This window comes from Pseudarthrobacter sp. TE9888 (assembly GCF_056279345.1).
This window is the reverse complement of sequence record NZ_JBWBRD010000002.1, coordinates 1,184,065-1,295,877: the sequence shown is the minus strand read 5'-3', so window position 1 is coordinate 1,295,877 and position 111,813 is coordinate 1,184,065. Positions and strand designations below refer to the sequence as shown.

Here is a 111,813-nt window from a genome sequence, read left to right as displayed (position 1 = left end):
GAGTTCGTTGCAGATGGCAGCCCATTCCGCCGAGGTTTCGAAGGAACCGACGTGGTGGGCCATGAAGGACGCCCGTGGCGAGAAGATGGTGAGGTCGATGCCACGCTCATCCATGAGCCGCAGCTGGTTCGCCTCGATGCTTTCGCGCAAGTCGTCGTCGGAAATCGCCAGGTCAGTGCGGGATGGCGCCAGTGAAGGATCCTGGAGGGCCGCCACCTGCCGGTCACGCCACAACCCAAGGGCGTCCGGGGCCGTGGTGTAGTGGCCGTGGATGTCAATAATCATCGCGCATGCTCCTGGCAGGGGCGCCTGCCGAACGGCGCCGTTCTAACTCGATAACCGCACAAGCAAATGTTGTCAGCAATATAGCTAACAATCAATGTTTTCCCGGGCCGGGGCGGACAAGTCTGGAGTACGCTGAATCCGGAAAATTGTCAGCAAAATTGGCAACCGGCCGAACAGGGAGATGGTGGGCAGTGGAAACCGTGGATGGAACGGGCCGGGCCCTCACGGCTGCCGAGCTCGCGGAGCTGCTGCGCACCGCCATCGTCAGCGGGGAACTGGTTCCCAACCAGCGCCTGGTGGAAGGTGACCTCGCTGCCGAGTACGGAGCAAGCCGCGGAAACATCCGGGTGGCCCTCTCGGAGTTGAGCGTGGAAGGCCTGGTGGAGCGCGTCCAGAACCGCGGGGCCAGGGTGCGTGCCGTCTCCGTGGACGAGGCCGTTGAAATCACCGAGGTGCGAGCTGCGCTGGAGGCGTTGTGTGCCCGCAAAGCCGCGGAACGGGCCACGGACAGTGACATTGCGGAGCTGCAGGAGCTGGCCGAGCGGATGAAGGGCGCCGTGGACCGCGGAGACCGGGAGTCCTACTCGGAAGGCAACCAGGCGATGCACGAAAAGATCATTGCCATGAGTGCGCAGAAGACCGCGGCAGCAACCATCCAACGTCTCCGCGGACAGGCCGTCCGCTTCCAGTTCCGCCTGGCACGCCAGCCGGGACGCCCGGCCGTCTCGCTCCCGCAGCACCTTGCCGTCATTGATGCCGTCTGCGCGCACGATGCCGACGCCGCCGCAGAGGCCATGCGCGTCCATCTGGAAAGCGTGGCCGACGCCATCCGCGCCAGCAACAAGTAGCCCCAACCGGTCTGGCCCGGGGGACGCCGCAGACCGGGAAGTCCCGGGCTGACAGGCGAATCGTTACCCACAACCTCCCCGCCGGCTACTCCCGCCGCGGGCCGCCGCGCTCTAGACTCAAGCCAACTGCGTGCAGCAGAGCCGCTGCACAGCTCGTCAGGAAGAGGAGTCGGCGGGTGAAACTGGGGATTCCGCGGGAACGCAGGGAGGGCGAGCGGCGCGTCGCCGCCACTCCCGATACCGTCAGGCAACTGGCGGCGATGGGACTGGACGTCCTGGTGGAAACCGGGGCGGGGGACGCCGCCGGGCATGCCGATGCCGGCTACCAGCAGGCCGGTGCCACCATCGTCCCGGTACTGGACACTACGGCCCTGGATGTCCTGGCCCACGTCCGGCCCCTTGACCCGAACACCGCCGCGTCCCTGCAAAAGGGAGCCGTGACGGTGGGGCTCGCGTCGCCGTCGTCCGAACTGCCCGCGGTCCAGGCGCTCGCTGACAACGGAATCACCTCCTTCGCCCTGGAACTGGTGCCGCGCATCTCCCGCGCCCAGTCCATGGACGCCCTGACCTCCCAGGCCCTGGTGGCCGGCTACCGCTGCGTCCTGGAGGCCGCCATCAGGCTGCCCCGGTTCTTCCCGCTGTACATGACAGCGGCGGGAACCGTCCCGCCAGCCCGCGTCCTGGTGCTCGGCGCCGGCGTGGCAGGGCTGCAGGCGATCGGCACCGCCAAACGGCTCGGTGCACGCGTCTTCGCGAACGACATCCGCCCCGCCTCCGCCGACGAGGTTGCGTCCATGGGCGGCACCTTCATCCGGCTGGACCTGGAAACCGCTGAAGCGGCCGGCGGCTACGCGCGGCAGCTCAGCTCCGACGCCGGAACCCGGCAGCGGCAGCTGCTGGCACCCCACGTGGCGCAATCGGACGTCCTGATCACGACGGCGGCAGTCCCCGGCCGTCCCGCGCCGCTTTTGGTGACGCGCGCGATGGTCCAGGGCATGCGCCCCGGTTCGGTCGTGGTGGACCTCGCCGCGGAATCCGGGGGCAATGTTGAAGGCTCCGTGGCAGGCCAGGACATCCCCATTCCCACCGCCGACGGAACCGGACACATCACCCTGGTGGGCTTGAAGGATCCGGCCTCCGCGATGGCGTCGGACGCCTCACGCCTCTACGCCAAGAACGTCGCCAACCTGCTGGCACTCCTGGTCCATGACGGCAGCCTCACGCTGGATTTCGACGACGAAGTAGTGGCCGGTGCCTGCCTCACCCACGCCGGGGAGGTGCGGCACCGTCCCACCGCGGAGCTGCTCGCGGCGCGGACGGCCACGGCAGCAGCGGGACAGGAAGGAACACGCTGATGGACGGAATCGCCCTGCTGACCATCACCGTGCTGGCGGTGTTCGTTGGCTTCGAGGTGGTCTCCAAGGTCTCCAGCACCCTGCACACGCCGTTGATGTCCGGCGCCAACGCCATCCACGGGATCATCCTGGTGGGGGCCATCATCGTCGCCGGCCAGGCCGCCGATCCGCTGGTGCTCGCGGTGGCGCTGCTCGCCGTCGTCCTCGCCACGGCCAACCTGGTGGGCGGGTTCGTGGTGACGGACCGGATGCTGCACATGTTCCATGCCAGGAAGGCCCCGGCCAAGGCAGGCGCCCAGCCCGAGGCAGGCAATAAATGAGCCTTCTTGACCCCGTCTGGACCTCGCTGCTCTACCTCGCCGCTGCGGTCTGCTTCATCCTCGCCCTGCGCGGACTCAGTTCCCCCCGGACGGCCCGCCGCGGAAACCTGGTGGGGGCACTTGGTGCGCTGATCGCCGTCGTCACCGTCTTCCTGTCCGCCCGGCTCGAGAACATCCCCTGGATCCTGGCCGCCATCGCCGTGGGTTCCGCGGTGGCGGCGCCCGTGGCGCGGCGGGTGAAAATGACGCAGATGCCGCAGCTCGTGGCCCTGTTCAACGGGGTGGGCGGCGGCGCGGCGGCCCTGGTGGCGCTCCTGGAGCTGGGCCACGCGGAAAACCCCTGGGTCCGGGTGGCGATTGTGTTCACGCTCCTGGTGGGCGCGGTGTCCTTCGCCGGTTCCGGGATTACGTTCGCCAAGCTGCAGGAACTGATGACCACCCGGGCGGTGGTCTTCCCGGGCCTTCCCGTGGTGATGGCGCTGGTCCTGCTGGCTGCCGTGGCGGCCGGCGTGGCCGTGGTCCTCACCGGAGCTGTTCCGCTTGCGGTCCTGCTGCTGGTCCTGGGCCTTGCCGCCGGTGTCCTCCTGGTGCTGCCCGTGGGCGGCGCCGACGTGCCCATCGTCATCTCACTCCTGAACGCCTTCACCGGCCTGGCCGTCGCGGCTTCGGGCCTGGTGCTGGGCAACGTCCTGCTGGTGGTGGCCGGCACCCTGGTGGGAGCCTCCGGCACCATCCTCACCCGGGCCATGGCGGCCGCCATGGGCAGGAGCGTGGCAGGCATCCTGTTCGGCGCTTTCCGGGGAGGTTCGACGGCGGGGTCCACGGCAGTGAGCGAACGTCCGGTCCGGTCGTCCTCGGCGGAGGACGTGGCGGTGCTGCTGGGGTATGCCCAGCGGGTGATCATCGTCCCCGGCTACGGGCTGGCGGTGGCGCAGGGCCAGCACACGGCTGCCGAGCTGGCCCTGGCCCTGGAAGCGCGGGGCATCAAAGTGGACTTTGCCATCCATCCCGTGGCCGGGCGCATGCCGGGCCACATGAACGTTCTGCTGGCGGAAGCCAATGTGCCCTATGAATCGCTCAAGGAGATGGGGGAGATCAACCCGGAGTTCAAGACCACCGATGTGGCCCTGGTGGTGGGTGCCAATGATGTGGTGAACCCGGCCGCCAAGACGTCCTCCGGGTCCCCGATCTACGGGATGCCCATCCTGGAGGTGGCGGAGGCCCGGCAGGTGGTGTTCCTGAAGCGCTCCATGCGCCCGGGATTCGCCGGAATCGAGAACGACCTGCTGTACGAGCCCCAGACATCCCAGCTGTTCGGGGATGCCAAGGACTCGCTGGCCCAGGTGCTGGGCGCGGTCAAGGCACTGTAGGCGGGGAACAGCCCCCGCGCCGGGTTACCCTTCTCTCAGAAGCTTGCTTTCCATCCGCCATCAGAGGACGCCATGACTGAGACCAGCTCCACTTCGCCCAAACGCGCCGCCATCATCGTCAATCCCGCCAAGCCGGTGGACATCGACGTGCGCGGGCTGGTGGCCAAGCATTGCGTGGAAAACGGCTGGGGCGAGGCCATCTGGCTGGAAACCACCAAGGAGGATCCCGGGGTCGGGCAGGCGAAGGAAGCGCTGGCCCAGGGTGCGGATATCGTCATCGCTGCCGGCGGTGACGGTACCGTCCGCTGTGTCGCTGAGGTCCTGGCCGGCGGGGACACCCCCATGGGCCTGCTGCCGCTGGGGACAGGCAACCTGTTGGCCCGGAACCTGGGCCTGGACGTGACCGATTACGACGCCGCCATGGCCGGGGCCCTGATCGGTACCGAACGGAAAATCGACGTGGTCCGTGCCCGGCGCAGCGACCCGGACAAGGAGCAGGTGTTCCTGGTCATGGCCGGCGTGGGATATGACGCCACCATCATGGCGGACACCAACGAGGACCTGAAGGACAAGGTGGGCTGGCTGGCCTATGTGGACGCCGGCATCCGTAACCTGCCCGGCAAGCCCGTCAAGGCGACCGTGGTGATCGACGGCAAGGACGTGGTGCACCGCGGGGTCCGCAGCGTGATGGTGGGCAACTGCGGCAAGGTCCAGGGCGGCCTGGAGATCTTCCCCGACGCCAAGGTGGACGACGGCCTGCTGGACATCGCCGTGCTGGCACCCCACCATGGCAAGCTCGGCTGGCTGTCCGTGCTGGCCGGCATCATCGGCCGGGGCAAGAACAGGGATACCGCGGTGGAGTACTTCCAGGGCAAGACCGTGGAGATCACCCTTGAGCACAACGACGACTACCAGCTGGACGGCGACCACGAAGGCGAGGGCAAGCACGTCCTGATGACCGTGGAGCCCGGTGCCCTGACCCTGCGGATGTAGGGACGCCGGACGGAGGGGCGGTTACGCCAGCAGCCTGCCCCAGCGCGGCTCCAGCAGTGGTGCGCCGGCCAGGTTCAGGGCATGCCACAGCGTCACCGCCACCGAATCCAGCACCGGTACACCGGTGGCGTGCTCGATCTCTGCCGTGATGTTGGCCCCGTACAGGTTGGTGCACAGGTACACCAGCGCGTCGGGAGCAGCGGCGGCGAGTTCCAGGGAGCCGGGGCGCATTTCGTCGTCAGTGACCCGGGCAAAGGACTCGTTGTCGCTCAGGCCGAGACCCCGGTGATCCACGGTCTTGATGCCTTCACGCTCGTAGGACGCGATGACCTGGTGGTTCACGTCCTCCGTGTAGGGCGTGAAGAGGCCGATCCGCTCGGTGCCGAAAGTCCGGAAGGCCTCAAGGTAGGCGAGTGTGGAGGTGGTGGCCGGGATGCCTGTGGCGGCCGTGATCCCGCCGGCCAATTCTTGGTCGTGCGCTGAACCGAGCCATGAACCCGAGGTGCCGTTCCACGCAATCACGTCCACGTCCGCCGTCGCCAGCAGCTTTGCTGCTTCCTGCATGACGGCCGGGTCGAACTGGCGGTCGGACGAGTCATCCAGCGCAATGCGGGTGACCGGGATTCGGGTGAAGTGCACGGTGACATCCGTGCGGCTGCCCAGGATGCGGTAGGTCTGCGGCTCCAGGCAGGTGTTGGAGGACGGCACGATCATGCCGATCCGGCGGGGGCGGGTGCTTGCGGTCATTCGTGGGCTCCTAGAGGACTGCGGGGAGGAGGGTGGCTTCAGTCGCGGACTGGTGTTCCCGGAAGCCGTTGCGGTTGATGAAGCGGCCCACGGCGCCCGGATCGTGGAAGCCGTCTGCGTCCAGGACCACGCGCCCGTTGGAAACTACGACGGCGGGCCAACCCGTGAGTGCCTTTCCGTCGAAGGGTGAGAAATCGGTCCCCATGTGCAGGGCAGCGCCATTGACCGTGCGTTCGTCGGCGGGATCGAAGATGACCAGGTCGGCGTCGAAGCCCTCGGCGATGCGGCCTTTGCCGGGGACGGCGTTGATCCGCGCGGGCTCCGAGGCGAAGGCGCTGACGAACTGCTCAACGGTGGCGCCGGCGGAGGTCATCGCGGTGAACGTGACTGGCATCCGCGTTTCCACCCCGGGCAGCCCGTGGGGCATGGCGCGCACGTCATCGGTGCGCTCGCGCTTCTGGGACAGGTCGTAGCAGGAGTGGTCCGAGGACATGGTGTGGATGGAACCGGAAGCCAGCCGTTCCTTAAGGGCGGCCACGGTTTCCGGGCTGCGCATGGGCGGGCAGCAGGCGAACCACTCGGGGAAGGTGGAGGCGTAGACGGTGTCGTCCAGCGTGACGTAGTGCGGGCAGGTCTCGGAGTAGGCCTCAAGTCCGCGTTCCCGTGCCTCCGAGACAAGGTCGACGGCGCCGGGCGTGGACTGGTGGACGAAATAGATCGGCGCGCCGGTGTATTCGGCCATGGCCAGGGTTTCCCTGACGGAGATCTCCTCGGCCAGTTCGGGTCGGGTCCGGTGCAGGTGTTCGATTCCGATCAGGCCGTCCTGGGCGTGCTGTTCGGTGCAGTCGGCGATGATGGGATCGTGCTCGGCGTGGATGTAGGCCAGTCCGTCCAGCCGCACCATTTCGCGCATCACCTTCAGGATGGTGTCGCCGTCGGCCATGGTGGTGCCGCGGTTGGTGGTGTACATCTTCACCGAACGCACGCCCTCGGCGGCCAACTGCTCCAGCTGCCACGGCACGGTTTCATCCCAGCTGACCACGGCGCCGTGAAGGGCGACGTCGCAGCGTGACTGGGTGGCCAGTTCCTTCTTGTGCAGCACGGCGGCCAGCGGGCTTTCCTGGGCATCGCGGGGAATGCCGAAGTCGATGATGGTGGTGGTGCCGCCCCACAGTGCTGCGGTGGAGGTGGTGCGGTAGTCGTCGAGCGTGCGGAACCGTCCGGTCACCTGGGCAACATGGCAGTGGCCGTCCACGCCGCCGGGGATCACGAGCTTGCCCGTGGCGTCGATGGTGCGGTCAGCCGCGGGCACGGGCCGGGCGGCGTCCACGAGGGCTGCGATCTGCCCGTTGGAAACCACGATGTGCGCTTCCCGGCGGCCGGTGCTGTTGACTATGGTGGCGTTGGCAATGACGAGGTCTGGCTGGTGGGACATCGGTGTCCTCCTGGGTTGGTGAAGCCTGGTTCAGGCGGTGGGTTGCGGGGTGCCGGCGTCCTGGCGGGCGGCGAGGGCCGCGTCCAGGTTGCCGGACAGTCCCTTGCGGTCCTTGGCCGGCGGTGGCGCGAATGCGCCGGCGCGGTGGGTGCCTGACTGCAGGCCGGCCACAGCCTCGGCCAGGCGGATGCCGGCCGAAATGCCGTCGACTACGGGCACGGGAATCTGTCCGTGGAGTTCCCGGGCGAGCCCGGCCAGCGGGGCGCCGGCCAGGATGACGACGTCGGCGCCGTCCTCGGCCACTGCCTGACGGCTCAGTGCCAGCAGGGTTCCCCGGAAGTCCTGCTGGACGGAGGCGATGCTGGTGAGGGAGTCGTTGATGGAGCGGATGGACGCCAGCCGGCCGGACAGACCGAACTGCTCCACGCACTCGCGGTACCAGGGTTTGATCCGGTCCGAAATGGCAATGATGGAGAAGCGGTGGCCCTGCAGGGACGCGGCGCACAGGGCGGCCTCCGTGATGCCGATGACGGGCACGTCCGCCAGTTCCTTCAGGGCCGGCATGCCGGGGTCCCCGAAGGCGGCGACCACTACGGCGTCCACCGGGGTTGCTTCGGGGCGGGTGTGTTCGGCGATGACTTCCGCCACCGCGCCCGCGGCGATGAGGGATTCGAAGCGGGTCTCGATGTATTCGACGCCGTGGGCGGCGGTACGGACCAGCAGTTCGGTGCCGGGTGAGGCGGAGCGGAGCGCCTCGGATTCGATCAGTGCGGTGACACCGGCGCTGATGTTGGGGTTGATGACCAGGAGTTTCATTTTCTCTTCCGGTGTAATTCTGGTTCGGTTTTCTGGAAGTCCTCGGGGAACTGGTCCCGGTATTTTCCAATGTGGGAGGCGGACTGGGCGGCTGCCTTGTCCGGGTCCCCGCTGGCAATGGCGGCGTACAGCTCGCGGTGTTCGCGGATGAGTTCGGGCAGGTCGCTGACGTGCCGGAACAGCCAGTGCATCCGGCCCTGGAGGGGTTCAAGGGCGGACTTGAGGAAGTTGTTGTCCGCGATGCCGGTGATGGCGTCGTGGAACTCGCTGTTGGAGCGGTGGGCTTCCATGATGGAACCCTTGGCCAGGAACGCCTCCGCGTTGTCCAGCAGCCGCTTGAGATAGGCGAGGTCGTCCTTGGTGGCCCGCTTGGCTGCAAGCCGGCAGGCCAGGACTTCCAGGGACTGGCGGACGTCGAAGAGGTCCTCCACGTCTTTGGGACTGAGGCTGCTGACTTCGGCACCGCGCGCACCGCGGTCGCTGATCAGTCCTTCCTGGCGCAGCATGCGAAGGGCCTCGCGGACCGGCAGCCGTGATACGGAGAATTCGGCCGCCAGGTCCCGCTCGACCAACCGCGTGCCGGGAGCGTAGTGTCCTTCGAAAATCCGGGTGCGGAGGGTGTCCCGGACAGTCTCGCGGAGGGGGCGGTCCTTGTCCTGGGTCTCTTCTGCGGTCAGCATGATGCTCCATTCGGATTCTTGTACGGCACTGCTCCCGGCTGCGGGGGCGTTGTTTGCAGGTTTCCCTGCGAGGGTCAGCTTAGACAGGAAGCCGCTTGTTGTAGTTCAGGGTGAGGACTGATACGCCCATGATCACCGCGGAACCCACGAAGTACAGCAGCGCCCAGGTGTAGGAGCCGGTGGCTCCGACGATGAGGCCGACGACGATGGGGGTGACGAACCCGGAGATGTTGCCGCTGAGGTTCATGGCACCACCCAGGACACCGGCGTTGGTGCGGCCGCCCAGGATGGCGGGAATGCTCCAGAACAGGCCCACCCAGCGCAGGAAGAACAGGACCAGCGAGAGCAGGACGACGGCGGTGGTGGCATCGGGGACTACGGTGACGCCGACCAGGCCGCCGATCACTACGGCGCTGGAGATGCCCAGGAGGGTCCGCATCACGAGGTTTGCGGAGGCGCCCGTTGCCCGCCACTTGTCGGCAATGGTGCCGCCGATGATTTCGCCGACGAACCCGGCACCGAAGATCACCAGCGTGGACCAGCCGATGGTCTTCAGGTCAAAGCCCTTGGCCTGGGCCAGATACAGGGGGCCCCAGGTCAGCAGGCCGTAAAAGACGCCGTTGAAGCCCAGCCAGCCCAGGCACATGGCCCAGAAGGAACGGAACTTCAGGTAGGGCAGCAGGCCGCGCTTGCCCTTGCTGCCGTCCACGGCTGCCTCCGCGTCCTCGGCCTGGTGCGAGGCTTCAATGTAGGAGGCTTCGGCGTCGTTGACACCCCGGTGCTGGCGGGGGTTGTCCCGGACGTACCACCAAACAGCAAGCCCCATGAGTGCGGTGGCAGCGCCTGCAATCACGAAGGCCCAGCGCCAACTGCCGGTGGAGGCGATGAGTCCGGCGATGATGATGCCGCCCAGGCCTGCGCCAAGGGGTGCGCCGGCGTCGAGGATGGTTGCGCCGCGGCCGCGTTCGGACTTGTGCATCCAGATGGCATTGAGCTTGCCGCCTGCGGGCATCACGCCGGCCTCGGTCACGCCAATTCCCAAGCGGGCGATGAACATGCTCAGGAAGCCGCCGGCCATGCCGGAAGCCGCCGTCGCCGCGCCCCAGCCGAGGCAGGAGGCCGTCATGACTTTGCGGGGGCCGAACTTGTCGATCAGCCAGCCGACGGGAACCTGCATCAGCGCGTAGGTCCAGAAGAAGGCGGACAGCAGCAGGCCCACCAGTTCGGGCGCCAGGTTGAATTCTTTTTGGATGATGGGCAGCGCCACGGAGATGGATCCGCGGTCGATGTAGTTGACGGACACGAGCACCAGGAGCAGCAGGAACAGCTTCCAGCGGACGGCAGTGCGCCGTTGCGTGCCGCCCTTTCCGGACTGTTCACGGGTCAGCGGCGTGGCCTCGTCTGGCGTGGCCGTTGTTTCAGTGTTTGGGATGGACACAGCTTCTCCTTCACGGGGAAGTTTACGGATGGGGAGGGTATTGACGATGCGTGGTGCGGCGCAGGCAGGGTTGGACCTGCTGGCCGGAAGAGTGGCCGCCGGACGATCCGGAGCGTCGAGCGGTGATCAGTTTTGGGATCCCAATTTGGGATCCCAAAATCAAAGGTAGGAGTGACGCCCGCCACTGTCAAGGGTTTTGGCCGTTCCGGCGGCCCGGCCGGCCTGCCAACGGATTGTGACTGGACCGGGAGCTATGCGGGGGAATCCGTCCGGCGGTGCGAGAGGATCTCGGCCAGCTCCGCCAGGCGGTGCGCCCGGGCGGATTCGGCCGGGGTGAAAGGCTCGCCGGGCCGGGAGAAGGTGATGGGGCCGTGCCAGGCCGTGGGGATCTTAAGCCGGGTCCCGTCGTCGGACCCTTTGGCGCCGGCGTCCGACGGCGGCACGATCCCGGCATGCAGCAGCTCGGCCACCGCCAGGGGCAGTTCGTCCGGGGCGGCAGCGATCCTCGACGCCAGGCTCAGCGCCCTGGTCTGTCCGTCTGCCATGGCCAGTGCCGTGGTGGGCCAGACGTGCGAATGGCTCCCGCCGGCGTCGGACAGCGCCGCAAGCAATTCACGCTCACCCACGGTCCCCGGGGCCGAGAGTACGAACTCATCCAGGACTCCGCCCGGGGCCGGGTGGACGTGGATGCCAAGGATGTTCGCATCCAGCCTGGCCAAGGCCCGCGTGATCCGCTGCAGCGACCCTGGCTGGTCCCGGAGCAGCGTCCGCGCCCGCCACAGCGACGGTGCCGCTGCCAGCCGCCGGCGGTGACGCAGTGCCGGCGCATGCAGCCAGCTGCGGAGGACCCGGGCGGCGGACGGCTCGGCCACCCAGATCACCAGGACCGTAGCGGTGAGCGTCAGCACCAGCACCTTGGCCACGTAAGGGAGGTGGGCCTCCACCACGAGGGCGTGGACCAGGAGCTCGATGGGCAGCATGGCGGCGACATTTGCCAAGGTCAGCCGGGCCTTGGGCGGCTCCGGCATCCGGCCGCAGACTTCGCAGCTCAGTTCAGCGGCAGGGGTGTTGCGCGGAGGGCGGGTCATGACTCAAGCATCGGCGGGTGCTGTTTCCGCCGCATTGCCTCCAGATTCCATTCATGGGAACGTGTTGGCCGGTTTCGGAGGCCTCCGGCGTAGGATTTACCAGGAACGTCAGCGCGGCCGCCACCCCGGAATCCACCCCCAAGGAAGGCGCTGCCCCCGTGAAGATGCTTGCTGAGATGTTCAGCATCGCCCCCGGCAACAAAGACCACCACCCCGCAATCAGGTGCGCCGTCGGCGTCTTTGTCCCCCTGATCACACTGGTGCTGCTGGGCAGGCTGGACCTGGCGATCTTCGCGTCGTTCGGAGCCTTCACTGGCATCTACGGCCGCGGCGAGCCGCACGCCGTGCGCTTTATGCTGCAGCTGCGGGCCGGGCTGCTGATGCTGCTGGTCATCTTCCTGGCCGCCCTCGCGGCCCGGATGGGTCCAGCCTGGGGATTGGATACCGCCGCGCACACATGGCTGCTGGTCCTGGCCACCACCCTGGTGGCGGGCGCCTGCTCGGTGGCGATTTCCTGGCTGCGGCTGCGCCCGGCAGGCTCCCTCTTCCACATTTTCGCGTTCGCCGCCATCGCCTCCATCCCCAACCAGCCGCCGCTGTGGGAAGGCATGCTGGTTGCGGTCCTCACCACCATGTTTGCGCTGCTCATCGGCTTCTCATCAAGGATCCTTCCCAGCCACCGCACCCCCTGGACCAGGCCTCCCCGCATCCGGCGCACCCCCGCTGAGAAGCGGACCGCCTGGCTTGAGGGCTTCGGCTACCTGGTGGCGGCGGGCCTGGCCGGGTCGTTGGCCACGTGGGCAGGAAGCCGGCTCGGCTTCGGCCACAACTACTGGGCCATGGTGGCCGCCGTGGTTCCCCTCGTGGGCCACAGCACCAGGCACCGGGTGCGCCGCGGCATCCAAAGGATCATCGGGACTGTGCTGGGCCTGCTGGTCCTCGCTGCCGTCCTGCTGCTTGGCCTCCAGCCCTGGCAGACGGTACTGGTCATGGCGCTTTGCCAGTTCGGCGCCGAGCTCTTCATTATCCGCCAGTACCTTCTCGCCCAGGTCTTTGTCACGCCGCTGGCGCTGGTGTCCACGCTCCTGGTCGTCCCCGCCTCCGCCTCCATCCTGTTGCGCGACCGCATCGTCGAGACCGTCATTGGCGCCGCCGTCGGCATCGTGGTGGTGCTGGCCCCGGGTGCGTGGCGCCGGCTCCGGCCCGGCACGGCACGCCCCGCCACCCAGGCCTGACCGCCGCCCTGCTGTAGGCCGGCGCCTCCGTCCCCTGGGCCGCGGTACGCTGGACTTCCCGTTCAACGGAAGGCGGCGGCAGTGGCGAACTCAACCTCGGGCGATTCGGTGGTGGACCGGATTGTGCGGCTGATCTCCGCCTTCCCGCAGGACGTTGCCGATCTCCGGTTGTCGGAGCTGGCCGAGCGTGCGGGCCTCCCACTGACCACTGCGCACCGGCTGGTGGGCCAACTGGCCGGCCACGGGCTGCTGGAGACCGCCCCCGGCGGCATCGTCCGCCCTGGCCTCCGCCTGTGGGAACTGGTGAACCGCGCCTCGCCTGCCCTCGCGCTGCGGCAGGCGGCCATGCCGTTCATGGAGGACATCCAGCAGGTCCTGAACCAGAACGTGAACCTGGCTGTACTGGACGGCTGGGAGGCATTGTTCGTTGAGCGCCTCTCCCGGCGGGGGTCGGTTGCCAACCGGGCCCAGGTGGCCGGCAGGATGCCCATCCACATTTCGTCCGCCGGGCTGGCGCTCATGGCCCACCAGGACAGGACCCTGCAACATGAATACCTCGCCCAATTCCACGATCCCTACGGCAAGCTGGTAGCCGACGACGTCCGCACGCTGCTTGCCGATACCTCGCGGCAAGGCTTCGCGCAGCTAAAAGGCGTGGTTGATCCGGACACGTGGGGCATCGCCGTGCCCGTCCTGAACCGCCGCCAGCGTGCGGTGGCATCCCTCGGCGTCGTGGTTCCCCTGCGGGAAATGCGGCTGCAGGCGCTGGTTCCAGCGCTGCAGACGGCGGCCCGCGGCATTGCGAGGGGCCTGGCCGAGGCGTGACCAACCGCACCGGATTTGCCGCCGGAATCCGTTGAACGGAATACCTGTAACGCCGGTCACCCGCCCTGCCGCACACTGAAAGCCAGGCATCCATCCGGCCCTTCCCGGGCCCGCAACGAAGCGAGACGCAGCCATGGCACGAAAAGTCATCACCACCCAGGTAGCCATCATGGGAGGCGGTCCGGCGGGCCTGATGCTCTCCCACCTGCTGGCCAAGTCCGGCATCGAGTCCACGGTGATCGAGATCCGCAGCCACGAGGAAATCTCCCACACCGTCCGCGCCGGCATCCTGGAGCACGGAACCGTCAACCTGCTGGTGGACAGCGGCGTCTCCGACCGGGTGCTGCGCGACGGCGACCGGCACGACGGGATCGAACTGCGCTTCAACAACGAGAGCCACCGCATCGACTTCAAGGACCTCGTGGGCGAGTCCGTGTGGCTGTACCCGCAGACTGACGTCTTCCTGGACCTGGCCGCACGCAGGAAGGACGACGGCGGCGATGTGCGCTACAGCGTCACCGACACCACCGTCCATGACCTGGAGGGCAAGCCAAAGGTCTGGTTCACCGATGCCGACGGCGTCGAGTTCGAGATCCAGGCCGACTTCCTGGTGGGCGCGGACGGCTCACGCAGCCACTGCCGGTTCCAGATCCCCGAGGCCCACCGCAAGTGGTACTTCCACGAATACCCCTTCGCCTGGTTCGGCATCCTGGCCGAGGCACCGCGCAGCTCCGACGAACTGATCTACGCCAACTCGGCCAACGGCTTCGCCCTGATCAGCCAGCGCACGGAGACGGTCCAGCGGATGTACTTCCAATGCGATCCCAAGGAGAACGTGGCCGAATGGGATGACGACCGGATCTGGGCGGAATTCCGCAGCCGCGTCAACGGCAACGGCTTCGAGCTCAAGGAAGGCCCGGTCCTGGAAAAGATGGTGCTGCCCTTCCGCAGCTTCGTCCACACTCCCATGCGCCACGGCAACCTGTTCCTGGCCGGCGACGCCGCACACACCGTGCCGCCTACCGGTGCCAAGGGCCTGAACCTGGCCATCAATGACGTCAAGTTCCTTTTCGAGGGACTGGACAGCCACTACAACTCCGGCTCGGACCGGCTCCTGGACACCTACAGCGACCGCGCCCTGGACCGGGTGTGGAAGGCCCAGCAGTTCTCCTACTGGATGACCACCATGCTGCACACCCCGGCCGACGCGGACGATTTCTCCCGCGCCCGCCAGCTCGGTGAACTGAATTCCGTGGTCTCCTCCCGCCACGGCAAGGCCTACCTGGCCGAGGCATACACGGGCTGGCCCGCTTCGGCCTAAAGGGGCCGGGGAAGTACGACGGCGGCCGGCCGGGTGAGGCTCAAATACCCACCAGCCGCCGGACGGCGGCCGCGATGGCGGCAGCGTCGGGCTGCTCGTCCCGCCTGACCGTGAGCAGGTGGAGCAGCACCCCGTCGCCGTAGTCGGCCACATCCCGTGCCCGCGCCCGCGCGTCCGGCACTCCCAGCCCCGCAAGCGCCTGTTCCAGGCCGCCCACCAGCTGGAAGTGTCCGGCCGTCACGGAGTCCGGCTTGTCCAGGGAAAGTGCCAGCCGGGCGCGGGTCAGGGCGGCGTGCCGGCCGGCAAGCATCACCACCATGGAGGCGAGCTGGCCTGCCAGTTCACCCACATCCTCGGGCGGACCGGCAGGCCCCTGGTCCCGGAGGAGGGTGGCGTCCAGTTCCAGCAGCCGGTCCAGGACGGCGTCAACCAGGGCGGCGCGGTTCCGGTAGTAGTTGGACGTGGTGCCCTCCGACAGGCCTGCGGCGGTGTCCACGGCCCGGTGGGTGAGTCCCTTCATGCCCTTGTCCGCCACCACGGTGAGGGCGGCATCGAGCAACAGGGTGCGTCGGTCCGGCATGGATTCAGTGTAGTGGGACCCCTTCCGGATCACTACAAAAGTAGTAAAATGGCGCGTATGGAAACGATCACGATCGTTGGCGGCGGCATCGCCGGCCTGGCCCTTGCGGCAGCCCTGGATCCCAGCCGCTTCCACGTGACGGTGTACGAGAAACGGCCGGAACTGCCCACCGTCGGCAACGCCCTCGGGATGTGGCCCAACGCCCAGCGCGCCCTGGCCCGGCTGGGAATACTGGACCAGGCCCGGGCCGTCAGCCCGGTGCTGGGTAGCGGGTCGGTCCGCAATGCACAGGGTGAACCGTGGGTCACGGTCGATGCCGGGGAGATGTTCGGTATTTCCCGGATCGACCTGATCCGGCTGCTTGATGGCGCCGTGCCCGCCGCCGTGCGCCGTGTCACCGACGCCGTGCAGTCAGTCCCAGCGGATGCCAGCCTGGTGGTGGGCGCCGACGGCGTCCACAGCATGGTTCGCCGTGCGGGATGGGGCAGCGCCACCGCTGCCCGCCTGACGCCCTACCTTGCCCTCCGGGGAACCCTCCCGACGCCGGTCGCCCCGGATGAGGTGGGCGAGTACTGGGGCCGCGGCGACCTGTTCGGCATGGCAGCCGCCCGAGGCGGGTCCTTCTGGTACGCCAGTTACCGGTCCGAACTTGGACCTTTCGGAATCGATGTTCCGTTAGCGCTGGACCAGGCCCGGGAACGCTTCTCCGGCCACGCACCTGCCATCCGTCGTGCCCTGGCGGCAGCCACACCGGAGGAATGCCTCGTCCAGCGCCTGTGGACAGTGCCGCATCTGCGCTCCTACGTCAGCGGCCGGACGGTGCTCATCGGCGATGCCGCGCACGCCATGATGCCCACCCTTGGCCGCGGCGCCTGCGAATCGCTGGTGGACGCGGTGACACTGGCCGACCTCCTCAACAACGCGCCTCAAGGCCAGGACCAGGCACTGCGCGCCTACAACAAGCAACGGAGACTCCGCACCCGCGCGGTGAGCGTGGCCTCCTTTGCACTCGGGCGTGTAGCCCTGGCAGACCGTGCCCAGCCGCTGCGCGACCGCCTGCTCAACCTGGCCCGGCGGCGGAACGCACGGACCGCCGTCGGCAGCGGTCCGGGGAGGTAGTCAGCGGACGGCAGCTGCCGGGCGCGTGGCGTCGTCCTCGCCCGGCGCCTGGGCGCCGGGAAGTCCGGCGTCGGAGACCTGCTGGCCGGCCGGAGCTGCGGGCAGCCTCTTCCTGTTTTTCCGCCGTCCGGACCTGCCGTACACGAGGTACATCGTCACCCCGGTAATGACCATGAGGAGCACCGTGTACACGAAGGTGTTTGCGATGCCCTCCGTGCCCTCGGCCCCGTCCGTGTTGGCTTTGATCACCAGGCCCAGCGGCTGCACCAGCGGATGGGCCAGGAAGATCGCCGTGTCGTAGTCGTCCAGCAGGCTGTTGAAATTCAGGGCCGTGATGGCTGCGGCCGCCGGAAGCACCAGGGGCAGGAGGATCCGGCGGAAGACATACAGCGTCTTGGCGCCCATGATGGCGGCGGCCTCCTCCAGGGAAGAGTTCACGGCGGCAAAGGACGCCTTGAGCATCCGCAGGGTGAACGGGATCTTCACCGTGACGAAGGCGATGAGCAGGATCACCGTTGTTCCGGTGAGGACGGCACCGCCCACCAGGGGATTGGGGTGGTCGTAGCTGACAATCAGGCCCAGGGCCAGCAGCGCTGACGGCAGGATCCACGGGATGTGCAACAGATACTCAAACGTTGAGGCCACCCAGTTCTTGTACTTCTGCAGCAGCCGCGCCACGAAGAGCAGGCCGCCCACGGCGATGACCGCCGCCAGGGCGCTGTACACCACGCTGACGATGAACGGCCGCAGCCCGGACTGCTGGGTGAGGACGCGGACGTAGTTGTCCAGTGTCAGGTTGGAAAACGAGAGCTGTCCGGTCTGGATGGCCGCGCCGTCGGCAAATGAATAAAGCACGATCAACGCCACGGGAAGCGTATAGACGGCAAAGAGGAGATAGGCCACGGCGTGCACCGCCACGTTGGCCGCCGGGTTGGTGATGTCCTGTTTCTGCAGCTCCGAAGACACCTTGGACACCGAAAAGTACGTGCCGCCCTTCTCCAGCCGCGACATCACGGCGAGCATCACCATGGTGGCCAGGCCAAGGATCACGGCCAGCAGCGCCGCCAGGTCACGCGAGGTGGGGCTGTTGGTGAACGTCAGGATCATCGGTGTGATGGTCTGGAATTCGCGGCCGCCCAGCACCTGCGGGGCGCTGAGGGCGCCCAGGCCGGTGAGGAAGGACAGGATGGTGACGGCGAACAGCGTGGGCTTGAGCATGGGCAGGACGATGCGCCGCAGGATGGTCCACGTGGAGGCGCCAAGGTTCCGCGCGGCCTCGATGGTCTGGTAGTCGATGCCTTTGAGGGCGTTGGCAACGAACAGCATGTGGTTGGTGGTGGTGGCAAAGGTCATGACCGCCAGCACGGCAAAGAACCCGGAAAACCAGCCTGGGTCCATGCCGGGGAAAACCCGGACCAGCAGCGTCGTGACAATGCCCTTGTCCCCGTAGATGAATTTGTACCCCGCCGCCAGCACGATGCCCCCATAGATGAAGGTGGAGGCATAGCCCAGGAACAGGATCCTGGAGCCGCGGATCCTGAAGTAGTGCGTCACCAGGACGATGAAGATGCCCACCAGGTTGACGGTGACGGACAGCGCCACGGCCAGCAGGAAGCTGTTGCCCAGTGCCTTCATCGCCCGCTGGGAGGAGGACAGCTTCTCCGCGGCGCGGCCCGAAAAGCTGCCGTCCGGGAAGAACGTGGCCATCAGGATGTTCACGTTGGGCCACACCAGGAACGCGGCGATGAACCAGGTGAGGATGACCCCCACCACCAGGACGAACGGGGAGCGGGCCATGCTGCGCACCGCGTTGTTGCCGCTCATGGCAGGGCGACCGCCCGGTCCTGTGCCAGCGCGGCACCGGATCCCGGATGGTACTGGAGGATGTGCCCGGGCTGGACGTATACCGTCGTGACCGTGCCGGCCTCAGGGTGCGCGGCGCCGTCTTCGCGGACCAGGAGGCGGATGTCGGCGCCATGGCTGCGGACCACATACCGGCTGTGCAGGCCGTGGTAGGTCCGGGACACCACGGTGGCGGGAAGCCCGACGGCGGTCCCTCCGTCCGCGGGCCGGTCCAGGGAGGCCTTTTCCACGCGCAGGTAGGACCTGGCATCCGTGCTGAGGCCGGCCCCGGAGAGCCGGTTAACCTCCGCCACGAAGTCCGGCGTCAGGGCTGAGCTGTCACCAATGAAGTTGCAGACGAACTCCGTGGCGGCCTGGTCGTAGATGTCCTGGGGCGTCCCGACCTGTTCCACCACCCCCTTGTTGAAGACGGCCACCCGGTCGCTCATGGCCAGGGCCTCGTCCTGGTCGTGGGTGACGTACACGGTGGTGATGCCGAACTCGCTCTGCAGGTCCTTGAGCTGCTGGCGCAACTGGTGGCGGAGCTTGGCATCGAGGTTGGACAGCGGCTCGTCCAGCAGCAGGATCTTGGGCCGCAGCACCAGGGCGCGGGCAACAGCCACGCGCTGCTGCTGCCCGCCGGACAGCTCGGCCACGTTCTTCGCCAGCTGCTCGTCGCTGAGTTCCACGCGCCGTGCAATATCCCGCACCAGGCGGTCACTGTCGGCAGGCTTTTCCTTCCGGACCCGGAGCCCGAAGGCGATGTTCTCCCATACGCTCATGCTCGGAAACAGGGCATAGTTCTGGAACACCATGCCCACCTGCCGCTTGTCGCTGGGAAGGCGGGTCACATCCTTCCCGTCCACCCGGACCGTACCCCTGGCCGGCTGGATGAAGCCGGCCAGGGTGCGCAGCGCCGTCGTCTTTCCACAGCCGGAGGGCCCCAGGAGGGTGAAGAACTCCCCCGGCTGGACATGCAGGTCCAGACGCGGAATGGCGGTGAAATCGCCAAAGGTAACTTCGATGTTTTCCAAGCGGATCATGGCAACCCTGTCTGATGGAACGCGGAAACGGCGGCTGGCAGTGCGGGGTTACGTCATGTATTCGAGTTCGATCTTCTCCACCCAGGCGCCCATGTTCTTCTGGACGAAGTCCCAGTCGATGTCCTGCTGCTTGAGGCCGGCAAAGAAGTCCACCACCTCGGGATTGGCCTTTGCCTGGGCGGCCTTGTTGACCGGCATGGAGTTGAACTTCTGCGCGAATTCACCCTGGACGTCTGCGCTGCCGAACCAGTCGATGAACTTCTGCGCCTGCTCCTTCTTCTTGGTCCCCTTCACCAGGGCGATCTGCTCCACGGCAAGGGGGACCCCCACGGAAGGGATGACCGTGTCCACGTTCACTTTGAAGGACTTTTCGCGGTCGGCAATGATCGAGGACGGCATCTGGCCCATGTCCACGTCGCCGGAGGCGATGCGGGCAAACAGGTCGGTCTTGGCCACTGCCGGGCTGCCGTTCTTGAAGTACTGCTCAACCTGCTTCCAGCCGTCGTCGGAAATCCCCAGATCCCCCGAGTCGTCCCGGTACCGGGAGAGGATGCCGGCGAAAACCAGCTGCGCCGTGGCGGTGCCCAGGCCAGTGACCCGCTCGTAGCGGCTCTTGAACTCGTCCTTGGTCCACAGGTCCGTCCAGTCCTTGGGTGCGGCATCCTTGCTGATCTTGTCCGAGTTGTACCCCAGGAGGATGGCCTGCTTCACCAGGGGCCAGTACGTCTCCCCGTCGCCCAGGCCCTTGTCCACGTCGCCGGCCCACGCGGGCTGGTACGCCTCCAGCGCGCCCTCGTTCTTGACCTGCGAGAAGTACATGTTGTTCAGGCCGAACGCGACGTCCGCGATGGGATTGTTCTTCTCGGCAATGAGCTTGTTGGTGGCATCGGCGCCGCCGGCCCCTACGATCTCGATCTTGAATCCGGCCTCCGCCGCCTTGGCGGCCAGCCAGTCGCCCCGGCCCTCGCCGTTGGAGTTGGTGTAGATCACCAGGGTGTCCCCGGAGGCTCCCGCGGGAGCCCCGGAGGCTTCACCGGTTGAAGCCGGCGGGGTGGCGCCCCCGCCGCAGCCGGCGAGGAGGGTGGCGGCAACGGCGGCGGCAACCAAAGTCTGCAATTTACGCACGATCAGGACTCATTTCTGGACTGGAATCAGAGCATGTCCGCAAAGCCTATAGCCGGGCATGACGAAAACCGGGCTGTTATAGCTATCGATTCGATAAACAGCCCGGCTTCCCACTTTGGACCTGTCGGGAAAACGGTTAGGGACCTCGGCGTGAACCGGAAGGAAACGTTGGGTCGTGGAGCAGGGCCCCGACGGGACCCTGCTCCGAGGCGGGCGCTAGGCCATGGCGGTCTGTGCTGCGCTGTGGGCGTTGATGCGCTTGGCGTAGCAGCGCGAGTGCTCCACCCCCACATAGGGCCCGAAGTTCGGTACGGGGTCGAATCCCGAATTTTCGTAGAAGTTCCGGCCGTCCGGCTGGGCTGACCCGGCCTCGGCCTTGATCCGGGTGATGCCCTGGCTGAAGGCCTCCGCCTCCAGTGCCGCGAGGATGGAGCTGGCAACGCCGGAACCTCGGGTGTACGGCAGTACGTAAAGCCGCTTGATTTCGGCCGTCGTTCCGTCCAGGAGGCGCAGCCCGCCGCAGCCCACCGGCTGCCCCGAGCCTTTGTCGTACGCCACCAGGAAGACGGCGCAGTCGGCGCCCGACGGCGGCGGCCCGGGCTCGTGGTCGGGCCGGCCGAAGCGGGCGTCGAGTTCTGCCTGTTGGGCGCGGCGAAGATCGGCGCCCACGGGGTTGGACCAGGAGACCTGCCGAATGTTGAGCCTGGGGTTGGTCTGCATCTCTGCCTCGATTCGCCGGAGGGGTATGCCTGACAAGGCTAGGCGTGGCGAGTTACGCAGGTGTTTCCTGGGGGTTAGCACCCGGATAACCCCTGGCGGCGCGACCATCAGCTAACTTACTTGGCAGTCTAGTTACCAGTTGGTCTAAAATGATGCCATGGTTTCTATGGGCAACGAGGGATCCGGCTACTGGTACGGATCCGACGGGCAACTGGACTACAGTGCGGCGGTACTGAAGGCCCTGCGCGACTACCGCGCGGCCGAAACCGAGATTCGCCGAAGCACCAGAGACTCCATGGGCATGGGCGAAACGGATATCCTCGCCCTGCGGTACCTGCTGAGGGTCCAGGCGTCGGGCAAGCAGGTTGTCCCCAAGGATCTCAGCCGGTTCCTCAATATTACTAGCGCGTCCACCACTTCGCTGATCGACCGACTGGTGGCGAGTGGACACGTTCGCCGCGAGGCGCACCCTTCCGACCGCCGTTCGGTGGTGGTGGTCCCCACCGTGGAGTCTGACAAGGAAGTCCGGGAGACGCTCGGCGCCATGCATCGCCGCATGATGGCAGTTGCGGAGGGCCTGAGCGCCGAGGAGGCGCGGATCGTGGTCGATTTCCTGCAGCGCATGACGGAGTCGCTGCAGCATCGGGAAGAGGAAATAAAAGTTCACTAGGCTGACTAGCTAGTTAGCCTAGTTATATGTAAGCTTACGATTGTTCCCGAATTTGCTTCCCAACGGAGTCGTGAGTGTGTTGGTCTCTTACACCGAAGTTTCACCGCGTAAACCCGCCATGGGTGTGACCATTCCCGATGCCCGCACGGACCCGAGGCGGTCTACCCTGGACGGCACCACAGCGCCGCAGGGAAATACCGCCGTCCACTGCGGTACGCCGATGGAGCTGGTGACGCCGGCCCTGGGGTGGGAGCGTGCCAGCTACACCTTTGCCCCAACTGCCCCCGGGGACCGCGAGCTTCCGCCCGTGTGGCGTTGCGCCTGCGGGTTCCAGCTCGACGCCTGGACCACCGGCCCCCGCGGCACACGTCCTTCCGCTGCCCTCTCCGCGTGAGTGCCAACGGGACGGCAGCTGCGGCGCTGCAGCATTCGTTGCTGAACAGCGGGGAGGCCCTCGCCGGCCGGTACCAGTTGAGGGAACGCCTGGGCCGGGGATCCGCGGCCGAAGTGTTCCGCGCGGTGGACCTGGAGGGCGGCCCGGACGTTGCCGTGAAGATCGCGGCGGCCGGCGGCCGGAAACAGCACCAGCGCATCCAGAACGAAGCCGCCGTCCTGGCCCGCTTCAGTCATCCATCCATCGTGAGCCTGGTGGACCAGGGCGTGGTGACAGGCAGCGGTTCCCACTGCGGGCGCCCGTATCTCGTGGAGGAACTGGCCCTGGGCGCAAGCCTCGCCGAGGTCATCCGCGCGGAACGCCCTAAGTCCGGTGACGTGGCGCTTTGGGCCCGGGGCCTCTTCGGTGCGCTCGCCCACCTGCATGCCGGGGGACTGGTGCACCGCGATATCAAACCCGCAAACCTGATGCTCAGCGGCCTCCGTAGAAGTCCCGTCCGGATCATCGACTTCGGCATTGCCGCCGCCGCAGGTTCGGCACCCGAGCCCGGAATCTCATCCGGGACAGTGCACTACATGAGTCCCGAACAGGCTTCCGGCGGCACCGTCGCGCCGTCCTGGGACGTGTACTCCACGGGGCTTGTCCTGCTGGAGCTCCTCACGGGCATCAAAGCCTTTCCGGGCACCGCCATTGAATCCCTCGTGGCCCGCACATTGCGCTCCCCGGACGTCCCGGAGTACCTCGGGGACTGGGTGCCCCTGCTGCGGTCCCTGACCGCCATGGACCCAGCGGAACGGCCGACGGCGGGAGATGCCGCAGCGATGGCGGCGCAGCTGATTCCCGGGGTCCCGTCCGTCCGCCGGGGCACGCCGGCCTTGCGTCGCCGCGCGGACGCGGGCACTTGTCCCGCCGGGCGGGCATTGCCGCTCCGGCGGCACCGGCAGCAGGCCTAGGGGGCGGCTGCGTCCCGGCCCGTCGGGTCCCCGGCGGTGGGATCCGCCAGGGCAAGGCCGCCCACCGGGCTGCCTTCCCAGTGAATCAGCGTCCAGCCGCTGTCCGGGTCACCCTCCAGCGCCACGATTCCGGTATTGGCCAGCACGTGCCTGGCGGCGAATTCGTGATCGATGCCGTCGACCCGAAGCCCTGCCCAGGTCCTGATCGCCGCACCATGGCTCACCACTGCCACCGTGCCGTGCTGCCCAGATGCCCTGTCGACCACCCTGGCGATGGCGGCGTCGAACCGGTCAAAAAACGCGTGGCCGTCCGGGCCTGCGGGCATGCGGTTGTCCAGTTCACCCGCAGCCCAGGAAATGACCGTTCCCATGTACCGTTTATGCGACTCGTGGTCCGTAAGCTTCTCAAGCGCCCCCGCCTCGATCTCGTGCAGCCCCTCCAGCACCGTGGTTTCCAGGCCCTGGAGCCTGCCCAGGGGTGCCGCGGTGATCTGCGTGCGGATCAAGGTGGAGGCGTAGAGGGCGCCGATGGGTTCGTTGACCAGCGAACGCGCCATCGCCTCTGCCTGCCGTTCACCCAGTTCGGTGAGGCCCGGTCCCGGGTGGTCAGTATCCAGCTGGCCCAGCACGTTGCCGGGGGTTTCGCCATGGCGGATCAGGAGCAACTTCATGACTCCAGTTTCCCACCCCGCCGCGGTGCTGCCGAAACGCCTGCACCCACGTCCGGGCGGCACGCCCTGCCCGGAAAAACGAAAGGCGCCGGGCCCTCCGAGGGCCCGGCGCCGCCGTCGTACGATCCTGCCTTGCTGGCTTACTTCAGGTGGTCCACCAGCAGGTCCGCGATACCGGTGTATTTGCCTGGCGTGAGGGCTAGGAGGCGTGCCTCGGCCTCGGGGGAGAGGCCCAGGCCCTGCACGAACTCCTGCATCCGCGCAGCGTCCACGCGCTGGCCGCGGGTGAGGTCCTTGAGGCGCTCGTAGGGGTTTTCCATACCCTCGACGCCGGCAATCGCCTCGGCGCGCATGACCATTTGGATGGCCTCGCCCAGGACCTCCCAGTTGGTATCCAGGTCCGCTGCCAGGACGTCTTCGGCGACATCCAGGCGCTCCAGGCCCTTGGCAACGTTGGAGATAGCCAGCAGGGAGTGCCCAAAGGCGACGCCGATGTTGCGCTGGCTGGAGGAATCGGTGAGGTCGCGCTGCCAGCGGGAGGTTACCAGGGTGGAGCCCAGGACATCGAGCAGGCCGGAGGAGATCTCCAGGTTGGCCTCGGCGTTTTCGAAGCGGATGGGGTTGACCTTGTGCGGCATGGTGGACGAACCCGTGGCACCGGCCACCGGGATCTGCGCAAAGTAGCCGATGGAGATGTAGCTCCAGATGTCAGTGCAGACATTGTGCAGGATGCGGTTGAAGCGGGCAACGTCGGCGTAGAGCTCGGCCTGCCAGTCGTGGCTTTCGATCTGCGTGGTGAGCGGGTTCCAGGTAAGGCCCAGCCCCTCCACGAACGACTCGGAAACCTGCTGCCAGTCGGCGCCCGGGACGGACGCTACATGGGCCGCGTACGTGCCGGTGGCCCCGTTGATCTTGCCCAGGTATTCGGTCTTGGAGATCCGGTCCAGCTGGCGCGTCAGGCGGTGCGCGATGACGGCCAGTTCCTTGCCCAGGGTGGTGGGGGTGGCCGGCTGCCCGTGGGTGCGGGACAGCATGGGAACAGCACGGTTGTCCTCCGCCATCTTGCTGATCTGCGCCACCAGGGCGCGGGCTGCCGGCAGCCACACGTCCTCGACGGCACCCTTGACGCCCAAAGCGTAGGACAGGTTGTTGATGTCCTCGGAGGTGCAGCCGAAGTGGACCATGGCGGTCAGGTTCTCGATGCCGATTGCGGGAAGGCGGCGGCCGATGTAGTACTCCACGGCCTTCACATCGTGCACCGTCACGGCTTCGATCTCGGCCAGTTCGGCGACGGATGCGGCGTCGAATTCGGTGACGATGGCGCGGAGCTGGTCCTGCTGTTCCGCGCTCAGGGGGCCGGCGCCGGGAAGGACGTTGTTGCTGGTCAGGTGGATGAGCCATTCCACTTCCACGGCCACGCGGTCCCGGTTCAGGGCGGCCTCGGACAGGTAGTCAACGAGGGGCGCGACGGCGGACTGGTAACGGCCGTCCAGGGGTCCAAGCGCGATCTTTTCCGATGACGCGGCGAGGGCCAGGCGTCCTGAGGGCGTACGGGTATCAGCTGTGGCGGCAGTTTCAGGCATGTCCTGATTCTTTCATGAACTCCGGCGCCGCCTTAAGCGTGGTTGTCCACGTTACTTGTCCACATAGCCGGCGGCATCGCTTACGGAGGCAGGGCCGCGTGCCTAGCGTTGGGAACAGCAAGGTTGGGACGGATTATCCGGCCAGGGAGGCTGGGTCGAAAACAGGGGGACGGTCCGGTGGACGGTATCTGGGGGAGCGGACTGGCCGTCAGCCTTGGAATCCAGGAGGTGGGCAGGAAGGTGGCGCAGTGCTCGGACAGGACTGAGGAAGTGCTGGCCGGATTCCACGAGATCCAGCTGCTGGACTGGGAATCACCGGCCGGGAAGGCTTACCGCAACTCCGTAAGCCTGCAGGCGGTGGCGGTGCGGAGGGCACTGGACCGGATCCGCGAAGCTTCTGCCGCCGTGGCAGCGCATGCCAGCGCGGCCTTGACATCCGAGTGTTCACCCGACCGGAGGTTGTGATGGCTGACGTCACGCCGTCCGGATCGGGAGGACCCATCCGGGTCCTGCCGCCACCTCCGGACGGCAACCTCACAGTCTCCGGCGGGGTGGGCGGCATTACTGTCCAGCTGGACGAGCTTGACCAGGGAGCCGGACGGATCGACCTGCTCGCCCAGCGGCTCGCAGCCGTCGAGGATGGGCTTTTCGCCGCCTGGCAGGAGCTTGGCACGCACCAGAACCAACCGCGCAGTACGGGAAGCGCCGCCCTCATGGCCGTGTGGGAGGCAAAGGATGCCATCCAGAAAGTCCGCCAGGAACTGCAGTGGATCAGCGGCCAGGTGCGCAGCTGCAGGCGCGAGTACGACATAGCTGAATCCGCTGCCCATCTTAAGTGGAGGCTGGGGCTGTCAGATCCTGGCGTGGAGTTCCAAAAGCACGTGGACTTCTGGCGGACCGGATTCCTGAACGGGGATGCCGCGGAAATGCTGGCGGCAAATGCTGTCCTCGTCCTTCCCTCGATCAGGCCTGTTGTCGAAAAGAACGTCCCCTCACTGCGCACGGGGACGGTGACGGCCACACGGGAAGAGAGTGTGCCTATCGATCTTGAGGCCAGTCCTGCCGGGCTGCTTAAGCGGGTGCAGTTGATTGAGGCCCGCGGAAGCGGCTATATCGAAGTCATTGAGGTGGATACCGGAGGTGGGAAGGCCTACGTCGTGGTGGTTCCCGGGACCCAGGTCAATGAATCCGACGGTGGAACCAATCCTTTCGATCTTGGGGGAATCTTCGATGGCATGGGTGGCCAGTCCCAACAAGTGAATGCCGCTGTCATCCAGTCGCTGCGTGCTGCCGGCGCGGAACCCGGAGCGGACGTGGTTGCTGTCGGCTATAGCCAGGGCGGCATCCATGCAATGAATCTGGCCGCTGACGAGGGCTTCCTCAAGGAATATCGACTTAAATACGTCCTGACCGCCGGTTCGCCGGTTTCGCGCATCACGCCTTCCCCCGATGTCAGCACCCTTCACCTGGAACACCGAACAGACTGGGTGCCCGGCAGCGATGGCTTGCCGAACCGCGACGCCAGGAACCAGGTCACCGTAACCGTGACCAACGACCTCTACGTGCGCGGCGGGGAAGACGCCGGGCTGGGTCCCGGGCACAGCCTCACGGGCTACGAGGAGGCGGCAAGCCTGGTTGGCGCCAGCAAAGATCCCTCATTGGTCCAATCCACGGCGGTGTTGGGCGGAGTACTCGGTGCCGGAGGTGCGGCCACAGCCACCCGCTTTGCGTTGACCAAAACTCCGCCGCCCACCGTCCCCAAGGACCGCAGGGACCCTTTTTCCGGGCGGCCTCAGCCGGGAGCCCGCTAGGAAGTTCCTCCGAACGCGCGGCAGGCGTCAGGAGATCGGGGCGGCGTGCAATTCCACGTACCGGCTGGAGCGCGGCTGTTCCGGTTGCGGGGCGGGGGCCGCCGGTTGTGGAGCCGGTGCCGGGACGGCGGCAGGGCACCGGTAGTTGTAGTCGAGGTCATTTTCGGTGAACTGCGTTGTGGTGACAGTACCGCCCGGCGTCAACGGGGGAGCCCCGCAATACTCCTCTGCTGACTCCGCCGAGTAGGGGCCCGCCAGCCAGTTCTGGAGTTTGTAGAGGTTACTGCCGGGACCGACGTCGCCCACAATCTCGTTGAACTGGTATCCGGTTGAATAGATCCCCACTTCCACGCCGGCCCCCTGCAGGTAGGCCGTCATGCCTTCCAGTTCGGCCGCGTTGACTGCCTTGTCCCACAGCCAGCTGTTTCCAAATTCAACATCCAGCCACCACATGCGGTGTATGTCCTGCCCGGCTGCCGCCAGGAGGCCGGCGGCCTTGGCGGCCATGGCGTAGCCGTGCACGTAGGCGCAGGCCGGGGACGCGGTGCCGTCGCACAAACCATGCGGGTTGCTGACGGCCGTTTCCCCGTAGGTGTTCCCTGCCGGCCACCATATAGACTCGGCGGGCCCGGTCGCGGCAGTGTTCACATACACTGCCGCCGGTGTGCCGCCGGCCGCCTCCGCGCTTTGACCCGCCCACGCCAGTTGGGCGGCCAGGCAAGGGTTGGCGGTATCGGGCCGCCCGCCGTTCACCCCGACGATCGCGAAAGGCGGGGGCACCGGAAGATCAGCGCCGCATTGCGGCCAGGAGATGTCATTGCCCAGTCCCCCGGGGCCGTGCGGTACGGTGCCGGATTCCGCACGTGCCGGGCCGGCTTGCCACGCCAGGAGCAGGCAGGCAGCGAGAAATATCCTGATGGGCTTCATCCCATGCCCCCATAGTTTCGGAACTGACAGCGACGGGCCGTGCTGGCCCGATCTGCAGCCTAAGCGGCCCCAGCGGCAGGGGTCATGGGTGGCTGGTACTGAAGTTTTTACTGCTGGTTCGGGGAACGGCACCTGATGGGTACCTGTTCACCGGCCGCCCTGCTACTTGGCGGCAGGGGCGCCGTGCGGGCTTCTTCCCATTGGAGCCGGTGCAGCCCGGGTCAGCGTCTGCCTCCCGGCAGCAGTCCCGCCACCAGGGATACCAGCGAGATGATGATCGCGGCCAGCAGCGCCGTCCAGAAGAAGGAATCAATGGTGAGGTGCACTGGCGTATAGCTGCTGATCCACGCAGTAAGGTACAGCATGGCCGCGTTGATGACGATGGCGAACAGGCCAAGCGTCAGGATGGTGATGGGCAGCGCGAGCAGGCGCACCAGCGGCCGTACGAAGGCATTGACGACGCCGAAGATGAGGCCGATGAACAGGTAGGCCAGGACAATCCCAATGGTTTCGGTGTCCTGTGAAATTCCGGTTCTGGCTACGGCGTCCGATGCTGCGGCGCTGGAGATGTCCATGCCCGGCAGGACCCAGCTGGCCACCCAGAGCGCGGCGGCGTTAACGACGACCCGAAGGATGAAGGAACCCATGCCACCATGCTTCCATACCGTTCCCCCGGGAACCCGGGGGAACGGTATTGAATTTGTGCCCGGCATTCCCCGGATCCTTGCGGAAGCTGGACGTAGGCTAGAGGCCATGACTTCACCTGAGACCCGGGCGGGCGGAATTGCGCCGCGCCCGGTGCTGGACCGGCTGCCCCGCTACGCGGCAGGAAAACCGCCGGCCGCAGTCAGCGGTCTGGCAAGCTACAAGCTGTCCTCCAACGAAAACCCGTTGCCGCCCATCCCGGCAGTACTGGAAGCCATCGCCAACCAGTCCGACTTCAACCGGTATCCGGATCCCTTGAGCAGCAAGCTTCGTGCGGCGCTCGCGGAATTTCTCGATGTTCCCGCCGACGACATTGTCACCGGAGCGGGAAGCCTGGGCGCGCTCAACCAGATTCTGGCCGCCTTTGCCGGCCAGAACGAGGACGGGAAAGCGGACGAGGTCATCTATGCGTGGCGCTCATTTGAGGCCTACCCCATCAGCGTTGGCCTGGCCGGCGCCGAAAGTGTCCGGGTTCCCGTCACCGCCGACGGCCGGCACGACCTCGCGGCCATGGCGGCGGCCGTGGGTGCCCGCACCAAAGTCATCCTTCTCTGCACGCCCAACAACCCCACCGGCCCGGCCCTGGACGCGGCTGAAACCGAAGCCTTCATCCGGTCCGTTCCGGCTGACGTGGTGGTGGTGATCGATGAGGCCTACCAGGAGTTTGTCAGGGCGGAAGGCGCCGTGGATGGGATCGGGCTGTACCGGAAATATCCCAACGTGGTGGTGCTCCGGACCTTCTCCAAGGCGCACGGACTGGCCGGGCTCCGTGTGGGGTACAGCGTCTCCCATCCCGGGCTGACGCAGTACTTGAGGGTCGCCGCGACTCCATTCGCTGTCTCCCAAATCGCCGAGCAGGCAGCGGTTGTGTCACTTGAAAACTATGGCCAGGTTGTGGAAAGGGTACAAAAGCTCGTGGACGAGAGGGCCCGGGTGGTCAACGGCCTCAGGGACCTCGGCTGGAGCGTCCCCGATGCCCAGGGCAACTTCGTCTGGCTCGCGCTCGGCGCCGAAAGTGCCGCCTTTGCTGAGCTGGCGGGGACGCGTGCATTGTCCGTGCGGGCCTTCGCCGGAGAAGGCGTGAGGGTGAGCATCGGGGAGCCCGAGGCCAATACGCGGTTCCTCCAATTGTGTGCCGACTATACAAAGGCGCCAGCAACTTCCTAGCACTTAACAAGTAGCCCTCCGGCTACCTACCGAAGATAAAGTTAGGATCAGTAAGCCAATATATATGCCGTGCCGGGAATGTATTCCGTGTGCGGCATATATCCCAGCGACATTGCATTGCATCCGGATGCGGCAAGCAAGGAGACGGTATGGGCACTCATCTGCCTTCCACCGAGTTCGACGGAACAGCGGTAGACGACCAGCGGGAAGCCGCTGCTGAAGCCGTCATGGGTGAGCCCGCGGCACAGATGGTGCAGCTTCTCGGTCCTGACGGGAAGCTGGGCACCGATCCTGTCTTCAGCGACTACGCGGACAAGCTCACCGCCGGGGACCTGCGCGGCCTGTACGCCGACATGGCAGCGATCCGGCGTTTCGACGTCGAAGCGACCGCCCTCCAGCGCCAGGGCCAGCTGGCCCTCTGGGTGCCGCTGACAGGCCAGGAAGCGGCGCAGATCGGCTCAGGCCGGGCCAGCCAGCCGCAGGACTACATCTTCCCCACCTATCGGGAACATGGAGTGGCGCTTACCCGGAACGTGGACCTTGCTGAACTCCTGCGCCAGTTTCGCGGTGTCTCCAACGGGGGCTGGAACCCCAAGGACACCAATTTCCACCTGTACACCCTGGTCCTGGCGGCGCAGACCCTCCACGCAGTGGGCTACGCCATGGGGATCCAGCGGGACCAGAAGCTCGCCTCCGCATCGAACACGGCAGGCAAGGAGCCGGACGCCGCCGTCATTGCGTACTTCGGCGACGGCGCCAGCTCGGAAGGCGACGTCCACGAATCCATGGTGTTCGCCTCCTCCTACAAGGCCCCCGTGGTGTTCTTCTGCCAGAACAACCACTGGGCCATCTCCGTGCCCACCAACGTCCAGACCCGTGTTCCACTCTCCAACCGCGCCAAGGGATACGGCTTCCCCGGCATCCGGGTGGACGGCAATGACGTGATCGCGGTGCACGCGGTTACCGAGTGGGCGCTGGATCACGCCCGACAGGGCAAGGGGCCCGTCCTCATTGAGGCCTTCACGTACCGGGTGGGGGCGCACACCACCGCGGACGATCCCACCAAGTACCGGCAGTCCGAGGAGGAAGACGCCTGGCGGGCCAAGGACCCGCTGGCCCGGCTGGAGAAGTACCTGCGGGCCGAAGGCTTGGCAGATGACGCCTACTTCGCCAAGGTGAAGGCCGACGGCGACGACCTGGCCGCCTACGTCAGGCGCACCGCCCACGATCTTGAAAACCCGGACATCCGGCAGGCCTTCGCCAACGTCTACCGCGAGGCCCACCCGCTGGTGGCCGAGGAACTGGCGTGGTTCGAGGAATACAGCGCAGGGTTCGCCGGCGGGGAAGAATCCGCCGGACATGCAGCAAAGGCAGGCCACTGATGACCACCATGACCATCGCGAAGGCCATCAACGAGGGCCTCCGCGCCACCCTGGCCGCCAACCCCAAATCCTTGCTGATGGGTGAGGACATCGGGCCCCTGGGCGGCGTCTACCGCGTAACCGACGGACTGATCGGGGAATTCGGCCCGGACCGCGTGGTGGACACCCCACTGGCCGAGTCCGGAATCATCGGCACCGCCATCGGCCTGGCCCTGCGGGGCTACAGCCCCGTCTGTGAGATCCAGTTCGACGGGTTTGTCTTCCCCGGCTTCAACCAGATCACCACCCAGCTGGCCAAAATCCACTCACGCAGCAACGGCAACCTCAGCGTGCCCGTGGTCATCCGCATTCCCTACGGTGGCGGCATCGGCTCCATCGAGCACCACTCCGAGTCCCCGGAGGCCCTGTTCGCCCATACGGCCGGCCTGCGCATCATCACCCCGTCCAACCCGCATGACGCCTACTGGATGATCCAGCAGGCCGTGGAGTGCCAGGACCCCGTCATTGTTTTCGAACCCAAGCGCCGCTACTGGCTCAAGGGCGAAGTCGACGTCGAGGCGCCCGGGCCGTCGGAGGATCCGTTCAAGGCCCACGTCCTCCGCGAGGGTACCGACGCCACCGTTGTGGCCTACGGACCCCTGGTGCCCGTAGCCCTGGCGGCCGCCAATGCCGCCGAGGAGGACGGCCGGAGCCTCGAGGTCATCGACCTCCGGTCCATTTCCCCCATCGACTTTGACACCGTCACCGCCTCCGTCCAGAAGACCGGCCGGCTGATCGTGACTCACGAGGCCCCAACATTCGGCGGAATCGGGGGCGAGATCGCCGCCCGGATCAGCGAGCGGGCATTCCACTCCCTTGAGGCGCCGGTGATCCGCGTCGGTGGCTTCCACATGCCCTACCCCGTTGCCAAGGTGGAGGAAGACTACCTTCCGGACATCGACCGCATCCTGGAGGCGCTGGACCGCGCCCTCTCCTACTGAGGACACCATGACCCTTAATAAGTTCAACCTGCCCGACGTCGGCGAGGGCCTCACGGAGGCGGAAATCGTTTCCTGGAAGGTCAAGGCCGGCGACACCGTGGCCATCAACGACGTCATCTGCGAGATCGAGACCGCGAAGTCGATCGTGGAACTGCCGTCCCCGTTCGCCGGGACCGTCACCGAACTGCTGGTGGAGGAAGGGGTGACTGTCGACGTCGGCACCGCCATCATCAGCGTCAGCGACGAAATCTCCGGCGACCCCACGCCCGCCGACGTCCGCGCACCCCAGGCCACCGTTGCTTCCGGCGCCCCCACCCAGCCGCTCTACGGCAAGCTGCCCGAGGACGCGGGGGAGGCGGGCGAAACCTCCACCGCACCCCTGGTGGGTTCCGGACCGAAGGCCGACGCCGTCAAGCGCAGGCCCCGGAAGACCGCACCGTCCGCCGCCCTGACGGTCAATGCCCCCGAGGTCGAACCGGTCCAGCCCCGCACGGCGGCCGAAGTTTTCCGCCGGCGCACCTGCCGCCGTCGACACCCGGCCCACCCTCGGCGGCACCATCACGGGCCTGGTCAACCGGGTGCTGGCCAAGCCCCCGGTCCGCAAAATTGCCCGCGACCTTGGCATCGACCTCGCCGACGTCGTCGCCACCGGTTCGCGCGGCGAGGTGACCCGCGAGGACCTGGTCAGCTACCAGGCCCAGCGCGACGCCGAACTGGATAAGGCGGAAGGCTTCTGGGGCGCGGCCGGAAAGCCGCAGGACCAGCGCGTGGAGAGCATCCCTGTCAAGGGCGTCCGCAAGGCCACAGCGAAGGCGATGGTGGAGTCCGCCTTCGCGGCACCGCACGTCAGCATCTTCGTGGACGTCGACGCCAGCCGCACCATGGAATTCGTCAAGCGGCTCAAGGCTTCCCGGGACTTCGAGGGCATCAAGGTCTCGCCGCTGCTCATCCTGGCCAAGGCCGTCATCTGGGCCGCCGCAAGGAACCCCAGCGTAAACGCAGCCTGGGTGGACAACGAAGACGGCAGTGCCGAGATCCAGGTCAAGCACTTCATGAACCTGGGCATTGCCGCGGCCACTCCGCGCGGCCTCATGGTGCCCAACATCAAGAATGCCCAGGACCTGTCCTTGAAGGAGCTGGCCCTGGCGCTGAACGACCTTGCCACCACGGCCAGGGCCGGGAAGACGCAGCCGGCGCAGATGCAGGGCGGGACGCTGACCATCACCAACATCGGTGCCCTGGGCATCGACACCGGGACGCCCATCATCAATCCCGGCGAGGTGGCCATCGTTGCCTTCGGAACCATCAAGCAGAAGCCGTGGGTCCTGGACGGAGAGGTGATTCCCCGGTGGATCACCACCCTGGGCGGATCCTTCGACCACCGCGTGGTGGACGGTGACCTGTCCGCCCGCTTCATGGCCGACGTCGCAGCCATCCTGGAGGAGCCCGCGCTCCTCCTGGACTAGGGCGCCGGCGCAGGACGTGGCAGTAGACAACGGGGCGATCCGGGTCAGGAACCGCACAGCCAGGTGGCTGACGGAGGTCTTCCAGCCGCCGGTGGTGGTTTCCCTGCAGCTGCTGATCAGCCCACTGGCCCAGCCGGGCTTCCCGGGAACCATCGGCTACGGCGCGCTGGCGGCCCTCTTCGTGTGCGTGGTTCCGCTGGTGGTGCTGCTGGTCCTGGTCAGGCTTGGCAAGGTCACCGACCACCACGTCAGCGACCGGAAGCAGCGTGCACCCGTGCTGTTGATGGCGCTTGGCTGCATTGCTGTGGGGCTGCTGGTACTGGGCGCCGTGGATGCGCCGGAAAGCGTTATAGCGATGGTGCTGGCGGTGGTGGGCGGTGTGGCGGTACTGGCCGTGGTCAGCCCGTTCTGGAAGATGAGCGGCCACGCCGCTGCCGTGTCCTGCGCGGCCGTCGTATCGGTGCTGATGCTCGGCGCCGCGTGGACACCGCTGCTGCTCCTGGTCCCGGCGGTCAGCTGGTCACGGGTGGTGCTGCGGGCCCACTCCCTGGCCCAGGTGGTGGCCGGATCGCTCTTCGGCGGCCTGGTGATGGCCGGGATCTGGTGGCTGCTGCGGGGCTGGCTGGTGGGCTAAGCCCCTCGGCCCGGCCATTGGAATTACCTGCCTAGTAGGCGGCGTATGCGGTGAAGGCTTCGAGTATGGCCGGATCCGCGGTGGTTCCCAGCACCACAGCGGCGGCGGTCATCAGGCCGCCCATGAGCGCGGCCATGCCGGCCCAGGCGCTCAGGAGCTTCCAGTCCTCGCGCAGGACGCTGCGTACGGTGGCGGGGAGCTGGAGTCCCGGGGTGATGAGGTTGGGTGCACTGTCCAGGCTGCCGTCGTCCAGCAGCGCAACCACGCGGTCATTGCTGCGGTCCACCCGCATGGAGCTGATGTGGTTGCCGTGGCGGGCCAGGAGGATATCGTGGCCAACAAGCTGGCGGCGCTGCATGGTGATCAAGGGGAGCCCTTCGCTGGTGGGTGGATTCGTCAGTGTCCACGCCGTTGGGGGCCCATCCAATTTTATCGTTGCGCCAGCAGCTTAAAAGGTGATATGGCGGTGAGAACGGACACCACCCGCAGCGATATCCGCCACCACGGGTGGTGTCCTGCGTTACCCCGAGGGGGTCCCTGCCCTAGTCTGCGTCGTAGGTGTTGGCGATATACACATCGCAGGGTGCGTTGTGGGCCACGCTGTTTGCCACGCTGCCAAGGACCCGGCCGATGCCGTGCATGCGGCGGTTTCCCACCACGATGATGCGGGCATCCATGCGGACGGCTTCCTTGATCAGGGCATCAGCCGGCCGCCCGCGGGCCGCCGAATACGTCACCGCGACGTCGCGGCCCAGCGATTCCGCCACGGTCCGGGCCACCTGTTCCGCCGCGTCGGCGTCGGAGACGATCCAGCGGTCGCTGCCGCTGCCGAACACCTCGGTCCGGTCGCTGTCGAAGGCCGACACGACGTGCAGCGAAGCGTCCAGTCCTGCCGCCAGGTTCTTGGCCGATTCAGCCGCCCGCTTTGCGGTTTCGCTGCCGTCAACCCCTACAACGATGATTCCACCCATATGCATGCTCCTTTGCTCGGTTTTCGGCGTTCGTGTGGCTTACGCTACAGCGCCGCCATGGCTTCCTGCAGCACCGGCGCCAACCGGCGCACTCCCTCGGTGATGGCATCCGGGGGGACGGCGCTGAAGGCGAGCCTCAGCTTGTTGGACGGCTCGTCCGACGGCGTGAACGCGGCGCCGGGGATAAACACGACGCCGGCGTCGATCGCCTTGTGCAGCAGCGGGTAGGTGTCAACGCCCTCCGGCAAAGTCACCCAGACAAAGAAGCCCCCCTGCGGATTGGTCCAGGTGGTTCCGGCGGGCATGTATTCCTTGAGGGCGGCGAGCATCGCCCGGCACCGCTCGGCGTACAGTCCGCGGTAGGTTTCGATCTGGCCCTTCCAGTCGTAGTCGCGCAGGTAGGCGGAGACCAGCATCTGGTTCAGGGCGGGCGGGCAGAGCGTGACCGATTCCGCGGCGAGGTAGTAGCGGCGCTGCAGGTGCTCCGGAACCAGGGCCCAGCCAATCCGGAGGCCGGGGGCGAAGATCTTGGAGAAGGAACCGAGGTAGATGACGTCGTCCGGGTTGGCGGCGCGCAGTGGGGCCAGCGGCTCACCTTCGAAGCGGAGGAGTCCGTACGGGTTGTCCTCCAGGACCAGGATATTCGCTCTGCGGCATATATCGACCACCTGTTGCCGCCGTTCCCGGGCTAACGTGATACCCGAGGGGTTGTTGAAGTTCGGGATGGTGTAGAGGAACTTGATGCTCCTGCCGGCGAGCTGGAGCGCCGCGATCCGCGCCTCCAGGAGTTCCGGGACCAGGCCGAACTGGTCCATCTCCACCGTTTCCACCTGGACTTGGTATGCCTCGAAAGTGTTGAGTGCGCCGACGTAGGTGGGGTCCTCCACCAGGACCACGTCTCCCGGATTGCAGAAGAGCTTGGTGGCCACATCCTGGGCCGACTGTGAGCCCGCGGTGACCACGACGTTCTGGGGCCGGGCGTCCAGGATGCCTTCGGCGGCCATGACCTCGCAGATCTGCTCGCGGAGTTCCAGGGTGCCCTGCCCAGCGCCGTACTGCAGGGCAGTAAGTCCGTCCGTGGCAATGATGTCCGCCGCCGTCGCCGACAGGCGGTCCAGGGGGAGCGACTGGAGATACGGACTCCCTCCTGCGAGGGAGACCAACCCGGGCCGCAGCGAGATGTCGAAAACGTCCCTGACCGCGGACTGGCGGATGTTTGCCGCCCGCTCCGAGAACAGTTCCTCGTGGCGGTGGGCCGAGGTGGCTGCGCGCTCGATCGCATCGATGGCTTCAGCGGGCAGGGTTCCGGCGGAGGCGTCAAGTGTTTCGTGGGTCACAGAGTCAGGATACAGCCCGTTGTTGCTTCCAAGGCAACACCTGTTTATCCCGGGCCTTGACGATTCGGGGAACTACTTTCGGGCCAGGTACTCGGCCAGGATCTCGCCATTGATGTAGACGTCCGCCCTGACGGCGCCCACCGCTTCAAGGGCCGTCTGGGTCAGCTGGGCCTCGATCCGCGAGGGGTCGCAGGAGCCGCCCCGGTTCAGGGCTCCGGACAGGTAGACGGTGGCAGTTGTGCCGTCGAAGCTGCCCGAAAGGAACGTCAGCCGGGATGTGGACAGCGCGTTGTACGCATTTCCGGGCAGCTGCCCATTGCCCAGCAGGGCGCCGATCGCTGCCCCGAGCCGGGCGTTGCCGGCGGCCCCCGGCCGGGTGAAGCCAACCAGGCTGTCATTGCAGCCGAAGCGGATGCCGTTCCTTCCGCCGTCGTCCACCAGCACGAAGTAGGCCGTCACGGGCGAAGCCGCGGACCCGCCTGTGCTGGTGGGGGCTGGAGCGGACGTGCCGGGGGGATCGCCCGGCAGTGTCGCGGGAAGGAGGGCCAGCGGAGCGGCGCTGGCGCCGTCGCCGCCGGGGGCCGTGGCTGGTGGCGACCCCCCGGACTGGGGAACCGGGAGGCTGCAGCCGGAGAGCAGCAGGGCCAGGCAGCCCGCGGCAAGGATGCCGCACCTGCGGCTGTCCCAGCTCCATCTTTTTGCCATGCGGCACCGCAATCCGATCTGGTAGGTCCAGTGGATTAACGCTACGGCGGTCCCGGCGGGCGGAGATGTCCCCGCGGTACCGGTTGGGACAAGACTTGGTCACGGCAGTGCGTGGACATGGGAGCGCCCGGCACGCGAAATAACGTGCCGGGCGCTGTGTTGCAGGGGGTTAGGCCGCCGGTGCTGCTGCCGCAAGGGCATCAAAAACGCCCTTGATCTGCTCCACGACCTCGGCGTCGTCCTTGGGGTGGACTTCAGCGAAGCGCACCATGGAACCGGGGACGGCCAGCTTGACGTCTTCCAGGATCTGCGCGCCGGCGATACCTGCGGCCTTGCGTGCTTCATCCTGGGCCCAGACGCCTCCGTACTGGCCAAACGCAGTACCGACGACGGCGGTGGGCTTGCCGGCCAGGGCGCCCGCGCCGAAGGGGCGGGACAGCCAGTCGATGGCGTTCTTCAGGGCGGCGGGCACGGTGCCGTTGTGCTCGGGGGTAACCAGGAGGACGGTGTCCGCCTGTTCGGCTGCGGCCCGCAGTGCTGCCGCGGCGGCGGGGACCTGGCCCTCGACGTCGAGGTCCTCGTTGTAGAAGGGGATGTTGCCCAGGCTCTCGTGGATCACCACGTCCACCTGCTCCGGCGCATTGAGCTGGATGGCCTCCGCCAGCTTCTGGTTGGTGGACTCGGCGCGGAGGCTGCCGACAAGGGTAAGGACTGTGCTCTTGGTCATGGGAACTCCTGGTTAGGGGAGCGGCGGGGGCCGCATTCGGACAAACTTCCGGCTCGCAGAGCCTTCACCAGACTAAACGGACCGCAGTCCGTTTATATTCCGCATGGCTACACTGTCTGTGTGAGGTCCATCCCAGTGCGGCCGGGCATGGCCCCCGTGACGGCCGCGGAACGCAGTGACGCTGCACGGAACCGTGAACGCCTCCTGCTGGCTGCCCGGGAGTTGATCGAACAGGGCGGCGCGGCCGCGCTCACCATGGACCGGCTGGCCGGGCAGGCCGGCGTGGGCAAGGGGACCGTCTTCCGCCGCTTCGGAAGCCGGGCCGGGCTGATGCTTACCCTGCTGAACGACTCGGAGGCCGCGTTCCAGGCCCGCTTCCTGTTCGGCCCGCCACCCCTGGGTCCGGGCGCCCCGGCGCTGGACCGGCTCATCGCCTTCGGAGCGGAGCGGATCGCGTACGTGGTGGAATTCGGGGAGTTGGTGCTCGCGGCCGGAAATGCTTCGAGGGGACGGTTTGAAGTCCCCGCTGCCGCGCTCTGGGACCGCCACGTGGAGATGCTGCTGCGTGAAGCCGGCGCAGAATCCCCGGAGCCCTGGCTGATGGCCGGATCCCTCAACGCGACGCTGGATCCCGAACGGCTTCTGCACCTGATCAGTGAACATGGAGTCACATCCGAACGGCTGGCTGCATCATGGCGAGACCTTGTGACACGGGTTGTCACAGGCGCGAATGGTACGCGCTGAGCTGGCCCTGTGTCCAGTCACGCGGGCTTCACAGAACTATTCATAACGATCTGATACGGCGCGCCTGGTTTCAGGGGATTCCCGGGCTTTTCGGCTTGGGGCTTGTGATAGTTTCCTCTGGAATGTGACCCGCGACATAGTCCACCAGGACCTGCCCCCAGGGGCTGCGGGAAGCCAGCTACCCGCTGGTACAGGGGACCCGGTGAGGCGGCACAATCCGTACTTGTCCGGGGAGGACGGAAGGATCCAGCAGCGCCCATGCTCAAGTACCTCGCCAAGCGCGGCATCACCTATGTGGTCATGATCTTCCTCACCACGTCCGCCGGCTACTTCCTGGCCGTCAGCTCGCTCAAACCGGCACTGCTCGAACAGGAACGCATTCCGCGGCCCACCCCCGAGCAGGTGGCCAACTCGATGCGGCTCAAAGGTTTGGACCCGGCGCTCAGCCCCTGGGAACGCTACATTGACTGGCTCACCGGCATCGTCACCCGCTGGGACTGGGGCCGCAGCCCCAACGGCGCCTACATCAACGCTGAGTTCGGGGACCGCGTCTGGATCTCCACCCGGCTGTTCCTGGCGTCCATCATCCTGACCCTGGTGATCGGCGTCGCGCTCGGCGTCTACTCGGCGGCACGCCAGTACAAGTTCCAGGACCGGGTCATCACCTCCTACAGCTACCTTGCCTACATCGTGCCGGCGCCCATCGCCTACTTCCTGGTCCAGCTGGGCGCCATCAACATCAACGGGTCCGTGGGCGACCGGATCTTCTTCGTCACCGGCATCTCCACCCCCGGCCTCGCCCCCGGCTGGGCCCAGTTCGTTGACATGCTGGCCCACTACGTTGTGCCCACGGTGGCCATCACCCTGGTGGGCTGGGGCGCCTACCAGATAGCCCAGCGGCAATACCTGCTGGACAACGTCAACGCGGATTTTGTCCGCACCGCACGGGCCAAGGGGCTGACCCGGAACCAGGCCATTGCCCGGCACGCGCTCCGCGTGTCCTTCATCCCGGTGGCCCAGAGCATCGCCTTCACCATCCCGGCCATCTTCGCCGGCGGCTTCTTCGCCGAAAAGATCTTCGCGTGGCCCGGCGTAGGGTCCTGGAGCATCGACGCCATCTCGCTGCAGGACGTCAACGCGGCCACGGCCACGCTGGCCTACGGCTCCGTGATCTTCGCCCTGGGCGCCATCCTCGCGGACTTCGCCACCACGCTTGTCGACCCGAGAGTGCGGGTGCAGTAGCCATGACCAACCTGAACGCAGTCGACCCGGCAGCAGTGGCGCAGGATGCGCACCTGGAAAGCGCCGACGTCGTCATCGGCAAAACCACCATCATCTTCCGACGCTTCCTGCGGAACAGGACGGCCGTCGCGGGCCTGGCCATTTTCCTGGCCCTGACCGTTTTCTCGTTCATCGGCGGGTTCTTCACCCAATGGGACAAGGAAACGATCGATCCCTTCAACATCGGCATGCCCCCCTCGGCCGACCACTACCTCGGAACCTCGCAGGCAGGAATCGACCTCTACGCCATGACCGTGGAGGGCACCAGGATCTCCATCCTGATCGGCCTGGTGGTGGGCCTGGTGTCGGTCCTGATCGCCGCCGTCTACGGCTGCACCATGGCCTACTTCGGCGGCAAGGTGGACAAGGTCATGCTCTTCATCCTCGAAGCGCTGATCATGATGCCGGCGCTCCTGGTGGTCGCCGTCGCCACCAGCGGCGGCGGGGCCGGGCTGAAGCGCGACCTTCCCTCCTGGCTCCTCCTCATCATCGTCCTGCTGGTGTTCAGCTGGATGGGCACTGCCCGCCTGATCCGGTCCATGTCCATGTCGCTGATGCAGCGTGACTTCGTCAAGGCGGCCCAGTACATGGGCGTTCCGCCGCGCCGGATCGTCTGGCGGCACCTGGTACCGAACATCGGCTCGCTGCTGATCCTGGACATCACCCGCGGCGTCACCGCAGCCATCCTGGCCGAGGTCGCCTTCTCCTTCATCGGCATTGGCATCAAGGTTCCGGACGTGAGCCTGGGCGTGCTGATCGGCCAGGCCACCTCCCAGGTGCAGACCTTCCCGTGGATGTTCTGGGTGCCGCTCACCGTGATGTTCCTGCTGACCGGTTCGCTGGCCATGATGAACGACGGCCTGCGCGACGCCTTTGACCCCAGCTCCACGTCCAGCGGCAGGGCCAAAAAAGCCAAGGTCCGGAAAACCACCGCGGAAAAGAAGGCGGCATGAGCAGCGAAACCACCACCGGAGCCACGGACCCATCACGTTCAACCGTGGAGCGCCTGCATGTGGCAGGCCTGCACGCCCCGGGCGACGCCGTCCTGTCGGTCCGTGACCTGAACGTCCGCTTCAATACGGAGAACGGCATTGTGCACGCCGTCAGGGGCGTCGACTTCGACCTGATGCCGGGCAAGACGCTGGGGATTGTGGGCGAATCGGGGTCCGGCAAGTCCGTAACCTCGCTGGCCGTCATGGGGCTCCTCCCGCCCACGGCCCAGGTCTCCGGCTCCGTCCGGCTCAAGGGCCGGGAACTGCTGGGCCTCAGCGACAAGGAGATGTGCAAGTACCGCGGCAACGACCTTGCCATGGTCTTCCAGGATCCGCTGTCATCCCTCACCCCGGTGTTCACCGTGGGCACGCAGATCATCGAAGCGCTCACCATCCACCACCCCACCATGAGCAGGACGGCCAAGGAAGCCCGCGCCGTCGAACTTCTGGCAATGGTGGGGATTCCCAGCCCCAAGGACAGGCTCAAGGCCTTCCCGCACGAATTCTCCGGCGGCATGCGCCAGCGCGTCATGATTGCCATCGCCATAGCCAACAACCCCCGCGTCCTGATTGCCGATGAACCCACCACGGCCCTGGACGTCACCATCCAGGCCCAGGTCCTCGAGGTGCTCCATACGGCCCAGGAGGAGACGGGCGCGGCGGTGGTCATGATCACCCACGATCTTGGCGTGGTGGCCGGGATGGCGGACGACATCATGGTCATGTACGCGGGAAGACCAGTGGAAACCGGCGCCGTGGACGAGATCTACTACAACCCGCGGATGCCCTACACCATGGGCCTGCTGGGCGCAGTGCCCCGCGTGGATGTGGCCGAGAAATCCTCCCTCGTTCCCATCGAAGGCATGCCGCCGAACCTGCTGCATGCCCCCACCGGCTGCTCGTTCGCGCCCCGCTGCCCCCTGTCCTCGGAGGCCTGCCTGGACGGGGAACCTGCGCTGGCACCCGTTGACGACGACGCCCGGCACCGCGCCGCCTGCATCAAATCAGGGTCCCTGGGCGGTTCCGTGGATGTGCACGACGTGTTCGCCGCCCCGCCGGTGGCTGTGTCCCGCTTCGACGCGGTTCCCCGGGAGGAGCGGTCCACCGTCCTGCAGCTCACGGACGTCCGCAAGCACTTCCCCCTGACCAGGGGCGCCCTCATCAAACGCAGGATCGGCACCGTCAAGGCGGTGGACGGCCTGAGCTTCGATATCCGCGAGGGCGAATGCTTCTCGATCGTGGGCGAATCTGGCTCGGGAAAGACCACCACGCTCCTGGAAATCATGGAGTTCCACCCGGGCCAGGACGGCGAGGTGGTGATTGGCGGCCTGAGCAACAAGCAGGCGGCCGATGCGAGGACCAAGGGCAAGATGCGGCGCGAACTCCAAATGGTGTTCCAGGACCCCACCGGTGCCCTGGACCCGCGGTTCACGGTGTACGAAGTCCTGGCCGAACCCCTGCAGAACGCGGGCATGGACCGGACAGCGACCAGGAAGCGGATCATGGAGCTGATGAAGCTCGTGGGCCTGCAGCCGGACCACGTCAACCGCTTCCCCAACCAGTTCTCCGGCGGCCAGCGGCAACGGATCGGGATCGCCCGGGCCTTGGCGGTGAACCCCAAGCTGGTGGTCCTGGACGAACCCGTCTCGGCCCTGGATGTCTCGGTCCAGGCCGGGGTCATCAACCTCCTGGACCAGCTGCGCGCGGAACTGGGCCTGAGCTACCTGCTGGTGGCCCACGATCTTTCGGTGGTGCGCCACATCTCCAACCGGGTGGCCGTCATGTACCTCGGCAAGATCGTGGAGGTAGGCGCCGTGGACCGGGTGTTCGACAATCCCCGGCACCCCTACACCCGCGCCCTCCTCTCCGCGATCCCGGTGCCCGACCCCCGGCTGGAACGCACCCGCGAACGCATCATCCTCCAGGGCGACCTGCCCTCCCCGCTGCAGGCACCGAAGGGCTGCAACTTCGCCACCCGCTGTCCCGTCTTTGCCGCACTCCCGCCGGCCAAGCAGGAGAAGTGCCTGACCCTTGAACCGCCACTGGAAACGGCGGCCACTGCCACGGACCAGCAGTTCGCCTGCTTCTTCCCGGACGGGGAACTGGATGAGGACATGCTGGTGGTCCACGAGCCTGCGGATAACCATGCCCCCTAGGATTTTTCGACCCCAAAGCACCACCACTCGCACCAATGAAGGGAAAACCATGAGGAAACTGAACAGGATCGGCGGAGCGGCAGCGATTGCTGCCGCCCTGGCGTTGACGGCCTGCGGCGGTGGCGGTGCCAGTGGCCCCGAAACAGCCAAGGGCCAGGAATCCGGAAGCGACCTGTCCAAACTGATCAGCATCAACGAGAAGCCGGCGTCCGACCTCCAGCAGGGCGGCAAGGTCACCCTGCCGCTGGGCAACATCGGCCCGGACTTCAACGGGTTCTCCAACAACGGCAACAGCGCGGACAACTCCGCCCTGCAGATCCCCATGAACCCGGTGGCGATGAACAGCGGCGGCATCGGCGGCTGCTGGAAGGTGGACTTCAAGGGCAAGGTCACGCCCAACCCTGACTTCTGCGAATCAGTGGACAGCGAGGTCAAGGACGGCAAGCAGACCATCACCATCAAGGTCAACCCCAAGGCCACGTACAACGACGGCACGCCCATCGACGTCAAGGCCTTCAAGAACACCTGGAACATCCTCAAGAGCCCGGACGCCGGCTACGACATCGTCAGCTCGGGCGCCTACGAGTTCGTTGACTCCGTCGAGGCCGGCAGCAACGACAAGGAAGTCATCGTCAAGACCAGCCGCCCGGTCTTCCCCGTGGATTCACTCTTCTTCGGACTCATCCACCCGGCCGTCAACACCCCCGAGATCTTCAACGAGGGCTTCAACGGCAACCTGCACCCGGAGTGGATGGCAGGCCCCTTCAAGCTTGACCAGTACGACACCGCCGCCAAGACGGTAACCATGGTTCCGAACGACAAGTGGTGGGGCCAGAAGCCGGTCCTGGCCAACGTGACGTTCCGCCAGCTGGAAACCAGCGCACAGATCGCCGCCTTCAAGAACGGCGAAATCGACGCCATGTCCGCCAACACCATCTCGCTGTACAAGCAGCTGGACGGCACGAAGGATTCGGACATCCGCCGCGGCCAGCGCCTCTTCGCCGGTGGCCTGAACCTCAATGCCCAGCGCATCACCGACGTCAACGTCCGCAAGGCCATCTTCGCCGCCGTGGACCGCGAAGCCCTCCGGAAGGTCCGCTTCAACGGACTGAACTGGGAAGAGCCCAGCTCCGGTTCCATGATGCTGCTGCCGTTCTCCGAGTACTACCAGGACAACTACCCGGTTAAGGAAACCGGAGCCGATGCGGCCAAGAAGGTCCTCACCGACGCCGGCTACAAGGCCAACGCCAACGGCATCATGGAGAAGGACGGCAAGCCCGCCGCCTTCAAGATCAGCAACTTTGGCGACGACCCCACCACCCTGGCCGTGGCGCAGACCCTGCAGAAGCAACTCCAGGCCGGCGGCATGGACGTGGGCATCGACCAGCGCGCCTCCGCCGACTTCGGCAAGGTGCTGGGCAGCCGCGAGTTCGACCTGAGCATCTCCGGCTACACCGTGGGCCCGGATGCCACCGACGCCGTCAAGCAGTACTACGACTCCAAGGTCAACGAGAACAAGCTGGGCGACGCCGACCTGGACAAGAAGATCGCCGACCTCGCCTCCATCGAGGACAACGCAGCCCGTAACAAGGCAGCGATGGACGTGGAGAAGGAACACATGGCGAAGTACTACTCCATGGGCGTGGTCTTCAACGGCCCGCAGATCTCGTTCGTCCGCACCGGCCTGGCCAACTACGGCCCGTCGCTCTTCCAGAGCACCTCGCAGGTCCCGGACTGGACCACCATCGGCTGGGAAAAGAAGTAACCACCCGCAGCCTGATGAGGATGCCGGCACCCCTGGCCGCCAGGGGTGCCGGCTTCTTTTAACCAGGCGTTTAAGCAGGCGGGACCGGGGGTAGCGTTGCTTCCATGACCGGAACTGAAGCCGACCCCCGCACCATCCGCACCGCCGTCGTCGGCTACGGGCTCGCCGGCAGCGTCTTCCACGCGCCGCTGCTGGCGGCCAACGCAAGCTACTCGCTGGACGTGATCGCAACGTCCGACGCCGGGCGGCAGGCAGCTGCCTCGTCCCGGCTTCCGGCGGTGGCGGTGGTGCGCGACGGTGCCGCCGTCCTTAAGCGGGCCGCTGACCTTGACCTTGTGGTCCTGGCGACGCCGCCGCTGACCCATTACCCGCTGGCCAAGGCCGCCCTGGAAGCGGGGCTGGACGTGGTGGTGGACAAGCCGTTCGCGGTCACCAGCACGCAGGGACAGGAGCTTGTTGCGCTGGCACGGGCGGAAGGGCGCGTGCTGACGGTGTTCCACAATCGCAGGTGGGATGGGGATTTCCTCACGCTCCGGAAGTTGCTGGCGACCCAGTCCCTGGGCAAGGTGACCCGGTTCGAGTCGACGTTCGAGCGGTGGTCCCCGTCCATTGCCAAGGCCTGGAAGGCGCGGGCCACGGTTGCCGACGGCGGAGGCGTCCTGTTCGACCTGGGCACCCACCTGGTCGACCAGGCGCTGCAGTTGTTCGGCCCAGCCACCGTCCTCCACGCGGAACTGCAGGCGCGCCGGTCCGACGAGCGTGCGGATGATGACGCCTTCCTGGTCCTGCGGCACCAGTCCGGTGTGACCAGCCACCTGGCCATGGACATGCTGTGCGCCCAGCAGGGGCCGCGCTTCCGGATGCTGGGTTCGATCGGCGGCTTCACCAAGAACGGGGTGGACCCGCAGGAGCCTTACCTGGCGGCCGGCGGCAGTCCGCTGGATGCGGACTATGGCGTGGAGGCACCGGAGTGGGCCGGGCTCCTGGGCCGCGACGGACACCTGGACCGCCTGCCCACAGAACGCGGGAACTACCCGGAGTTCTACCGCCTGCTGGCAGCCAGGATCCTCGACGGCGGCGCACAGTCATCCCTGCCCCTCCCCGTCAACCCGGAGGACGCGGTGGAGGTCCTCAAAATCATCGAGCGGGCAAGGGAGCTGGCTTAAATGACTCATCGATTGCTCCGTAAGCGCCGTTCTGAGGGTTCAAAAGGACGATTACGGAGCAATCGATGAAGGGGCCTTAGGCCGAGACGAGCTCGTGCCAGTCAGCCACGAGGGGCAGGTTGTGGGCCTCGGAGACGGAGTGGTGCGCCACGTGGCCGGCGGCGATGTTGAGGCCGGCGGCCAGGGCGGGGTCGCGGTCGAACGCGGCCTTGACGCCCAGGTTGGCCAGGGACACCGCGTAGCGCAGGGTGACGTTGGTCAGCGCGTACGTGGAGGTGTTGGGCACGGCGCCAGGCATGTTGGCGACGCAGTAGAAGATGGTGTTGTGCACCTTGTACGTGGGTTCCTGATGGGTGGTGGGGTGGGTGTCCTCGAAGCAGCCACCCTGGTCCACGGCGATGTCCACCAGGACCGAACCGGGCTTCATGCGGGCCACGAGGTCGTTGGTGACCAGCTTGGGGGCCTTGGCGCCGGGGATCAGGACTGAACCGATCACCAGGTCGGCGTCGACCACTGATTTTTCGATCTCGTACTTGTTGGAAGCCACGGTCTTCAACCGGCCCTGGTACTGGGCGTCCAGTTCGCGCAGGCGGTTGATGTTGATGTCCAGGATGGTGACGTCGGCACCCAGGCCCAGGGCCATGGCAGCAGCGTTGGTTCCGGCCACACCGGCGCCCAGGACAACCACCTTCGCCGGGCGCACGCCGGGCACGCCGCCCAGCAGGACGCCCTTGCCGCCGGCCGGGGCCATCAGGGAGGTGGCACCCACCTGGACGGACAGGCGGCCGGCAACTTCGGACATCGGAGCCAGCAGCGGCAGCGTGCGGCCCTCCTGCACGGTTTCGTAGGCGATGGCGGTGACGCCGGAGTTGATGAGCTCGGCGGTGAGCTCGGGCTCGGCGGCCAGGTGCAGGTAGGTGAAAAGGATCAGGCCCTTGCGGAAGCGGTGGTATTCGGACTTGATGGGCTCCTTGACCTTCATCAGCATGTCGGCGCGGGCCCAGACGTCGTCCGCCTCGTTGACGATCTCGGCGCCGGCGATTGAGTATTCCTCGTCCGTGATGCCCGAGCCCAGGCCTGCGCCGCGCTCCACCAGGACGGTGTGTCCGTGGGTGAGGAACTCGTGGACGCCGGCCGCGGTGATGGCCACGCGGAATTCGTTGTTCTTGATTTCTTTGGGGACGCCGATGATCATCGTCTGCTCCAGTTTTTGGGGGCCGGTAGGCCGTACAGGTGGAAGGATTTTCGTGTTTCAACGATAAATCCAGCTGTGAGCCAGGCGACATGGACTGCATCGGATGCTGCGCGCGCAACCGCGTGATTCCGCGGGTTTTGCATCATCCGGCTCGACACGTGTCGAGTCCTGGAGCGTCAGGTGTCGCCTCGTGTCCGTTCGTCCATGGGGCTGCCGGGGCAGTACTGTAGGCCCATGCAGCAGCAGGGTGTGGAACAGCTCGTCGAACAGGTGGCGCAGAAGCTGGGCCGGGGGCTTTCCTTGGAGGATCTGGACGGGCTGCTGCTTGCCTACAGTTCCAACCAGTCCCATGCGGACCGCGTCCGGGTTAACTTCCTGCTGAGCAAGAAGGTCCCGGCGGACGTGAGCGCATGGCAGCTCGCGCACGGGATCGCCACCGCCGTGCGGCCTGTTGTGGTGCCGGCCAACCCGGACCTGGGCATGCTGGGCCGGGTGTGCGTCCCCCTGATGGTGCGCGGTTTCCGGGTGGGCTATCTCTGGGTGCAGCAGGACTCGGCGGAGGAAAGCCCGACGGCGATCCTCACCCAGTTGCCGGGCGTCAACCACGAGCTTGAGCTGCTGTCAGGGCTCCTGCTCGACTCGAACACGGCTGAATCGGAATTCCGGCGGGGCCGCGAGCGGGAGTTCCTGGCCGCGTGCGCCGGGGAACCCAATGCGGTGGCTGCTGTGGCCGGCTGGAAGGAAGTCCAGGGGAGGGGACCGTGGCAGATGGTCACGGTCCTGGACGCGGACGGCTGGGCCAGCGGCCCGGACCCCATCGCATCCACCCTGATCCACCGGTCCACCGCGCTCCAGGCCACGGTGGGCGTGGATGCTGCCCTCTTCAGCGCCGGGACTGAGACGCATTCGGCGGTGCTGTTCCGCGAATCGACCGGCCGGGCCAACCATGCCCAGGTCCTGGTGCATTACCAGCTGGAGCTGGCCAAGCGTTCCGGCCGCCCGGTGCACCGGATCATCCTTGGCATCAGCGAGGGGTTCGCGAAGACCCGGCAGCTCTCGGAGGCGTACCGGCAGTCACGGCTCGCGGCCCAGGCGGCCGCAGTGGATCCGCAGCTGGGCGAGCTGGTGGACTGCAGGGCCACCGGCGTGTACCAGCTGCTGGCGTCCGCCGGGGGAGGGGTGGGTGCCTGGGCGGACTCCGGGTCGGTGTACTTCCGCATGCTCGAGGACCATGACCGCAACGGTGAGCTCATCCCGGTCCTTGAGCTGCTCTATGACAACGACGGCTCGGTCCAGGACGTGGCCACCAAGCTCCACCTGCATCGCAGCAGCATCTACAACAGGCTGGGACGGATCCGGCAGCTGCTGGGGGTGGACCCGCTGAAGGGGATGCCCCGGCTGGAGCTGCACGCAGCCCTTAAGATGCGGCGCTGGGCGGGCCGGCCCAGGATTTGATGGCCTCCGCCACCTTCCGTGGGCGCAGGTGCTGGACCACGTGCCCGGCGTGCGGGACTTCCGCGAAGCTTCCCTCCGGCACCACCCGGGAGAGTCGGAGCGACCAGTCGGCGCCGGCCACCTGGTCGTCGTCGCCGCGCAGCACCAGGACGGGAACGTTGATCCCGGCCAGCCTCCGCTCCGCAGGGTAGGCCATCATGACGGAAAGCATGGTGAAGTACCAGCGGGGCCCGCAGCGGAAGTAGTCAGAGAACACGATCCAGTTCGACCCGGCACTTTCCCGGAGGAGGGCATCCAGGAAAAGTGCCAGGCCCTGCTGCCGGACATTCCGGTGCCGGGAGTCCACCACCGGACCCATGAGGACCAGCCGTTGCGCCTGGCCGGGAGCATAGAGCGCTGCCTCGATGGCGAACTGCGCGCCCATGGAATGCCCCACCAGGATGTAGGAGGCAATGCCGCTTGCCTTGAGTGCCTGGGCGATGAAGGCGCCGTAGTCGGCCACGGACAGCTGCCGCTCCGGCCTGGGCGTTCCGGCGAAGCCCGGCAGGTCCAGGGAGTACGTAGGGGCAACGGCGGCGAGCTCACTGTGCAGGCGACGAAAGTAGCGGTGCGAAACGCCGATGCCGTGAATGAGGATGTAGGCCGGTGCCGTGGAAGCGCCGGCGGCTTCCGGTCCCGGGGCGGGTGTGCCGTCTGCCCAAAGGACCCGGCCCGTGAAACCGTTCGCTTCCACGTCGGCTGAGCGAAGCACAGCATCCTTCCGGCGCGAAGGCCAGGCCAGGGGGATCCGCACTATTCGCCGGTGCCGGCGTCGACGGCGGCGTTCTTGCCCTGCTTGCGCTTCTGTTCGGCAAGCTTCTGCTGCTCAAGCCAGGCCATGATGTGGGCCGTGCGGATCCGGCGGTGCGATCCGCGGTACTCCACCGGGATTTCCCCGCGATCGGTCATGTTCCGCAGGTAGGTATGCGAAATCCCGGCCAGTTCGGCAGCCTGGGAGGTTGTGAGCATCTCCTCCACGCTGCTCACCGTCACCGTTTCGCCGCGTCCCAGCCTGGCGAGGAGATCGACGACGGCGTCCCGCGCCTGGGCGGGGAGGCGGTGGACGGTGCCGTCGACGAACACGGTGATGTCGTTGCTGTCCTCGAGGGCGCGCGTCAGGGCGCGGGCCTCGCCGTCGGGCAGGCCGGCCGAGACCCGGGGGGCTATCAGTGCCATGGACGTAGCCTATCCCGGGTGCCGCCGGCGCCGCGGGCGGTCAGAGTCCCAGTTCCTCCAGGACCGGCAGCTTTTCGCGCACCCAGGCCCGCGCCTCGGTGGCACTCGGGGCGGAGAGGGCCAGCTTGGCCAGCTCCTGGGCCTCAGACAGGGTGACCGTCTTCAAGACCGCGGCCACCGCGGCCAGCGAACGCGCGGTCATGGAGAGCGTGTTGACGCCTAGGCCGGTAAGGACGACGGCGAGGGCGGGATCGGCGGCAGCCTCACCACAGACACCCACAGGTTTGTTGTGGCCCTCGGCGCGGGATCCTTCGACGGTCAGCCCGACGAGGCGCAGGACGGCAGGCTGCCACGGGGTGTTCAGGTTGGCCAACGGGCCCAGTTGGCGGTCGGCGGCCATGGCGTACTGGGTGAGGTCATTGGTGCCCAGGCTGGCGAAGCCTACTTCGCGAAGGATGGACTCCGCAGTGAGGGCCGCAGACGGGACCTCCACCATGACGCCGGGGGTCTTGATCCCGGCGTCCGCGCACATGGAAGCGAAGCGGGAGGCTTCCTCGGCCGTGGAGATCATGGGAGCCATGACCCAGACGTCGGCTTCGGACTGCTGCTGGGCCAGGGCAATGGCTTCCAGCTGCCGGTCCAGGACGCCCGGGGTGGTGAAGTCGGTGCGGTAGCCGCGGACGCCCAGGGCGGGGTTGGGCTCCGTGGAGTCGGTCAGGAACGGAAGCGGCTTGTCGGCGCCGGCGTCGAGCGTGCGGAGCACCACCTTCTTGCCGGGGAATGCATCAAACACGCTCTTGTAGGCCGCGGCCTGCTCCTCAACGGAAGGTTCGGTGTCCCGTTCCAGGAAGCAGAACTCGGTGCGGAACAGGCCAACGCCCTGGGCGCCCAGCTTGGCGGCCGCCTCGGCGTCCTTGCCGCCGCCCACGTTGGCGAGCAGCGGCACCTCGTGGCCGTCCGCCGTCGTACCCGTGCCGGTGAACTCGGCCAGCAGTGACGCGGTGGCGGCCCAGGCTTCAGCCGTGGCACGGAGGGTCTCGTCAGGTTCGGCGGTGATGCTGCCGGCGGCGCCGTCCACGTACACCTCGGTGCCGTCCGGAAGTTCGTCCACACCCACGGCGGCGACCACGGCCGGCAGGCCGAGCGAGCGGGCGATGATGGCAGTGTGGGACTGGGGTCCGCCGCCTGCGGTGACGAGTGCCAGGATCTTGTTGGGGTCCAGCGTGGCGGTATCCGCGGGCGCAAGGTCTTCGGCCACCAGGATGAACGGGGTGCTGGAGGCGGGGATGCCGGGCGCGGGGACGCCCCGCAGCTCGGCAACGATCCGGGCGCGGACGTCCAGGACGTCCGTGGCGCGCTCGGCCATGTAGCCGCCGAGGTTGTGCAGCATCTCGGATACTGAGGAGCCCGATTCCCAGATGGCGCGCTCGGCGGAGGTGCCCCGGGCCACCAGCTTGGCCGCGCCCTTGATCAGCATGGTGTCCTTGGCCATCAGTGCAGTGGCTTCAAGGACCGCCTTTCCGTCTCCGGTGGCGTGCGTGGCGCGGTCCTTCAGCTCGTCATGCACGGCCTGCGAGGCCGCCTTCAGGGCAGCCGTGGCTTCCTCCGCTGTGGTGTCCGGCGCCAGCTGCTCACCGGCAGGAGGCTCACTGATCGGTTTGGGCATCTGGCGGATGGTGCCGATGACGCGGCCTGGACTGACGCCTACTCCTGGGAAGTTCTGCACTGAAGGTCCTCATTCTCTGCCGGTAGCCAGGCCCGCCAAACATTTCCGGCGCCATGCCGGAACACCGCCGGACTGCCACGTCAGGAGGTGGAAACGAGCCTGAAAAAATTGTATGTGATTCAGTTCATATAGCAACGCTATAGGTGCTAGGGTAGCGGTTATGAGTTTGGATGGCCAGCTTCCCCCCAAAATGCGGCTGCTCCGTGCTGCCGCGGAACTGCTGGCAAAATCCGCGGGAGCTCCGGTCTCCACCCGCCAGATCACCCAGCTGGCAGGGGTCTCCGCTCCCACCCTGTACCACCACTTCGGTGACAAGGAAGGTCTGTTCGACGCCGTCGTCGCCGCAGGATTTGAGGAATATGTCGCGGGCGAAAGGGATTTCGCCCCCTCCGGGCAGCCCCTCGAGGACATCCGGAGAATGTGGGACAACCACGTCCAGTTCGGCCTTAACCAGCCTGAGCTGTACCTGGTGATGTTCGGCAATATCCGTCCGGAAAGCCGGCCCGCCATTGTGGCGGACGCCGAAGCGCTGATGGAGGAGATGCTGAACAAGGCAGCGGCGGCGGGCCAGCTGAACGTCCAGCCCAGGGAAGCGGCCAGGTCCATCCTGGCGGCCAACGTGGGTGTGACGCTGATGCTCATTGCGGAGCCCGCCACCGAACGCAACCTCGAACTGTCCACCATGACCCGGGACGCCATGATCTTCGCGGTGTCCGCCGAGCCCGCCAGCGGCCCGGCCCCGGGCGGCACCGGGAAGTCCTCGGTGGTGGTGGCAGCGATCGCCCTGAACGCCGCACTTCAGGCCTCGCACTCTGACCAGCTTTCCAGCTCGGAACTCAAGCTTTTCCTCGAATGGCTCCACCGGATCTCCACCAGCCCGGCCGGATAGCCCCACAACCACGCATTACCCAGCAGTACGTCGTCGTAATCATCGGACCAATCCTGCGGAGCAGCAGGAATGACGGTTAGGAAATCACATGGCAACAGAGACAGTTGCAAAACCCCGCACCAGCGCGCGCGTGCACGTCCAAAAGTTCGGGACATTCCTGTCCGGCATGATCATGCCCAACATCGGGGCGTTCATCGCCTGGGGCATCATCACCGCCCTCTTCATCGAGAAGGGGTGGCTGCCCGTACCGCAGCTCGGTGGTTTCGGCGAGACCGGCGGGAAGCCGAACATCGGCCTGGTGGGCCCCATGATCACCTACCTCCTGCCGCTGCTGATCGGCTACACCGGCGGCAAGATGGTCTACGACGTCCGCGGCGGCGTGGTGGGGGCCATCGGCACCATGGGCGTGATCGTCGGTGCCGGCATCCCGATGTTCATCGGCGCCATGATCATGGGCCCGCTGGGCGGCTGGACCATGAAGAAGCTTGACTCGATCTGGGACGGCAAGATCCGCCCCGGCTTCGAGATGCTGGTCAACAACTTCTCCGCAGGCATCTGGGGCGCCCTGTTGGCGCTGGTGGGCTTCTACGGCATTTCGCCGGTTGTCACCGCCTTTAGCGAGCAGGCGGGCAAGTTCGTTGAGTTCCTGGTGCAGAACGGCCTCCTGCCGCTGACCAGCATCTTCATTGAGCCGGCCAAGGTCCTGTTCCTCAATAACGCCATCAACCACGGCGTGCTCACCCCGCTGGGCGTCCAGCAGTCCCTGGAGCAGGGCAAGTCCATCCTGTTCCTGCTGGAAGCCAACCCCGGCCCCGGCCTGGGCCTCCTGCTGGCGTACGCGTTCTTCGGCCGCGGCGCCGCCAAGGCATCGGCCCCCGGCGCAGCCATCATCCAGTTCCTCGGCGGCATCCACGAGATCTACTTCCCGTATGTCCTGATGCGCCCGCTGCTGATCCTGGGCACCATCGCCGGCGGCATGACCGGCATCGCCACCCTCGCCGTCACCAACTCCGGCCTGGTGGCCCCGGCCGCCCCTGGCTCCATCTTCGCCGTGCTGGCCCAGACCTCCCGCGACAGCTATTTCGGCGTGGTCCTCTCCGTGGTGCTCGCGGCAGCCGTTTCCTTCCTGGTGTCCTCGGTCATCCTCAAGACCACCAAGCACAGCGATGAAGCGGACCTCGGGGACGCCACCTCCCGCATGGAGGCCATGAAGGGCAAGAAGAGCTCCGTTGCCTCAACCCTCACCGGAGCCGGCGCAGGAACTGCCGCCGGTGCGGCCGCCGGCCGCGGCGGGGTGGGTGTCCTGGCGGGCCCCGTGCGGAACGTCGTATTCGCGTGCGACGCCGGCATGGGCTCCAGCGCCATGGGCGCCTCGGTGCTTCGGAACAAGATCAAGGCTGCCGGCTTCCCGGACGTCAAGGTCACCAACGCCTCGATTGCCAACCTCACGGACACCTACGACGTCGTGGTCACCCACCAGGACCTCACCGAACGCGCCAAGCCGGCCACGTCCAGCGCCGTCCACTACTCCGTGGACAACTTCATGAGCAGCCCGCGCTATGACGAGATCGTCGAGCTGGTCCGCGAAAGCAACACCGAAGGCGAAAAGTCCGACGCCGGCACCACCCACGGTGCCCACGCCGCCGACGCCCCCGTGGACGCAGCGCCCGCTGCCGCGGGAGCAGCTGCAGCGGCCGGCGCATCCGCCAACGGAACCGGCGAGATCCTGGCCCGCGAGAGCGTGGTGCTGACCGGTAAGGCCACCACCCGCGACGCCGCCATCGACGAGGCCGGCCGGCTCCTGCTGGAGCGCGGTGCCGTGGACGAGGGCTACATTGCCGCCATGCACGAACGCGAGGAATCGGTGTCCACCTACATGGGCAGCTTCCTGGCCATCCCGCACGGCACCAACGCCGCCAAGGACCACATCCGCAAGTCCGCGGTGTCCGTCATCCGCTACCCGGAAGGCATCGACTGGAACGGCAAGGAGGTCAAGTTCGTGGTGGGCGTGGCAGGCATCAACAACGAGCACCTGCACATCCTGTCCTCCATCGCCAAGGTGTTCACCAACAAGGAACAGGTGGCCCGGCTGGAGGCTGCCACGTCCGAGGATGAAGTCCTGGAGCTCTTCGGAAAGGTCAACGCATAGTGAAGGCAGTACATTTCGGTGCCGGCAACATCGGCCGCGGCTTCGTGGGCCTGCTCCTGCATGACGCAGGCTACGAGGTGGTGTTCGCGGACGTGGCAGAGGAACTCATCACCCGGCTCTCGCAGGCCGACAGCTACGCGGTGCACGAGGTGGGGGAGAACCCGGCCGTGCGCACTGTGGACAACTTCCGGGCGCTGAACTCCAACGCCCAGGAAGCTGAGCTGGTCCAGGAAATCTCGACGGCGGACATCGTCACCACGGCGGTGGGCCCGCACATCCTGAAGTTCGTGGCACCCGTGATCGCCAAGGGCATTGTTGCCAGGGAACCGGGCCTGGCGCCCCTGCAGGTGATGGCCTGCGAGAACGCCATCAACGCCACGGACATCCTGGCCAAGGAGGTGGCATCCCAGCCGGGAGTCACCGCAGCAGTCCTTGACGGGAAGGCTGTGTTCGCCAACACCGCCGTGGACCGGATCGTGCCGAACCAGGAGGCCGGGCAGGGCCTGGACGTGACCGTGGAAACCTTCTACGAGTGGGTCATCGACCGCACTGCCTTTGGCGACGCCGCACCGGTGATTCCGGGAGCCACCTTCGTGGATGACCTCTCGCCGTATATTGAGCGGAAGCTGTTCACCGTGAACACCGGGCATGCCTCTGCCGCTTACCTCGGCTTCGAAGCGGGCGTGGAGAAGATCTCGGACGCCATGGCGGACCAGGACGTGGCCGAGGACGTACGGGCGGTGCTGGAGGAAACCAAGCAGCTCCTGGTGGCCAAGCACGGGTTCAGCAACGACGAGCAGGAGGCCTACGTCCAGAAGATCCTGGTCCGGTTCTCCAACCCGTACCTGCCGGACACCGTGAACCGGGTGGGCCGTTCGCCGCTGCGGAAGCTGAGCCGGCATGAACGATTCATCGGCCCCGCTGCGGAACTGGCAGAACGCGGCGTGGTGCCGGAGGCGCTGCTGGGTGCCATTGCCGCCGCGCTGCGCTTCACCGATCCTGCGGATGCCGAGGCCACCGAACTGGCAGCCATCCTGGGCTCGGAAAGTCCGGCGGAGGCCACGGAGAAGATCACCGGGCTCGGGAAGGACCATCCTCTGTTCAGCGCCGTTGCCACCCTGGTGGAGGAGCGGCAGGCGGAGCTGGCCCGCACCCCGGCCTGACGCACCCCGGCACGCGCCATCACTTCCTGCATCCCCTGACGGAACGCCCCATCAGATCCTGCAGGATTTCCGGCAATGCGCCATCAGCACGACGCCGGCACTCACGCGAGTGCCGGCGTCGTTCGTTTCCTGTGCCAAGCTGGGCGGGTGATCCCTGCTGACGATGCCGATCCTGCCCTGTCCGCCGCCGATATCGACGGCGGGACGTTCCGCCTCCGCCACGCCACCCTGGCCGATCTGCCCGCCGTGGTGTGCCTGCTCGCCGATGACGCCCTGGGCGCCGGCCGCGAAACCACGCAGGACATGAAGCCCTACGAGAACGCCTTCGCCGCGATCGACGCCGACCCCGCCCACCTCCTGATAGTTGGCGAGCTGGTACCGCACGGGGAAGCTGCAGGCGCGGTGGTGGCCACATTCCAGCTGAGCTTCCTCCCCGGCATCTCACGGAAGGGTGCCTGGCGCTCGCAGCTCGAGGGCGTCCGGGTGGACGCGTCCCTCCGCAGCCAGGGGCTCGGGAAGCTGATGGTGGGCTGGGCCATCGCGGAGTCCCGGAGTCGCGGCTGCAACCTGATGCAGCTGACAACGCATCAGAGCCGCACGGCCGCGCACCGGTTTTACGAACAGCTGGGCTTCGAGGCCAGCCACGTCGGGATGAAGTTGACGCTCTAGGCCTTGACTGTTAGGTACCCTAAATGTTAGGCTACCTAACGATGAATGAAATAGATCCCCAGCTGGAGGAACTCGCCAGCGGGTTCCGCGAAGCCCTTCGCCACAGCGTTTACCTGGTCCGCCGCCTCGACGCAGACGGTGAACTCAGCGCCGCCCAGCTCAGCACACTCAAGATGCTGCTCGGCGAAGGCCAGCGCGTCGGCGAGATCGCCCGGAACCTCGGGGTCCGCGTGCCCAGCGCCACCGAGCAGATCATCAAGCTTGAACGCGCAGGCCTTGCACGCCGCGAACCGGACCCGGCGGACTCCCGCGCCGTCCGGGTGATCCTCACCCCCGAAGGCCGCGCCGCCGTCGACGGCGCGAACAAGCGCCGCAACCAAGTGATGGCCGACATCCTCAGCGGCCTCACCGACCAGGACCGCAAAGCATTGGCGGAGGCCCTGCCGGTGATCGACAAAATCAATGCATCACTCCAGAACTGAACCACCGAACCATACTGAAACAGCCACGAACTTAGGAGTACCCTCCATGGACGGCCAGCTCGCAGAAACCCTGCCGGCACCAGAATCCACCCTGCAGGCCGAAAAGGCCTCGTTCCTGAAGCAGCCCAAGGCAGTCTGGGCCACCGCCCTCGCCGCGGTGTTCGCTTTCATGGGGATCGGGCTGGTGGACCCCATCCTCCCGGCAATCGCCACCAACCTGAATGCCAGCCCCAGCCAGGTATCGCTGCTCTTCACCAGCTACTTCCTGGTCACCGCACTCGCCATGCTGATCACCGGGTTTGTCTCCTCCAGGATCGGCGGCAAGAAGACCCTGCTGATCGGCCTGGCCGTCATCGTCGTCTTCTCCTCGCTGTCCGGCCTGTCCGGGAGCGTGGGTGAATTGGTGGGCTTCCGCGCCGGTTGGGGCCTGGGCAACGCCCTGTTCGTGGCCACCGCCCTCGCCGTGATCGTGGGCGTGGCCAGCGGCGGCGCCGGCACCGCCATCATCCTCTACGAAGCCGCCCTGGGCCTGGGCATCTCCCTGGGCCCGCTCCTGGGAGCCCTCCTGGGCGGCTGGCAGTGGCGCGCACCGTTCTTCGGCACCGCCGTCCTGATGGCTGCCGCCTTCATCGCCCTGATCGCCCTGCTGCCCAAAACGCCGCTGCCCGAGTGCAAGGTGCGGCTGCGCGATCCGCTGCTGGCACTGGGCCACAAGGGCCTGCGGACGACGGCGGCAAGCGGCTTGTTCTACAACTACGGCTTCTTCACCATCCTGGCTTTCACCCCCTTCATCCTGGGCATGAACGCCTACGGCATCGGCGGCGTGTTCTTCGGCTGGGGCGTAGCCGTGGCGGTGTTCTCCGTCTTCGTGGCCCCGCCGCTGCAGGCCCGCTTCGGCGCGGTCAAGGTCCTGACGGGCACGCTGTTCCTGCTCATGCTGGACCTGGCCGGGCTGGGACTGGCTGCCGGGCACTCGGTTCCTGCCGTCGTCGTGCTGGTGATCGTTGCCGGTGCCCTGCTGGGCGTCAACAACACCATCTACACCGAACTGGCCATGGGCGTCTCCGATTCGCCCCGGCCCGTGGCATCCTCCGGCTACAACTTCGTCCGCTGGATGGGCGGCGCCCTGGCCCCGTTCGCGGCGGCCCAGCTCGGTGAACACTTCGGCCCGCAGGTGCCGTTCTTCGCCGGCGCTGTGGCCATGGTGATTGCCATCCTGATCGCATTCGGCGGCCGGGCCTACCTGTCCTCGCACGAACCGCACGTCGTGTAAACATCCGGACAACAAACAAACCCTCCATCACGCCAGGTGATGGAGGGTTTGTTGTTTTACGGCGAAAGCTGATCGGGCGTCCCCGGAAAGGCCGCCGGATGTGATCGGGCGTTACTTGGCTTTCGCTGAACCCTTCGGCACGAACAGCGTCTCAGCCTGCTCCAGGGACATGCCGTTGGTCTCGGGCACCTTGAACATGACGAAGAAGAAGGACGCGGCAGCGAACAGGGCGTACATGGCGTACGTCAGCGGCAGGGACGCCGAGGCCATGACCGGGAAGCTGAGGGTGATCGCGAAGTTGGCCACCCACTGCGCCGCCGCAGCCAGGCCCAGCGCGCGGGCGCGGATCCGGGACGGGAAGATCTCGCCCAGGAGCACCCATACCAGCGGACCCCAGGAGGCGCCGAAGCTGACGACGAAGATGTTGGCGGCCACGAGGGCAACCGGACCCCAGGCGCCGGGGAGGCTGATGTCCTCGCCCGAGCCGGTGGCGGAGGAAAAGGCCAGGGCCATGGCGCCCAGGGACACGGCCATGCCCACGGAGCCGGCCAACAGGATGGGCCTGCGGCCCACCCGGTCCACCAGCGCAATGGCCACCAGGGTGACCAGGATATTGGTGATGGACGTTGCCACCGAGATGGCCAGGGAGTCCTTCTCCTGGAAGCCCACAGCCTTCCACAGGGTGGTGGAGTAGTAGAAGATCACGTTGATCCCCACGAACTGCTGCAGCACGGACAGGATGATGCCCACCCAGACCACAGCCTGCAGGCCCAGGGTCTTGCCCCGCAGCGACCCCTTCTGGCCGGCCACCTTGTCCTCCTCGATGGCTTCCTGGATGTCGCGGATGTGCCGGTCCGTGTCCTCAGCAGGTGCGATCGAGTCGAAGATCTTCCGGGCCTGCTCCTCCTTGCCCTGGAAGACCAGGAACCGCGGGGATTCGGGCAGGGTGAAGGCAACCCAGCCGTACACGACGGCCGGTACAGCAGCACCGAGGAACATCCACCGCCACGCCTCGATGCCCAGCCAGAAGGCCTGGTCCGCACCGCCTGCGCTGGTGGCGAAGAGTGCGTCGGAGAGGAGTGCGGCAAAGATACCCGTGGTGATGGCAAGCTGCTGCAGGGACGCGAGGCGGCCGCGGACCTTTCGCGGCGAAATTTCGGAGATGTATGCCGGTGCGATCACGGACGCCAGGCCGATGCCCAGGCCGCCTACCAAGCGCCAGAACACCAGGTCCCACACGCCGAACGCGAACCCGGTACCGATGGCGCTGACCAGGAAGAGCAGCGCGCCCAGCTTCATGGCCGGGATGCGGCCGTAGCGGTCAGCCACCTTGCCGGCCAGGAAGGCTCCGGCGGCACAGCCCAGCAGGGCGATGGCCACGGCGAAGCCGGTCACTGCCTCGGACAGGGCAAATTCTTCCTTCATGGCGTCAACGGCCCCGTTGACCACGGACGAGTCGAAGCCGAACAGGAATCCGCCCACCGCCCCCGCAAGTGCCAGCCAGATCACCCGCCGCGGTATCCCGGTATTGGTCTGCTCCTGTGCAGTGGGCATGGTTCTCCCTGGGTTTGGGGGTTTATGGATGCGGTGCGGACGTCGTCGGCTGCGGTACCGGCCGGAAGGGCCGGCGCACACGCGCTAAACAGTGTGGCACGTCACCGCCGCAGGTTCCACTTGGCAGGGGCTGCCCGGCCTTTAAGGAACGACGACGACGGCGGGCCGTGCCGCCGTCGTCGTCTCCTCACACTGTCCTGCGCACCCGGGCAGGGTGTCCGGGGTCAGTGCGCCGGAATCTGCATGCTGTCGTCGTCCTGCGGGGACGCTTTTTGGTCCGTCAGCTTCTTGCGGGGAAGGGCGAAGCTGATGAGGAATGCCAGGCCCGTCAGGGCCGCGGCCGTCAGCATCACCGTGTCAATGGACGTGGCGAAGCCTTCCGTAATGGGCCTGGTGAGCGTGCTGTTGGCGGTGTGCAGCCAGCTGGTGTCATTCAGGGAGTCGTTGGACGCGCCGTTCTTGAAGAAGTCGTACAGCTTGGCGTTGGCCGGGTCCGATGCCACGGCGGGATCCTTCAGGACGGCCAGGTAGGCGGGGTCCGTGGTGGCGGCCTTCATGCCGTCGGCAATCCGGTTCGCGGCCAGGCTGAAGAGCATGGAGATGAACACGGCGGTTCCCACGGCGCCGCCCATGGACCGGAAGAACGCGGCCGAGGAGGTTCCCACCCCCATGTCCCGTGGCGGTACCGAGGTCTGCATGGCCAGGGTGAGCGGCTGCATGCAGAAGCCCAGGCCGACGCCGAAGAAGACCGCGATGAGGCCCGGCACCCAGAGCCCGGTGTCAACGCCAAGGGAGAAGCCCATCACCAGGGCGGCCACGGTCAGGATGCCGGTACCCATGATGGGGAAGATGCGGAACGTTCCGGAGGCCGAGATGGTGCGGCCGGCGGTGATGGACCCGAACAGGATGCCCACGGTGAAGGTGATCATCATCAGGCCGGCTTCGGTGGGGGTGAGGCCCTTGACGAGCTGGAGGTACATGGGAAGCATCGCGATGGCTCCGAACATGCCGATGCCGATAATGAAGTTCAGCAGCGAGGACAGCCCGAACGTGACGTTGTGGAAGAGGCGAAGCGGGATCAGGGCGTAGTTGCCGGCACGCTTTTCCGCCAGCAGGAACCAGGCAATGCCCACCACGCCCAGACCATAGCAAAGGAAGGAGTTCAGCGAGGTCCAGCCCCAGGTGCGGCCCTGTTCGGCCACCAGCAGGAGCGGAACGATGGCGACGGTGATCGCGGCTGCGCCCCAGTAGTCGATCTTCTGCTTGAGGTGCTTGGCGGGCAGGTGGAGGAACAGGAACACCACGGTCAGTGCCGCCAGCCCGATGGGCAGGTTGATGAAGAAGACCCACCGCCAGCCGTCGAAGCCCAGGATATTGGCGGAGCCGGCGAACGCGCCGCCCACCACCGGCCCCAGGACAGAGGAGATGCCGAACACGGACATGAAGTAGCCCTGGAACTTGGCGCGGTCCTTCAGGGACACGATGTCACCGATGATGGTCAGCGCCAGGGCCAGCAGGCCGCCTGCGCCCAGGCCCTGGATGCCGCGGGCCACAGCCAGCTCGGTCATCGAGTGCACGGACCCGGCGTAGAGGGAGCCCACCAGGAAGACGGCGATGGCGCTCAGGTACAGCGGCCGGCGCCCGAAGATGTCACTCAGCTTGCCGTAGAGCGGCGTGCTGACAGTGGATGTGATCAGGTACGCGGTGGTGGCCCACGCCTGCAGGGAAAGCCCGTCCAGGTCGTTGGCGATGGTGTAGATGGACGTGGAGACGATGGTCTGGTCAAGCGATGCCAGGAACATGCCCAGCATCAGGCCCACCATTACTGTGACGATCTGTCGTTGCGTCAGTGTTTCTCCGGCACGGGGCGCGGCAGGGGCTTTGGACATGGGTGCTCCAAGGAAAGAAAAGGATATAAGCAGCGATAGTTGCTTTCAGTAACTATCTTACCGGTTCTTTCTATTCCCCGTCTTTCGGATTTTCACGGCAAAAGTTTTTTGCCGGCCTTTCCTCACGGCTCCACGAGGATGCCGTCCGGGTCGCACCAGACGGTGGCGCCGGGACGGAAGGTCACGCCGTCGATCACAACATCCACATCCACCTCGCCGGCTCCCGCCTTCTGGCTCTTCCGGGGGTTGCTGCCGAGGGCCTTAACGCCAAGATCCAGTTCCGCGATGGCCAGCCGATCGCGGATGGCGCCATTAATAACGACGCCGGCCCAGCCGTTGGCCACGGCACTTTCGGCGATCATGTCCCCCATCAGGGCAGTGCCCAGCGAGCCGCCGCCGTCCACCACCAGGACCGCGCCGTTGCCCGGTGAGCCGAGCGTGGACTTCACCAGGGCGTTGTCCTGGTAACAGCGGATGGTCCGGACCGGGCCGCTGAAATGCGAGCGGCCGCCCAGGGACTGGAACTGCAGCGAAACGGACGCCAGCCCGTCGCCGCGCTCATCGTAGAGATCGGCGGTGTTCACGTCCGGGGCGGATCCGGTTCCTGCTGGTGTGGTCACGTGGCTCTCCTCGCCTGGTGGTGGATTATGCACATGCGGCGCCTTGGGACCGGCGGCGCGATACCGCCCACGATAGTCTGAACCCACCGCCAACCGGCCGCACCAGGGGGAGCCACGCAATGAGTCTGTCCAACACTCCCGCGCCCTCGGAACCCCCCGCGGCACAGGAAGGCACCGCCGCGGCGCTCGCCGAGCCGGTGCAAAAAGTCACTGCCCGCTGGGTGACCGGCCTGGTGCTGGTGAACGTGGGCATCAACGCGGCATTTTTCGGGCCCATCAACGTGTTCATCGGCCAACAGGCCATCAGTATCGATGCACCCAGCAAGGAAGCCATCCTCTCGCTGGTCACGGCGTGCGGCGCGGCTGTATCCCTGGTGGCCAACCCCCTGTCCGGCGCGCTCTCGGACCGGACCACGTCGCGCTTCGGCCGCCGGGCCCCGTGGGTGCTTGCCGGGGCAGTGCTTGCCACGGCGGCGCTGGTGGCCATGTCCTTCTCGGGAGCCGTGGCGCTGATGGTCCTCTTCTGGTGCCTGGTGCAGTTGGGCGCAAATGCCGCCTATGCGGCGATCACCGCCGCGGTCCCGGACCGGGTCCCGGTGGTCCAGCGCGGGGGAGTGGGAGGCCTCGCGGCGATGGGCCAGACCCTTGGCATCCTCACCGGGGCGGTTTTCGGAGCCGTGGTCTCGGGAAACTTCCTGGTGGGCTATTGGCTATGCGCCGGGGCCCTGCTGCTGTCCGTGCTGCCGTACCTGTTCCACCGGAACGACCCCGCACTGCCCAAGTCGGAACTGGAAGCTTTCCGCCCCCGGGTATTCATCAGAGGCTTCTGGATCAGCCCGTTTATCTACCCGGACTTCGCCTGGGCCTGGCTTACCCGGTTCCTGGTCAACGTGGGCAACCAGCTGACCATTGTCTACCTGCTCTTCTTCCTGCGGGACATCATCCACTATGCGGATCCCGCCGCGGGAGTGCTGGTCCTGACGGGCATTTATGCCGTCATGGTGATGATCACCGCCGTGGTCGCCGGGCCCTGGAGCGACCGGGTGGGCCGGCGGAAGCCCTTCGTCATCGGGTCCTCCGCCACCATCGCGATGGCAGGTGCCATCATGGCGTTCTTTCCCGTGTGGTCCGGGGCGCTGGCCGGCGCCGCCGTCCTGGGCATTGGGTTTGGCGCCTACCTGGCCGTTGACTTCGCCCTGTTGACTCAGGTCCTGCCGTTCGCGGTCAGCCGCGGCAAGGACATGGGGGTCATCAACGTGGCGAACTCGCTTCCGCAGGTGGTGGGCTCCCGGCCTGGCACTGCTGGCGGTCGCCTATGGGGGCGGCTACCGGACACTCTTCCTTACCGCAGCGGTCATCGGAGTGCTGGGCGCCGTCTTCGTGGTCAAGATCAAGGGCGTCGACTGACCCTGCGGCACCGGATAGTAAGGGTGGCTGACGAATTAGGGCACGGACCTGTGCCGTATAGTTGAACCGGCTGCAGGGCGGTACGGAAGTGGGGGCGCTCCTGGCCGCAGTCGCTAAAACACAACCCCGGAATGCTGATGCCCGAGACTTTTTCAGACTATCCGCCCATGGCCGCCAGGCCTTCCGCTCCGCGCCAGCGGCTCCGCTATGCGCGGATCCTCGATACCGCTGCAGGGTTCGCCCGGACCGGCCTCGACGCCGTGGAACTCCCCGAGGTCGCGGAAAAGGCGGATGTCCCGCTCGGCACGCTCTACCGGTACTTTCCCTCCCCAACGCACCTGATGCTCGCCTTGTACCGCCAGCAGCTGGATGAGCTGCAGGCAGGGTCCCGCGGCTCGTCCCCGCGCTTCCGCGGCCGGGCACTTTCAGGCCTGCTGATGGAGATCTTCCACATGCGCGTCATGCAGCCCGCGGTGGAGCAGTGCCTCAGCCGGGGCGTATACCTCCCCGAGAAGGACACCACCGAACTGCTGCGCGAGATCGACGCGCTTAGTGAGAAGCTCGTGGCCGGAGCCTGCGGTGATGCCGTTGGAGCACGCGTCCTGCTTCTGACCGTCACTGGTCTGGTCCAGTCAGTGCGCAACCGCCGCCTCTCGCTCTTCGAAGCCGAGGAGGACCTCAAAAAGGCGTGTGGCCGGCTGTCTCCCGCTGCCGAATCAGGGTTCACAGTGGGCAAAACCGCGTAACTGGTCTAGACCAAAATGGCATTAAATCCGCCATAATCACATGATGCGGATCACAAAAGGCCCTGCGTAAACGCTTTAGCACGGATGTTTCGTGTCAAGGGTGGCCGGACCGCCCCCTTGGGACTGCCTACCATGGTGGTACAGGAGCGGCAGGGCGGAAACATCCCCGGCGTTCCCGCGGACCCGCCACCCCTGGGTTTCCTGTCGCACTACTTTTCCACGCTGGGCCCGCCGCCGGGCTCCAGCCCCATGTGCCGTGCGCCCACGGCAAGCACCAGGAGACAACGACGTGTCCATTGACGCAATTACCGCCACCGACAACTCAGCAGCCACTGCCCTGACCGAAGACGAGATCTTCAGCGCCCACCAGGGCGGCAAGCTGTCCGTCACCAGCACTGTTCCGCTGTCCAACAAGCGGGACCTGTCCATCGCCTACACCCCGGGTGTCGCCGAGGTCAGCCGCGCCATCCACGCCAAGCCAGAACTCGCCCGCACGCTGACCTGGGCCGAGCGCCTGGTGGTCGTTGTCAGCGACGGCACCGCCGTCCTGGGCCTGGGCAACATCGGCGCCAGCGCCTCGCTGCCCGTCATGGAAGGCAAGTCCGCCCTGTTCAAGACCTTTGGCGACCTTGACTCCATCCCGCTGGTCCTCAACACCACCGACGTGGACGAAATCGTGGAAACGCTGGTCCGCCTGCGCCCCAGCTTCGGCGCCGTGAACCTCGAGGACATCTCGGCACCCCGCTGCTTCGAGCTTGAGGAAAAGCTCATCGAGGCCCTGGACTGCCCGGTCATGCACGACGACCAGCACGGCACCGCCGTGGTGGCCCTTGCCGCCCTCACGAACGCCGCGAAGGTGACCGGCCGCGGCCTCGAAGGGCTCAAAGTCGTGGTGTCGGGTGCAGGCGCGGCCGGAATTGCCGTTGCCGAAATCCTGCTCGCAGCGGGCATCACCGACGTGGTGCTGCTCGATTCCCGGGGTGTCATCAACAGCAACCGGGCCGACCTCGCCGCCAGCCCCGGAAGCAAGAAGGCGGACATCGCCGGCCGCAGCAACCCCCGCGGCATCTCCGGCGGACCCGCTGAGGCACTGGCCGGTGCCGACGTCTTCATCGGAGTCTCCTCCTCCAAGCTGGACGAGGCCCACCTGGCCACCATGAACAAGGACGCCATCGTGTTCGCACTGTCCAACCCGGACCCCGAAGTCCTGCCCGAGGTTGCCGTGAAGTATGCCGCCGTCGTGGCCACGGGCCGCAGTGATTTTCCGAACCAGATCAACAACGTCCTGGCGTTCCCCGGCATCTTCCGCGGTGCCCTCGACGCCGGCGCCCGCCGCATCACCCCTGCCATGAAGCTTGCGGCGGCACGCGCCATCGCCGAGCTCGCCGAAGAGGACCTCTCGGCCGACTACATCGTGCCCAGCCCGCTGGACCCCCGCGTGGCCCCGGCAGTCACTGCCGCGGTCGCCGCAGCGGTGGAAGCGGAGTAGGGCTTCCTTCCCTGGAAACCACGACGGCGGTGGCTCCTTTCCTGAAGGAGGCACCGCCGTCGGGCGTTAAGGCAGCGCCCTAGACTGGGCACCATGAGCTCCGAAACCGTGGTGACCATCCTGTGCGGCCTGGCGATCCTGGTGGGGGTAGTTGGCACCATCATTCCTGTCCTGCCCGGGAGCGTCCTGATCGGCGTAAGCCTGCTGGCGTGGGCCATCTGGGGCGGTGCCGGTGCGGCGGGCTGGGTGATATTCGCCGTGGCCATGATTTTTGTGGCCGCAGGAATGACGGCGGGCGCCGTCCTCACCGGCCGGAAGCTGAAGCAGCACGCCATTCCCAGCCGCAGCATCGTGGTGGCTTTGGTGGCGGGTGTGGTGGGTATGTTCATCATCCCTGTGGTGGGGCTCTTTGCTGGCTTCGCCGCCGGGCTGCTGGCCAGCGAGTTCGTCCGCACCCGGAACCTTTCGGCCGCGTCGAGGTCCAGCTGGGCGGCCCTGAAGGCCACCGGCCTGGGAATGCTCGCCGAATTCGGGCTCGCCTGCCTGGCCGCCAGTACCTGGGTGATCGGGGTGTGGATAGCCGCGGCCGGGGCCTAGAGTCACAGGCCGCCCCAGCTTGTCGCAGCTAGCATGGAAGGATGAGCTCCGGGGAAACTGCACCGATCTATTGGGACAGCCGCGACCTCACTCCCTTCGGCCAGCCACACCTGCGCACTCCGGTCCACGACCTTGCCGGCGGCGTGGGTGGCCTGCTGACCGGAGTCCTGGGCCGGCGCAATCCTGCCCTGCTGTCCATCGACGGGGAGGTGCCCCGGCTCAAGCGGCTGATGCCCAAACCGGCCAAGGCGGTGCATGAGGCTGTCTTCACGAGCCGCGAACCGGAACGCTTGATCACCCTGGCGCGCGCCTACCCTGGCTGGGCCGGGCTCTGCTACCTGATGGCCGGACTGTTGATGTACAAGCATGGCGGCTACCTGCGGGCTTCCGAGCTACTCCAGCGCGGGCTCACCACCAGGAACGACGACGAAGCGAACCGGTACTCCTCCACCTACCTCACCCGGATCGTCACCAGGATAGAACTGGCCGAGCGGGTGGAGATCCCCGTCCTGTTCAGTGAGGAATCGGTATTCCTGGCCCTCGCCCACTCGCTGCGGGAGACGGGCCGCACGGAAGCTGCACTCGATGCGCTCAGCGGGCTGCCGCCGTCGCTCCCGATGGCCCTGGCGCGCTGTTCCCTGGCCCTTGCGTTGGGTCGAAGCCGGACCGTCATCGACTGGACCGAGGGGCTGCTGAACGCGGACGATCTGTCCGCGGCCCTGCTGCTGGTCCGCGCCCGTGCCCTGCGCAGGGAGGGCCGGCTGGACGCCGCACACCAGGCGATCGCAGAGGTACTCCGCCGCCGCAAGACCCACCTGACGCTCCGCAACGATGCGTTGACGGACCGGGCGCTGCTGGTGCTGGAATCAAGCCGCCGGACGCTGAACCCGCGCGACTGGGGCCTCCGGCGCCCCGACCCGGAACCGCAGCGTGAGCTTGAGGCGCCGGTACCCATCCGCAAGGACGAGGAGATGCGGCGGATCTGGGAGCAGGACTGGAAGGAACTGAACGGGGACTAGATGCCCCGGACCCGGTGCTATGCCCGGCCGGCCAGGAGCGGCACCAGCTGCTCGCCGAGCAGCACGGCCCCCAGTGCCACCATGATGATGCCGCTGGCGAGGGTCACTGCCCGGGCGGCGCCTGGCCTGCTTTGCAGCAGGGTGCGTGAGAGCAGGGCCACCAAGGTGTAGACCACGCCCGCCAGGACAACGAAGGTCATGCCGAGCAGTCCGGACTGCACGGGCACAGGCAGGGAAGCGTCGGCACTTATGAACTGTGGGATGAGCGCCACGTAGAAGAGCAGGCCCTTGGGGTTGATTCCGCTGGTGCCCATGCCCTGGAGGAAGGTGCGCAGCTGGGTGCCGGAGCCGCCGTCAGCATGGGCGCTGAAGGTGGCCCCCCGCCAGGACCGTAGGGTTCCCACCCCGAGCCACAGGAGGTAGCCGGCACCCGCCAGCGTGATCCAGCCCAGGACGCCGGGCATCCCGGCCAGCACTGCAGCGAGTCCTGCCACCAGCAGGACCGTGTGCAGGACATAGCCGCCGCAAAGCCCTGCCACCGCCGGAACGAAGCTGCGCTGCCTCAGTCCCGCCGCGATGGTGTAGGCCCAGTCCACTCCCGGCGTGCAGGCCAGGGCGGCGGCCACCACCAAAAAGGCCAGGAACAGCTGCGGATTCATGGTTTTCTCCTGTCGAAACGCTCTCAGGAGCAACCATAGGGAGAATCCGGCCAAAAGTGCTGTCCGGTTTTCGCCCGACCCACCGCCGAAACGATATGTTTATTGCGTGATCGACAGCATCGACAGGAATATTTTGCGCCACCTTCAGGAAGATGGCAGGATGACGGCCACGGCACTCGCTGCCAAGGTGGGACTGACGGTGGCACCATGCCACCGAAGGCTGCGGGAACTGGAACAGTCCGGAGTCATCCGCGGTTACAAAGCGGACGTCGACCCGGCTGCGGTGGGCCTGGGATTCGAGGCGATCGTGTTTGTCACGCTCCGCCAGGTGGACAGGTCCACGATGGAGATCTTTGAGAACCGGGTAGCGGGGAACCCGAACATCATCGAGGCCCAGCGGCTGTTCGGCTCGCCGGACTACCTGCTGAAGATCATCGCCGAAGACCTGCCGGCCTACCAGCGTTTCTACGACACCGAGCTCACGTCCCTGCCCGGGGTGGAGCGGCTGACGTCAACGCTGGTCATGAAGAACCTGAAGTCCAACGCGGGGCCGCCGGTGTAGGAACGGCCTACGGCCTGCCCGTGGACGCGATGCCGGCCTCGGCGTCAGAGGTGTAGTACTTATCGGCAAGCTGCACGGAGTAGACGAACGTCATCCGGCCGGTGTCGTGGTTGGAAAGAATCTCTGCGGAAAAGACAGTCCCCGTCTGGTTGCCCATCCCGGGAATCCACTGCTCCTTGCCGGAGCCGTCCTTAAAATCGGCACCGATGGGCTCGGCGTCCCGGAGAATGACGAAGCCCAGTTCATCTGCGGCCCGCTTGATTTCCCGGTTCGCGTCCTGCGCGTCAGGGTAGTTGACGAAGATATCCACGTGGTCCACCATGCTGTCCGCACCGGGCCGGATGCGGATGGTGTCTGTTGACATCTCAACCGCGCCGTTGGGGGTGGTCATGCTGACGTCAATCAGCTTGCCGGAGTCAGCCGCGACCAAGGCCCCGTCCGATCCCGCCGGAAACCCCAGCGCAGACATCTCCATCGGCCGTTTGGTGAAATCGAAGAAGGCTTTCCCGCTGCTCTTGATGGCATCGATGCCCTCCGGGGTGAACTGGGAGTTGCCGTTAGCCACGATGGGCGTTTTTTCCTGGGACGGCGCGAACGCGCAGCCGGACAACAGGAGCATGCTGCCCAGGAGTGCGGTGACCGGAAGGTGCCTCACGGAGTGCCTGCAGGTTCAGTGTCCGCGCCGTACAAGTTCTCCGCCATGGTTTTCCCCCCAGTGAATTCGTCGGTGCCAGCCTAACCGGGCTGCCGCGCCCGGGCGATGGGGAGGGCTATCCTGCGAGCAATCCGGTGGTGCGGTACGGGATGACCTCGCGCAGGAACATGCTGGTGGATGTCCGAACGATGCCGGGGCAGAGGCGGATTTCTTCGGACACGCGGTAGAGGTCGTCAGGGCTTTTGGCCACCACGCGGATGAGGAGATCGGTGTCCCCGGCCGGCGCGTGGCACTCCAGGACTTCGGGGATCCGGCGCAGTGCGTCGATGGCCTCGTTCAGGTGGCTCTGGTCCAGTTCTGCGCTCACAGCCGCGGCCACGCCCCTGCCCAGGGCCGACGGGAGGACGCGGCTGCTGTTGGGGCGCAGCGCCCCCGACGCCGACATCCGTTCCAGCCGTGACTGCACGGTGCCGCGGGCCAGGCCCAGCTTCTGTGCAAGCACCATGATCGGGACGCGCGGATCGTCGTCCAGGGCGTTCAGGATGCGCCTGTCCGTGGCGTCCAGTTCCTGCAATCTGATCACTTCCTGCCTGCTTCACCGTCAGGATTTGATCAGAATGACTAATCCAAGTCCTGCTTGTTGTTCCAACTGTAGAAGGCCTGCTCAAATAGTGGCAACAAGGGCAAAAGCTACCGCTGGAACCCCGCAGGCTTACAGGTTTCCCGGCACACCACCCGGCGCCCTGGACACCGCTTCCCGCAAGGAGGCCGCCGCTGGATGAGACTTGTTCACACCATGCTCACTCTGCAAAACACGGCAAGAGCCCCTGAGCTACCGACGTAGCGGATTTTCCGCCGTCATCGGTAGCTGAGGGGCTCTTGTGTTATTCGGTCTAGGGTTGGTTTCATGACCCGTGCCGGCCGATTCGCCCCTAGCCCCTCCGGCGAACTGCATGTCGGGAACCTGCGCACCGCCATGCTCGCCTGGCTCTTCGCCCGCTCCACAGGCCGGGCCTTCCTGCTGCGGGTGGAGGACCTGGACCGTGCCCGCGCCGGGGCGGAAGCGGATCAGTTGCGGGACCTGGCCGCCATTGGCGTCACCTGGGACGGCGACGTGGTGAGGCAGACGGCCCGGGGTCCCCTCTACGCTGAAGCCATTGCCCGCCTCCAGGGCGCAGGCCTGACGTACGAATGCTTCTGCACGCGCCGCGAAATCCAGGAGGCGGCGTCTGCCCCCCATGCCCCGCAGGGCGCCTACCCGGGAACCTGCCGAAACCTGGACCCCGCTGAGCTGGAATTCAAGCGCTCCATCCGGCCCGCCGCGCTCCGGCTGCGGGCGGGGGCTGCGGAGTTCACCGTGACGGACGTCCTTCATGGCCGGTTCACGGGCGTGGTGGACGACTTTGTTCTGCGGCGCAACGATGGCGTCACGGCGTACAACCTCGCCGTGGTGGTGGACGACGCCGAGCAGGGCATCGACCAGGTGGTCCGCGGTGATGACCTGCTGCCGTCCACCCCGCGGCAGGCCTATCTCACCTCCCTTCTGAATATTCCAACACCGGAATATGCGCATGTTCCGTTGGTGGTGAACCGGGACGGTGTCAGGCTGGCCAAACGCGACGGTGCCGTCACGCTGGCGGACCTGGCAGCGGCCGGCGTCAGTGCCGAGGTGGTGCGGGACCATCTGCTCGACTCGTTGGGGCTTCCTCCGGGGCCGCTTGAACGCGCCCTGGCCGAGTTTCATCCCGGGCTGCTGCCCCGGGAACCGTGGGTCTGGTCAGCCCCCGGCGCTCGGCCCGCCCCGTAGTCTGGAGTCATCCCCCCGTAGTCTGGAGTCATGCCAGAATCCACGGAACACCGCGCCGCCAGCAGCTTCACGCCCGAGACAGCCCGTGTGCTTGCGGAGGTGGCGCACAACCGCCAGAAGGACAAGCTCAAGCGGCCCTACAAGGACCATGTGCTGGCGGTGGGGGACGCGCTGGCAGACTTCGACGACGACGTCCGGATCGCCGGGTACCTTCACGACATCGCCGAGGACACCCCGATGACCCGGCAGGCCCTGCTGGACATGGGGGTCTCCGAGCGGGCCGTCGACATCATTGAACGGGTCACCAACCGGCTGCACTCCAACCCTGATGACTACCTGTCCGGCATCCATGAGATCGCCCAGGACCATGATGCCGCCCTGGTCAAGATCGCCGACAACGCGCACAACTCACTGCCCGAGCGTGTCCAGGCATTGGCCGAAAAATGGCCCGACAAGCCGCCCGTCACCAAATACCGGGACGCGCGGCCGGTGCTATACGCAGCCGTTGACGTGGAGGAGATCCGCAAAATCCTGGCCCGCGTCAACCCCTGGCTGCTGGAGGAGTTCGACGAACAGTTGGACGAGGCGGATGACACCGATTACGAAAATCTCCGGTACGACACCGCCCCCGGAGACTAGACCCGCCCCAGGGCCTCGATGTCCTCAAGGAAATCCGCCTGCACTTCGGCGCTCACGGTGGTCCTGGTGTCACCGATCGCATCCAGGTAGTCCTGGGTGGAAGGACCCTTCCGCACCGCCTCACGGACGGACACGTCGCCCCCCGAGGCCAGCCCACCGTCGTCGTACACTGCCTTTTCCAGCGCCCGCTGTGACGCGCTCCGGGCGGCGTATTCGATGTCCGCCGGGGAAAAGCCCTCGGTGCGCTCCACCAGGAGTTCCACGTCCACGCCGTCCACCACGGTGGCGGGGATGAAGCGCTGCCACATGGCTTCGCGTGCCTGCCGGTCCGGCAAACCGATGGGGATGACGTAGTCGAACCGGCCGTGGCGCAGGAACGCAGAGTCCAGGGCGCGGATGAAGTTGGTGGCGCAGACCAGGAGCCTGCCCGGCTGTTCGCGGAACGCCGGGATGATCTTGAGCAGCTCGTTGGTCACGCCCTGCAACGGCGACGGCGGGTCCCCGGCCCGCTGGGAGGCGATTTCCTCCACCTCGTCGATGAACACCACTGCGTGCTCCAACTCAGCGATTTCGAGGAAGGTTTCGCGCAGTGCGCCGGCCAGGCCTTGTGGATCGCCGGCCAGTCGGGAGGGGAAGACTTCCACGAACGGCCATTCGAGCCGGGAAGCGATGGCCTTGGCGAACGTGGTCTTGCCGGTGCCCGGCGGGCCGAACAGGACGACGGCGCGCGGCGGCACCACGCCGAATTCGTCCGCGAGGTCCGCCTCGGCCAGTGGAAGCACCAGCCGGCGTTCGAGCAGCTCCTTCTCCTTGCGCATGCCGGCCACGTTTTCCCACAGATCGCGTGCCAGGACCCGGCCGCCGAGCTGGCCGAGGGCACCGAGCTCCTGGCGCTGGACCGGGATGGTGCGTTCGAAGTAGCGGAGGTTCTTCTTGAGCGCGAAGCCGCGGCCCAGGAATGCCTCCACCCGGGTTTCGGACTCCGGCATCAGTGCCGAGAGCTTGTTCAGGCCGTGCGGCGCCATCCGGTTTTCGACGGCGGCCAGCAGCGAGGTGCCGATGCCTCGGCCCCGGTATTCGGGCAGGGTGGCGAGGAAGACAATCCAGCCCTGGTCGTGGGCGGCCCGTCCGACGGCGGCACCCACCACCTGCTCACCCAGCACCGCCACCACTGCATGGTCTTTTTCGCAGGAGGCGAGGACTTCGGACAGGGCGTAGACGGGCTCCACGTTGTTGGCCTTCAGTGTCTCCCACAGGTGCAGGATCCCGTCCAGGTCCACCGAATGGAAATCCCTGATCCGCCAGTTGGTCATGCGTTACTCCTGTAGGTTCGTCGTTGAGCCAGTCCCGGTGGGCCAGCGTTTGGCACCTGGAAGTGAGCTTATGCGAAGCCGCCGCCCGGGAGGGTTGCGGAGGCGTTGCATGACGTCCGCTCAGAGACCCAGCGCGTCCATGGTGTGCCGCAGGGTGTCCGCGGAGTGCCGCAGTGCTGCCAGCTCGTCGTCGTCCGTGGGCGTCTCCAGGACCCGGTGCACGCCGCCGCGGCCCACCACGCTGGGCAGGGACAGCGCCACCCCCGAGATCCCGTAGAGCCCGGACAGGACCGTGGAAACGGGCAGCACGGCGTTGTCGTCGCGGAGCAGCGCCTCCACGATGCGGGCCCCGGAGAGGCCGATCGCGTAGTTCGTGGCCCCTTTGCCCGCGATGACCTTGTAAGCGGCCTGCACCACTTCCTTGGCGGCGCCGGTGAGGTATTCGGGCGTGAAGATCCGTTCCCCGCCAACCGTCCAGTCGCGGATCGGCACCGGGCCGATGGTGGCGCCGGACCACAGCGGGAATTCGGTGTCGCCGTGCTCGCCCGCCATGCTGGCGTGGACGCTGGTGACGGAGACCCCTGCCCGGCGGGCCAGCAACCAGCGCAGCCGGGACGTGTCCAGTACCGTTCCGGAGGAGAAGATCCGCTCCGGAGGCAGCCCGGAAATCCGCTGCGCGGCCACCGTCAGGACATCGCACGGATTGGTCACCAGCACGTAGACAGCATCCGGTGCCCGCTCCAGCAGGGGCGGCATCAGCTGTTCCAGGATCTGCACATTGGTGCCGGCCAGGTCCAGCCGGCTCTGTCCGGGGTTCTGCTTGGCGCCGGCCGTGATGACCACGACGTCGGCGCCTTCCGTGACGGCGATGTCCCCGCCACCTGTGACGGTGGCCGACGCCGCGGCGAACTGGCTGCCATGGGCAAGATCCAGGGCTTCAGCCTCCGCCTTGGGGGCGTTGACATCGAACAGCGCGATGTTGCTGGCAGAGCCGCGGATCAATGCCGCGTACGCCAGCGAGGTTCCGACGCTTCCAGCGCCCACTACCGCGAGCTTGGATCCTGCCATGGTGCACCTTCCCTTTCCGGGGCCGTTGAGTGTGTCGTACCCGAAGAGTAGCGTGGCCCACATCACTCAAACCCCCATTTAGGAGCCACCATGCCACATTTCGGACGCCGGCTCGCAGCTGTTACTGCCGCGCTGGCCATAAGCGTCACCACGGGGGCCGTCAGTCCCGCCGTTGCGACAAACCCGCATGAAGGCGACGAGCGCCACACTGAGAAGAACCCCACGGCCACCGGTTACGGCGGCGCCGTGAGTACCGTGGACCCGGAAGCGTCCGCGGCGGCCATCGATGTCCTCCGGCATGGCGGCAACGCCGTTGATGCCGCCGTCGCTGCGGCAGCCACCTTGGGGGTCACCGAGCCGTACAGCGCCGGAATCGGCGGTGGCGGCTACTTCGTCTACTACGACGCGAAGTCCGGAAAAGTCAGCACCATCGATGGGCGGGAGACGGCACCGGCCGGAATTACGCATGATGCCTTCATCGATCCCAAGACCGGCAAGCCGTACAACTTCACTCCGGAACTCGTCACCAGCGGTGTCTCGGTAGGTGTTCCAGGGACTCCCGCCACATGGGAACGCGCGCTGGAGCGCTGGGGGAAGTTCAGCCTGAAGAAGGCGCTGGAACCTGCCATTGAGGTCGCCGACCGTGGCTTCGTGGTGGACGATACCTTCCGCCAGCAGACGGCGGACAACCAGAGGCGCTTCGCAGCCTTTACCTCTACCAAGGACCTGTACTTGCACGACGGCAAGCTGCCGGAGGTAGGTTCGGTATTCAAGAACCCCGACCTCGCAGACACCTACCGGCTCCTCGCCGACCAGGGCATGGAGGCGTTCTACAACGGACCGCTCGCCAAGGAGATCGCCAAGACCGTGCAGGCGCCGCCGGTGGATCTGACCATTGACAAGAAGGACCGGCTTCCAGTCCCCAAGGGCTCCATGACCGAGGAGGACCTGGAACACTACAAGGCACTGGACCAGGACCCCACGCACATGAACTATCGGGGCTATGACGTCTACGGCATGGCGCCGTCCAGCAGCGGCGGCACCACGGTAGGCGAATCGCTGAACATCCTGGACGTGTTCGACCTGCCCGCACTGAAAAAGGATCAGCCCGCAGTACTGCACCACTACCTTGAGGCCAGCGCGCTGGCTTTTGCGGACCGTGCCAAATTCGTGGGGGACCCGAATTTTGTCAAGGTACCCACCAAGGCCCTGACGGATCCCATCTTCGGCAAGGAACGCGCCTGCGAGCTGGACCCCGCGCATGCGGCGGCCAAGCCGGTGCTGCCCGGTGACGTCAGCAACTACGACGGAACCTGCCCGATGAAACCAGCCGCTGCCGCGGACGAGAAGGACACCGAGAACATCTCCACCACCAACATGACCGTCTCGGACAAGTGGGGCAACGTTGTGGAGTACACGCTGACCATTGAACAGACCGGCGGCTCCGGCATGGTTGTTCCCGGCCGCGGGTTCCTGCTCAACAACGAGCTCACCGACTTCTCCACGGTCTACAGCGCCACGGATCCCAACCGGATCGAGCCGGGCAAGCGGCCGCGTTCGTCCATGTCACCCACCATCCTGTTGGAGGACGGCAAGCCGTTCCTGGCACTGGGCTCACCGGGCGGCTCCACCATTATCACCACCGTCCTGCAGACCATCGTTAACCGGATCGACCTGGGCATGAGTACCCCGGATGCCATTGCGGCCCCCCGTGCGTCCCAGCGGAACACCGAGAAGGTGACGGCAGAACCGGCGTTCATCGACAAGTACGGGCCGGCCCTGACATCCCGGTTCGGCCACATCCTGGCGCCGTCGGGTGACACGTTCACCTCCGCCGCGGAAATCGGGGCAGCCACCGCCATCGAGTTCCTCGATGACGGTCGTACCTTGGCCGCAGCCGAGCCGGTAAGGCGCGGAGGCGGGTCAGCGCTGGTGGTCAAGCCGTCGAAGTGACGGCCGCGAACCGCCCTTAAACCCCGACGGCGGCACCCGGGTTCCGGACTTCCAGAACCCAGGTGCCGCCGTCGGACGTTAAGGCAGCTACTTCTTGAAGGTGTCAGCTGCCGCGTTGGCCACCACCGGGGATGTTCCGGTGTAGCCGTCGCGGGTTTCGGCGATTTGGCGGATGCGGTGGCGGCAGGCGTACCAGCCGAGGACCATGAGGATGGAGGCGATGGCGGTGACGAGCATGGTCAGGGGTGAGTCGATGAAGACCATGATGAGGACGCCGATGAGGAAGAGCAGGGAGAGGTAGCCGGTGTAGGGGGCGCCGAACATGCGGAAGGAGGGGCGTTCGACCCAGCCTTTGTCGGCCCAGCGTTTGAGTTGGATTTGGCAGAGCACGATGGTGGCCCAGGTCATGATGATGCCGACGGAGGCGATGTTCAGGACGATTTCGAAGGCTTCGGCGGGGACGAGGTAGTTCAGCGGGACGCCGAGGAGGGAGACGGTGGCGGTGATGGCGATGCCGCCGTAGGGGACGCCTGCTTTGTTCATGCGGGAGGCGAATTTGGGGGCGGAGCCGTTGACGGACATGGAGCGCAGGATCCGGCCGGTGGAGTAGAGTCCGGCGTTCAGGGAGGACAGGGCTGCGGTGAGGACGACGAGGTTCATGATGACGTCTACGCCCTGGACGCCGATGGAGCCGAAGAACGTTACGAAGGGGCTGACGCCTTTTTGGTAGGAGGTGAAGGGCAGCAGCAGGGCCAGGAGGATCACGGAGCCGACGTAGAACACGGCGATGCGGAAGACTACGGAGTTGATGGCCTTGGGCATGATTTTTTCGGGGTTTTCGGTTTCGCCGGCGGCGGTGCCGACGAGTTCGATGGAGGCGTAGGCGAACAGGACGCCCTGCATGAGGATGATCATGGGCAGCAGGCCGTTGGGGAAGATCCCGCCGTTATCGGACAGGAGGCTGATGCCCACCGGCTGGCCGGCGACGGGGGTGCCGAAGATGACGAAGTAGGTGCCGATGAGCAGGAACGCGACGAGGGCGGCGACCTTGATCAGGGCGAACCAGAATTCCATTTCGCCGAAGACTTTCACGGAGACCAGGTTCAGGGCCAGGACCACGAGGAGGGCGGTCAGTGCCCAGGCCCACTGCGGGACCTCGGCCATCCAGGGGACGTAGTTGCCGAAGAAGTGCATATAGAGGGCGGCGGCGGTGATGTCCACGATGGTGGTGGTGGCCCAGTTGATCCAGTAGAACCAGCCGGAGACGAACGCGGCTTTTTCGCCGAAGAACTCACGGGCGTAGGAGACGAACGAGCCCGAGGAGGGCCGGTGCAGGACCAGTTCGCCCAGGGCGCGCAGGATCAGGAACGCGAAGAACCCGCACACCGCGTACGCGATAACCAGGGACGGGCCCGCCGCGTTGAGCCGGCCGCCGGCGCCCAGGAACAGGCCGGTACCGATCGCACCGCCGATCGCGATCATCTGGATCTGCCGGGGCTTGAGGTTCTTGTGGTAGCCCTTGTCCTCCGCGTGCAGGGAGGTCTCGGACGCATGCGCATGACCACCATCAATCAAGTGGTCAGGAAGGGGAGTGTTTGTCATTGAAGTGTCCTTCGGGGAGCAGTTGGGGGGACTACTTGCTGAGGTTGGCCAGGCGTTCGGGGCTCAGGAGTTCCTGGAGCTGGGCGTCGGTGAGGAGCCCGTGTTCCAGGACGAGCTCGGCCACGCCCTTGCCGGTGGCAAGTGCTTCCTGCGCGATGGCGGTGGCGGTGGCGTAGCCGAGGTGGGGATTCAATGCGGTGACCAGGCCGATGGACTGCTCCACGGTGCGGCGCAGGTGGTCGGTGTTGGCAGTGATTCCACTGATGCAGCGGGCCGTGAGGGTGCGGCAGGCTGCCTCGAGGTGGGAGATGCTCTTGTGGAGGCTGTGGACGATGATCGGTTCGAAGGCGTTGAGCTGCAGTTGCCCGGCTTCGGCGGCCATGGTGATGGTGACGTCATTGCCGATGACCTCGTAAGCCACCTGGGAAACCACTTCCGGGATGACCGGGTTGATCTTGCCGGGCATGATGGAGGACCCGGACTGGACGGCCGGCAGGTTGATTTCGCCGAAACCGGCACGGGGGCCGGAGGAGAGCAGGCGGAGGTCGTTGCAGATCTTGGACAGTTTCACTGCCACGCGCTTGAGGACGCCGGAGAGGTGCACGAACGCGCCCACGTCCTGGGTGGCTTCGATGAGGTCGACGGCGGTGACCAGCGGCAGTCCGGTGATTTCCGCCAGGTGCCGGCAGGCTGTGTCGGCGTAGCCGGCAGGGGCGTTCAGGCCGGTGCCGATGGCGGTGGCGCCGAGGTTGATCTCGTGGATCAGCAGTTCGGCTTCCGCCAGGCGCAGCCGGTCCTCACCGATGGTGACGGCGTAGCTGCCGAACTCCTGGCCCAGGGTCATGGGTACGGCGTCCTGCAGCTGGGTACGGCCCATCTTTACCACGGTGCGGAACTCCATGGCTTTGGCCGCGCAGGCATCCTCAAGTTCTTCGAGTGCTGCCAGCAGTTCACGGGCGGCGAAGATGGTGCCCAGTTTCACGGCCGTGGGGTACACGTCGTTGGTGGACTGGCTGAGGTTGACGTGGTCGTTGGGGTGCAGGCGCGCATAGTCGCCCTTGGGGTGGCCCAGGATCTCCAGGGCCCGGTTGGCGATGACCTCGTTGGCGTTCATGTTCGACGACGTCCCGGCGCCGCCCTGGACCACGTCCACCACGAACTGGTCGGCAAGGCGTCCGGCCATGACATCCTGGCAGGCCTGCCCGATGGCATCGGCGCGTTCGGCATCCAGCAGGCCCAGCTCGCAGTTGGTGCGGGCGGCGGCCAGTTTCACGGCGGCAAGGCCGCGGACCAGGTGCATGTTGGAGGAGAGCTTCTGCCCGGTGATGGGGAAGTTTTCCACGGCGCGGAGCGTGTGCACGCCCCAGTAGGCGTGGGCAGGCACGTCCCGGTCGCCGAGCAGGTCGTGTTCAGACCGGACCTGGGCGGGTGCGGCGGTTTCGATAGTGGTCATGGTGTCCTTACGGGGCTTCGTTGACGGGTGCGGACGATTGGTCAAGGAAATCGGTGGCCAGGAGCCTGCCCACCTCGCGGCCGCCGCCCATTACCGGGGCGGTGGCGATGCCGGCGAGCCGGTCGGTGTCGACGTCCAGCGCCTCCAGCAGGCGGACGGTGGCGGGCATCCGGGCGCGGTCGCCGCCGTCGGAGATCTTGACGGCCACGGCGGCGCCGGAGGGCAGGCCCACCAGCTGCACGCCCTCAAAGCCGTCCTTGGCCACGGTGCCTGGCAGCAGGCGCATCAATGCGGTGACGTCGCGGCCTTCGCCGGCCACCATCTCGGGGTGCTGCTGCATGGCGAGCCCGACGACGGCTTCCGGGCTGCCGTCGTCGTCCGCCGCAGCCTTGGCAATCCGGGCGAAGGCGCGGGCCATGCCGCCCAGTGTGAGGGCGAACAAGGGGGTGCCGCAGCCGTCCGTGCTCACGGCGGCCGGCTCTTCGCCGGTCAGGTCGGTGACTGTTTGCGCCACGAGCCGCTGCAGCGGGTGGGATGGGTCCAGGTAACCCTGCACAGGCCAGCCGTTGATCTTGCACGTTGCTACCATGGCGGCGTGTTTGCCCGAGCAGTTCTGGGTGATGCGGGTGGCGCTGCCGCCGCCGCGCAGCCAGTCTTCCCGCTCAGCGGTGCCGTAAGGGAGGTCGGTGCTGTTGTCCAGGTCCGTGGGGGCCAGTCCGTGCAGTTCGAGGATCCGGAGCGAACCGTCGCGGTGTGCTGCCGCGCCCGAATGGCTTGCGGCGGCCAGTGCCAGGAGGTCTGACGGGAGTTCAAGGCCTGCGCGGACCATGGCCACCGCCTGGAGGGGCTTAAGAGCCGACCGGGGGTAGAACGGTGCCACGGGATCGCCGGCGGACGCCGCCATTGAACCGTCAGCCGCGAGGGCAACCGCGGAACCGTAGTGGACACTCTCCACCAGGCCGTCGCGGATGGCGGCGACCAGTGGGGCGTGCTGCGGAAGGGTCACCCCGGCCGGGGCAGCGGTGTGGGCAGCAGAAAAAACGGGGGAGGGCATGGGGTCCTTGGGAAGGTTGGTTGGATCTTGCTAGCTGTTGAGGATGGAGTCCAGGGCTACGCCCACGGCTTCGAGATGGTGGGCCATGGCGGCGCGGGCTTTTTCCGCGGAGCCGGTTTCGATGGCGGCAAGGATTTCCTGGTGCTCGATGTCTGAAGCGTGCTGGCGGTCTGCCACCATGTTCAGGGTCTCGGATTGGTGCGCCAGTGCGTCCCGGATGTCAGCCACGACGCTTGCGAACACCTTGTTGCCGCTGGCGCGGGCAATGGTGGCGTGGAAGCTGGAGTCCAGGGCCACCCACGATTCCAGGTCGGTTTCGGTGGCCATGGCCCCCATGATGTGGCGGAGGGTATCGAGTTCTTCTTCCGTGCGCCGCTCTGCGGCAAGTCCGGCAGCGGGGATTTCGATGTGGGGGCGTGCTTCGGTAAGGTCGCGGGCGGAGTACTGGCCCAGGGTGAGGTCATTGGCGACCTTGTTGGCGATGACGAACGTGCCCTTGCCGGTGCGGGTGACCGTCATGCCCAGGGCGGTGCACGAGCGGAGGGCCTCCCGGATCACCGAGCGGCTAACTCCATATTGCTGGGAGAGCGTGGCCTCTGAGCTGAGTTTGCTGCCAACCGGGATGCTGCCGGACTCGATGTCTCCGCGGATGGCGTTGAACACCGCCTCGGCAGCGCTTAGCCGGGCAAGGGGACGGAATGCAGGCTGTCCTGCTGTCCGGCTGTCTGACAGGTTCACGCCTTAAATATGGCACTGGTCACAGTCGCTGTCAAACCCTCCTCAGGAATTTGGGGCACTGTTTCGGCGTTGGCTGGCCGGGCGCCGCTGCTGCCGCCGCCGCCGTCGTGAGCGGAAGTGCCAGACCGCAAATGCCACCACTGCCACTGCGGCGATCACGATGGCGAGCTCCTGGCCCACCGCCTTGGCGACGGCCTCGTAGGAGTTGCCGGCCAGGAAGCCCAGAAGGACGAAGCCGATGCCCCAGACCAGGCCCCCGGCTGCGTTGTAGGCAAAGAACCTGCGGTAGGGCATGCGGGACGTGCCTGCCAGGGCGGGCATGACGGCGCGGAAGAAGGCAGTGAAGCGGCCAAGGAACACGGCGGAGCCACCTCTGCGACGCAGGAGGTCCTGGGCGTTTTCCAGCTTCGAAGCATGGCGGGCGAGGACCCTGGTTTTCACGAGGCGGCTGCCCAGGTGCTTGCCCACCTCGTAGCCGACAGTGTCGCCAATAATGGCTGCGGCCACCACCAAGGCCATCATGAGGCCCAGCTGCACTTCGCCCCGGCTGGCCACCACTCCGCCCAGGACAGCTGCGGTTTCACCGGGGATGACGAAGCCGACGAAGAGGGCGTCCTCGGCAAACACGAGGCAGAAGACGGCGATATACGCCACCAGCGGGCTGACGTTCAGGAGGCTGTCAATGAAGCCCGACATGGCAGCGGGTCAGGCCAGGGGCGCCGGGACGGGGCCGAGTTTCGCCAGGAATGGCATGCGGGCCAGCACGGCAAGGCCGAACCGGTTCCACAATCCCGTGACGAACACCGCGCCCGTGGCCGCTGTGAGGAAGGACGCCGTGACGTCCGTGGGGTAGTGCACGCCGAGGTAGACGCGCGAGAATGCGACCGAAGCGCCGATACCAATTCCGAGGATGGCTGCGGGGCGCTGCCACCTGGTGCCGCGGGCCAGCAGGAAGATGGCTATTGCCAGCGCGGAGGCCAGTGCCACGTGGCCACTTGGGAAGCTGTCAGTTCCCGGTTCGGGGACCAGCGGGTTGAACAAGGCGGAGGAGTCCGGCCGGTGCCGGGCTACCAGTACTTTGAACAGCTCGCTGCTCACCCAGGCGCCGGCGGCCACTAGCCCGGTGGCAACCGCGTTCACAGGGCTGCGGCGCGCCAGCAGAAGGAAAAGGCACAGGGCGGTGATCATCAGGACGCCGCCCGCGGGACTGAACACGACGTTGATGAACATTGCCACGGCGGTCAGCGGGGCCGTGTGGTCGTGGCTCAGTTCAGCGTCCACCGACATGTCCGCCGCGGTTAGGGCAGGCGTAAACCGCAGTGCCAGTCCCGCTGCCACAATCAGCACCGCCGCCGTGAGCGGAACGGCGATCCAGTGCCGAAGCTGGGGGAGGACCGCCATGCGCACGGCCGCGGCGTCCGCTTCGGACGCCGCCCCGGGGGAATGGTTGGTACGGGACGTCAAGGGTCTGCCTGGTTCTATCGCCGGTCAGGGTACCTATGAGTATGCACCTGTATGGCTGAAAGAATCCTGGGACCTTACTAGAGGTGCTGGATGCCTGCCCGCTGCATCGCGTCACGGTAAGTTTCGACGCTCTTGGCGAGCAGCTCTTCCTGCTTGGCCTCGGAAACAGCAAAGGCCCTGCCGCCAAGGGCGGAGGCCTTGTAGATTTTGATGCCGCTGTTCTTCAGCGATGAGTGGTAGGTCTTCTCGAACAGAGTCAGGAACGTGGAAGCGTCCGTACCGTGCGCGATGATGGCCGAAACGCGGGAATTGATTTTGAGGAACTGGCGGAACGGGCGGAGACCGTCGGTCTTTTCCTGAACACTCAATGCCGAGGGGCTGCCGCTCTCCCGTACCCAGGGGTAGGCATTCCACGGCATGACGTACCGGGGATCCAGCTCAGCGAGCTCATAGATCTGGGTGGCCCTGCGTGCAGCCTCGTCATCATTGTTGTGCGAGACGAACCCGGATTCGGTCCCTTTGCCGGGGCTCGCCTGGAGGCTGATGATTCTGCACTCGTCTTCGTCGTGGACGGGGTCGATATAGGGGACATTGGAACCGGGCTTCTTTTCCATCAGTTCATCGCAAAGTTGGGTTACCTTCGCGATGTTCGGTTCCTGTAGCAGGGCCTTTTTTTCGTCCCAATCAATCGTCACGATTTCTCCCTTGGCAGCGAGGCGTCCAGAATCAGGCGTCCTATGTCACTCTACGCTTCCCCGGGTGGGGGTGGGCACTCACAATTTTGCGGAGGCCTCCAACTAGCCTCCGCCGGCTGGCAGTTGGCCTAGTGCCGCCCGCGCAGGTGCTGGTTTTGAAGTTCGTCGAGCTGCTCATCTGTTAGGTCATCGAACGCGCCGGCTTCCCTTTTGTCACTGCGCGAGAAGCGGATGAACATGAGGATAATCAACGGCAGGTCCAGGACCTCGCAGATGAACCACAGCAGGTTGCCGGCGAATTGCTGGTCTTGGAGGGCGTCCCGGAACCACCACTGGGGATTCGGAACGGACGTCACATGGTCGAGCACCTGGCCATTGAGGCTCAGCAGGATGCCCGGGACCGCGTCGATCAGCAGTTCGATGAATACGAACATGAATTCAAGGGTCAGGTAGGCGCTGGACCGTTGGAAGTCGGACTCTTCGATGATGGGCAACGCCATCAACATTCCCAGTAGAGGAACTCCAAGGGTGAGCAGTGCGCCAGCCACGGGGTCGGTCCGCAGCGTGAAGAAGGCCGGCGTGAGGAAAGTGGAGAAGAGTGCCAGGCCCAGTAACGGCGCACCGAATGAGTTGCTTACGAATCGAACCGGCCTGCTGGACAGGACTGTGTCCAGGGCCGACCTGCCCTTGGGCGGCAATGCCGCCCGGGCGAGGGTGAGGGGTTTGCCAAGCCCGATCAGCAGGGGGACGACGAACAGCAGCAGGGAAATCTTGATAGTGAATGCCCACCGCTGCTCAGCGCTGTAAACCCCGGTAAAGCCACAGGTGAGAACGATAAAGGAGCCCAAACCCAGGACGTAGAACGCCACAGCCCGCCATGCCGGCCATCGATGACCGCCGTGCGCGGCGGAACGCATTCCCCACCCGTACAGGACGCCGGCCACGGCGACGAAAGCTGCAGCGGCCCAATCGAGTCGCCAGGAGGAAATGAGGATCTCAAGGGGTGGCACGCGCCAAATTGTAGATGGCGTTCCTGAGAGCTGCCTGTCCGTATTCCGGAATGACGGCGCGGTGCGGCGGCAGGCGCTGCCCTTGTTGGACTGCAGGCGCCCGGGGCCATGCTGTTCAATGGATTATGCAGTTCACCAGGAAGGGCCTGAAGGCCGAAGGCTTCGCCGGCTTCCGGCCCATCCGCAGCCTCGAGACAATGCGGATTCCGCAGGGAACAGGCCTGTTTGCGGTCTTGGTGCCGGAAGATTTCCAGGCGCGCTTTCTCACGAAGAGCACCGCCGGCGTCTTCAAGAAGAAGGACCCTTCCCTCTCCGCCGCAGCACTGGCCGCCGAGTGGGTGGATGGCGCGGTTGTCCTATACGTGGGGAAGGCCGGACCCGGAAGCAAGGGTAACCGGGGACTTCGGCGCCAGATCCAGGAGTTCGTTGACTTCGGGCAGGGGAAGCCTCCAGGCCACTGGGACGGGCGGCTCATCTGGCAGCTCGCTGACGCGGGATCGCTGACCATCGCGTGGACGGAACTCCCGGCCGGCCAACTGAACGGCGCCGAAGCGGGTTGCCACGCTGCCTTCATGGCGGAATTTGGCCGGTTGCCGTTCGCCAACCTGGTGCAGGCCCGCACCAAGGCGGGTGGCTGACGCCTGCGGCAGGTCAGCTACGCAGATCCCCGCAGCCGATCCATCTCGCGCCGGTCCTTCTTCGTCGGGCGCCCGGCGCCCCGGTCGCGCTGCGGCAAGCCAAGCGCCGGGAGTACGGGGCGCGGGGGAGTGTGGTCGGTGAAGCAGTGCGACGCCGCCTCAGCCCCCACGCGTTTGGCTATGAGCCGGCGCACCTCAAGGGTGCGCTCGTACCCGGGCATCCGGACGGTGACGGTGTCGCCCGTGACCAGCGTCGCCGACGCTTTCGAGGGGCTGCCGTTAAGGCGGACATGCCCGGCGCGGCAGGCTGCCGTGGCGGCAGAACGTGTCTTGTAGGCGCGCACTGCCCACAGCCACGCATCTATTCGGACACTGGCGGGAGCGGATGGGAGGCTGGTCATGATTGGCACCGAGTATAGCCCCAGGGGGTGCCGCCCCGGGAAGCAGGTCCAGCTTCACTCCACCGCCACGCTGACGCGCTGCACTATGTTGTTGCCCATCCCCTGGTAGTTCCAGGCCTGCTCCAGTGGCTGGCTGGCGCCGGTAATGTCCGTGGCCCGGCACGCCAGGACATGTTCGCCGGGGTCCGCGACCCACGGAAGGCTCCACTTCCGCCACGCGTAACCGCCCACCGGCTTATCCAGGTGGGCCGGCAGCCAGGTGCCGTCAATCCCCACCTCGACGGCGGTCACGGCACCTCCGCCGGACCACGCGCGGCCTTCCAGCATCACCGGGCCAGCGCGGAGGAACCGCTTCCGGGTGAAGAAGTCCGGAACACCCGGCGGGACCATCAACGAACGCACCCTGATCCGCGAAACCGGGGTGCCGGCGTCGTCCGCGGTGTCCTGGTAGCGGTAGGCCACCTTCTGCTGGAACCCGGCGAACGGCGCCCTGGCCACCTCGATGGAGGCGAGCCACTTGACGCTGGCCATCCCGTACCAGCCCGGGACCACCAGCCGCAGTGGGTAGCCATGCTGCGGCGGCAGGTCGGCGCCGTTCATTTTGTAGGCAAGGACGACGTCGGGACGCAAGGCCTCGCAGACCGGCAGGCTGCGTGCGTAGCGCTGGGAGACGCCGCCCTGGAAGCCGGCATCGGCCCCGGTGAAGACCACTTCCACAGCGTCCGGCAACACTCCGGCCTTGCCGAGGAGATAGGCCAGCGGCACCCCGGTCCAGTGCGCGGTGCCCACCGCTTCCATGACCCAGGGCTGGCTGACGGGCCGCGGTTCAAGGAGCGACCTGCCATTGCCCGCGCATTCGAGGGTTACCGGCACAGTGATTGCCGGGTCCCTGCGGAGCGCGGCCATGCTCAGTTCAAGGGCGCGTTCCACCGCACCCCCGATCCGCAGGTGCCAGGACGAGGCGTCGACGTCGGGAATATCGAAGTGCGTGAGCACGTAGTGTAGCCCGGGCGGCGTGACCTCGCGGCGGAGCGCCTCCAGCGGCATCGAATGGTTGCGGGCTGCGAGCTGCAGTTCCTCCCGGGTGAGCGGGCCAGCCGTAGGCTCCGTGGCGGTGGCACGGACCGGCGCCGGCTCCTGCCGGGTGGACTGCTGGTTGCTGGACTTCATGGCGGTGCGATTCTGCTCGGCGGACTGAGTCCCCCCGCCACAGGTCTACGCCGGGCCCAGCCGCCCGTCAACGAAATTAACCGGGTTACAGCACCGGCCGCGTCAGGAATTCAGCCAGGCTGATGGGGTCCTGCCCGGTCAGCCCATGCACGTCCGGCGAAAGTCCCGCCATTTCGCCGGCGGCCATGGCCGTGTAGGTGCTGACCCACGCGTCCAGCTGCCATTGCGGGGCGCCATAGGAGGCCCGCGACGCGTACGCCTCCTCCACCGACTCCGCGTGGTAGCGCACCTGCCGCCCCGTGCCGGTGCTCAGCACCTCGGCAGCCCCGGCCATGCTCAGTTCCTCCGGGCCGGTCAGGTTGTACGTCTTGCCCTTATGGATGGCAGGATCCCGCAGCACGGCGTGCGCGGAGCGGGCAACGTCCTCCCGGGCCACGCCGGAAAAGACGCCGTCCCCGGCAGGCCCGCGGATCACGCCGTCGTCCCCGGTCATCAGCGGCAGGAAATCCAGGTAGAAGTTGTCGCGCAGGAAGGTGTACTCCATGCCGGACGCCTTGATCCGCTCTTCGGTGGCATAGTGGTCCCGGGCCAGCGTGAAGGTGGCGTCCGGGGCCGCCCCGTAGAAGGACGTGTACACCACGTGCTCCACCCCGGCGGCGGCCGCGGCGTCCACGAACGCGTAATGCTGCTGCAGGCGGTCTTCGGCCTCCGCGGCAGAGACCATGAACAGCACCTTCGCCCCGGCCAGCGCCTGCCGGGAGGCGGCGCCGTCCCCGTAGGAACACACCACCGGATGCGCGTCCTCCAGTTGCGGTGCCCGCGCGGCGTCCCGGACCAGCAGGCGCTGGGCGAAACCGGACCCGGCAAGCTGCCGTGCCAGCATTCCGCCCAGGCCTCCGGTGGACCCGGTGACGGCGAGGCCCGGCAGTTCCGACGGGGACGCCACTTAGGCCTCCCGGGTGGCCGGCGACTTGGTCTGCGCCGGGTCGCGTTCGGCGAGGCCTCCGACGGCGTCGTCAATCCTCTTAAGGACCTCCGCCTCCAGCTTCACTCCGGCGGCGCCGACGCTGTCGCCTATCTGCTCGGGCCGGGAGGCGCCCACGATGGCGGACGCCACGTTGGGGTTCTGCAGCACCCAGGCAACGGCCAGCTGCGGCATGGTGAGGCCAGCCTCCTGGGCAATCGGCTTCAGTTCCTGCACGGCGCCCAGGACGTCGTCGCGCATCCACCGCTGGATCATTTTGGCGCCGCCCTTTTCATCCGTGGCCCGGCTGCCTTCGGGGGCGGGCTGGCCGGGCAGGTACTTGCCGCTCAGGACACCCTGGGCCATGGGTGACCAGACAATCTGGGACACGCCCAGCTCTTCCGACGCCGGAACCACCTCGGCCTCGATCACGCGCCAGAGCATGGAGTACTGCGGCTGGTTGGAGATGAGCTGGAAACCCAGTTCCTTGGACAGCTTGTGGCCCTCGCGGAGCTGCCCGGCAGTCCACTCGCTCACCCCGATGTACAGCGCCTTGCCCTGCCGGACAATGTCCGCGAACGCCTGCATGGTCTCTTCCAGCGGCGTTTCGAAGTCGTACCGGTGGGCCTGGTAAAGGTCCACATAGTCCGTTTGCAGCCGGCGCAGCGATCCGTTGATGGATTCCATGATGTGCTTGCGGGACAGGCCAAGATCGTTCTTGCCCTTGGGGCCGGTGGGGCCGAAGACCTTGGTGAAGATCTCCACGGACTCGCGGCGCTCATCCTTGAGTGCGTGGCCCAGGACGGTTTCGGCGGCGGTGTTGGCGTAGACGTCCGCGGTGTCGAAGGTGCTGATGCCGGCGTCGAGCGCCGCGCGCACGCACTGGGTTGCGACGTCGTTTTCCACCTGCGAACCGTGCGTCAGCCAGTTGCCGAAGGTGATTTCCGAGACTTTGAAGCCGCTGTTTCCGAGGTATCTGAATTCCATGGGTTTCACGCTAACCCAGATGGTTGCTCAGGGTAAGGGCTTAGCCATTCTCCTTGGACTGCTCCTTGAGTACCTGCTGCTGACCGGCCAGTGACACAAGGGATCCGGTATCCAGCGGGGGCAGCGGATGCAGCGGCTGGGGCTTCTTGAAGGACCGTGGCATTTCGTGCGGGGGCCGGTGGTTGTGCAGGGCGGACTCCACCAGCGGGGCCACCTCGGAAACTTTGTCCGCGGGTACGGCCGGGTCCGGAAGATCCCGCACGGACAGCTTGATTTCCGGCCGTTCGGCCCGCGCCCGGGCTTCGGCGCGCTTATCGGCCTGGGCAACGGCGGAGGCCCAGTCTTCGGCGAGGACCGGCGGTTCGGGGCGGGCGGCGGCAAGCTTTGGGTGGCGTCCGACGGCGGTGCCCAGCGACTCCTTCAGCCGGGACGGTTTCAGCGCGGCCGTTCGTTCCCGGAGAGGCTTGCGGGGCCGGCCCTGCTTGGCAGGGGCGCCGGCAAAACCGACGGAATCGCGCTTGCCGGGGGCCCGCCCGAACAGGGTCATGAGGATGACCGCAGTGAGGCGGCCCAGGCCGGCAAGGACCAGGGTGATGACGCCGAGCAGGAAGAGGACCAGGAACATCAGGAGGGCCAGGCCCATGGTGCCCAGGAAAGTCAGGTTGAGGACGAGAGTGTCCGGGTGCTCCACGCCATCTCTCCTCTCTGCCTGCATCCTGCGGCCGCTTCCTGTGTACAGCGCCGGCCGCGGACTCCATCTCCACCTTACGGATTTTTGCCCGGCCGTGCCCCGGCACGCGTGGCCCGGTCCCAGGTTGTAGCGAAGCTGTTACCGGATATGACAGCATCACCGGGTGACCGCATCAATAGATTCCGCAAACTGCATATGTCTGTCCGGAGACCCTTACGCGGCCTGCTGTGGCCGGTTCCTTTCCGGCGGGGCGGAGGCCGCCACGGCGGAACAGTTGATGCGTTCCCGGTACAGTGCTTTTGCCCTGTTGGACGAGGGCTATTTGCTCCGCACCCACCATCCCTCCACCGCGCCGAAGGCCCTGGATCTGGATGCTGCCATGGAGTGGCGCCGCCTGGACATCGTGGCTGCCTCCGGGGGTGGACCGTTCGACACCGCGGGCACCGTGGAGTTCAAGGCGTACTACCGCCATGGCAGCGAACGGGGGATCCTGCATGAGAGCAGCAGGTTCGTCCGGGAGGGCGGCCGCTGGCTCTACGTGGACGGCGACATCCTCGCCTGACTACTCCCCGTCGTCGTAATACTCGCTGTCCGGGGTGAAGCCGGCGCGGTCAACCTTCCGGTGGAACCTCATGCCCGCCAGGCCGCCCAGTACAGCGCCCACGAGGGCCACCAGTGCCACCACGATCGCGGCGATGATGCTGGTGGTGGTCAGCTGTCCTTCGTTGATGGGGATGCGGGGGAAGCTGTTCAGGTTGGCCAGGACATTGAACTGCTGCCCGGCCACGAGTCCCAGGATGGCCACGACGATGGCTGCGATCAGGGCCCAGACCCACACCATGAGTCCCTGCTTGGCGCCGTTGAAGCGGGCCATGCGGCCGGCAACGTAGCCGCCGCAGTAATAGGAAAGGAACAGGATGACCAGCAGGACGATGATCCCTACCAGCCCAACCGTGCCGCTGTTCCGGGCCGCCTGGTTCACGGCCTCGTTGACATCGGTGTTGTTCGCAAGGCCCACGGCTGTCCCGGCTGCTGCCACCAGGGCGGTCAGCAGGACGGCCATGCCGGTGGCGGCCAGCCAGCCAAAGAAGGCGGAGCCAACCTTGATGCCGCCGAACCGCTCTTTCTGGCGCGCCACTGCGGTTTCCCTGTCCGCGAGCGTGGGGTCCACCATGGGAGCCGCTGCGGTGGGGGCGGGCCGGTACTCGCGCTCCGCGCTGGGCGGGGCAGGTTCGTAGGACCGCTCTGCCCTGAGGTCCGCATCCCGGTTCACGGCGCGGCCGCGTTCCCCCGGGCGCACAGGCTCGTTTTCACGGGTTACCGCCGTTTCACGGGCGCGGACTCCCTCCCGGGCGGGCGCCTGGTCCATCGAGCGCGTGGCGGCGTCGCCCGCGCTGTCGTCCCGGTAGCTTCCGCTGCGGGTGGTGTCGTCCTCCCGGGCGCGGCGGGGAGGCAGGTTCTCTGGGTCCGTTGAGCTGCTCATGACTCAACTCAACCACCCGCCCCCGGGTGATAGCAAGCGTGCTTACTACTTTGTGACCTGCGGTTTTACCGGTAGTTCCGGTGCAGGTCCTCCTTGGTTGATGCTCCCGGAGAGGCGTCGGCGATCCATGGGCCCGTGCCCTCGGACTGGTCCAGCACCCCTGCCTCCAGCCACGTGTAGTCACCGGCAAGCACTTTTCGCGTCAGTGCGTGGTCGGCGTCGTCCGTGTTCCGCCACAGCTGGTCGAAGTATTCGTCCACCCGGACCCTTGCCTGCTCACAGTAGGCGTCGGCGAGCTCGTAGGCGCTGGCTGCCTTGTCGGGGGACGTCTTCAGGAGCATTTCGGCGCGGGAGCAGCATGCCGTCATCGCGAAGAGCTCCGCACCGATGTCCACCACCCGGCCGAGGAACGCCTGCTTGCGCTCGAGTTTGGCCTGCCACCGGCCCATGCCGTAGAACGTCTGGCGGGCGAGCCGCCGCGACGAACGCTCCACGAACCGAAGGTGCTTGGCCAGCCGGCCGAACTCGCCGTAGGACCGCGGGTCCATCCCGGCGCCCGCCACCAGCTTGGGCAGCCACTTGGCGTAGAAGCCGGAAGCGCCGACGGCGGCCTTCGCTTTGTCGGCCAGGCTCGCATCGAGGGACGCGAGGTCGCCCGCAGCGGCAAGGTGCGCGTCCACCGCTTCCCGCGCGATCAGCAGCCGCATGATTTCGGACGAACCCTCGAAGATCCGGTTGATGCGGAGGTCCCGCAGCTGCTGCTCGGCCGGCACCGCCCGTTCCCCGCGGGCGGCCAGCGACGCGGCCGTTTCGAATCCGCGGCCGCCCCGGATCTGGACCAGTTCATCGGCTATCCGGCAGCTGATTTCCGTGGCCCAAAGTTTTGCGAGCGCGGCCTCGATGCGGACGTCCTTCTGCCCCGCATCGGCAAGTTCGGCGGACAGTTCAAACACGGCGTCCAGGGCAAAGGCCGAGGCCGCGATGAACGCAATCTTCTTGCCCACGGCCTCGTGTTCACCCACGGGCCTGCCCCACTGGGTGCGGGCATTGGACCACTCGCGGGCAATCTTCAGGCTCCACCGTCCCGATGCCACGCACAGCGCGGGCAGGGCCAGGCGGCCGGTGTTGAGCGTGGTCAGTGCGATCTTCAGGCCCTGGCCCTCGCGCCCGAGCCGGTTGGCGGCGGGCACCCGGACCTGGTGGAAGCGGGTCACCCCGTTCTCGATCCCGCGCAGGCCCATGAAGGCGTTGCGGTTTTCCACCGTGATACCCGGCGAGTCCATCTCCACCACGAACGCGCTGATGCCGCCCTTGTGCCGGGTGCCGTCCGGGTCGGTGTGCGCCGGGACCACCGCCATGACCACCACCAGTTCGGCGATCACCCCGTTGGTGGTCCACAGTTTCACGCCGTCCAAAAGGTACGCGTCGCCGTCGTCCGTGGGGGTTGCCGTGCTGCCCATCCGGGCGGGGTCGCTGCCCACGTCCGGTTCGGTGAGGAGGAAGGCAGTGACGGCACCGGCGGCACACCGTGGCAGGTACTCACGCTTCTGTTCGGGCGTCCCAAAGACCTTCACGGGCTCGGGCACGCCGATTGACTGGTGGGCGGAAATCAGGGCGCCCAGGCTGGGGTGCACGCTGCCGAGCAGGGCAAGGGCCCGTCCGTAGTACACCAGCGAGAGGCCCAGGCCGCCGTATTCCTCCGGGATCTTCATGCCAAAGACGCCGAGGTCCGCCAGGTCCTTGATGTATTCGTCCGGAATCTTCGCGTCCCGCTCGATAACCCGCCCGGACATGGTCCGGGCGAAGTCGGTCAGGCGGGCCATGAACTCCTCGCCCTTTTGGACGGAAGCTGGGTCAGCGGCCGGCCACGGGTGGACCAGGTCCAGATCGAAACTGCCCAGGTAGAGGCCCTTGGCGAAGCTGGGACGGTCCCAGCCTGACTCCCGGGCGGCCTCGGCGACGGCCCGGGCATCTTCGGCGGTGGCGCCGGCGCCGATGTTGCCGGCGGGGACGGGGGTTTCTTCAGCCGGGGCGTCTTTGGCCTGGCTGTCAGTTGCGGAGGTCATGGGTTCTCTCCTTGGCCGGATTGGCCGGTGTAGCCATGGATCCGCCGGGTTGGAGAACCCTTCAGCTGTCCCTCAAGATTACCCGCGGGTAGGTTCCGGTGCTAGGGGCCGGTTGGCCCTGGAAGTCCCCCGGAAGCTCGACGGCGGAAGCGCGGTGGACCAGCCTGTCCCACCCTGAATTGATCCCGTGGACCACCGCCATGAGCGTATTGACAACAACTATCCAGGTGAGCTTGCCCGCGCCCAGTACCACCAAGGCCACCAGCCCGGCCGTCAGGACGAATCCGGCCAGGACCGCGCCGAACACCAATGTCCCGATGAAGACCAAAGTGGCTGTTTCCACGGAGCTTAGATCGAACTGCATGTATCCCCCTGCTGCGACATTGCCTGCGAAAGACTGCTGTAGTGAAGACCGGTAGCAGAAGCGTAGGTGGACGGCTGCGGGCGCAGCCAGACCCGGCGCGGACGGCGGCACCTGTTGATATGGGATCGAAACACTACCCACAGGTAGGTCACGAAGCGGTCGCGGCGGCCTGCGTTAACCTTGTAGTTGGCAGTTTTCCGGTCCGGCCATTTCGGACCGCCCCTGCCCAGCCCCCGGAACAGTCCGCAGCCAACAGCCCAAGGAGAGTGTGTGCCCCGCTCCGCCAGGTCATCCGCTGACGCCATCAGCGCCCGGCTCCGGGACCTCGAACTCCTCACCAAGGGTCCCGCGTGGGCCCTGACCCGTTCGGCGCCCTGGGTCATTGCGGTGCTCCAGGCATCCTTTACCCGCACCCGGCCGCAGGTCCCGCTCGAGGAATTCCATGCCGACGTCGACACCTTCCTTGAAGAACTCCGGCGCCAGGACCCCGGGCTGGGTGGAGGGGCCAACGGCAAGGCCTTTGGCGATGAATGGACGCGGCGGCAGTTCCTGACCCGCCGGAACCAGTCAGGCCAGATCGTCTACGAGGCAACTGAGCCGGCAGCCCGCGTGCTCGCCTTCCTGGACAGCCTCTCCAGCGAGCGGTCCACCTTGAACGGTTCCCGCCTGGGCACCCTTCTGGGGGACGTGGAGAAGCTCGCCAACGAGACCAACCCGGACCAGAGCGCCCGGCTGGAAGCCCTCGAAGAGGAAATCGAAGAGCGGCAGCAGCTCATCCAGGACATCAGCACCGGCGAGTTCGACGGCCTGCTCGACGACGACGACGCCGTGGAGGCCGCGGGAAACATCCTGGACCTGGCAGCCAGCCTGCCCGCGGACTACAAGAAGATGCGTGACCGGATCGAGGAACTGGTGGGCGGCCTCCGCAACCAGATCATTGAGGAGTCCCTGACCAAGGGTGCCACCATGGCCCAGGTCCTTGAAGCCGATAAACGGCTGCGCCAGAGCCCCGAAGGCAGGACCTTCCGGTCCTTCACTGCCTTCCTTGAGGATCCGCAGCAGCAGCTCCGCTTCCGGTCCGCGATTGGCGAGGTCCTGAGCCGCCAGTTCGCCGACGACCTCTCACCCGATGACCGGGAAACGCTGAAGAACCTGGTGGCCGAACTCCGCCAGCAGCACAGCCAGATTCAGCGCATCTACGGCAAACTCAGCGAAAGCCTCAACACGTACGTCCAAAGCGACGACTTCCGCCAGTCGGTCAGGCTGCGCCAGGTCCTGCGCGAAGCGGAGCAGGCCATCCGTTCCCTCCCGTACGAGCGGGAACGCCCCGGGCTGGTCCCCGGGCCGGTCCTCTACAACGCCGGCTTCGAGTCCCTGTCCATGGTGAAGCTGTTCGACCCGGACGAGTTCGCGGCACCGCCCCGCCTGGCGGATCCCATCGCCTTCACCGACTCGGACCGGGTGCGCTCGCCGAGGACCGGCAAGGCCAAGCCGGCGGTGGTCCGGGCAGCCATGGCCGGAGCTGCAACCCTTGCCGACGCCTGGCAGCAGCTGCCGCCCGAAGAGCAGCACATCAACTCCATCCGCGCCCTGTTGTCGGAAGCCCTCCACGCCGGGGCGGACTTCAACCGCGGCGCCTGGGACGGACTGGACTTCGAACAAATAGACGGCTCCACCCGCAAGGCCTACCTGCCGGTGGTCACGCTCGCAAAGGATTCAGATGACTGAGGTTTCACACGACACGACCCCAGCGCCCGATGCCGCCCAGGGAGTGGCATCGAAGGGGACGAACGAGGGCCCCGATGCGAGCTTGCGAGCACCGGGAAGTCCGGACCCGCTATCGGAGCCGCGCGCTGGGCTGATCGAAGATCAGCCGCGCGGCGAAGGGGCCGGGGCGGCATCGGGAGCTGGGTACCCCGGACCTGTTTCACCCCGCGACACCTTCGTCGACGGCGCCGCCTTGTTCCCCGGCGACACGGGCGTTCTGTCGATGAAGGTGCGGCAGGCCCTGGTGAAGCTCCTTAAGGGTCCTTACATTGACGGCGGCCGGGACGAAAAGCTGTGGACGGTGCTGCTGGACCACCAGGTGATCCTGCGCAGCCGCCTTTCCGAGCTGTTCCTGACCCTGCAGCTGGACCATGAGCGGAAGATTGCCGTCCTGCGCCCCGTGGATCCGGAGGTGATCGGCGGCAACACCCGGTCCAGCATCCTGCGCCAGCAGCGCGCCCTCAGCCGGGTGGAAACCATCGTGCTGCTCCGGCTGCGCCTGCTGCTGGACCGGCACGTCACTGCCCAGACGGACCCCACCATCACCCGTGAGGAGATCACGGACCTGGTGGCGCATTACCAGCCCGCCGGGCAGCAGGACGCCCTGCGCGACTCGGACGTGGTCACCCGCGCCATCACCAAGCTCCTGGCCCGGCAACTCCTGCTCCCCACCGGTCTGGACGACGTCTACACCATCTCCAACGCCCTGCCCCTGGCCCTGCCGTTCGAAAACATCGGCGACATCCCGGCCCACATCGAGGCCTTGGTAGCGGCTTCGGCAGACGCCACGGGCACGGAAGCACTGTTGGAGTTTGACGCCCAAGGTGGGGACGAGAATGACGACGACGGCGCTGCCGCCCCGGGAGTGGCATCGGGCCTGTCGGAGCCGGGCGCATGGTCCGCAGGACCAATGCCGCCCGGCGAAGGGGCGGGGGCGGCAGCGCTGTCGCCGTTCCCAACCACAGCTAAGGAGGCAGGACAGTGACCATCGCGAGCATGCTTCCGTTGGGGGACGTGACCAACCCCGGGCAGATGCGCCTGGCGCTGGTGCAGGTGGTCAACTGGGGGACGTTCCACGGCGCGCATACGATGCACGTGGACCGGAACGGAACCCTGCTGACGGGTAACTCCGGCGTGGGCAAGTCCACGCTATTCGATGCAATGCTGCGGGTGTTCGATGCCCGGCCGAGGTCGAATGAGGCCGCTGCGCAGCGCTCGGGTGCCGTGGAGGACAAGCGGACCACGTTCACGTACATGCGCGGCAAGGTGGGGGACAAGGCCGTGGGCGAGGGCTCGGCGAGTGCTTTCCAGCGCCCGGGTGCCACCTGGTCCGCCGTCGCCCTGACGTTCGACAACGCCGCCGGCACCCGGGTGACGGTCTCGGCGCTGTTCGACCTGCCGAAGAACGGCACCGAGTCCAGCGTGGGCCGGTTCTACCTGATCGACAATGTGCCCCTGGACCTTGAAGCGCTCGAGGGCATCGCGGACAAGCGCTTCACCAAGGGTGCCCTGGAGACGCTCTTCCCGCACGCCCAGGTGTTTGACGTGCACAAGGCGTTCGCGGAGCGGTTCCGGCGGCTGCTGGGGATCAGCTCGGACCAGGCGCTGCCCCTGCTGCGGGTGATCCAGGCGGGAAAGGGGCTTGGCGGCAGCGTCAACACCTTCTTCCGCGACCAGGTCCTGGACGCGCCGGCAACGCTGGCCGCCGCGGACGACGTGGTGGAGGAGTTCAGCAACCTGATGTCCATCCGCCAGCGGCTGGAGGATGTCCGGCAGCAGCGGGACCAGCTGGCCCCTGTCCCCGGGCTGAACCGCGAATACGCGCAGTCGCTGCTGGACGCGAACCGGCTGCGGGAGCTGGTGGGCGGGGAATTCGACGCGTACAAGCAGCAGCTCGCCGTCACGGTGCACCAGAAGACGCTGGTCCGTTTCCGTGAGCTGGCGCAGTCAAAGGCCAAGGAACTGGGTGCCGAGCGTGCGGTCCGCGATGGCCTGGCCAAGGAACTGCGGGAGCTGGAAGCCGACTACAACAACCAGGGCGGCAACGCGATCTCCGCGATCGAGCAGTCGCTGGAAAACGCCCGGGTTGGCCTGAAGCTCCGCCAGCAGGTGGAGGAGGCAGCCCAGCAGGCACTGGCCGACGCCGGCCTGCAGCTTGAGTGGAGCGGCGCCGGCTGGGAGCAGGCGCACGAGCAGGCAGCAGCCCGGTCGGCCGAGCTGAAGGACGACTCGCAGGCCCTGCAGGAGCTCAGGTTTGAGGCGTTCGATGCGCACGCTGCCCGGAAACGCGAGCTGGCCGCGGCTGAGCAGGAACTCGTCTCCCTGAAGACGCGCAAATCCCTGCTGCCGCCGTCGAGCATCGAAAACCGCGCCGCCATAGCCGCCGCAACCGGCATCCCCGAGGACCGCATGCCCTTCGCCGGTGAGCTCATGGATCTCGCCGAGGGGGAGGAACGGTGGCGCCCCGCCGCTGAACGCGCACTCCGCAACCTGGCCACCACCCTGTTGGTTCCCGGCGAGCACTTCGGCGCCGTGACCCGCTACCTCAACGACCACAACGTCCGCGGCGCGCTGCGGGCCGTGGACGTCTCCAAGCCGCTCGCCGGCGGCGCGCTCGCCGTGGAGGACGCACGCGACGGCGACCTGCTCACCAAGCTGGACATCCTTGCCTCGGGTGCGGCTGCTGAGGCGGGGGAATGGGTCCGCGAGCGGATCGCCCTCGATTTCGCATACCCCTGCGTGGAGGACCCTGACGAACTGGCTGCACTGGACAAGGGCCTCAGCCTGGGCGGCGTGGTCAAGCGCAACCGGCACACGGTGGAGAAGGACGACCGCTTCACCAGCCGCCAGGATTACGTCCTGGGCTTCGACAATGCGGCCAAGCTGGAGCTCGTGGCCGGGCAGGTGGAGGACCTCCGGCAGGAGGTGGCCAAGGCCGCCGAACTGGCGCAGAGCCGCGAGGACTCGCACCAGGGCATGAGCCGGCAGCTTGACGCCCTGCGCCGGATCGCCGAAGACGACCGTCCGTGGGAACAAGTGTCTGCCGCGGTCGCCGCCGATGACCTGGCGCGGATCGAGCAGCGGCTCAAGGACGCCCTTGCTGCCCAGGCGGACCTGGAGCCGCTCCGCGCCAGCATCGAGGAAGTCCGGCACAAGCACCAGTCCAGCACCGAGTCCGCCGCCGTCCTGCAAAGCGAATACAAGGCACTCGACCGCCAGCTGACGGCTGCCGATACCCTGCTGGAAGCCGCGCGCGACCGCCTGGCCCAGGCACCGCCGTCGGACGCCACCGTCAAAGCCCTGGAACCCTACTTCGCCGACTTCGGCGACATCACGGAAATGCACGAGCTGGACAACCTGGCCAACCGGGTCCGGACCGCGCTGCTAGGCGAACTGCACTCCGCGGAGTCGCGGGGACAGGCGACGGCCGAGCGGCTAACCCGCATTTTTGAAGGCTTCGTGCGCGAGTGGGGGAGTGCCATCTCGGCCGACCACGGCACCAGCATCGGCGCCGCGAGCGAGTTCGAGGCGCGCTACCACGCGATCATTAACGACGGCCTGCCCGCGCAGGAGGCGGAGTTCCGCCAGTTCTTCAACCAGCGCACGCACGAGTCCTTCAGTACCCTGCTGCACCTGCTGGACGAGGAACGCCGCTCCATCACCAGCCGCATCCTGCCCCTGAACGGCATCCTCTCGCAGGTGAACTTCCACGAGGGCAGCTACCTGGAACTGGACATCAAGCAGACGCTGCCGCCCACGGCCAAGCAGTTCAAAGACGCCATCCAGAACGCCCTGAAGGCGCGGCACACCCGGCCGGTGAAGGCGGAGGCCGGCCGGGCGGAGGGCTCCGGCGCCGAAGGGGACGACGACGGCGAGCTCACCGCCCGCTACAAGTCCCTGGAAACCCTGGTCAAGCGGCTCGGTTCCCAGGCACCCGAGGATCGGCGCTGGCGTGCCGAGGTACTGGACGTCCGCGGGCACCTTTTCATCCAGTGCAAGGAGCACCGGGAAGTCACCGGTCCGCGGGGCGGCAAGAAGACCGAAGTGTTCATGCACGCTGACACCGGTTCGATGTCCGGTGGCGAGCGGCAGCGGTTCACCGCCTTCATCATGGCCGCGGCACTGAGCTACCAGCTGGGCATCGCCGAGCAGGGCTTCACCACCTACGGCACCGTGATGATGGACGAGGCCTTCGTGCTCGCGTCGGAGGAGTTCGCCGGCGCCGGGATCAAGGCGCTGCACGAATTCGGCTTCCAGCTGCTGCTCGCGGCTCCGGAGAACGTGATCGACCTGTCCCGCCACCTGGGCTCGGTCACCGAAATCCTCCGGGACCGGCGCACCAACCGCTCCGGAGTCCTCACAGCGCCGGTGATCCGTCCCCGGCCGGGGGAGGAAGGCGCCTGGCGGTCGGAAGCGAACCCGGTGGACATCGTGCTGCGCTGAGAAAGCCGGGCAATATAACAAATAGGTGGAATTATTGTGCGGGCAATGGTGGCCGGTGTTTTCGTTGTGCCACTCTGGGATGACCAACCACACCTCGCCTGAAGAAATCCCATAGGTACTGCGGGATGCTGGGTCCGCGCTGTTCCCCAAGAGAACGATGGCGTCCTCTTGAAAGGCACTTCCATGCGTGTCCTGCAAGGTGCACCGCCGGCGCTTGCTGCCGTCCTGCTCTCCCTCGCGGCTTGTGCGGAGGGGACCCCGGCGAATGGCGGTTCATCCCCGGCGTCCGCCGCCAGTTCCACAGTGGCCCCGGATCCGGGCCGGGCAATAGTTCCCGCGGCTACCTCTTCTCCGGTTCCCGCAGGGCCGGAAGCTTTCACCCTTTCCCGATGGCCGGCTGTCCTTCAGCCATCCGGCGGACTGGACGGTGGAGCTTTTCGAGCCGTCGAAAACTCCGTATGTGGGAACGGCTACGGTTCACGATGCCGGAGGAAGCAGCCGCATCAACATCTACTACGGCCAAATCGCCGATGTCGTCGCCGGCTCTGCCACCCGGACCGTCATCGAAACAGACCCTGTCCTGGGCCTCCGGGACCATTCTGTTCCCACGCCGCATGCGTCGTTCTTTGTGGACCGCAGTGAAGGCGCCCCAAGATACCGCATGGAACTCACGGCTGGATTGCCTGTTTCCCCGGACGGACAGGTGCGGGAAGGTCCGGTGCTGCTTGGCGGCCGGGTCTTGAGCGCGGATGTCCTGTTCGACGCGCAGCCGTTCGCCAGCGATGACGCGGCGAAGGCCTGGTACTGGGGCGCCGAAGGCCAGGCGTTGAAGGCTGTACTGATGAGCTTCTCCTACCGCTGACCGGCAGGCCGGGAAGTCCCGTTCACGGCCGTGAACGGGGCTTCGCCTGCCTGCTTCGCCCGACGTCCTACTTGGCCTGAACGCGCGCCAGGAACTGCGCCGTGCGGTCCTGAAGCCCCTGGATCTGGCGTTCCACCACGGCGGCGGGATCTGGATTGATCTCATTGACAGGCGGCTCCCTGCGGACGTTGCCGCAGCACACGAAGTCGGCGCAGATCAGGGTGCCGACGGTATTGCCGTTCCGCCCCGACTGGCCCGCCCGCTTGGCGACCCACAACAGCACGTCCTCCTTGGACAACACATCCCGGCAGAGCTCACACAGCACCGACCGGTTCTTCTTGGCCCCTCCTTCGGGTGCCCGGAGCATGATCCCGGTGAGGCCCTTTTGCCCCGGGACCACGAGGTAACCGCGCAGCGGCATCTTCTCGTCCCGCCAGCCCAGGAACTCCAGGCCGTCCCAGTCGAGCGAGTCGAAGTTTTTGGGCAGGGTGAGCTTTGCAGCTTCCGAGCGGCTGGCGTTGACGAAGGATGAACGGATCTGCTGGGACGTGACTGATTGCATGGCTGAAACTTTCGTGAAGGTGGGCGGCCCGGAGCCGGGCCAGGGGTAACGGGGGAGTCAGTCAGTCTCCGCGGTGCAGGCCAAAGCGGCCACCCCGCTCTCCACGGCAGCGGCGGCCCGATTGGCCCTCTGCGTGCGCATCGTTCCCGTTGTCCTTTTCCTGTTCAGCCGTCCGGTGTCTCAAAAGCCGGACCAGCAAGGGCCATCCTGCCAAAGGATGCGGGTCCTGTCCAAGCGGTCGGCCGCAGAATGTGGTTTTCGTCACGATGCTGGATTAGGTGACAAAAGTGTTGCGTAATGCAGATTTACATAGGTTAGCCTTACTTAAGTTTTGATCAGTCCGATTCAAGGAGCCCCGTGTCGTTCCCCCTCTTTCCCGGCCCAGTGCCCACCCGCCGCACGCTGTTTTCCTCAGCCGGAAAGGCTGCCTCAGTGCTGGCCGCGGCGGCCCTCACGCTGTCGGCGTGCAGCACAGGTCCCGCCACCACCGTTGCGGATGCCGGCAGTTCCAGCAGCAGCACCGCGTTCCCCGTCACCATCGAGCACGTGTACGGCTGTACCACCATCGAGAAGCAGCCCACCCGGGTTGCCACCGTTTCCTGGGTTAACGACGACGTCGCCATCGCGCTGGGCGTGGTTCCGGTGGGCGTCCCCAGGAACGAGTGGGGCGGCAATGACAAGGGCTCCACCCCCTGGAAGGACGCCGCGCTGGAAAAACTGGGCGCCGGCTTCGGTTCGGCCAAGGCTCCCGCCCAATACTCGGAAGCGGACGGGATCAACTTCACGGAGATTGCCAAGCTCAGCCCGGACGTCATCCTCGCCGCCTACTCGGGCCTGACGGAAGAGGACTACAGGAAACTCAGCGAAATTGCCCCCGTGGTGGCCCACCCGGGCGTCGCCTACGGAACCTCCTGGCAGGACGCCACCACCACCATCGGCAAGGCCCTGGGCAAGGACGCCGAAGCGGCCACACTGGTTTCCGACACCGAATCGACGGTCAAGGACAAGGTGGCCCAGTACCCGGAGATCCAAGGCAAGAGCTTCATCTACGGCAACCTGGAACCCGCCAAGGGCGACGGCGTGAACGTCTACACCGCCAACGACAACCGCCCCCGCTTCCTCAGCGAGATCGGCATGACCCTGGCCCTGGTGGTGGCGGACAACTCCAAGGGCTCCAAGGAGTTCTACATTCCGTGGTCCGCCGAAAAAGCCAACGAACTGAAGTCGGACATCTTCGTCACCTGGGTTCCGGATGCCTCCACCACCGACGCCATCAAGGCTGACCCGCTCCTCGGCCAGATCCCGGCCATCAAGAATGGTGCCCTGGTAGCCGATTCCGACAACACGCTGACCCTGTCCATCTCGGCCTCATCACCCCTGAGCCTGCCGTGGTCCCTGGACACGTTCCTCCCGCAGCTGGCCACAGCAGCGGATGCAGTGAAGTAGGCGCACCTCCATGAGTACGACGACGGCGCCTCCGGCAGCGGACAATGGCACCCAGGTGCCGGCAACGGCAGCCCCGGGCACCCTCCGGGGTGATGCTCGGGGAAGGAAACCTGCCGCCTGGCTGCCGACCGCCGTCGTCGTGCTGGTGCTCCTGGCCGGCACATCGCTGGCCGTGGGCGCCCGTGACGTTCCCCTCGGCACCGTGTGGCAGGCGCTCACAGCGTTCGATCCCGCAAACGGGGACCATGCCGTGGTGCACGCCCGTATCCCGCGGACCGTCCTGGGCCTGCTGGCCGGCGGTGCGCTGGGCCTTGCCGGTGCGGCGATGCAGGGTGTTGCCCGCAATCCCCTGGCCGACCCCGGCATCATCGGTGTCAACGCCGGGGCTGCCCTGGCGGTAGTGGCCGGAATCTACCTGTTCGGCGTCACCACCTTCACCGGCTACATCTGGTTCGCGTTCGCCGGGGGCGCCGCGGCCGCCGTCGTGGTGTACCTCATCGCCTCGCTGGGCCGGGAGGGCGCAACGCCGGTGAAGCTCGCGCTGGCGGGAGCAGCATTGAGCGCCGGGCTGTCATCGCTCATGAACGTCATCCTGGTCTCCAGCCAGGACACCCTTGACCGGTTCCGCTTCTGGCAGGTGGGCGGCATCGCGGGCCGTGACTGGCCGGTACTCCTGCCGGGTTTGCCGTTCCTGGCGGCCGGTGCGCTGGTTGTGCTGCTGGCAGGGCGGACCCTCAACAGCTTTGCCCTGGGGGACGACGTTGCCCGCGGGTTGGGCCAACGGGTGGGGCTGTCCCGCGCCGTGGTGGCCCTGGGGGTGGTCCTGCTGTGCGGCACGGCCACCGCGCTGGCAGGTCCCATCGGCTTCGTCGGCCTGGTGATCCCGCACGCCGTGCGCTTCCTCACCGGCCCGGACTACCGCTGGATCCTGCCGTTGTCCCTGGTGGCCGCCCCGGCGCTGCTGCTGGGCGCGGACATCGTTGGCCGGGTGGTGCTGCTTCCCGGTGAGATCCCGGCGGGCATCATGACCGCCCTGATCGGCGCGCCCGTGTTCGTATGGCTGGTCCGCCGCGGGAAAGGGGCAGGCCTGTGACCGGCGTTGCGCTATCAGATCCGGCTGCCAAAACCGGTCCGAAAGGACCAAAAGTGCTGGAGCAACGTGGGGGACGGGGGCCGCTGCACCGGACCGCGGTGCTGGCTGCCGCCGTCGCGCTCCTGTTCTTCGCGTCCGTCCTGCTGGGCAGCTACACGGTGACCATCCCGGATTTCTTCACCATCGTCTTCAACCACCTCACCGGCGGCGCGAAGATTCCGGGAGCCAGCTTCATCGTGATGGAGAACAAACTTCCCCGCGCGTTCATCGGCACCCTGACCGGGATCGCGTTCGGCCTGGCCGGCGCCCTGTTCCAGACCATGCTGCGGAACCCCCTCGCCAGCCCCGACGTCATCGGCATCAGCTCGGGGGCCAGTGCGGCGGCGGTTGTTGCGATCGTTGTTTTCGGCGTATCCGGTGCCGCTGTGTCCGCGGCGGCGCTGGCGGGCGCCCTGGCCGTGGCAGCCCTGATTTACGCGATCTCCCGCGGCGCCCGCCGAACCGGCAGGGGAACCGCTGCCGGAAACAGGCTGGTCCTGGCCGGTGTGGGGACCGCGGCCGCCCTCCAGGCCGTGGTCAGCTTCCTGATGACCCGGGCCGATATCCGCACCGCCGCCGACGCCCTGGTCTGGCTGAACGGATCCCTGAACTCCGCCAACTGGGACCGCGCCGGCATCCTCTTCCTCGCGCTCGCCGCCCTGGTTCCCGCCACCAGGCTTATCGCCGGGCCGCTGCGCATCATGGAACTGGGGGATGACGCAGCCGCCGGCCTGGGCGTCCGGGTCAACACCGCGCGCCTGGCACTGGTGGTCGTCGCGGTATCGCTGGCAGCAGTGGCGACGGCGGCTGCCGGACCGGTCTCGTTCGTCGCCTTCCTGGCCGGTCCCATCGCCCGCCGCTTCACCGGCCAAGCCAGCCTGCCGGCGTCGGCCCTGGTGGGCGCCCTGATTGTCCTGGTGGCCGACTACTTCGCCGCCAACCTGGCCCCCTTGCTCCTGGGCGGCACCGTGCTGCCGGTGGGCGTGGTCACCGGCGCGCTCGGCGCCCCCTTCCTGCTGTGGCTCCTGGTCACGGCCAACCGAAAGGATGCCTGACGTGGCAGTTCTCCAAGCCAAGGACCTGACCCTCAGCTACCACCAGCGCTGCGTGGTGGACGGGCTCAGCGTCCGGATCCCCGAAGGCAGGGTGACCATGATCGTGGGCGCCAACGCCTGCGGAAAGTCGACCCTGCTCCGCGGCCTGTCCCGGCTCCTGAAACCCGCCGGCGGCGCCGTGACCCTGGACGGCAAGGACATCCATTCCCGCCCGGCACGCGAACTGGCCCGCACCCTGGGCCTGCTTCCCCAGCACCCCAGCGCCCCGGACGGGATCACCGTCCGGGACCTGGTGGGGCGGGGACGCTACCCGCACCAGGGCTTCTTCCGCAGCTGGAGTGACAAGGACGACGCCGCGGTGCAGCGCGCGCTGGAGGCCACCGGAACGCTGGAGCTCGCCGGGCGGGACGTGGACGAACTGTCCGGCGGCCAGCGGCAGCGGGCCTGGATCGCCATGGCCCTTGCCCAGGAAACCGACGTCCTGCTGCTGGACGAACCCACCACCTACCTCGACCTGGCCCACCAGGTGGAGGTCCTGGACCTGGTGATGGACCTGAACCGTACGCGCGGCACCACCGTGGCCATCGTCCTGCACGACCTCAACCTGGCCGCCCGCTACGCGGACCACGTCATTGCCATGAAGGGCGGCGCCGTGGCAGCCCTGGGCTCCCCGCAGGACGTGGTGACGGAAGACCTGGTCAAAGACGTCTTCGGCCTGGAAAGCCGCGTCATCCCGGATCCCGTCTCCGGTACCCCGCTGATCCTTCCCATCGGCCGGCACCACGCCACAACCACCGAACTGGAGCTCGTTTCATGAAAACCCGGAAAAGCGCCGCCACCGAGCCGATGAGCCTTGCCTTCGAGGTGGCCGTGTCCGCGGTCCAGCAGCTCAGCCCCACGTTCCGCAGGATCACTTTCGGCGGCTACGCGCTGCGTGAGTTCGGGGTCCACGGCCCCACGCTGGACCTACGGGTGAAGCTGGTCATTCCATCGCAGGCTTCGGACGGGTCAGTCCTGCCGGTTCCCGCCTTCGACACCGCCCACGCCGGCTGGTACCGGGACTGGCTGGCCATGGACCCGGACGTGCGCGGCTCCATGCGCACCTATACGGTCCGGGAGGTGCGGCTGGATGCGGTGTACCCCGAGATCGACGTCGACTTCGTCATGCACGCCGACGGCCACGGAAATGCCGGGCCGGCCGCGGACTGGGCATCCAAGGCCAAACCCGGCGACCCGCTCACCATCATCGGCCCGAACAACCGCGCCGCGCATTGCGTCACCGCCGAAACCTACTCTGGTATCGAGTGGCGCCCCGGCATGGCCCAGCGCGTCCTGCTCGCCGGCGACGAAACCGCCGTCCCCGCAATCTCCGCGATCCTCGAAACCCTCCCGCCCTATATGAGCGGACATGCTCTCCTGGAAGTCCCGCAGGCCGGCGACTTCCTGGAACTCAGCTCCCCGGCGGACATCGAAATCACGTGGCTGGCCCGCGGCGCCGCCATCGGACGGTCCCGGCCGCACGGGCAGCTGCTGCAGGAAGCCGTGCGCAAAGCCGTCCCCGTGCCCGCCTGGGTGGGCATCACGGCGGACGACGGGGCCGCCGGGCCTGAGCCGGATGACGTCAACGTGGATGAAGACATCCTGTGGGAGACGCCCGGGCGCCTGGAATCCTCCGTCATCAGCGGCTCCAGGAACCCGCACCTGCCCGCCGGTGCGCTGCCCTTCTACGCCTGGATGGCGGGCGAAGCGGGGGTCATCAAGGAACTGCGGCGCTACCTGGTCCGCGACGTGGGGATCGACCGGAAGCAGGTGGCGTTCATGGGGTACTGGCGGCAGGGCAAAGCCGAAGGCTAGGCCTTTTGGGTTGCTGGCTACGCCGCAACCGCCGGCTTGCCGTCGCTTAGACACCTCCTTCCGCTCCATTACGGCCGCGGGCGGCCTTCACTGCGCTCCAGTCGGCGATGCGCTCCTACGCAAGCCGCCGGCTCCGGCTTGCTGCGTACGTCACCTTGGCTTCACCTTTGGTTTCCCTGCGCTCTTTTTCTTCGTTCTACGGTGGCGTTGTGCCCTCTGATCCCCTGCTTCCTGACTCCGGGCGGCGGGTGTTTGTTGCCCTCGGGGACTCCTTTACCGAAGGGGTGGGCGACCGGGACGAGCGGCTGCCCAACGGGGTGCGGGGGTGGGCCGACCGGGTGGCCGAGAAACTGGCGAAGGCGCAGCCAGGCTGGAGATACGCCAACCTGGCCATCAGGAGCAAACGGCTGCGGCACATCGTCGACGAGCAGCTGGAACCGGCGCTGGGGATGCGGCCAACGCTCGTCACGCTCTACGCCGGCGGCAACGACATCCTGGACCTTAAGACTGACATGCCCGCGCTCATGGCGGACTATGAGCAGCTGGTGGCAGCGCTGGCAGGCACCGGGGCCACGGTGGTCCTCTTCACCGGCTTCGACGTCAAGGTCTCCGCCCTGCTGGAGCCCCTGAAGAAGCGCAACACCTATTACAACGAGCGGGTCCGGGACATCGCGGGTAAATACGGGGCCGTGCTGGTGGACTACTGGTGCCTGGATGCCTTCCACGACCGGCGGATGTGGGACTCGGACCGGCTCCACATGTCCAAGGCGGGGCACAAATACCTGGCCGGGCAGGTGCTGGACCAGCTGGGCGTGCCGCACAAGATCAAGCCCAAGGACTGGGAACCACCCGCCCGGCCCAGCCTGCGTGAGTGGGAGCGGCGCCAGCGGCGCTGGGTCCACGACTGGGTCCTGCCGCTCTTCGGCCGCAAGCTCCGGGGCGTCACACTGGGGGATACCCTCACCCCGCGCTGGCCACAACCGGTCAAGGTCCCCCGGAAGGGCGGGTTGAAGAAGCTCGCCGCCGGAACGTCCGACGCCGGCAGCATACCTTCGGGAAGCAGCCCGCCTTAGGGTGCGGGCTGGGGCGGGGTGTCCAGCAGGATCTCGTACCCCGGGGCTACCCTGCCGGCGTGGAACTCCATGACTTCGAAGTCGGCAACCCCGTTGGTGTAGAACGGATCCCGGGCCCGGCTTGCATCGAGGGTTTCCCGGTCAGCCTGCGACAGGAGCAGGCCACCGGTGCGCGGGATCTTGCGGCCGGCGGCGATAAACACGCCGTCGTCAAAGGCCTTTTGCAGCCAGCCGATGTGCGCGTCGTTGTGGAAATCGACGATCTCCTGGGGCACGCGGTAGGTGAGGGAGACAACATACATGGGGCAAGCCTACCGGCGCCGCACCAGCTACTTGAAGGATCAATCGTAGAATGGTGACCATGACCGATCCCCGCTGGCTCAACGCTGACGAACGCCGCGCCTGGCTGGCGCTGGTAAGCATCAATACGCTGCTGCCCGCGGCCCTGGACACCAAGCTGCACGCGGCAGGAAAACTGTCCCTCTTCGACTACACGGTCCTGGCCATGCTGTCCGAAGCCGAGGAGCGGTTCCTGCCCATGAGCGAACTCGCCGCCCGCACCAGCGCCTCCCTGTCCCGGCTCTCACACGTGGTGACCAAGCTGCAGAAGCGCGGCTGGGTGGAGCGCCGCCCGCACCCCCACGATGCCCGCGTCACCACCGCGCATCTCACCGAGGAAGGCATGGCCACCATTGTCGGGCTGGCCCCGGCCCACGTGGAGGACGTCCGTGACCTGTTCCTCGATGCGCTGACCGAGCAGGATGTCCTGGACCTGGCCCGGATCGGTGAAAAAGTGGTGGGCCGCCTGGACTCTGACCACTGGATCCTCCGCGAAACCCAGGGCTGACCCGGGAACATCCCGCCGATTGGTTGCTCCCGGCAACGGGTGGCAAACTAACCGCATGGATTTCACTTCCCGGTTCGTGGCCCTCGGCGACTCCTTCACGGAAGGCGTGGGCGACGATGACCCGGGCCGCCCCAACGGAGTCCGGGGCTGGGCAGACCGCGTGGCCGAGCAGCTCGGTGCCGCCGACCCCAATTTCGGCTACGCAAACCTGGCCATCCGCGGCAGGAAACTCCGCCAGATCATGGCTGAACAGGTGGACGCCGCCGTCGCGCTTAATCCCACCCTGGTGAGTATCTACGCCGGTGCCAATGACATCCTCCGCCCGAGAGTGGACATCGATGACCTGCTGGTGGAGTACAACGACGCCGTGGGGAAACTCGCTGCCACCGGCGCCACCGTGGTGATGTTCACGGGTTTTGACGCCCGGGGGTCGAAGGTGTTCAGCACCATGCGCGGCCGCACCGCCATCTACAACGAACTGGTCAGGGGGATCGCCGGGGACCACGGCGCCCTGCTGGTGGACTACTGGCGCTTCAGTGAATATTACGACTGGGGCATGTGGGCCCACGACCGGATGCATATGTCCGCCGCCGGGCACGCGAACATGGCCAAGCGCGTGCTCGAGGTCCTCAAATATGACCACTCCATCGACGTTCCGCCCATGACGCCGGTGCCGGAACTGAGCGGGGCAGACGCCATCCGCGCTAATGCCCAGTGGTTCCGGGAGTACGCCGCGCCGTGGGTGGTCCGCCGCGTCACCGGCAAGTCTTCCGGGGATAACCTGCAGCCCAAGTACGCGCAATTCACGCGGATCTAGGCGCCCTACTCTGTCTGGAACGCCGGCGTAGCCAGCATGGAGCCGTCCGCGCGGATGGCCAGTACGGCCACATCCCATTGGTCCGCAACCTGGTCCAGCATCCGTGTCCCGCCGGCAACGATGGTCGTGGCCAGGACGTCGGCGGTGACGATGTCGGCGGCAGCAACGGTGACCTGGACAAACCCGTCGGTATGAGCGCCGCTTCCTACCCGCCAGATGTGTTCCCCGCGTTCGGCGGATCCTGAGGTGGCGATGGCGTGGTGGCGGTTGGTGCCGCCGAGCGCATATCCGGTGATAAGGGTTTGGCGGTCCGCGGGATCCACAACGCCGGCTTTCCAGGGTTCGGCGCTGCCCGGACGTGGCGACCCGCTGACCAGGACATCTCCGCCGGCGTTCAGGCACCAGTCCCGGCGGCCCAGGGCCAGGAGTGTTGTTCCTGCCTCACGGATGGCATGGCCCTTGATGATGCCGGAAAGGTCCAGCACCCCGTCCGGCCTTTCGGGTGTGAACGCCCCCTCGGTGCGCAGCCGCCACTCATGCGCCTCGGCGTATGCTTCGCGCATCTGCGCTGAAGCGTGTGGCAGCGTCAGTTCCCCACGCACCAGCCTGCTGGCTTCCGAGTCAGGGCGGTACAGGCTGAAGGTCTCGTCAAGGTCGCGGAACAGGCGTTCGACGACGGCGGTGGCGGCAGCGATCTCATCGAGCCCCGGCTGCCCTTCCGCAGGGCCGCCGACGGGCATCGTCAGTCCGATGACCGTTCCCATGCACTTAAAAGTGCGGGCCTTCAGGCTGGTGCCCGCCGTGGCGGGCAGGGAGTCAGAGGTTCGCTGCATCGATGGCTGCCTGGAGTGAGGTGAGGTAGGCATCGCTGGTGATGGTGGCGCCGCTGACGGTCTGGACATTGGCAGACTGCGCCGCCAGGACCTTGCTGCGCAGCAAGGGCGCCGCGCGGTTGCTGATCTGGATGGATTTGCCGTCCGTATTGGTCAGCTGCAGGGCCGTGACATCGGTGATCTTTCCGTTCGCCACCGTGATCTGGACCTGGACGGGGCCGAACCGGGTCTGGACGGTGTTGCCCTTGTAGGTGCCGGAGCCCGTGGAACCCGACGAACCGGAGGACCCGGAGGAGCTTGCGGAGCCGGAAGACCCTGCGGTGCCCGATGAGCTGGAGGACCCGGCCGACCCGGACGAACCCGTCCCCGTGGACCCCGTGCCTGTTGCACCCGTGGTGCCGGTCGCCGTCGTACTCGAAGCGACGGTACTGATGGCGCCGGCCTGCGTGCCCGTCTGCCAGCCCACCAGGAGGATCCCGGCGGAGGCCAAAGCTGCTGCGACTGTTCCGCGTATTTTCACCAGTCAAACCTTTCGTGATGGATCTGTTCATCGGGGACGCCGGCTTTCCCGGCATCCGCTATGACGTTGGCCGCCCACCCCGCGGGGCCGCAGACGTAGACGTCCGCATCCCGGATGTCCGGCACGTAGGAGCTAAGGCTGTAGCCGTTGCGCACCGAGTCCTCGGGAAGCCAGGTGGACTGGCCATGGCCCCTTGGCCCGGTGAGGTGGAAGAGCCGGACCCCGCGCGCCTGGCAGAGGTCAAGGATTTCGTTCCCCAGGTACAGATCCTGGCCAGTGTGGCCGCGGAGCAGGACCGTGGCCTCGCCGGGAGCGAACGGGGTGGTTTCGAGCAGCGCCCGCAGCGGTGTGATGCCGATGCCGGCGCCAATCATCACGACTTTGTTCTTCGTTCGGGCTGCCGTGCTGAGCAGGCCGTAGGGGCCTTCCAGCGCCACCTTGGTGCCTTTGCGCAGCCGGAGCAGCTGGGCGGAGCCGTCGCCGAGGTTCCGGACGGTGACCCGCAGCGTCCCCTGGCCGTCCCGGCCGTCGACCACGGGCTCCGCGGACAGGCTGAACGGGTGCGGGTGCCACCACATGCCCGGAGCCAGGAAGCGCCAGATGAAGAAGCGTCCGCCCGTCCCTGCCAGCTGGTCCAGCTTCCGGCCCCGCATGACGATGCTCACCACACCCGGGGCCACCCGCTCCACCCGTGACACGGTGAGCTGGTGCCGTGCCGTGGCCAGCACCGGCTCAAGGATCCGGAAGTACACCAGCGCACTGCCGGTGTAGATGCAAATGGCGAGCCAGTACCAGCGCTGCCAGGTGCCGGCGGTAAAGAGGCCGCCCACACTGAACTGGTGCGGAATCGACGTTGCCACCGCGGCGTAGGTCAGCAGGTGGACCACGTACCAAAATTCGTACGGGAAGCGCCGGCGCACAGCCACCAGGGAGGTCACCACGACGGCGATGAACAGGGCCATGGAGACGAACGCCAGCCACATATCGGGGACCTGGACCCACAGGTTGACGGATTCACTGACCGGGTCCAGTCCTTCGGCCATGCCGTACCCGATGACCAGCAGGAGTCCGTGCGCCAGGAGGAGGTAAAGGGAAGGCTTGCCCAGTTTGCCGTGGAATTCCAGGGCGCGGTCGTGGCCGATCGTGCGGTCGATGAACGGGATCCTCGCGGCCAGGAGCAGCATCAGCAGGACCAGGTCCATGCCCGCCAGGCCGGCCACGATTCCCGCCGCCGTGAACAGCGAGGCGGGCGAGGCG

General features: G+C 66.8%; 107 protein-coding genes and 2 pseudogenes (2 of these 109 cut by a window edge). 55 read left to right on the top strand and 54 right to left on the bottom strand.

From position 1 onward, the window contains the following. On the bottom strand, positions 1-285 hold the 5' end (the start) of the coding sequence (locus ACZ9J7_RS06600) for an amidohydrolase family protein (protein WP_476208036.1). Its footprint begins 741 nt before the window's first position; only the first 285 of its 1,026 coding nucleotides appear in the window; the start codon lies at positions 283-285; its stop codon lies off the left edge, out of view. 191 nt (positions 286-476) lie between these two features. Between ACZ9J7_RS06600 and ACZ9J7_RS06595 the strand changes: the two genes are divergently transcribed. The 5 genes from ACZ9J7_RS06595 (at position 477) to ACZ9J7_RS06575 (ending at position 5,171) form a co-directional block, all read left to right on the top strand. After that, complete coding sequence (locus tag ACZ9J7_RS06595; protein WP_476208035.1) at positions 477-1,133, top strand: GntR family transcriptional regulator; 657 nt, start codon at positions 477-479, stop codon at positions 1,131-1,133. Positions 1,134-1,309: 176 nt separating this feature from the next. Continuing rightward, positions 1,310-2,488: a Re/Si-specific NAD(P)(+) transhydrogenase subunit alpha gene (locus ACZ9J7_RS06590; protein WP_476208033.1), complete on the top strand. Its 1,179-nt coding sequence runs from the start codon at positions 1,310-1,312 to the stop codon at positions 2,486-2,488. Then, complete coding sequence (locus tag ACZ9J7_RS06585; protein WP_476208032.1) at positions 2,488-2,808, top strand: NAD(P) transhydrogenase subunit alpha part 2; 321 nt, start codon at positions 2,488-2,490, stop codon at positions 2,806-2,808. Before ACZ9J7_RS06590 ends, ACZ9J7_RS06585 begins: the two co-directional genes overlap by 1 nt. Further along, positions 2,805-4,178 carry an NAD(P)(+) transhydrogenase (Re/Si-specific) subunit beta gene (locus tag ACZ9J7_RS06580; RefSeq protein WP_476208031.1) on the top strand — a complete coding sequence of 458 codons (1,374 nt, stop codon included), beginning with the start codon at positions 2,805-2,807 and terminating at the stop codon, positions 4,176-4,178. The genes ACZ9J7_RS06585 and ACZ9J7_RS06580 overlap by 4 nt, the downstream gene beginning before the upstream one ends. A 72-nt stretch (positions 4,179-4,250) precedes the next feature. Further along, complete coding sequence (locus ACZ9J7_RS06575; protein ID WP_476208030.1) at positions 4,251-5,171, top strand: diacylglycerol/lipid kinase family protein; 921 nt, start codon at positions 4,251-4,253, stop codon at positions 5,169-5,171. Between the two features lie 21 nt (positions 5,172-5,192). Here ACZ9J7_RS06575 and ACZ9J7_RS06570 read toward each other — a convergent pair whose 3' ends face one another. The 6 genes from ACZ9J7_RS06570 to ACZ9J7_RS06545 form a co-directional block, all read right to left on the bottom strand. After that, on the bottom strand, positions 5,193-5,918 hold the full coding sequence (locus ACZ9J7_RS06570; RefSeq protein ID WP_476208029.1) for a maleate cis-trans isomerase family protein: 726 nt from the start codon (positions 5,916-5,918) through the stop codon (positions 5,193-5,195). Between the two features lie 10 nt (positions 5,919-5,928). Then, entirely contained in the window at positions 5,929-7,353 is a 1,425-nt protein-coding gene (locus ACZ9J7_RS06565; protein WP_476208027.1) for an amidohydrolase family protein, read from the bottom strand. Between the two features lie 30 nt (positions 7,354-7,383). Then, positions 7,384-8,169, bottom strand: coding sequence for an aspartate/glutamate racemase family protein (locus tag ACZ9J7_RS06560; protein ID WP_476208026.1), 786 nt, complete (start codon positions 8,167-8,169; stop codon positions 7,384-7,386). Beyond that, positions 8,166-8,849 carry a GntR family transcriptional regulator gene (locus ACZ9J7_RS06555; protein WP_476208025.1) on the bottom strand — a complete coding sequence of 228 codons (684 nt, stop codon included), beginning with the start codon at positions 8,847-8,849 and terminating at the stop codon, positions 8,166-8,168. The genes ACZ9J7_RS06560 and ACZ9J7_RS06555 overlap by 4 nt, the downstream gene beginning before the upstream one ends. 79 nt (positions 8,850-8,928) lie before the next feature. Next, entirely contained in the window at positions 8,929-10,287 is a 1,359-nt protein-coding gene (locus ACZ9J7_RS06550; RefSeq protein ID WP_476208024.1) for an MFS transporter, read from the bottom strand. A 251-nt stretch (positions 10,288-10,538) separates the two neighbouring features. Then, positions 10,539-11,375 (bottom strand): ACT domain-containing protein, encoded by an 837-nt coding sequence (locus tag ACZ9J7_RS06545; RefSeq protein WP_476208022.1) that lies wholly within the window; start codon positions 11,373-11,375, stop codon positions 10,539-10,541. A 158-nt stretch (positions 11,376-11,533) separates the two neighbouring features. Here ACZ9J7_RS06545 and ACZ9J7_RS06540 point away from each other — a divergent pair, with 158 nt between their 5' ends. The 3 genes from ACZ9J7_RS06540 (at position 11,534) to ACZ9J7_RS06530 (ending at position 14,756) form a co-directional block, all read left to right on the top strand. After that, positions 11,534-12,610: an FUSC family protein gene (locus ACZ9J7_RS06540; RefSeq protein ID WP_476211808.1), complete on the top strand. Its 1,077-nt coding sequence runs from the start codon at positions 11,534-11,536 to the stop codon at positions 12,608-12,610. 81 nt (positions 12,611-12,691) lie between these two features. Continuing rightward, positions 12,692-13,435, top strand: coding sequence for an IclR family transcriptional regulator (locus ACZ9J7_RS06535; RefSeq protein ID WP_476208020.1), 744 nt, complete (start codon positions 12,692-12,694; stop codon positions 13,433-13,435). A gap of 133 nt (positions 13,436-13,568) precedes the next feature. Next, complete coding sequence (locus ACZ9J7_RS06530) at positions 13,569-14,756, top strand: 4-hydroxybenzoate 3-monooxygenase (RefSeq protein ID WP_476208018.1); 1,188 nt, start codon at positions 13,569-13,571, stop codon at positions 14,754-14,756. A 40-nt stretch (positions 14,757-14,796) separates the two neighbouring features. Here ACZ9J7_RS06530 and ACZ9J7_RS06525 read toward each other — a convergent pair whose 3' ends face one another. After that, positions 14,797-15,336 (bottom strand): TetR/AcrR family transcriptional regulator, encoded by a 540-nt coding sequence (locus ACZ9J7_RS06525; RefSeq protein WP_476208017.1) that lies wholly within the window; start codon positions 15,334-15,336, stop codon positions 14,797-14,799. Between the two features lie 57 nt (positions 15,337-15,393). Between ACZ9J7_RS06525 and ACZ9J7_RS06520 the strand changes: the two genes are divergently transcribed. Further along, the gene (locus tag ACZ9J7_RS06520; RefSeq protein ID WP_476208015.1) at positions 15,394-16,455 is read left to right on the top strand and encodes an FAD-dependent monooxygenase; all 1,062 of its coding nucleotides are present in this window, start codon (positions 15,394-15,396) and stop codon (positions 16,453-16,455) included. Here the strand turns inward: ACZ9J7_RS06520 and ACZ9J7_RS06515 are convergent, their stop codons facing one another. From ACZ9J7_RS06515 to ACZ9J7_RS06500, 4 genes are all read right to left on the bottom strand, one after another. Next, the gene (locus ACZ9J7_RS06515) at positions 16,456-18,279 is read right to left on the bottom strand and encodes an ABC transporter permease (protein ID WP_476208014.1); all 1,824 of its coding nucleotides are present in this window, start codon (positions 18,277-18,279) and stop codon (positions 16,456-16,458) included. It lies immediately after the preceding gene. Next, a complete protein-coding gene (locus ACZ9J7_RS06510) occupies positions 18,276-19,340 on the bottom strand; it encodes an ABC transporter ATP-binding protein (RefSeq protein WP_476208012.1) in 1,065 nt (354 codons plus the stop codon). Before ACZ9J7_RS06510 ends, ACZ9J7_RS06515 begins: the two co-directional genes overlap by 4 nt. Positions 19,341-19,388: 48 nt before the next feature. Beyond that, entirely contained in the window at positions 19,389-20,465 is a 1,077-nt protein-coding gene (locus tag ACZ9J7_RS06505; protein WP_476208010.1) for an extracellular solute-binding protein, read from the bottom strand. A 216-nt stretch (positions 20,466-20,681) separates the two neighbouring features. Next, entirely contained in the window at positions 20,682-21,185 is a 504-nt protein-coding gene (locus tag ACZ9J7_RS06500; RefSeq protein ID WP_476208008.1) for a GNAT family N-acetyltransferase, read from the bottom strand. 157 nt (positions 21,186-21,342) lie between these two features. Between ACZ9J7_RS06500 and ACZ9J7_RS06495 the strand changes: the two genes are divergently transcribed. From ACZ9J7_RS06495 to ACZ9J7_RS06485, 3 genes are all read left to right on the top strand, one after another. Beyond that, a complete protein-coding gene (locus tag ACZ9J7_RS06495) occupies positions 21,343-21,855 on the top strand; it encodes a MarR family winged helix-turn-helix transcriptional regulator (RefSeq protein ID WP_476208007.1) in 513 nt (170 codons plus the stop codon). A 76-nt stretch (positions 21,856-21,931) separates the two neighbouring features. Next, positions 21,932-22,249, top strand: a complete 318-nt coding sequence (locus tag ACZ9J7_RS06490; RefSeq protein ID WP_476208006.1) for a hypothetical protein — start codon at positions 21,932-21,934, stop codon at positions 22,247-22,249. Further along, positions 22,246-23,202: a serine/threonine-protein kinase gene (locus ACZ9J7_RS06485; RefSeq protein WP_476208004.1), complete on the top strand. Its 957-nt coding sequence runs from the start codon at positions 22,246-22,248 to the stop codon at positions 23,200-23,202. The genes ACZ9J7_RS06490 and ACZ9J7_RS06485 overlap by 4 nt, the downstream gene beginning before the upstream one ends. Here ACZ9J7_RS06485 and ACZ9J7_RS06480 read toward each other — a convergent pair. Together ACZ9J7_RS06480 and purB are read right to left on the bottom strand one after the other, a co-directional pair. Next, positions 23,199-23,873 carry a histidine phosphatase family protein gene (locus ACZ9J7_RS06480; RefSeq protein ID WP_476208002.1) on the bottom strand — a complete coding sequence of 225 codons (675 nt, stop codon included), beginning with the start codon at positions 23,871-23,873 and terminating at the stop codon, positions 23,199-23,201. The genes ACZ9J7_RS06485 and ACZ9J7_RS06480 overlap by 4 nt on opposite strands. Before the next feature lie 140 nt (positions 23,874-24,013). Next, complete coding sequence (gene purB, locus ACZ9J7_RS06475; RefSeq protein ID WP_476208001.1) at positions 24,014-25,456, bottom strand: adenylosuccinate lyase; 1,443 nt, start codon at positions 25,454-25,456, stop codon at positions 24,014-24,016. Between the two features lie 177 nt (positions 25,457-25,633). Between purB and ACZ9J7_RS06470 the strand changes: the two genes are divergently transcribed. Then, positions 25,634-25,921: a hypothetical protein gene (locus ACZ9J7_RS06470; RefSeq protein ID WP_476208000.1), complete on the top strand. Its 288-nt coding sequence runs from the start codon at positions 25,634-25,636 to the stop codon at positions 25,919-25,921. Further along, a complete protein-coding gene (locus tag ACZ9J7_RS06465) occupies positions 25,921-27,267 on the top strand; it encodes a hypothetical protein (protein WP_476207998.1) in 1,347 nt (448 codons plus the stop codon). The genes ACZ9J7_RS06470 and ACZ9J7_RS06465 overlap by 1 nt, the downstream gene beginning before the upstream one ends. Before the next feature lie 27 nt (positions 27,268-27,294). On the opposite strand, the gene ACZ9J7_RS06460 is transcribed toward ACZ9J7_RS06465, so the two are convergent. Next, a complete protein-coding gene (locus tag ACZ9J7_RS06460) occupies positions 27,295-28,194 on the bottom strand; it encodes a hypothetical protein (protein ID WP_476207997.1) in 900 nt (299 codons plus the stop codon). 221 nt (positions 28,195-28,415) lie between these two features. Beyond that, on the bottom strand, positions 28,416-28,841 hold the full coding sequence (locus ACZ9J7_RS06455) for a phage holin family protein (RefSeq protein ID WP_476207995.1): 426 nt from the start codon (positions 28,839-28,841) through the stop codon (positions 28,416-28,418). A gap of 106 nt (positions 28,842-28,947) precedes the next feature. On the opposite strand from ACZ9J7_RS06455, the gene ACZ9J7_RS06450 reads away from it, so the two are divergent. From ACZ9J7_RS06450 to ACZ9J7_RS06430, 5 genes and pseudogenes are all read left to right on the top strand, one after another. After that, positions 28,948-30,066, top strand: coding sequence for a histidinol-phosphate transaminase (locus ACZ9J7_RS06450; protein ID WP_476207993.1), 1,119 nt, complete (start codon positions 28,948-28,950; stop codon positions 30,064-30,066). A 149-nt stretch (positions 30,067-30,215) separates the two neighbouring features. Next, a complete protein-coding gene (gene pdhA / locus ACZ9J7_RS06445) occupies positions 30,216-31,448 on the top strand; it encodes a pyruvate dehydrogenase (acetyl-transferring) E1 component subunit alpha (protein WP_476207992.1) in 1,233 nt (410 codons plus the stop codon). Next, positions 31,448-32,428 (top strand): alpha-ketoacid dehydrogenase subunit beta, encoded by a 981-nt coding sequence (locus ACZ9J7_RS06440; protein WP_476207991.1) that lies wholly within the window; start codon positions 31,448-31,450, stop codon positions 32,426-32,428. Before pdhA ends, ACZ9J7_RS06440 begins: the two co-directional genes overlap by 1 nt. Before the next feature lie 7 nt (positions 32,429-32,435). Beyond that, positions 32,436-33,894: pseudogene (locus ACZ9J7_RS06435) on the top strand (dihydrolipoamide acetyltransferase family protein). A gap of 16 nt (positions 33,895-33,910) precedes the next feature. Beyond that, a complete protein-coding gene (locus ACZ9J7_RS06430; protein ID WP_476207989.1) occupies positions 33,911-34,528 on the top strand; it encodes a phosphatase PAP2 family protein in 618 nt (205 codons plus the stop codon). A gap of 31 nt (positions 34,529-34,559) precedes the next feature. Here ACZ9J7_RS06430 and ACZ9J7_RS06425 read toward each other — a convergent pair whose 3' ends face one another. The 5 genes from ACZ9J7_RS06425 to ACZ9J7_RS06405 form a co-directional block, all read right to left on the bottom strand. Next, a complete protein-coding gene (locus ACZ9J7_RS06425) occupies positions 34,560-34,895 on the bottom strand; it encodes a hypothetical protein (protein WP_387562471.1) in 336 nt (111 codons plus the stop codon). Positions 34,896-35,070: 175 nt separating this feature from the next. Then, complete coding sequence (locus ACZ9J7_RS06420; protein WP_141158936.1) at positions 35,071-35,499, bottom strand: universal stress protein; 429 nt, start codon at positions 35,497-35,499, stop codon at positions 35,071-35,073. A gap of 44 nt (positions 35,500-35,543) precedes the next feature. Beyond that, on the bottom strand, positions 35,544-36,836 hold the full coding sequence (locus ACZ9J7_RS06415) for an aminotransferase-like domain-containing protein (RefSeq protein WP_476207987.1): 1,293 nt from the start codon (positions 36,834-36,836) through the stop codon (positions 35,544-35,546). Positions 36,837-36,908: 72 nt separating this feature from the next. Beyond that, complete coding sequence (locus ACZ9J7_RS06410; RefSeq protein WP_476207986.1) at positions 36,909-37,541, bottom strand: GerMN domain-containing protein; 633 nt, start codon at positions 37,539-37,541, stop codon at positions 36,909-36,911. A gap of 169 nt (positions 37,542-37,710) precedes the next feature. Then, on the bottom strand, positions 37,711-38,268 hold the full coding sequence (locus ACZ9J7_RS06405) for an NAD(P)H-dependent oxidoreductase (RefSeq protein ID WP_214945043.1): 558 nt from the start codon (positions 38,266-38,268) through the stop codon (positions 37,711-37,713). A 120-nt stretch (positions 38,269-38,388) separates the two neighbouring features. On the opposite strand from ACZ9J7_RS06405, the gene ACZ9J7_RS06400 reads away from it, so the two are divergent. From ACZ9J7_RS06400 to ACZ9J7_RS06375, 6 genes are all read left to right on the top strand, one after another. Beyond that, complete coding sequence (locus ACZ9J7_RS06400) at positions 38,389-39,012, top strand: TetR/AcrR family transcriptional regulator (protein ID WP_476207983.1); 624 nt, start codon at positions 38,389-38,391, stop codon at positions 39,010-39,012. 258 nt (positions 39,013-39,270) lie between these two features. Beyond that, on the top strand, positions 39,271-40,254 hold the full coding sequence (locus tag ACZ9J7_RS06395) for an ABC transporter permease (RefSeq protein WP_476207982.1): 984 nt from the start codon (positions 39,271-39,273) through the stop codon (positions 40,252-40,254). A 2-nt stretch (positions 40,255-40,256) separates the two neighbouring features. After that, the gene (locus tag ACZ9J7_RS06390; protein ID WP_476207981.1) at positions 40,257-41,246 is read left to right on the top strand and encodes an ABC transporter permease; all 990 of its coding nucleotides are present in this window, start codon (positions 40,257-40,259) and stop codon (positions 41,244-41,246) included. Then, on the top strand, positions 41,243-43,441 hold the full coding sequence (locus tag ACZ9J7_RS06385; RefSeq protein WP_476207980.1) for an ABC transporter ATP-binding protein: 2,199 nt from the start codon (positions 41,243-41,245) through the stop codon (positions 43,439-43,441). The genes ACZ9J7_RS06390 and ACZ9J7_RS06385 overlap by 4 nt, the downstream gene beginning before the upstream one ends. A gap of 49 nt (positions 43,442-43,490) precedes the next feature. Further along, the gene (locus ACZ9J7_RS06380; RefSeq protein ID WP_476207978.1) at positions 43,491-45,206 is read left to right on the top strand and encodes an ABC transporter family substrate-binding protein; all 1,716 of its coding nucleotides are present in this window, start codon (positions 43,491-43,493) and stop codon (positions 45,204-45,206) included. Positions 45,207-45,310: 104 nt separating this feature from the next. Further along, positions 45,311-46,372 carry a Gfo/Idh/MocA family protein gene (locus ACZ9J7_RS06375; RefSeq protein ID WP_476207976.1) on the top strand — a complete coding sequence of 354 codons (1,062 nt, stop codon included), beginning with the start codon at positions 45,311-45,313 and terminating at the stop codon, positions 46,370-46,372. Between the two features lie 76 nt (positions 46,373-46,448). Here ACZ9J7_RS06375 and ald read toward each other — a convergent pair whose 3' ends face one another. Then, a complete protein-coding gene (gene ald, locus ACZ9J7_RS06370; protein WP_476207975.1) occupies positions 46,449-47,567 on the bottom strand; it encodes an alanine dehydrogenase in 1,119 nt (372 codons plus the stop codon). 234 nt (positions 47,568-47,801) lie between these two features. Between ald and ACZ9J7_RS06365 the strand changes: the two genes are divergently transcribed. Then, the gene (locus ACZ9J7_RS06365; RefSeq protein ID WP_476207973.1) at positions 47,802-49,022 is read left to right on the top strand and encodes a PucR family transcriptional regulator; all 1,221 of its coding nucleotides are present in this window, start codon (positions 47,802-47,804) and stop codon (positions 49,020-49,022) included. On the opposite strand, the gene ACZ9J7_RS06360 is transcribed toward ACZ9J7_RS06365, so the two are convergent. From ACZ9J7_RS06360 to ptsP, 3 genes are read right to left on the bottom strand one after another with little or no spacing between them, the layout of a single operon-like run. Beyond that, positions 48,985-49,773, bottom strand: a complete 789-nt coding sequence (locus ACZ9J7_RS06360; protein WP_476207972.1) for an alpha/beta fold hydrolase — start codon at positions 49,771-49,773, stop codon at positions 48,985-48,987. The genes ACZ9J7_RS06365 and ACZ9J7_RS06360 overlap by 38 nt on opposite strands. A gap of 41 nt (positions 49,774-49,814) precedes the next feature. After that, positions 49,815-50,237, bottom strand: coding sequence for a helix-turn-helix domain-containing protein (locus tag ACZ9J7_RS06355; RefSeq protein WP_476207971.1), 423 nt, complete (start codon positions 50,235-50,237; stop codon positions 49,815-49,817). A 40-nt stretch (positions 50,238-50,277) separates the two neighbouring features. Beyond that, on the bottom strand, positions 50,278-51,963 hold the full coding sequence (gene ptsP, locus ACZ9J7_RS06350) for a phosphoenolpyruvate--protein phosphotransferase (RefSeq protein WP_476207969.1): 1,686 nt from the start codon (positions 51,961-51,963) through the stop codon (positions 50,278-50,280). A 160-nt stretch (positions 51,964-52,123) separates the two neighbouring features. Between ptsP and ACZ9J7_RS06345 the strand changes: the two genes are divergently transcribed. From ACZ9J7_RS06345 to ACZ9J7_RS06320, 6 genes are all read left to right on the top strand, one after another. Then, on the top strand, positions 52,124-52,852 hold the full coding sequence (locus tag ACZ9J7_RS06345) for a TetR/AcrR family transcriptional regulator (RefSeq protein ID WP_307490960.1): 729 nt from the start codon (positions 52,124-52,126) through the stop codon (positions 52,850-52,852). A gap of 88 nt (positions 52,853-52,940) precedes the next feature. After that, complete coding sequence (locus ACZ9J7_RS06340; RefSeq protein WP_476207967.1) at positions 52,941-55,001, top strand: PTS mannitol transporter subunit IICBA; 2,061 nt, start codon at positions 52,941-52,943, stop codon at positions 54,999-55,001. Then, a complete protein-coding gene (locus ACZ9J7_RS06335; protein WP_476207965.1) occupies positions 55,001-56,164 on the top strand; it encodes a mannitol-1-phosphate 5-dehydrogenase in 1,164 nt (387 codons plus the stop codon). Before ACZ9J7_RS06340 ends, ACZ9J7_RS06335 begins: the two co-directional genes overlap by 1 nt. A gap of 147 nt (positions 56,165-56,311) precedes the next feature. Then, positions 56,312-56,833 (top strand): N-acetyltransferase family protein, encoded by a 522-nt coding sequence (locus ACZ9J7_RS06330; protein WP_476207964.1) that lies wholly within the window; start codon positions 56,312-56,314, stop codon positions 56,831-56,833. A 41-nt stretch (positions 56,834-56,874) separates the two neighbouring features. Then, positions 56,875-57,315: a MarR family winged helix-turn-helix transcriptional regulator gene (locus ACZ9J7_RS06325; protein ID WP_476207962.1), complete on the top strand. Its 441-nt coding sequence runs from the start codon at positions 56,875-56,877 to the stop codon at positions 57,313-57,315. Between the two features lie 46 nt (positions 57,316-57,361). Then, positions 57,362-58,588: an MFS transporter gene (locus ACZ9J7_RS06320; protein ID WP_476207961.1), complete on the top strand. Its 1,227-nt coding sequence runs from the start codon at positions 57,362-57,364 to the stop codon at positions 58,586-58,588. Between the two features lie 111 nt (positions 58,589-58,699). On the opposite strand, the gene ACZ9J7_RS06315 is transcribed toward ACZ9J7_RS06320, so the two are convergent. The 3 genes from ACZ9J7_RS06315 to rraA all read right to left on the bottom strand — a co-directional run bounded on the left by ACZ9J7_RS06315 (position 58,700) and on the right by rraA (position 62,651). After that, positions 58,700-60,142: a sugar porter family MFS transporter gene (locus tag ACZ9J7_RS06315; RefSeq protein ID WP_476207959.1), complete on the bottom strand. Its 1,443-nt coding sequence runs from the start codon at positions 60,140-60,142 to the stop codon at positions 58,700-58,702. 224 nt (positions 60,143-60,366) lie between these two features. Further along, the gene (locus ACZ9J7_RS06310; RefSeq protein ID WP_476207957.1) at positions 60,367-62,031 is read right to left on the bottom strand and encodes an MDR family MFS transporter; all 1,665 of its coding nucleotides are present in this window, start codon (positions 62,029-62,031) and stop codon (positions 60,367-60,369) included. A 122-nt stretch (positions 62,032-62,153) separates the two neighbouring features. Beyond that, on the bottom strand, positions 62,154-62,651 hold the full coding sequence (rraA, locus tag ACZ9J7_RS06305; RefSeq protein WP_476207955.1) for a ribonuclease E activity regulator RraA: 498 nt from the start codon (positions 62,649-62,651) through the stop codon (positions 62,154-62,156). A 119-nt stretch (positions 62,652-62,770) separates the two neighbouring features. Between rraA and ACZ9J7_RS06300 the strand changes: the two are divergent. The 5 genes and pseudogenes from ACZ9J7_RS06300 (at position 62,771) to ACZ9J7_RS06280 (ending at position 67,909) form a co-directional block, all read left to right on the top strand. Further along, positions 62,771-64,058, top strand: a pseudogene (locus ACZ9J7_RS06300) (MFS transporter). A gap of 137 nt (positions 64,059-64,195) precedes the next feature. After that, a complete protein-coding gene (locus tag ACZ9J7_RS06295) occupies positions 64,196-64,804 on the top strand; it encodes a TetR/AcrR family transcriptional regulator (RefSeq protein WP_476207953.1) in 609 nt (202 codons plus the stop codon). Positions 64,805-65,093: 289 nt separating this feature from the next. Beyond that, positions 65,094-66,293, top strand: coding sequence for an NAD(P)-dependent malic enzyme (locus ACZ9J7_RS06290; RefSeq protein WP_476207952.1), 1,200 nt, complete (start codon positions 65,094-65,096; stop codon positions 66,291-66,293). 93 nt (positions 66,294-66,386) lie between these two features. Beyond that, positions 66,387-66,890, top strand: a complete 504-nt coding sequence (locus ACZ9J7_RS06285) for a DUF456 domain-containing protein (RefSeq protein WP_476207950.1) — start codon at positions 66,387-66,389, stop codon at positions 66,888-66,890. 41 nt (positions 66,891-66,931) lie between these two features. Further along, positions 66,932-67,909 carry a hypothetical protein gene (locus ACZ9J7_RS06280; RefSeq protein ID WP_476207948.1) on the top strand — a complete coding sequence of 326 codons (978 nt, stop codon included), beginning with the start codon at positions 66,932-66,934 and terminating at the stop codon, positions 67,907-67,909. 17 nt (positions 67,910-67,926) lie between these two features. Here the strand turns inward: ACZ9J7_RS06280 and ACZ9J7_RS06275 are convergent, their stop codons facing one another. Further along, positions 67,927-68,568: a LysE family translocator gene (locus ACZ9J7_RS06275; protein WP_476207946.1), complete on the bottom strand. Its 642-nt coding sequence runs from the start codon at positions 68,566-68,568 to the stop codon at positions 67,927-67,929. A 106-nt stretch (positions 68,569-68,674) separates the two neighbouring features. Here ACZ9J7_RS06275 and ACZ9J7_RS06270 point away from each other — a divergent pair, with 106 nt between their 5' ends. After that, entirely contained in the window at positions 68,675-69,130 is a 456-nt protein-coding gene (locus tag ACZ9J7_RS06270; RefSeq protein WP_141158962.1) for an Lrp/AsnC family transcriptional regulator, read from the top strand. 7 nt (positions 69,131-69,137) lie between these two features. On the opposite strand, the gene ACZ9J7_RS06265 is transcribed toward ACZ9J7_RS06270, so the two are convergent. After that, positions 69,138-69,785 (bottom strand): hypothetical protein, encoded by a 648-nt coding sequence (locus ACZ9J7_RS06265; protein WP_476207944.1) that lies wholly within the window; start codon positions 69,783-69,785, stop codon positions 69,138-69,140. 115 nt (positions 69,786-69,900) lie between these two features. After that, positions 69,901-70,359: an Lrp/AsnC family transcriptional regulator gene (locus ACZ9J7_RS06260; RefSeq protein WP_476211807.1), complete on the bottom strand. Its 459-nt coding sequence runs from the start codon at positions 70,357-70,359 to the stop codon at positions 69,901-69,903. A gap of 333 nt (positions 70,360-70,692) precedes the next feature. On the opposite strand from ACZ9J7_RS06260, the gene gluQRS reads away from it, so the two are divergent. After that, entirely contained in the window at positions 70,693-71,592 is a 900-nt protein-coding gene (gene gluQRS, locus ACZ9J7_RS06255) for a tRNA glutamyl-Q(34) synthetase GluQRS (RefSeq protein ID WP_476207942.1), read from the top strand. Between the two features lie 30 nt (positions 71,593-71,622). Next, entirely contained in the window at positions 71,623-72,231 is a 609-nt protein-coding gene (locus ACZ9J7_RS06250; RefSeq protein ID WP_476207941.1) for an HD domain-containing protein, read from the top strand. Here ACZ9J7_RS06250 and ACZ9J7_RS06245 read toward each other — a convergent pair. Together ACZ9J7_RS06245 and ACZ9J7_RS06240 are read right to left on the bottom strand one after the other, a co-directional pair. Further along, a complete protein-coding gene (locus ACZ9J7_RS06245) occupies positions 72,228-73,544 on the bottom strand; it encodes an ATP-binding protein (RefSeq protein WP_476207939.1) in 1,317 nt (438 codons plus the stop codon). The genes ACZ9J7_RS06250 and ACZ9J7_RS06245 overlap by 4 nt on opposite strands. 120 nt (positions 73,545-73,664) lie before the next feature. Continuing rightward, a complete protein-coding gene (locus ACZ9J7_RS06240) occupies positions 73,665-74,612 on the bottom strand; it encodes an L-lactate dehydrogenase (protein WP_476207938.1) in 948 nt (315 codons plus the stop codon). Between the two features lie 90 nt (positions 74,613-74,702). Here ACZ9J7_RS06240 and ggt point away from each other — a divergent pair, with 90 nt between their 5' ends. After that, positions 74,703-76,565 (top strand): gamma-glutamyltransferase, encoded by a 1,863-nt coding sequence (ggt, locus tag ACZ9J7_RS06235; protein ID WP_476207937.1) that lies wholly within the window; start codon positions 74,703-74,705, stop codon positions 76,563-76,565. An 87-nt stretch (positions 76,566-76,652) separates the two neighbouring features. On the opposite strand, the gene ACZ9J7_RS06230 is transcribed toward ggt, so the two are convergent. The 8 genes from ACZ9J7_RS06230 to ACZ9J7_RS06195 all read right to left on the bottom strand — a co-directional run bounded on the left by ACZ9J7_RS06230 (position 76,653) and on the right by ACZ9J7_RS06195 (position 84,581). Continuing rightward, positions 76,653-78,167, bottom strand: coding sequence for an amino acid permease (locus ACZ9J7_RS06230; protein WP_476207936.1), 1,515 nt, complete (start codon positions 78,165-78,167; stop codon positions 76,653-76,655). A gap of 31 nt (positions 78,168-78,198) precedes the next feature. Continuing rightward, complete coding sequence (locus tag ACZ9J7_RS06225) at positions 78,199-79,620, bottom strand: aspartate ammonia-lyase (protein WP_476207934.1); 1,422 nt, start codon at positions 79,618-79,620, stop codon at positions 78,199-78,201. 7 nt (positions 79,621-79,627) lie between these two features. Continuing rightward, entirely contained in the window at positions 79,628-80,674 is a 1,047-nt protein-coding gene (locus tag ACZ9J7_RS06220) for an asparaginase (protein WP_476207932.1), read from the bottom strand. 30 nt (positions 80,675-80,704) lie between these two features. Continuing rightward, complete coding sequence (locus ACZ9J7_RS06215; RefSeq protein WP_476207930.1) at positions 80,705-81,412, bottom strand: FadR/GntR family transcriptional regulator; 708 nt, start codon at positions 81,410-81,412, stop codon at positions 80,705-80,707. A gap of 42 nt (positions 81,413-81,454) precedes the next feature. After that, positions 81,455-82,108: a DedA family protein gene (locus ACZ9J7_RS06210; protein WP_476207929.1), complete on the bottom strand. Its 654-nt coding sequence runs from the start codon at positions 82,106-82,108 to the stop codon at positions 81,455-81,457. A gap of 9 nt (positions 82,109-82,117) precedes the next feature. After that, positions 82,118-82,876, bottom strand: a complete 759-nt coding sequence (locus tag ACZ9J7_RS06205) for a phosphatase PAP2 family protein (RefSeq protein WP_476207928.1) — start codon at positions 82,874-82,876, stop codon at positions 82,118-82,120. A 77-nt stretch (positions 82,877-82,953) separates the two neighbouring features. Beyond that, positions 82,954-83,571 (bottom strand): uracil-DNA glycosylase family protein, encoded by a 618-nt coding sequence (locus ACZ9J7_RS06200; RefSeq protein WP_476207926.1) that lies wholly within the window; start codon positions 83,569-83,571, stop codon positions 82,954-82,956. Positions 83,572-83,699: 128 nt separating this feature from the next. Then, complete coding sequence (locus tag ACZ9J7_RS06195) at positions 83,700-84,581, bottom strand: cytochrome c oxidase assembly protein (RefSeq protein ID WP_476207924.1); 882 nt, start codon at positions 84,579-84,581, stop codon at positions 83,700-83,702. A 125-nt stretch (positions 84,582-84,706) separates the two neighbouring features. Here ACZ9J7_RS06195 and ACZ9J7_RS06190 point away from each other — a divergent pair, with 125 nt between their 5' ends. Beyond that, positions 84,707-85,219 carry a hypothetical protein gene (locus ACZ9J7_RS06190; RefSeq protein WP_476207923.1) on the top strand — a complete coding sequence of 171 codons (513 nt, stop codon included), beginning with the start codon at positions 84,707-84,709 and terminating at the stop codon, positions 85,217-85,219. Between the two features lie 17 nt (positions 85,220-85,236). Here ACZ9J7_RS06190 and ACZ9J7_RS06185 read toward each other — a convergent pair whose 3' ends face one another. The 5 genes from ACZ9J7_RS06185 to ACZ9J7_RS06165 form a co-directional block, all read right to left on the bottom strand. Further along, positions 85,237-85,620: an RNA-binding S4 domain-containing protein gene (locus ACZ9J7_RS06185; RefSeq protein ID WP_476207921.1), complete on the bottom strand. Its 384-nt coding sequence runs from the start codon at positions 85,618-85,620 to the stop codon at positions 85,237-85,239. Between the two features lie 54 nt (positions 85,621-85,674). Beyond that, positions 85,675-86,790 carry a sulfite oxidase gene (locus tag ACZ9J7_RS06180; protein ID WP_476207919.1) on the bottom strand — a complete coding sequence of 372 codons (1,116 nt, stop codon included), beginning with the start codon at positions 86,788-86,790 and terminating at the stop codon, positions 85,675-85,677. Between the two features lie 85 nt (positions 86,791-86,875). Next, positions 86,876-87,736, bottom strand: coding sequence for an SDR family oxidoreductase (locus ACZ9J7_RS06175; RefSeq protein ID WP_476207917.1), 861 nt, complete (start codon positions 87,734-87,736; stop codon positions 86,876-86,878). Beyond that, positions 87,737-88,741 (bottom strand): aldo/keto reductase family protein, encoded by a 1,005-nt coding sequence (locus ACZ9J7_RS06170; protein ID WP_476207915.1) that lies wholly within the window; start codon positions 88,739-88,741, stop codon positions 87,737-87,739. A 40-nt stretch (positions 88,742-88,781) separates the two neighbouring features. Further along, positions 88,782-89,432, bottom strand: a complete 651-nt coding sequence (locus ACZ9J7_RS06165) for a hypothetical protein (RefSeq protein WP_476207913.1) — start codon at positions 89,430-89,432, stop codon at positions 88,782-88,784. A 163-nt stretch (positions 89,433-89,595) separates the two neighbouring features. Between ACZ9J7_RS06165 and ACZ9J7_RS06160 the strand changes: the two genes are divergently transcribed. Continuing rightward, complete coding sequence (locus ACZ9J7_RS06160) at positions 89,596-89,994, top strand: YchJ family protein (RefSeq protein ID WP_476207912.1); 399 nt, start codon at positions 89,596-89,598, stop codon at positions 89,992-89,994. Here ACZ9J7_RS06160 and ACZ9J7_RS06155 read toward each other — a convergent pair whose 3' ends face one another. The 3 genes from ACZ9J7_RS06155 to ACZ9J7_RS06145 form a co-directional block, all read right to left on the bottom strand. Further along, complete coding sequence (locus tag ACZ9J7_RS06155; protein WP_476207911.1) at positions 89,995-90,915, bottom strand: TIGR04086 family membrane protein; 921 nt, start codon at positions 90,913-90,915, stop codon at positions 89,995-89,997. It lies immediately after the preceding gene. 65 nt (positions 90,916-90,980) lie between these two features. Beyond that, positions 90,981-92,981 carry an acyl-CoA dehydrogenase family protein gene (locus ACZ9J7_RS06150; RefSeq protein ID WP_476207910.1) on the bottom strand — a complete coding sequence of 667 codons (2,001 nt, stop codon included), beginning with the start codon at positions 92,979-92,981 and terminating at the stop codon, positions 90,981-90,983. 61 nt (positions 92,982-93,042) lie between these two features. Beyond that, positions 93,043-93,345, bottom strand: a complete 303-nt coding sequence (locus ACZ9J7_RS06145) for a hypothetical protein (protein WP_476207909.1) — start codon at positions 93,343-93,345, stop codon at positions 93,043-93,045. A gap of 270 nt (positions 93,346-93,615) precedes the next feature. On the opposite strand from ACZ9J7_RS06145, the gene ACZ9J7_RS06140 reads away from it, so the two are divergent. The 4 genes from ACZ9J7_RS06140 to ACZ9J7_RS06125 all read left to right on the top strand — a co-directional run bounded on the left by ACZ9J7_RS06140 (position 93,616) and on the right by ACZ9J7_RS06125 (position 100,417). Further along, complete coding sequence (locus tag ACZ9J7_RS06140; protein WP_476207907.1) at positions 93,616-95,073, top strand: DUF3375 family protein; 1,458 nt, start codon at positions 93,616-93,618, stop codon at positions 95,071-95,073. After that, on the top strand, positions 95,066-96,097 hold the full coding sequence (locus ACZ9J7_RS06135) for a DUF4194 domain-containing protein (RefSeq protein WP_476207906.1): 1,032 nt from the start codon (positions 95,066-95,068) through the stop codon (positions 96,095-96,097). The genes ACZ9J7_RS06140 and ACZ9J7_RS06135 overlap by 8 nt, the downstream gene beginning before the upstream one ends. Further along, on the top strand, positions 96,094-99,555 hold the full coding sequence (locus ACZ9J7_RS06130; RefSeq protein WP_476207904.1) for an ATP-binding protein: 3,462 nt from the start codon (positions 96,094-96,096) through the stop codon (positions 99,553-99,555). The genes ACZ9J7_RS06135 and ACZ9J7_RS06130 overlap by 4 nt, the downstream gene beginning before the upstream one ends. Positions 99,556-100,015: 460 nt before the next feature. After that, complete coding sequence (locus tag ACZ9J7_RS06125; protein ID WP_476207902.1) at positions 100,016-100,417, top strand: hypothetical protein; 402 nt, start codon at positions 100,016-100,018, stop codon at positions 100,415-100,417. Positions 100,418-100,484: 67 nt separating this feature from the next. On the opposite strand, the gene ACZ9J7_RS06120 is transcribed toward ACZ9J7_RS06125, so the two are convergent. Continuing rightward, a complete protein-coding gene (locus ACZ9J7_RS06120) occupies positions 100,485-100,979 on the bottom strand; it encodes an FBP domain-containing protein (protein WP_476207900.1) in 495 nt (164 codons plus the stop codon). 357 nt (positions 100,980-101,336) lie between these two features. Here ACZ9J7_RS06120 and ACZ9J7_RS06115 point away from each other — a divergent pair, with 357 nt between their 5' ends. The 6 genes from ACZ9J7_RS06115 (at position 101,337) to ACZ9J7_RS06090 (ending at position 107,539) form a co-directional block, all read left to right on the top strand. Continuing rightward, positions 101,337-102,425, top strand: a complete 1,089-nt coding sequence (locus ACZ9J7_RS06115) for an iron-siderophore ABC transporter substrate-binding protein (protein ID WP_476207898.1) — start codon at positions 101,337-101,339, stop codon at positions 102,423-102,425. A gap of 10 nt (positions 102,426-102,435) precedes the next feature. Then, positions 102,436-103,518, top strand: coding sequence for a FecCD family ABC transporter permease (locus ACZ9J7_RS06110; protein ID WP_476207897.1), 1,083 nt, complete (start codon positions 102,436-102,438; stop codon positions 103,516-103,518). Further along, on the top strand, positions 103,482-104,612 hold the full coding sequence (locus ACZ9J7_RS06105) for a FecCD family ABC transporter permease (RefSeq protein WP_476207895.1): 1,131 nt from the start codon (positions 103,482-103,484) through the stop codon (positions 104,610-104,612). The genes ACZ9J7_RS06110 and ACZ9J7_RS06105 overlap by 37 nt, the downstream gene beginning before the upstream one ends. A gap of 1 nt (position 104,613) precedes the next feature. Continuing rightward, the gene (locus ACZ9J7_RS06100; RefSeq protein ID WP_476207893.1) at positions 104,614-105,429 is read left to right on the top strand and encodes an ABC transporter ATP-binding protein; all 816 of its coding nucleotides are present in this window, start codon (positions 104,614-104,616) and stop codon (positions 105,427-105,429) included. Beyond that, entirely contained in the window at positions 105,426-106,466 is a 1,041-nt protein-coding gene (locus ACZ9J7_RS06095; RefSeq protein WP_476207891.1) for a siderophore-interacting protein, read from the top strand. The genes ACZ9J7_RS06100 and ACZ9J7_RS06095 overlap by 4 nt, the downstream gene beginning before the upstream one ends. Positions 106,467-106,675: 209 nt before the next feature. Next, complete coding sequence (locus ACZ9J7_RS06090) at positions 106,676-107,539, top strand: SGNH/GDSL hydrolase family protein (RefSeq protein WP_476207890.1); 864 nt, start codon at positions 106,676-106,678, stop codon at positions 107,537-107,539. Here the strand turns inward: ACZ9J7_RS06090 and ACZ9J7_RS06085 are convergent. Then, positions 107,536-107,841 carry a YciI family protein gene (locus ACZ9J7_RS06085; RefSeq protein ID WP_476207888.1) on the bottom strand — a complete coding sequence of 102 codons (306 nt, stop codon included), beginning with the start codon at positions 107,839-107,841 and terminating at the stop codon, positions 107,536-107,538. The two genes, ACZ9J7_RS06090 and ACZ9J7_RS06085, sit on opposite strands and share 4 nt — an antisense overlap. A 59-nt stretch (positions 107,842-107,900) precedes the next feature. On the opposite strand from ACZ9J7_RS06085, the gene ACZ9J7_RS06080 reads away from it, so the two are divergent. Both ACZ9J7_RS06080 and ACZ9J7_RS06075 read left to right on the top strand, forming a co-directional pair. Beyond that, positions 107,901-108,386: a MarR family winged helix-turn-helix transcriptional regulator gene (locus tag ACZ9J7_RS06080; protein WP_476207886.1), complete on the top strand. Its 486-nt coding sequence runs from the start codon at positions 107,901-107,903 to the stop codon at positions 108,384-108,386. Between the two features lie 55 nt (positions 108,387-108,441). Continuing rightward, on the top strand, positions 108,442-109,203 hold the full coding sequence (locus ACZ9J7_RS06075; protein WP_476207885.1) for an SGNH/GDSL hydrolase family protein: 762 nt from the start codon (positions 108,442-108,444) through the stop codon (positions 109,201-109,203). Between the two features lie 5 nt (positions 109,204-109,208). Here the strand turns inward: ACZ9J7_RS06075 and ACZ9J7_RS06070 are convergent, their stop codons facing one another. The 3 genes in view from ACZ9J7_RS06070 to ACZ9J7_RS06060 are tightly spaced (each overlapping or abutting the next) and all read right to left on the bottom strand, a layout consistent with a single transcriptional unit that may run on beyond the window. Next, positions 109,209-110,036: an FAD:protein FMN transferase gene (locus tag ACZ9J7_RS06070; RefSeq protein ID WP_476207884.1), complete on the bottom strand. Its 828-nt coding sequence runs from the start codon at positions 110,034-110,036 to the stop codon at positions 109,209-109,211. Next, positions 110,020-110,556, bottom strand: coding sequence for an FMN-binding protein (locus tag ACZ9J7_RS06065; RefSeq protein ID WP_476207882.1), 537 nt, complete (start codon positions 110,554-110,556; stop codon positions 110,020-110,022). The genes ACZ9J7_RS06070 and ACZ9J7_RS06065 overlap by 17 nt, the downstream gene beginning before the upstream one ends. Next, positions 110,553-111,813, bottom strand: partial view of a ferredoxin reductase family protein gene (locus ACZ9J7_RS06060; RefSeq protein ID WP_476207880.1) — the 3' portion only. Its footprint extends 206 nt past the window's final position; the window shows 1,261 of its 1,467 coding nt (coding positions 207-1,467); its start codon lies off the right edge, out of view — the gene reads right to left on this strand; the stop codon is at positions 110,553-110,555. Before ACZ9J7_RS06060 ends, ACZ9J7_RS06065 begins: the two co-directional genes overlap by 4 nt.

Excerpts from the sequence above, each read along its gene's own strand:
- ACZ9J7_RS06230 (WP_476207936.1), bottom strand. The coding sequence starts at position 78,167 with ATGACAAACACTCCCCTTCCTGACCACTTGATTGATGGTGGTCATGCG.
- ACZ9J7_RS06110 (WP_476207897.1), top strand. The coding sequence starts at position 102,436 with ATGAGTACGACGACGGCGCCTCCGGCAGCGGACAATGGCACCCAGGTG.
- ACZ9J7_RS06405 (WP_214945043.1), bottom strand. The coding sequence starts at position 38,268 with ATGACCAAGAGCACAGTCCTTACCCTTGTCGGCAGCCTCCGCGCCGAG.
- ACZ9J7_RS06155 (WP_476207911.1), bottom strand. The coding sequence starts at position 90,915 with ATGAGCAGCTCAACGGACCCAGAGAACCTGCCTCCCCGCCGCGCCCGG.
- ACZ9J7_RS06395 (WP_476207982.1), top strand. The coding sequence starts at position 39,271 with ATGCTCAAGTACCTCGCCAAGCGCGGCATCACCTATGTGGTCATGATC.
- ACZ9J7_RS06080 (WP_476207886.1), top strand. The coding sequence starts at position 107,901 with ATGACCGATCCCCGCTGGCTCAACGCTGACGAACGCCGCGCCTGGCTG.
- purB (WP_476208001.1), bottom strand. The coding sequence starts at position 25,456 with ATGCCTGAAACTGCCGCCACAGCTGATACCCGTACGCCCTCAGGACGC.
- ACZ9J7_RS06410 (WP_476207986.1), bottom strand. The coding sequence starts at position 37,541 with ATGGCAAAAAGATGGAGCTGGGACAGCCGCAGGTGCGGCATCCTTGCC.
- ACZ9J7_RS06500 (WP_476208008.1), bottom strand. The coding sequence starts at position 21,185 with ATGCAGACCAACCCCAGGCTCAACATTCGGCAGGTCTCCTGGTCCAAC.
- ACZ9J7_RS06315 (WP_476207959.1), bottom strand. The coding sequence starts at position 60,142 with ATGCCCACTGCACAGGAGCAGACCAATACCGGGATACCGCGGCGGGTG.
- ACZ9J7_RS06170 (WP_476207915.1), bottom strand. The coding sequence starts at position 88,741 with ATGGAATTCAGATACCTCGGAAACAGCGGCTTCAAAGTCTCGGAAATC.
- ACZ9J7_RS06070 (WP_476207884.1), bottom strand. The coding sequence starts at position 110,036 with ATGCAGCGAACCTCTGACTCCCTGCCCGCCACGGCGGGCACCAGCCTG.
- ACZ9J7_RS06135 (WP_476207906.1), top strand. The coding sequence starts at position 95,066 with ATGACTGAGGTTTCACACGACACGACCCCAGCGCCCGATGCCGCCCAG.
- ACZ9J7_RS06575 (WP_476208030.1), top strand. The coding sequence starts at position 4,251 with ATGACTGAGACCAGCTCCACTTCGCCCAAACGCGCCGCCATCATCGTC.
- ACZ9J7_RS06085 (WP_476207888.1), bottom strand. The coding sequence starts at position 107,841 with ATGTATGTTGTCTCCCTCACCTACCGCGTGCCCCAGGAGATCGTCGAT.
- ACZ9J7_RS06095 (WP_476207891.1), top strand. The coding sequence starts at position 105,426 with ATGAAAACCCGGAAAAGCGCCGCCACCGAGCCGATGAGCCTTGCCTTC.
- ACZ9J7_RS06510 (WP_476208012.1), bottom strand. The coding sequence starts at position 19,340 with ATGATCCGCTTGGAAAACATCGAAGTTACCTTTGGCGATTTCACCGCC.
- ACZ9J7_RS06480 (WP_476208002.1), bottom strand. The coding sequence starts at position 23,873 with ATGAAGTTGCTCCTGATCCGCCATGGCGAAACCCCCGGCAACGTGCTG.
- ACZ9J7_RS06120 (WP_476207900.1), bottom strand. The coding sequence starts at position 100,979 with ATGCAATCAGTCACGTCCCAGCAGATCCGTTCATCCTTCGTCAACGCC.
- ACZ9J7_RS06450 (WP_476207993.1), top strand. The coding sequence starts at position 28,948 with ATGACTTCACCTGAGACCCGGGCGGGCGGAATTGCGCCGCGCCCGGTG.
- ACZ9J7_RS06355 (WP_476207971.1), bottom strand. The coding sequence starts at position 50,237 with ATGGCACTGATAGCCCCCCGGGTCTCGGCCGGCCTGCCCGACGGCGAG.
- ACZ9J7_RS06345 (WP_307490960.1), top strand. The coding sequence starts at position 52,124 with ATGAGTTTGGATGGCCAGCTTCCCCCCAAAATGCGGCTGCTCCGTGCT.
- ACZ9J7_RS06455 (WP_476207995.1), bottom strand. The coding sequence starts at position 28,841 with ATGGGTTCCTTCATCCTTCGGGTCGTCGTTAACGCCGCCGCGCTCTGG.
- ACZ9J7_RS06245 (WP_476207939.1), bottom strand. The coding sequence starts at position 73,544 with ATGACCAACTGGCGGATCAGGGATTTCCATTCGGTGGACCTGGACGGG.
- ACZ9J7_RS06180 (WP_476207919.1), bottom strand. The coding sequence starts at position 86,790 with ATGAAGTCCAGCAACCAGCAGTCCACCCGGCAGGAGCCGGCGCCGGTC.
- ACZ9J7_RS06515 (WP_476208014.1), bottom strand. The coding sequence starts at position 18,279 with ATGAGCGGCAACAACGCGGTGCGCAGCATGGCCCGCTCCCCGTTCGTC.
- ACZ9J7_RS06420 (WP_141158936.1), bottom strand. The coding sequence starts at position 35,499 with ATGGGTGGAATCATCGTTGTAGGGGTTGACGGCAGCGAAACCGCAAAG.
- ACZ9J7_RS06275 (WP_476207946.1), bottom strand. The coding sequence starts at position 68,568 with ATGAATCCGCAGCTGTTCCTGGCCTTTTTGGTGGTGGCCGCCGCCCTG.
- gluQRS (WP_476207942.1), top strand. The coding sequence starts at position 70,693 with ATGACCCGTGCCGGCCGATTCGCCCCTAGCCCCTCCGGCGAACTGCAT.
- ACZ9J7_RS06495 (WP_476208007.1), top strand. The coding sequence starts at position 21,343 with ATGGTTTCTATGGGCAACGAGGGATCCGGCTACTGGTACGGATCCGAC.
- ACZ9J7_RS06210 (WP_476207929.1), bottom strand. The coding sequence starts at position 82,108 with ATGTCGGGCTTCATTGACAGCCTCCTGAACGTCAGCCCGCTGGTGGCG.
- ACZ9J7_RS06520 (WP_476208015.1), top strand. The coding sequence starts at position 15,394 with ATGGAAACGATCACGATCGTTGGCGGCGGCATCGCCGGCCTGGCCCTT.
- ACZ9J7_RS06560 (WP_476208026.1), bottom strand. The coding sequence starts at position 8,169 with ATGAAACTCCTGGTCATCAACCCCAACATCAGCGCCGGTGTCACCGCA.
- ACZ9J7_RS06580 (WP_476208031.1), top strand. The coding sequence starts at position 2,805 with ATGAGCCTTCTTGACCCCGTCTGGACCTCGCTGCTCTACCTCGCCGCT.
- ACZ9J7_RS06185 (WP_476207921.1), bottom strand. The coding sequence starts at position 85,620 with ATGACCAGCCTCCCATCCGCTCCCGCCAGTGTCCGAATAGATGCGTGG.
- ACZ9J7_RS06385 (WP_476207980.1), top strand. The coding sequence starts at position 41,243 with ATGAGCAGCGAAACCACCACCGGAGCCACGGACCCATCACGTTCAACC.
- ACZ9J7_RS06105 (WP_476207895.1), top strand. The coding sequence starts at position 103,482 with ATGGCTGGTCCGCCGCGGGAAAGGGGCAGGCCTGTGACCGGCGTTGCG.
- ACZ9J7_RS06075 (WP_476207885.1), top strand. The coding sequence starts at position 108,442 with ATGGATTTCACTTCCCGGTTCGTGGCCCTCGGCGACTCCTTCACGGAA.
- ACZ9J7_RS06340 (WP_476207967.1), top strand. The coding sequence starts at position 52,941 with ATGGCAACAGAGACAGTTGCAAAACCCCGCACCAGCGCGCGCGTGCAC.
- ACZ9J7_RS06190 (WP_476207923.1), top strand. The coding sequence starts at position 84,707 with ATGCAGTTCACCAGGAAGGGCCTGAAGGCCGAAGGCTTCGCCGGCTTC.
- ACZ9J7_RS06285 (WP_476207950.1), top strand. The coding sequence starts at position 66,387 with ATGAGCTCCGAAACCGTGGTGACCATCCTGTGCGGCCTGGCGATCCTG.
- ACZ9J7_RS06525 (WP_476208017.1), bottom strand. The coding sequence starts at position 15,336 with ATGCCGGACCGACGCACCCTGTTGCTCGATGCCGCCCTCACCGTGGTG.
- pdhA (WP_476207992.1), top strand. The coding sequence starts at position 30,216 with ATGGGCACTCATCTGCCTTCCACCGAGTTCGACGGAACAGCGGTAGAC.
- ACZ9J7_RS06240 (WP_476207938.1), bottom strand. The coding sequence starts at position 74,612 with ATGGCAGGATCCAAGCTCGCGGTAGTGGGCGCTGGAAGCGTCGGAACC.
- ACZ9J7_RS06565 (WP_476208027.1), bottom strand. The coding sequence starts at position 7,353 with ATGTCCCACCAGCCAGACCTCGTCATTGCCAACGCCACCATAGTCAAC.
- ACZ9J7_RS06280 (WP_476207948.1), top strand. The coding sequence starts at position 66,932 with ATGAGCTCCGGGGAAACTGCACCGATCTATTGGGACAGCCGCGACCTC.
- ald (WP_476207975.1), bottom strand. The coding sequence starts at position 47,567 with ATGATCATCGGCGTCCCCAAAGAAATCAAGAACAACGAATTCCGCGTG.
- ACZ9J7_RS06380 (WP_476207978.1), top strand. The coding sequence starts at position 43,491 with ATGAGGAAACTGAACAGGATCGGCGGAGCGGCAGCGATTGCTGCCGCC.
- ACZ9J7_RS06530 (WP_476208018.1), top strand. The coding sequence starts at position 13,569 with ATGGCACGAAAAGTCATCACCACCCAGGTAGCCATCATGGGAGGCGGT.
- ACZ9J7_RS06150 (WP_476207910.1), bottom strand. The coding sequence starts at position 92,981 with ATGACCTCCGCAACTGACAGCCAGGCCAAAGACGCCCCGGCTGAAGAA.
- ACZ9J7_RS06585 (WP_476208032.1), top strand. The coding sequence starts at position 2,488 with ATGGACGGAATCGCCCTGCTGACCATCACCGTGCTGGCGGTGTTCGTT.
- ACZ9J7_RS06250 (WP_476207941.1), top strand. The coding sequence starts at position 71,623 with ATGCCAGAATCCACGGAACACCGCGCCGCCAGCAGCTTCACGCCCGAG.
- ACZ9J7_RS06570 (WP_476208029.1), bottom strand. The coding sequence starts at position 5,918 with ATGACCGCAAGCACCCGCCCCCGCCGGATCGGCATGATCGTGCCGTCC.
- ACZ9J7_RS06375 (WP_476207976.1), top strand. The coding sequence starts at position 45,311 with ATGACCGGAACTGAAGCCGACCCCCGCACCATCCGCACCGCCGTCGTC.
- ACZ9J7_RS06320 (WP_476207961.1), top strand. The coding sequence starts at position 57,362 with ATGGACGGCCAGCTCGCAGAAACCCTGCCGGCACCAGAATCCACCCTG.
- ACZ9J7_RS06365 (WP_476207973.1), top strand. The coding sequence starts at position 47,802 with ATGCAGCAGCAGGGTGTGGAACAGCTCGTCGAACAGGTGGCGCAGAAG.
- ACZ9J7_RS06465 (WP_476207998.1), top strand. The coding sequence starts at position 25,921 with ATGGCTGACGTCACGCCGTCCGGATCGGGAGGACCCATCCGGGTCCTG.
- ACZ9J7_RS06225 (WP_476207934.1), bottom strand. The coding sequence starts at position 79,620 with ATGACCACTATCGAAACCGCCGCACCCGCCCAGGTCCGGTCTGAACAC.
- ACZ9J7_RS06295 (WP_476207953.1), top strand. The coding sequence starts at position 64,196 with ATGCCCGAGACTTTTTCAGACTATCCGCCCATGGCCGCCAGGCCTTCC.
- ACZ9J7_RS06325 (WP_476207962.1), top strand. The coding sequence starts at position 56,875 with ATGAATGAAATAGATCCCCAGCTGGAGGAACTCGCCAGCGGGTTCCGC.
- ACZ9J7_RS06310 (WP_476207957.1), bottom strand. The coding sequence starts at position 62,031 with ATGTCCAAAGCCCCTGCCGCGCCCCGTGCCGGAGAAACACTGACGCAA.
- ACZ9J7_RS06545 (WP_476208022.1), bottom strand. The coding sequence starts at position 11,375 with ATGACCCGCCCTCCGCGCAACACCCCTGCCGCTGAACTGAGCTGCGAA.
- ggt (WP_476207937.1), top strand. The coding sequence starts at position 74,703 with ATGCCACATTTCGGACGCCGGCTCGCAGCTGTTACTGCCGCGCTGGCC.
- ACZ9J7_RS06460 (WP_476207997.1), bottom strand. The coding sequence starts at position 28,194 with ATGAAGCCCATCAGGATATTTCTCGCTGCCTGCCTGCTCCTGGCGTGG.
- ACZ9J7_RS06220 (WP_476207932.1), bottom strand. The coding sequence starts at position 80,674 with ATGCCCTCCCCCGTTTTTTCTGCTGCCCACACCGCTGCCCCGGCCGGG.
- ACZ9J7_RS06145 (WP_476207909.1), bottom strand. The coding sequence starts at position 93,345 with ATGCAGTTCGATCTAAGCTCCGTGGAAACAGCCACTTTGGTCTTCATC.
- ACZ9J7_RS06555 (WP_476208025.1), bottom strand. The coding sequence starts at position 8,849 with ATGCTGACCGCAGAAGAGACCCAGGACAAGGACCGCCCCCTCCGCGAG.
- ACZ9J7_RS06440 (WP_476207991.1), top strand. The coding sequence starts at position 31,448 with ATGACCACCATGACCATCGCGAAGGCCATCAACGAGGGCCTCCGCGCC.
- ACZ9J7_RS06390 (WP_476207981.1), top strand. The coding sequence starts at position 40,257 with ATGACCAACCTGAACGCAGTCGACCCGGCAGCAGTGGCGCAGGATGCG.